At 73.4% G+C, this 115,343-nt stretch carries 93 protein-coding genes, 1 tRNA gene and 3 pseudogenes (2 of these 97 cut by a window edge); 52 read left to right on the top strand and 45 right to left on the bottom strand.

What is annotated here, in order from left to right; all coding sequences use genetic code 11:
- The 3 genes in view from K2F47_RS33720 to K2F47_RS33710 are tightly spaced (each overlapping or abutting the next) and all read right to left on the bottom strand, a layout consistent with a single transcriptional unit that may run on beyond the window.
- Window positions 1-966 carry the 5' portion of an ABC transporter permease gene (locus tag K2F47_RS33720; RefSeq protein WP_242910154.1) on the bottom strand. Its footprint begins 669 nt before the window's first position, so the window shows 966 of its 1,635 coding nt (coding positions 1-966); its start codon is at window positions 964-966; the stop codon falls past the left edge of the window.
- The gene (locus tag K2F47_RS33715) at window positions 963-1,919 is read right to left on the bottom strand and encodes an ABC transporter ATP-binding protein (protein ID WP_308198510.1); all 957 of its coding nucleotides are present in this window, start codon (window positions 1,917-1,919) and stop codon (window positions 963-965) included. The genes K2F47_RS33720 and K2F47_RS33715 overlap by 4 nt, the downstream gene beginning before the upstream one ends.
- Window positions 1,900-2,592, bottom strand: coding sequence for a TetR/AcrR family transcriptional regulator (locus K2F47_RS33710; protein ID WP_242910152.1), 693 nt, complete (start codon window positions 2,590-2,592; stop codon window positions 1,900-1,902). The genes K2F47_RS33715 and K2F47_RS33710 overlap by 20 nt, the downstream gene beginning before the upstream one ends.
- Window positions 2,593-2,707: 115 nt before the next feature.
- On the opposite strand from K2F47_RS33710, the gene K2F47_RS33705 reads away from it, so the two are divergent.
- Genes K2F47_RS33705 through K2F47_RS33690 form a run of 4 tightly spaced genes read left to right on the top strand, consistent with a single transcriptional unit; the run spans window position 2,708 to window position 9,038 of the window.
- Window positions 2,708-3,778 carry a FecCD family ABC transporter permease gene (locus K2F47_RS33705; RefSeq protein WP_242910150.1) on the top strand — a complete coding sequence of 357 codons (1,071 nt, stop codon included), beginning with the start codon at window positions 2,708-2,710 and terminating at the stop codon, window positions 3,776-3,778.
- Entirely contained in the window at window positions 3,775-4,800 is a 1,026-nt protein-coding gene (locus tag K2F47_RS33700; protein ID WP_242910148.1) for a FecCD family ABC transporter permease, read from the top strand. The genes K2F47_RS33705 and K2F47_RS33700 overlap by 4 nt, the downstream gene beginning before the upstream one ends.
- Entirely contained in the window at window positions 4,797-5,606 is an 810-nt protein-coding gene (locus K2F47_RS33695; protein WP_242910147.1) for an ABC transporter ATP-binding protein, read from the top strand. The genes K2F47_RS33700 and K2F47_RS33695 overlap by 4 nt, the downstream gene beginning before the upstream one ends.
- Before the next feature lie 30 nt (window positions 5,607-5,636).
- Entirely contained in the window at window positions 5,637-9,038 is a 3,402-nt protein-coding gene (locus K2F47_RS33690) for a non-ribosomal peptide synthetase (protein ID WP_242910146.1), read from the top strand.
- A gap of 24 nt (window positions 9,039-9,062) precedes the next feature.
- On the opposite strand, the gene entS is transcribed toward K2F47_RS33690, so the two are convergent.
- Complete coding sequence (gene entS, locus K2F47_RS33685; RefSeq protein ID WP_242910145.1) at window positions 9,063-10,331, bottom strand: enterobactin transporter EntS; 1,269 nt, start codon at window positions 10,329-10,331, stop codon at window positions 9,063-9,065.
- Window positions 10,332-10,408: 77 nt separating this feature from the next.
- Between entS and panD the strand changes: the two genes are divergently transcribed.
- Window positions 10,409-10,816 carry an aspartate 1-decarboxylase gene (gene panD, locus K2F47_RS33680; RefSeq protein ID WP_242910144.1) on the top strand — a complete coding sequence of 136 codons (408 nt, stop codon included), beginning with the start codon at window positions 10,409-10,411 and terminating at the stop codon, window positions 10,814-10,816.
- Window positions 10,813-12,381: a (2,3-dihydroxybenzoyl)adenylate synthase gene (locus K2F47_RS33675; RefSeq protein ID WP_372490959.1), complete on the top strand. Its 1,569-nt coding sequence runs from the start codon at window positions 10,813-10,815 to the stop codon at window positions 12,379-12,381. The genes panD and K2F47_RS33675 overlap by 4 nt, the downstream gene beginning before the upstream one ends.
- Before the next feature lie 54 nt (window positions 12,382-12,435).
- Here K2F47_RS33675 and K2F47_RS33670 read toward each other — a convergent pair whose 3' ends face one another.
- Window positions 12,436-13,761 (bottom strand): salicylate synthase, encoded by a 1,326-nt coding sequence (locus tag K2F47_RS33670; RefSeq protein ID WP_242910143.1) that lies wholly within the window; start codon window positions 13,759-13,761, stop codon window positions 12,436-12,438.
- 119 nt (window positions 13,762-13,880) lie between these two features.
- Here K2F47_RS33670 and K2F47_RS33665 point away from each other — a divergent pair, with 119 nt between their 5' ends.
- The 4 genes from K2F47_RS33665 (at window position 13,881) to K2F47_RS33650 (ending at window position 28,510) form a co-directional block, all read left to right on the top strand.
- A complete protein-coding gene (locus K2F47_RS33665; RefSeq protein ID WP_242910141.1) occupies window positions 13,881-25,862 on the top strand; it encodes a non-ribosomal peptide synthetase in 11,982 nt (3,993 codons plus the stop codon).
- A 100-nt stretch (window positions 25,863-25,962) separates the two neighbouring features.
- Complete coding sequence (locus tag K2F47_RS33660) at window positions 25,963-26,982, top strand: iron-siderophore ABC transporter substrate-binding protein (protein ID WP_242910140.1); 1,020 nt, start codon at window positions 25,963-25,965, stop codon at window positions 26,980-26,982.
- A 62-nt stretch (window positions 26,983-27,044) separates the two neighbouring features.
- Complete coding sequence (locus tag K2F47_RS33655; RefSeq protein ID WP_242910139.1) at window positions 27,045-28,313, top strand: lysine N(6)-hydroxylase/L-ornithine N(5)-oxygenase family protein; 1,269 nt, start codon at window positions 27,045-27,047, stop codon at window positions 28,311-28,313.
- On the top strand, window positions 28,313-28,510 hold the full coding sequence (locus K2F47_RS33650) for an MbtH family protein (protein ID WP_272497811.1): 198 nt from the start codon (window positions 28,313-28,315) through the stop codon (window positions 28,508-28,510). Before K2F47_RS33655 ends, K2F47_RS33650 begins: the two co-directional genes overlap by 1 nt.
- A gap of 16 nt (window positions 28,511-28,526) precedes the next feature.
- On the opposite strand, the gene K2F47_RS33645 is transcribed toward K2F47_RS33650, so the two are convergent.
- On the bottom strand, window positions 28,527-29,171 hold the full coding sequence (locus K2F47_RS33645; RefSeq protein ID WP_242910137.1) for a GNAT family N-acetyltransferase: 645 nt from the start codon (window positions 29,169-29,171) through the stop codon (window positions 28,527-28,529).
- Window positions 29,172-29,671: 500 nt separating this feature from the next.
- On the opposite strand from K2F47_RS33645, the gene K2F47_RS33640 reads away from it, so the two are divergent.
- The 3 genes from K2F47_RS33640 (at window position 29,672) to K2F47_RS33630 (ending at window position 35,179) form a co-directional block, all read left to right on the top strand.
- The gene (locus tag K2F47_RS33640) at window positions 29,672-30,547 is read left to right on the top strand and encodes a DMT family transporter (protein ID WP_242910136.1); all 876 of its coding nucleotides are present in this window, start codon (window positions 29,672-29,674) and stop codon (window positions 30,545-30,547) included.
- A 110-nt stretch (window positions 30,548-30,657) separates the two neighbouring features.
- Complete coding sequence (ligA, locus tag K2F47_RS33635) at window positions 30,658-32,754, top strand: NAD-dependent DNA ligase LigA (RefSeq protein ID WP_242910135.1); 2,097 nt, start codon at window positions 30,658-30,660, stop codon at window positions 32,752-32,754.
- A 79-nt stretch (window positions 32,755-32,833) separates the two neighbouring features.
- Window positions 32,834-35,179 (top strand): SCO7613 C-terminal domain-containing membrane protein, encoded by a 2,346-nt coding sequence (locus K2F47_RS33630; RefSeq protein WP_242910133.1) that lies wholly within the window; start codon window positions 32,834-32,836, stop codon window positions 35,177-35,179.
- Window positions 35,180-35,182: 3 nt separating this feature from the next.
- Here the strand turns inward: K2F47_RS33630 and K2F47_RS33625 are convergent, their stop codons facing one another.
- Window positions 35,183-36,436: an acyltransferase family protein gene (locus K2F47_RS33625; protein WP_242910131.1), complete on the bottom strand. Its 1,254-nt coding sequence runs from the start codon at window positions 36,434-36,436 to the stop codon at window positions 35,183-35,185.
- A gap of 53 nt (window positions 36,437-36,489) precedes the next feature.
- On the bottom strand, window positions 36,490-37,683 hold the full coding sequence (locus tag K2F47_RS33620) for an MFS transporter (RefSeq protein ID WP_242910129.1): 1,194 nt from the start codon (window positions 37,681-37,683) through the stop codon (window positions 36,490-36,492).
- Between the two features lie 56 nt (window positions 37,684-37,739).
- Here K2F47_RS33620 and K2F47_RS33615 point away from each other — a divergent pair, with 56 nt between their 5' ends.
- Complete coding sequence (locus K2F47_RS33615; RefSeq protein WP_242910128.1) at window positions 37,740-38,291, top strand: CGNR zinc finger domain-containing protein; 552 nt, start codon at window positions 37,740-37,742, stop codon at window positions 38,289-38,291.
- On the opposite strand, the gene K2F47_RS33610 is transcribed toward K2F47_RS33615, so the two are convergent.
- The 3 genes from K2F47_RS33610 to K2F47_RS33600 form a co-directional block, all read right to left on the bottom strand.
- Entirely contained in the window at window positions 38,288-39,160 is an 873-nt protein-coding gene (locus K2F47_RS33610; RefSeq protein ID WP_242910127.1) for an SAM-dependent methyltransferase, read from the bottom strand. The genes K2F47_RS33615 and K2F47_RS33610 overlap by 4 nt on opposite strands.
- A 341-nt stretch (window positions 39,161-39,501) precedes the next feature.
- Window positions 39,502-40,149, bottom strand: coding sequence for a GNAT family N-acetyltransferase (locus K2F47_RS33605; protein ID WP_242910126.1), 648 nt, complete (start codon window positions 40,147-40,149; stop codon window positions 39,502-39,504).
- A gap of 110 nt (window positions 40,150-40,259) precedes the next feature.
- A complete protein-coding gene (locus tag K2F47_RS33600; protein ID WP_242910125.1) occupies window positions 40,260-40,721 on the bottom strand; it encodes a hypothetical protein in 462 nt (153 codons plus the stop codon).
- Window positions 40,722-40,978: 257 nt separating this feature from the next.
- On the opposite strand from K2F47_RS33600, the gene K2F47_RS33595 reads away from it, so the two are divergent.
- Window positions 40,979-41,515: a hypothetical protein gene (locus K2F47_RS33595; protein WP_242910124.1), complete on the top strand. Its 537-nt coding sequence runs from the start codon at window positions 40,979-40,981 to the stop codon at window positions 41,513-41,515.
- Here K2F47_RS33595 and K2F47_RS33590 read toward each other — a convergent pair.
- Complete coding sequence (locus K2F47_RS33590; RefSeq protein ID WP_242910123.1) at window positions 41,510-42,415, bottom strand: LysR family transcriptional regulator; 906 nt, start codon at window positions 42,413-42,415, stop codon at window positions 41,510-41,512. The genes K2F47_RS33595 and K2F47_RS33590 overlap by 6 nt on opposite strands.
- A 107-nt stretch (window positions 42,416-42,522) precedes the next feature.
- Here K2F47_RS33590 and K2F47_RS33585 point away from each other — a divergent pair.
- Window positions 42,523-43,365, top strand: a pseudogene (locus K2F47_RS33585) (DMT family transporter); the annotation flags it as partial.
- A 70-nt stretch (window positions 43,366-43,435) separates the two neighbouring features.
- Here K2F47_RS33585 and K2F47_RS33580 read toward each other — a convergent pair.
- The 4 genes from K2F47_RS33580 to K2F47_RS33565 form a co-directional block, all read right to left on the bottom strand.
- Complete coding sequence (locus K2F47_RS33580; RefSeq protein ID WP_242910122.1) at window positions 43,436-44,383, bottom strand: anti-sigma factor RsbA family regulatory protein; 948 nt, start codon at window positions 44,381-44,383, stop codon at window positions 43,436-43,438.
- 142 nt (window positions 44,384-44,525) lie between these two features.
- The gene (locus K2F47_RS33575; protein ID WP_242910121.1) at window positions 44,526-45,629 is read right to left on the bottom strand and encodes a carboxylate-amine ligase; all 1,104 of its coding nucleotides are present in this window, start codon (window positions 45,627-45,629) and stop codon (window positions 44,526-44,528) included.
- A 138-nt stretch (window positions 45,630-45,767) separates the two neighbouring features.
- A complete protein-coding gene (locus K2F47_RS33570) occupies window positions 45,768-45,941 on the bottom strand; it encodes a hypothetical protein (protein ID WP_242910120.1) in 174 nt (57 codons plus the stop codon).
- 19 nt (window positions 45,942-45,960) lie between these two features.
- Window positions 45,961-46,170, bottom strand: a complete 210-nt coding sequence (locus K2F47_RS33565; RefSeq protein ID WP_242910119.1) for an HGxxPAAW family protein — start codon at window positions 46,168-46,170, stop codon at window positions 45,961-45,963.
- A 133-nt stretch (window positions 46,171-46,303) separates the two neighbouring features.
- On the opposite strand from K2F47_RS33565, the gene K2F47_RS33560 reads away from it, so the two are divergent.
- The 8 genes from K2F47_RS33560 (at window position 46,304) to K2F47_RS33525 (ending at window position 55,210) form a co-directional block, all read left to right on the top strand.
- A complete protein-coding gene (locus tag K2F47_RS33560) occupies window positions 46,304-48,127 on the top strand; it encodes a methylmalonyl-CoA mutase subunit beta (RefSeq protein WP_242910118.1) in 1,824 nt (607 codons plus the stop codon).
- A complete protein-coding gene (gene scpA / locus K2F47_RS33555) occupies window positions 48,124-50,337 on the top strand; it encodes a methylmalonyl-CoA mutase (protein ID WP_242910117.1) in 2,214 nt (737 codons plus the stop codon). Before K2F47_RS33560 ends, scpA begins: the two co-directional genes overlap by 4 nt.
- The gene (gene meaB, locus K2F47_RS33550) at window positions 50,334-51,314 is read left to right on the top strand and encodes a methylmalonyl Co-A mutase-associated GTPase MeaB (RefSeq protein WP_242910116.1); all 981 of its coding nucleotides are present in this window, start codon (window positions 50,334-50,336) and stop codon (window positions 51,312-51,314) included. The genes scpA and meaB overlap by 4 nt, the downstream gene beginning before the upstream one ends.
- A gap of 78 nt (window positions 51,315-51,392) precedes the next feature.
- Entirely contained in the window at window positions 51,393-52,367 is a 975-nt protein-coding gene (locus tag K2F47_RS33545) for a GNAT family N-acetyltransferase (protein WP_242910115.1), read from the top strand.
- A 114-nt stretch (window positions 52,368-52,481) separates the two neighbouring features.
- Window positions 52,482-53,354, top strand: coding sequence for a hypothetical protein (locus tag K2F47_RS33540; RefSeq protein WP_242910114.1), 873 nt, complete (start codon window positions 52,482-52,484; stop codon window positions 53,352-53,354).
- A 110-nt stretch (window positions 53,355-53,464) separates the two neighbouring features.
- A tRNA-Asn gene (locus tag K2F47_RS33535) sits at window positions 53,465-53,535 on the top strand.
- A gap of 28 nt (window positions 53,536-53,563) precedes the next feature.
- Window positions 53,564-54,004 (top strand): HNH endonuclease, encoded by a 441-nt coding sequence (locus tag K2F47_RS33530; RefSeq protein WP_242910113.1) that lies wholly within the window; start codon window positions 53,564-53,566, stop codon window positions 54,002-54,004.
- Window positions 54,005-54,169: 165 nt separating this feature from the next.
- Window positions 54,170-55,210: a coiled-coil domain-containing protein gene (locus K2F47_RS33525; protein ID WP_242910112.1), complete on the top strand. Its 1,041-nt coding sequence runs from the start codon at window positions 54,170-54,172 to the stop codon at window positions 55,208-55,210.
- A gap of 131 nt (window positions 55,211-55,341) precedes the next feature.
- On the opposite strand, the gene K2F47_RS33520 is transcribed toward K2F47_RS33525, so the two are convergent.
- Window positions 55,342-56,388, bottom strand: a complete 1,047-nt coding sequence (locus K2F47_RS33520) for a Gfo/Idh/MocA family oxidoreductase (RefSeq protein WP_242910111.1) — start codon at window positions 56,386-56,388, stop codon at window positions 55,342-55,344.
- Between the two features lie 104 nt (window positions 56,389-56,492).
- On the opposite strand from K2F47_RS33520, the gene K2F47_RS33515 reads away from it, so the two are divergent.
- A complete protein-coding gene (locus K2F47_RS33515) occupies window positions 56,493-58,139 on the top strand; it encodes an NAD(P)/FAD-dependent oxidoreductase (RefSeq protein ID WP_242910110.1) in 1,647 nt (548 codons plus the stop codon).
- A complete protein-coding gene (locus tag K2F47_RS33510; protein WP_242910109.1) occupies window positions 58,136-59,578 on the top strand; it encodes an ATP-binding protein in 1,443 nt (480 codons plus the stop codon). Before K2F47_RS33515 ends, K2F47_RS33510 begins: the two co-directional genes overlap by 4 nt.
- 122 nt (window positions 59,579-59,700) lie before the next feature.
- Here K2F47_RS33510 and K2F47_RS33505 read toward each other — a convergent pair whose 3' ends face one another.
- Window positions 59,701-60,102: a VOC family protein gene (locus K2F47_RS33505; RefSeq protein WP_242910108.1), complete on the bottom strand. Its 402-nt coding sequence runs from the start codon at window positions 60,100-60,102 to the stop codon at window positions 59,701-59,703.
- Between the two features lie 57 nt (window positions 60,103-60,159).
- Between K2F47_RS33505 and K2F47_RS33500 the strand changes: the two genes are divergently transcribed.
- Window positions 60,160-60,696 carry a MarR family winged helix-turn-helix transcriptional regulator gene (locus tag K2F47_RS33500; RefSeq protein WP_242910107.1) on the top strand — a complete coding sequence of 179 codons (537 nt, stop codon included), beginning with the start codon at window positions 60,160-60,162 and terminating at the stop codon, window positions 60,694-60,696.
- A 3-nt stretch (window positions 60,697-60,699) separates the two neighbouring features.
- On the opposite strand, the gene K2F47_RS33495 is transcribed toward K2F47_RS33500, so the two are convergent.
- Window positions 60,700-61,494, bottom strand: coding sequence for a class II aldolase/adducin family protein (locus K2F47_RS33495; RefSeq protein WP_242910105.1), 795 nt, complete (start codon window positions 61,492-61,494; stop codon window positions 60,700-60,702).
- A 148-nt stretch (window positions 61,495-61,642) separates the two neighbouring features.
- Between K2F47_RS33495 and K2F47_RS33490 the strand changes: the two genes are divergently transcribed.
- Together K2F47_RS33490 and K2F47_RS33485 are read left to right on the top strand one after the other, a co-directional pair.
- Window positions 61,643-62,770, top strand: a complete 1,128-nt coding sequence (locus K2F47_RS33490; protein ID WP_242910104.1) for a helix-turn-helix domain-containing protein — start codon at window positions 61,643-61,645, stop codon at window positions 62,768-62,770.
- A 91-nt stretch (window positions 62,771-62,861) separates the two neighbouring features.
- Complete coding sequence (locus K2F47_RS33485; RefSeq protein WP_242910103.1) at window positions 62,862-63,191, top strand: DMT family transporter; 330 nt, start codon at window positions 62,862-62,864, stop codon at window positions 63,189-63,191.
- A 12-nt stretch (window positions 63,192-63,203) separates the two neighbouring features.
- On the opposite strand, the gene K2F47_RS33480 is transcribed toward K2F47_RS33485, so the two are convergent.
- Complete coding sequence (locus tag K2F47_RS33480; protein WP_242910102.1) at window positions 63,204-64,061, bottom strand: helix-turn-helix domain-containing protein; 858 nt, start codon at window positions 64,059-64,061, stop codon at window positions 63,204-63,206.
- Window positions 64,062-64,175: 114 nt separating this feature from the next.
- Here K2F47_RS33480 and K2F47_RS33475 point away from each other — a divergent pair, with 114 nt between their 5' ends.
- Complete coding sequence (locus K2F47_RS33475) at window positions 64,176-65,627, top strand: alpha/beta fold hydrolase (RefSeq protein ID WP_242910101.1); 1,452 nt, start codon at window positions 64,176-64,178, stop codon at window positions 65,625-65,627.
- A 51-nt stretch (window positions 65,628-65,678) separates the two neighbouring features.
- Here K2F47_RS33475 and K2F47_RS33470 read toward each other — a convergent pair whose 3' ends face one another.
- From K2F47_RS33470 to K2F47_RS33460, 3 genes are all read right to left on the bottom strand, one after another.
- Complete coding sequence (locus tag K2F47_RS33470) at window positions 65,679-66,200, bottom strand: hypothetical protein (protein ID WP_242910100.1); 522 nt, start codon at window positions 66,198-66,200, stop codon at window positions 65,679-65,681.
- Window positions 66,201-66,205: 5 nt separating this feature from the next.
- Entirely contained in the window at window positions 66,206-66,772 is a 567-nt protein-coding gene (locus K2F47_RS33465; protein WP_242910099.1) for a hypothetical protein, read from the bottom strand.
- 65 nt (window positions 66,773-66,837) lie between these two features.
- Window positions 66,838-68,907, bottom strand: a complete 2,070-nt coding sequence (locus K2F47_RS33460; protein ID WP_242910098.1) for a DUF6077 domain-containing protein — start codon at window positions 68,905-68,907, stop codon at window positions 66,838-66,840.
- Window positions 68,908-69,258: 351 nt separating this feature from the next.
- On the opposite strand from K2F47_RS33460, the gene K2F47_RS33455 reads away from it, so the two are divergent.
- A complete protein-coding gene (locus K2F47_RS33455) occupies window positions 69,259-69,732 on the top strand; it encodes a hypothetical protein (protein WP_242910097.1) in 474 nt (157 codons plus the stop codon).
- Here K2F47_RS33455 and K2F47_RS33450 read toward each other — a convergent pair.
- From K2F47_RS33450 to aceA, 5 genes are all read right to left on the bottom strand, one after another.
- Window positions 69,711-70,763, bottom strand: a complete 1,053-nt coding sequence (locus K2F47_RS33450) for an ABC transporter ATP-binding protein (protein ID WP_242910261.1) — start codon at window positions 70,761-70,763, stop codon at window positions 69,711-69,713. The two genes, K2F47_RS33455 and K2F47_RS33450, sit on opposite strands and share 22 nt — an antisense overlap.
- An 11-nt stretch (window positions 70,764-70,774) precedes the next feature.
- The gene (locus K2F47_RS33445) at window positions 70,775-71,599 is read right to left on the bottom strand and encodes an ABC transporter permease (protein ID WP_242910096.1); all 825 of its coding nucleotides are present in this window, start codon (window positions 71,597-71,599) and stop codon (window positions 70,775-70,777) included.
- Window positions 71,600-71,673: 74 nt separating this feature from the next.
- Entirely contained in the window at window positions 71,674-72,462 is a 789-nt protein-coding gene (locus K2F47_RS33440; protein ID WP_242910095.1) for an ABC transporter permease, read from the bottom strand.
- 158 nt (window positions 72,463-72,620) lie between these two features.
- Window positions 72,621-74,132 (bottom strand): M1 family metallopeptidase, encoded by a 1,512-nt coding sequence (locus K2F47_RS33435; protein ID WP_242910093.1) that lies wholly within the window; start codon window positions 74,130-74,132, stop codon window positions 72,621-72,623.
- 215 nt (window positions 74,133-74,347) lie between these two features.
- Complete coding sequence (gene aceA, locus K2F47_RS33430; protein ID WP_242910092.1) at window positions 74,348-75,631, bottom strand: isocitrate lyase; 1,284 nt, start codon at window positions 75,629-75,631, stop codon at window positions 74,348-74,350.
- Window positions 75,632-75,779: 148 nt separating this feature from the next.
- On the opposite strand from aceA, the gene K2F47_RS33425 reads away from it, so the two are divergent.
- From K2F47_RS33425 to K2F47_RS33410, 4 genes are all read left to right on the top strand, one after another.
- Window positions 75,780-77,216, top strand: coding sequence for an XRE family transcriptional regulator (locus K2F47_RS33425; RefSeq protein WP_242910260.1), 1,437 nt, complete (start codon window positions 75,780-75,782; stop codon window positions 77,214-77,216).
- Between the two features lie 134 nt (window positions 77,217-77,350).
- A complete protein-coding gene (locus K2F47_RS33420; RefSeq protein WP_242910091.1) occupies window positions 77,351-78,334 on the top strand; it encodes a glucosyl-3-phosphoglycerate synthase in 984 nt (327 codons plus the stop codon).
- Between the two features lie 65 nt (window positions 78,335-78,399).
- The gene (locus tag K2F47_RS33415; RefSeq protein WP_242910090.1) at window positions 78,400-79,629 is read left to right on the top strand and encodes an acyl-CoA dehydrogenase family protein; all 1,230 of its coding nucleotides are present in this window, start codon (window positions 78,400-78,402) and stop codon (window positions 79,627-79,629) included.
- A 129-nt stretch (window positions 79,630-79,758) separates the two neighbouring features.
- Complete coding sequence (locus K2F47_RS33410) at window positions 79,759-80,448, top strand: hypothetical protein (RefSeq protein ID WP_242910089.1); 690 nt, start codon at window positions 79,759-79,761, stop codon at window positions 80,446-80,448.
- 211 nt (window positions 80,449-80,659) lie between these two features.
- On the opposite strand, the gene K2F47_RS33405 is transcribed toward K2F47_RS33410, so the two are convergent.
- Window positions 80,660-81,151 (bottom strand): beta/gamma crystallin family protein, encoded by a 492-nt coding sequence (locus K2F47_RS33405; RefSeq protein ID WP_242910088.1) that lies wholly within the window; start codon window positions 81,149-81,151, stop codon window positions 80,660-80,662.
- Window positions 81,152-81,569: 418 nt separating this feature from the next.
- Between K2F47_RS33405 and K2F47_RS33400 the strand changes: the two genes are divergently transcribed.
- The gene (locus tag K2F47_RS33400; protein WP_242910087.1) at window positions 81,570-81,782 is read left to right on the top strand and encodes a hypothetical protein; all 213 of its coding nucleotides are present in this window, start codon (window positions 81,570-81,572) and stop codon (window positions 81,780-81,782) included.
- Between the two features lie 455 nt (window positions 81,783-82,237).
- Here K2F47_RS33400 and K2F47_RS33395 read toward each other — a convergent pair whose 3' ends face one another.
- Both K2F47_RS33395 and K2F47_RS33390 read right to left on the bottom strand, forming a co-directional pair.
- A complete protein-coding gene (locus K2F47_RS33395; RefSeq protein WP_242910086.1) occupies window positions 82,238-83,050 on the bottom strand; it encodes a hypothetical protein in 813 nt (270 codons plus the stop codon).
- Window positions 83,051-83,486: 436 nt separating this feature from the next.
- Window positions 83,487-85,022, bottom strand: coding sequence for a serine/threonine-protein kinase (locus K2F47_RS33390; RefSeq protein ID WP_242910085.1), 1,536 nt, complete (start codon window positions 85,020-85,022; stop codon window positions 83,487-83,489).
- 452 nt (window positions 85,023-85,474) lie between these two features.
- Between K2F47_RS33390 and K2F47_RS33385 the strand changes: the two genes are divergently transcribed.
- Complete coding sequence (locus K2F47_RS33385; protein WP_242910084.1) at window positions 85,475-85,900, top strand: hypothetical protein; 426 nt, start codon at window positions 85,475-85,477, stop codon at window positions 85,898-85,900.
- A gap of 320 nt (window positions 85,901-86,220) precedes the next feature.
- Here K2F47_RS33385 and K2F47_RS33380 read toward each other — a convergent pair whose 3' ends face one another.
- From K2F47_RS33380 to K2F47_RS33370, 3 genes are all read right to left on the bottom strand, one after another.
- Window positions 86,221-86,517, bottom strand: coding sequence for a hypothetical protein (locus K2F47_RS33380; protein ID WP_242910083.1), 297 nt, complete (start codon window positions 86,515-86,517; stop codon window positions 86,221-86,223).
- 23 nt (window positions 86,518-86,540) lie between these two features.
- Complete coding sequence (locus K2F47_RS33375; RefSeq protein WP_242910082.1) at window positions 86,541-86,720, bottom strand: hypothetical protein; 180 nt, start codon at window positions 86,718-86,720, stop codon at window positions 86,541-86,543.
- Window positions 86,721-86,807: 87 nt separating this feature from the next.
- Window positions 86,808-87,275: a MarR family winged helix-turn-helix transcriptional regulator gene (locus K2F47_RS33370; RefSeq protein WP_242910081.1), complete on the bottom strand. Its 468-nt coding sequence runs from the start codon at window positions 87,273-87,275 to the stop codon at window positions 86,808-86,810.
- Window positions 87,276-87,464: 189 nt separating this feature from the next.
- On the opposite strand from K2F47_RS33370, the pseudogene K2F47_RS41940 reads away from it, so the two are divergent.
- Both K2F47_RS41940 and K2F47_RS33360 read left to right on the top strand, forming a co-directional pair.
- A pseudogene (locus tag K2F47_RS41940) lies at window positions 87,465-87,920 on the top strand (YczE/YyaS/YitT family protein); the annotation flags it as partial.
- Window positions 87,905-88,780, top strand: a complete 876-nt coding sequence (locus tag K2F47_RS33360; RefSeq protein ID WP_242910079.1) for an LLM class flavin-dependent oxidoreductase — start codon at window positions 87,905-87,907, stop codon at window positions 88,778-88,780. The pseudogene K2F47_RS41940 and the gene K2F47_RS33360, both read left to right, overlap by 16 nt.
- 460 nt (window positions 88,781-89,240) lie before the next feature.
- On the opposite strand, the gene K2F47_RS33355 is transcribed toward K2F47_RS33360, so the two are convergent.
- Window positions 89,241-89,621, bottom strand: a complete 381-nt coding sequence (locus tag K2F47_RS33355; RefSeq protein WP_242910077.1) for an STAS domain-containing protein — start codon at window positions 89,619-89,621, stop codon at window positions 89,241-89,243.
- 279 nt (window positions 89,622-89,900) lie between these two features.
- On the opposite strand from K2F47_RS33355, the gene K2F47_RS33350 reads away from it, so the two are divergent.
- A complete protein-coding gene (locus tag K2F47_RS33350; RefSeq protein WP_242910076.1) occupies window positions 89,901-90,209 on the top strand; it encodes a helix-turn-helix transcriptional regulator in 309 nt (102 codons plus the stop codon).
- Between the two features lie 304 nt (window positions 90,210-90,513).
- Window positions 90,514-90,813, top strand: a complete 300-nt coding sequence (locus K2F47_RS33345; RefSeq protein WP_242910075.1) for an MFS transporter — start codon at window positions 90,514-90,516, stop codon at window positions 90,811-90,813.
- Here K2F47_RS33345 and K2F47_RS33340 read toward each other — a convergent pair.
- A complete protein-coding gene (locus K2F47_RS33340) occupies window positions 90,801-91,049 on the bottom strand; it encodes a hypothetical protein (RefSeq protein ID WP_242910074.1) in 249 nt (82 codons plus the stop codon). The genes K2F47_RS33345 and K2F47_RS33340 overlap by 13 nt on opposite strands.
- Here K2F47_RS33340 and K2F47_RS33335 point away from each other — a divergent pair.
- The gene (locus K2F47_RS33335; protein WP_272497863.1) at window positions 91,006-91,605 is read left to right on the top strand and encodes an MFS transporter; all 600 of its coding nucleotides are present in this window, start codon (window positions 91,006-91,008) and stop codon (window positions 91,603-91,605) included. The two genes, K2F47_RS33340 and K2F47_RS33335, sit on opposite strands and share 44 nt — an antisense overlap.
- On the opposite strand, the gene K2F47_RS33330 is transcribed toward K2F47_RS33335, so the two are convergent.
- Window positions 91,585-92,097: a class IV adenylate cyclase gene (locus K2F47_RS33330; RefSeq protein ID WP_242910073.1), complete on the bottom strand. Its 513-nt coding sequence runs from the start codon at window positions 92,095-92,097 to the stop codon at window positions 91,585-91,587. The two genes, K2F47_RS33335 and K2F47_RS33330, sit on opposite strands and share 21 nt — an antisense overlap.
- A 196-nt stretch (window positions 92,098-92,293) precedes the next feature.
- Window positions 92,294-96,007, bottom strand: a complete 3,714-nt coding sequence (locus tag K2F47_RS33325) for an nSTAND1 domain-containing NTPase (protein ID WP_242910072.1) — start codon at window positions 96,005-96,007, stop codon at window positions 92,294-92,296.
- Window positions 96,008-96,208: 201 nt separating this feature from the next.
- Between K2F47_RS33325 and K2F47_RS33320 the strand changes: the two genes are divergently transcribed.
- The gene (locus tag K2F47_RS33320; protein ID WP_242910071.1) at window positions 96,209-96,721 is read left to right on the top strand and encodes a peptidase inhibitor family I36 protein; all 513 of its coding nucleotides are present in this window, start codon (window positions 96,209-96,211) and stop codon (window positions 96,719-96,721) included.
- 317 nt (window positions 96,722-97,038) lie between these two features.
- Here K2F47_RS33320 and K2F47_RS33315 read toward each other — a convergent pair whose 3' ends face one another.
- A complete protein-coding gene (locus K2F47_RS33315) occupies window positions 97,039-98,532 on the bottom strand; it encodes a CYTH and CHAD domain-containing protein (RefSeq protein WP_242910070.1) in 1,494 nt (497 codons plus the stop codon).
- Between the two features lie 173 nt (window positions 98,533-98,705).
- On the opposite strand from K2F47_RS33315, the gene K2F47_RS33310 reads away from it, so the two are divergent.
- The 4 genes from K2F47_RS33310 (at window position 98,706) to K2F47_RS33295 (ending at window position 103,715) form a co-directional block, all read left to right on the top strand.
- Window positions 98,706-99,839 carry an inorganic phosphate transporter gene (locus tag K2F47_RS33310; protein ID WP_242910069.1) on the top strand — a complete coding sequence of 378 codons (1,134 nt, stop codon included), beginning with the start codon at window positions 98,706-98,708 and terminating at the stop codon, window positions 99,837-99,839.
- A 26-nt stretch (window positions 99,840-99,865) separates the two neighbouring features.
- On the top strand, window positions 99,866-100,096 hold the full coding sequence (locus K2F47_RS33305; protein WP_242910068.1) for a hypothetical protein: 231 nt from the start codon (window positions 99,866-99,868) through the stop codon (window positions 100,094-100,096).
- 894 nt (window positions 100,097-100,990) lie between these two features.
- Window positions 100,991-102,469 carry a carotenoid oxygenase family protein gene (locus K2F47_RS33300; protein WP_242910067.1) on the top strand — a complete coding sequence of 493 codons (1,479 nt, stop codon included), beginning with the start codon at window positions 100,991-100,993 and terminating at the stop codon, window positions 102,467-102,469.
- A 703-nt stretch (window positions 102,470-103,172) separates the two neighbouring features.
- A complete protein-coding gene (locus tag K2F47_RS33295) occupies window positions 103,173-103,715 on the top strand; it encodes a hypothetical protein (RefSeq protein ID WP_242910065.1) in 543 nt (180 codons plus the stop codon).
- Window positions 103,716-104,695: 980 nt separating this feature from the next.
- Here the strand turns inward: K2F47_RS33295 and K2F47_RS33290 are convergent.
- Window positions 104,696-105,160, bottom strand: coding sequence for a hypothetical protein (locus K2F47_RS33290; RefSeq protein ID WP_242910063.1), 465 nt, complete (start codon window positions 105,158-105,160; stop codon window positions 104,696-104,698).
- A 1,079-nt stretch (window positions 105,161-106,239) separates the two neighbouring features.
- On the opposite strand from K2F47_RS33290, the gene K2F47_RS33285 reads away from it, so the two are divergent.
- Window positions 106,240-107,253: an AraC-like ligand-binding domain-containing protein gene (locus K2F47_RS33285; protein WP_242910062.1), complete on the top strand. Its 1,014-nt coding sequence runs from the start codon at window positions 106,240-106,242 to the stop codon at window positions 107,251-107,253.
- A 515-nt stretch (window positions 107,254-107,768) separates the two neighbouring features.
- Here K2F47_RS33285 and K2F47_RS33280 read toward each other — a convergent pair.
- Entirely contained in the window at window positions 107,769-108,293 is a 525-nt protein-coding gene (locus K2F47_RS33280) for a hypothetical protein (protein ID WP_242910060.1), read from the bottom strand.
- Between the two features lie 168 nt (window positions 108,294-108,461).
- On the opposite strand from K2F47_RS33280, the gene K2F47_RS33275 reads away from it, so the two are divergent.
- Entirely contained in the window at window positions 108,462-109,934 is a 1,473-nt protein-coding gene (locus K2F47_RS33275) for a CehA/McbA family metallohydrolase (protein WP_242910059.1), read from the top strand.
- A 63-nt stretch (window positions 109,935-109,997) separates the two neighbouring features.
- Here the strand turns inward: K2F47_RS33275 and K2F47_RS41050 are convergent, their stop codons facing one another.
- Window positions 109,998-110,765, bottom strand: a complete 768-nt coding sequence (locus K2F47_RS41050; RefSeq protein WP_272497809.1) for an SDR family oxidoreductase — start codon at window positions 110,763-110,765, stop codon at window positions 109,998-110,000.
- A gap of 71 nt (window positions 110,766-110,836) precedes the next feature.
- Between K2F47_RS41050 and K2F47_RS33265 the strand changes: the two genes are divergently transcribed.
- The 3 genes from K2F47_RS33265 (at window position 110,837) to K2F47_RS33255 (ending at window position 113,332) form a co-directional block, all read left to right on the top strand.
- A complete protein-coding gene (locus tag K2F47_RS33265) occupies window positions 110,837-111,715 on the top strand; it encodes a sigma-70 family RNA polymerase sigma factor (protein WP_242910058.1) in 879 nt (292 codons plus the stop codon).
- 119 nt (window positions 111,716-111,834) lie between these two features.
- Window positions 111,835-112,497, top strand: coding sequence for a hypothetical protein (locus K2F47_RS33260; RefSeq protein ID WP_242910056.1), 663 nt, complete (start codon window positions 111,835-111,837; stop codon window positions 112,495-112,497).
- 190 nt (window positions 112,498-112,687) lie between these two features.
- On the top strand, window positions 112,688-113,332 hold the full coding sequence (locus K2F47_RS33255; RefSeq protein ID WP_242910055.1) for a TetR family transcriptional regulator: 645 nt from the start codon (window positions 112,688-112,690) through the stop codon (window positions 113,330-113,332).
- On the opposite strand, the gene K2F47_RS33250 is transcribed toward K2F47_RS33255, so the two are convergent.
- The 3 genes and pseudogenes from K2F47_RS33250 to K2F47_RS33240 form a co-directional block, all read right to left on the bottom strand.
- The gene (locus tag K2F47_RS33250; protein WP_242910054.1) at window positions 113,304-113,942 is read right to left on the bottom strand and encodes a hypothetical protein; all 639 of its coding nucleotides are present in this window, start codon (window positions 113,940-113,942) and stop codon (window positions 113,304-113,306) included. The two genes, K2F47_RS33255 and K2F47_RS33250, sit on opposite strands and share 29 nt — an antisense overlap.
- Before the next feature lie 4 nt (window positions 113,943-113,946).
- Window positions 113,947-114,450 (bottom strand): annotated as a pseudogene (locus K2F47_RS33245) (SigE family RNA polymerase sigma factor); the annotation flags it as partial.
- Window positions 114,451-114,469: 19 nt separating this feature from the next.
- Window positions 114,470-115,343 carry the 3' portion of a hypothetical protein gene (locus K2F47_RS33240; RefSeq protein ID WP_242910051.1) on the bottom strand. Its footprint extends 899 nt past the window's final position, so the window shows 874 of its 1,773 coding nt (coding positions 900-1,773); its start codon lies off the right edge, out of view; its stop codon occupies window positions 114,470-114,472.

The following is a 115,343-nucleotide window of genomic DNA, read 5'->3' as shown; positions in this document are numbered from 1 at the left end:
CGCCAGCCCGTACACCAGGAACCCGGCCGCCCAGCCCGCCAGGGAGCCGCGCTGCAACCGCCACGCGAGCGCGAGCGGGGTGCGCAGCGACGGCGTGGCGCGGGCCGGGCCGAGGCCCGGCGCGAGGACCCCGGCGCCGAGGTCGCGGCGCTCGACCAGCGCGTACGCGGCGGCGGCCAGCAGCGCGAACGCCAGCAGCGGCAGCGCCAGCGCGGCCCACTGCTCGTCCGCGTAGGGCCGCACCCGCTGGGCCCAGCCGATCGGCGACAGCCACGCCGGCCAGTGCGCCGACCCGACGTCGCCGAGCCCGCGCACCAGGAAGCTCGTCCCGAGGACGGCGAGCGCCAGCCCGTTGGCCAGCCGGGACGTCTGGGCGAGCTGCGCGGTGACCGCCGCGACGCCCGCGAACACCATCCCCGTCCCGAACCAGGACAGGCCGAACGCCGCCGCGCCCGCCGCCGGCGCCCCGAACACGATCATCACGGCCGCCGCCAGCACGGCCAGGGTCCCGGCGGCCGTCGCGGCGACGAGCAGCGCGGCGGTCAGCGGGGCGCGGCGGCCGATGACGCCGGCGCCGACCAGTTCGAGCCGCCCGGTCTCCTCCTCGGCGCGCGAGTGCCGCACGACGAGCAGCACGCACATGAGCCCGACCAGGGCGCCGCCGGTCGCGCCGGTCTGCCAGGCGGCGACCCCGGCGGCGGTGTGCCCGTTGAGCACCGGCCCGTACAGCGCCTTCGTGGACGGGTTGTCGTTGATGCCGCGCGCGAACCTCTCCAGCGCCCCGGGCTCGTCGTACCCGGTCCTGAAGCTGTACATGGAGCTGGAGACGAGCGCGGTCAGCGCGTAGATCCACGCCGGCAGCATGATCCGGTCGCGGCGCAGCCACATCTTCACCAGCATGCCGGTGCCGGTGAGCCGCCCGCCGCCCGCGGCGGCTGGCGCCTGCGCGAGGGTCACGGCGGTCATGACGCCTCCGCGGGGGCGAGGTCGTCCTGGTAGTGGCGCAGGAACAGCTCTTCGAGCGTGGGCGGGCGGCTGGTGAGGCTCCGCACGCCCGCCGGGGTGAGCCGCTCCAGCAGCGTCCCGAGCCGGTCGGTGTCGACCTCGCAGCTGACCCGCACGCCCGGCCCGTCCAGCGGGCGGACGTCGAGGTCCTGGACGCCGGGCAGCCCGGCCAGGTCGCCGGGGTCGGCGGCGAGGTCGGCGGTGACGGCGGTGCGGGTCAGGTGCCGCAGCTCGTCCAGCGTGCCGGTCTCGGCGGTGCGGCCCCTGCGGATGATCGTGACCCGGTCGCAGAGCGCCTCGACCTCGCTGAGGATGTGGCTGGACAGCAGCACCGTCCGCCCCGCGTCGCGCTCCTCCTGGACGGACGCGCGGAACATCTCCTCCATGAGCGGGTCGAGGCCGGACGTCGGCTCGTCCAGGATGAGCAGCTCGGCGTCGGAGGCGAACGCCGCGACGAGCGCGACCTTCTGCCGGTTGCCCTTGGAGTAGGCGCGGCCCTTCTTCTTCGGGTCGAGCTCGAAGCGCTCCAGCAGCAGCTCCCGGCGGTCCTCGTCGAGCCCGCCGCGCAGCCGCCCGAGCAGGTCGATGACCTCGCCGCCGGTCAGGTTCGGCCACAGCGTGACGTCCCCGGGGACGTAGGCGAGGCGGCGGTGCAGGGCGGTGGCGTCCTGCCAGGGGTCGCCGCCGAGGAGCCGCGCGGTCCCGGCGTCGGCGCGCATGAGGCCGAGCAGGACGCGGATCGTGGTGGACTTTCCTGCGCCGTTCGGCCCGAGGAACCCGTGCACCTCCCCGGTCCGCACCGTGAGGTCCAGCCCGTCGAGCGCGCGTGTGGGGCCGAACGTCTTGACCAGGCCGGCCGCCTGGATCGCGTCGGTCGTCGCGCCGGAGGCCGCGTCAGTCGTCGCGTGCGTCACCGTCATCTCCCTTCGCGGCCGTGGCCGCCTCGTACAGGTCCAGCCCGGCGTGTGCGCGGGCGACGGTCTCCCGGCTCAGCAGCCGGTCGTCGAACACCTCCAGCACCGCGCGCCGCAGCGGCGGCGCCCCCTCGGCGGTGAGCGTGTCGGTGCCGATCACCCGGGACAGGTGCTCGTGCAGCACGACGAGGCCCACCGACATCGCGGCCATGGCCGCGGAGTAGACGTGCAGGTCGCGGGTGGTGGGCGCGGCGACGCCCGGCGGCGGGTCGGCCAGGTAGCGCTTGGTCATCTCCACCAGGTCGTCGAACAGCTGCGCGGCGGCGGGCGAGCCGTCGACCAGCGCGCGGGCGAGGTAGCGCCGGACGGGCAGGTCGGCCCGCAGCATCGCCTCGTGGAAGCCCGGGTCGCCCGCCGCATCGCTGGTCGACTGCGCGCCGAGCCGCCGCACGAGGTCGAGCGCGTACACGTCGCACGCCTCGCGCAGCGCGTCCTTGGAGCCGAAGTGGTGCTGGACGAGGCCCACCGACACCCCGGCCGCCTCGGCGATGCCCCGGAACGTGGCGCCCTTCACGCCGTACTCGGCGAACTGGAGGAGCGCCGCGTCCCGGATGCGGGCGCGGGCCGTCAGGTCCTCGGGCGCGGGGGCCCCGCCCCGGCCGGTCGTCGTCATGATCCCCTCCAATACGTCTGTATGGCAAGCAATATGACTGTATACCATACGCGCGTATTGGAACAGGGTGTGACAGGGGCTTCAGCGGCGAGTTAGCTTAGGCTACCCTTATCGAGTGCTGTCGTCCGTGCGGAAGACCCCCGTCCTGCGCCCCGGCGGCCCGGGGAGCCGCGCGGGCCCAGCGGCCGCGCCGCGCCGCGTCCTGCGGTGGGGCGGGCTGGTACTGCTCGCCGCCGCGCTGCTGCTGACCGTCGCCGCCAGCCTCGCGATCGGCGCCGAGCACGTCCCGCCCGGAAAGGTCGTCTCCGGCCTGTTCTCGCCCGACGACTCGCAGGCCTCGCTGATCGTCCGGGAGCTGCGGCTGCCGCGCACGCTGCTCGGCGTCGCGGTCGGGATCGCGCTCGGCCTGGCGGGCGCGGTGATGCAGGCGCTCACCCGCAACCCGCTCGCCGAGCCGGGCATCCTCGGCGTGAACGGCGGCGCCGCGCTCGCGGTCGTCACCGTCATGAGCGCGTTCCGGGTGGACGAGGTGCTCGTCTACGTGTGGGCGGCGTTCGCCGGTGCGGCGGGCGCGGCGGCCCTCGTGTACCTGGTCGGGGCGCGCGGGCGGGGCGGCGCGTCCCCGGCGCGGCTGGTGCTGGCGGGCGCCGCCGTCAACGCCGTGTTCACCGCGTTGACCGCCGGGCTGATGCTGCTCAGCCCGCGCACGTTCAACGGCTTCCGGTTCTGGCAGGTCGGCTCGCTCGGCGGGCGCGGCATGGACGTCCTGCCCCGGGTGCTGCCGTTCATCGCCGCGGGCATGGTGTTGGCGCTGCTGCTGGCCCGCCCGCTGAACGCGCTCGGCCTCGGCGAGGACGCCGGACGCGCCCTCGGCGCCCGGCCCGGCCGCACCCGCGCACTTGGCGCGGTCGCGGTCGTGCTGCTGTGCGGGTCCGCGACGGCCGCCGCCGGGCCCATCGCGTTCCTCGGCCTGGCCGTCCCGTTCATCGTCCGCGCGGCCGTCGGCCCCGACCAGCGCTGGGTGCTGCCCTACTCGCTGCTGCTCGCGCCCGTCCTGCTGCTCGGCGCCGACATCGCCGGACGCGTCGTCGCCCCGGGGGAGCTGGAGACCGGCATCGTCACCGCGTTCCTCGGCGCGCCCCTGTTCATGCTGATGGTCCGCAGAGGAAGGACACGCGACCTATGAGCCGGACCCTGCGGGCCGGGGGGCTGTCGCTGCGCTGGGAGCCGCGTTCCGCGCTGGTGTGCGGGGTGCTGGCGCTGGTCGCGGCGGGCGCGGCGGTGCTCGTCGTCGGCTCGGGGGAGTTCCCGATCCCCGCCGCCGACGTCGTGCGGGCGCTGCTCGGGCAGGGCGACCGGGCGACCGAGTTCATCGTCACGACGCTGCGGCTGCCCCGCGCCGCCACCGGCCTGCTCGCCGGGCTCGCGCTCGGGCTGAGCGGCGCGATCTTCCAGAGCATGTCGCGCAACCCGCTCGGCAGCCCCGACCTCATCGGGTTCACCACCGGCTCGGCGACGGGCGCGCTGCTCCAGATCCTCGTGTTCGGCGGCGGCGCGGTCGCCATCACGGTCAGCTCGGTCGCGGGCGCCGTGCTCACCGCGCTCGCCGTCTACCTGATGGCCTACCGCCCCGGGGGCGGCGGCGTGCACGGCGTCCGGCTGGTGCTGATCGGCGTCGGCGCCGCCGCGATGCTGGAGGCGCTGAACTCCTACCTGATCACCCGCGCCGAGCTGCGCGAGGCCTACGAGGCCGCGTTCTGGCTGACCGGGAGCCTGAACGGGCGCGGCTGGGAGCAGGCCGTCCCGCTCGGGATCGCGCTGGCGGTGCTCGTGCCCGCCGCGCTCGCGCTCGGCGGGCACCTGAACATGGGCGAGCTCGGCGACGACGCGGCGCAGGCGCTCGGCGTGCCCGTCCAGCGGACCCGCGCGCTGCTCGTCGTCCTCGGGGTCGGGCTGGTCGCCGCCGCGACCGCCGCCGTCGGCCCCGTCCCGTTCGTCGCGCTCGCGGCGCCGCAGCTCGCCCGGCGGCTGACCCGCCGCGCGGGCGCGCAGCTGCTGCCCGCCGCGCTGACCGGCGCCGCGCTGCTGGCCTGCGCCGACCTGATCTCGCTGCACCTGCCGGTCGCCATGCCCGTCGGCGTCGTCACCGGCGTGCTCGGCGGCGCCTACCTGGCGTGGCTGCTGTCCACCCGGAAGGGGACGACATGACGAGGCTCCGCGCCGACGCCCTCACGCTCGCCTACGACCGGCGCGTCGTCGCCGAGCGGCTCGGCGTGGAGATCCCCGACGAGTCGTTCACCGTCATCGTGGGCCCGAACGCCTGCGGGAAGTCGACGCTGCTGCGCGCACTGGCGCGGCTGCTGCGCCCCCGCGAGGGCACCGTCTTCCTGGACGGCGCGCCGATCTCCGCGCTGCCGCCCAAACGGCTCGCGCGGCTGCTCGGGCTGCTGCCCCAGTCGCCCACCACCCCCGAGGGCATCACGGTCGCCGACCTCGTCGCGCGCGGCCGCTACCCCTACCAGGGCCTGCTGCGCCAGTGGTCGCGCGACGACGAGCGCGTCGTCGGCGAGGCGCTGGAGGCGGTGGGCGTCGCGGGCCTCGCCGACCGCGTCGTGGACGAGCTGTCCGGCGGCCAGCGCCAGCGCGTCTGGCTCGCGCTCGTCCTCGCCCAGCGGACGGGCATCCTCCTGCTGGACGAGCCGACCACCTACCTCGACATCGCGCACCAGGTCGAGGTGCTCGACCTGTGCTCGCACCTGCACGAGGAGGGGCGCACGCTCGTCGCGGTGCTGCACGACCTCAACCACGCCTGCCGGTACGCCACGCACCTGATCGCGATGCGCGACGGCGAGATCCGCGCGCAGGGCCCGCCGGAGGAGATCGTCACGGCCGGGCTCGTCGAGGAGGTGTTCGGGCTGCCGTGCCGCGTCATCGACGACCCGGAGACCGGCACGCCGCTGATCGTCCCGGTCGACCGGCGGCGGGCGTTGACGCCGAAAAATCCCGTCAATTAGGTTAGCCTTACCTAATTTGAGGGGAGTTCCGTGCTGACCTGGGAAGAGCTGGAGAGCGCGCTGGCCGAGGTGCTCGACGAACCCGCCGGGCCCGGCGACAACCTCATCGAGCTCGGGATGGATTCGATCCGGCTCATGCAGTTGACCGGACGGCTGCGCCGCCGCGGCGTCGAGGTCCGCTTCGCCGAGCTGGCCGAGCGGCCCACGCTGGCCGAGTGGTGGGAGCTGCTCACCGAACGCGGCCAGGCCGAGCCCGCCGCGGGCCCCCCGGCGGGCGGCGCGCCCGCGGACGACGACCTCGCCGACCTCGCCGACCTCGCGGGCATCGAGCCGGACGAGCCGTTCCCGCTCGCGCTCATGCAGCACGCGTACTGGATCGGGCGCGACTCGGGCCAGTCGCTCGGCTCGGTCGCCGCGCACCTCTACGTCGAGCTGGACGGCCGGGCGATCGACCCGGAGCGGTTCGAGGAGGCCGTGCGGGCGCTCGTCCGGCGGCACCCGATGCTGCGCGTCGCCGTCCTGGACGACGGGACGCAGCGCGTGCTGCCCGAGCGGCCCGGCCCGGCCGTCACCGTCCACGACCTGCGCGAGGTGCCGGACCCGGACGCCGAACTGGAGCGGATCCGCGCGGAGATGTCGCGGCAGCGGCTGCCGATCGAGGAGGGCCGGGTGTTCGACGCGCGGCTGAGCCTGCTGCCCCGAGGCACCGCGCGCCTGCACCTGGACGTCGACATGGTCGCCGCCGACGCGATGAGCTACCGCGTCCTGCTGGCCGACCTCGCCGCGCTGTACGCGGGGGAGGCCCTCGCGCCGATCCGGTACGGCTACGCCCGCTACCTGGCCGAGGACCCGCGCGCCGAGGCCCGCGCGGCCGACCGGCGCTGGTGGGCCGAGCGCCTCGCCGACCTGCCGGGCCCGCCCGAGCTCCCGGTGGTCGCCGAGCCGGGCGACGAGGTCGAGCGCCTGCACCACTGGCTGTCCCCGGCGGACAAGGACCGCCTCCTCGCCCGCGCGCACGCCGCGGGCGTCACCCCCGCGATGGCGCTGGCCGCCGTGTTCGCCGAGGTCGTCGGCGCGTGGTCGGCGACGCCGCGCTTCCTGCTGAACCTGCCGCTGTTCCACCGCGAGCCCGTGCACCCGGACGTGGACGCGGTCGTCGGCGACTTCACCGGCTCGATCATGCTGGAGGTCGACCTCACCGCCGAGCTGCCGTTCGCCGAGCGGGCGCGGGCCGTCCAGGCGTCGCTGCACACGGCGGGCGCGCACAGCGACTACTCGGGCCTGGAGGTGCTGCGCGACCTGTCGCGGCTGCGCGGCGAGCAGGTCCTCGCGCCGATCGTCTACACCAGCGCGCTCAACCTCGGCGAGCTGTTCGGCGACGGCGTCCGCGAGCGGTTCGGCGAGCCCGGCTGGATCATCTCGCAGGGCCCGCAGGTGCTGCTGGACGCGCAGGTCACCGAGGTCTCGGGCGGGCTGCTGCTTAACTGGGACGTGCGCCGCCCGGCGTTCCCGGACGGGGTCGCCGAGGCGATGTTCGCCGCCTACACCGCCGCGATCACCCGGCTCGGCGCGTCCGGCGCGGACTGGGGCGAGCCGCTCCGCGTCGCCGCGACGCCGGAGCAGCTGCGGGTGCGGGCGGCGCTCAACGCGATCCCGGCGCCGCCGTCCCGCACGCTCACCGAGGGCTTCTTCGAGCACGCCCGCCGGACGCCCGGCGCGCCCGCGCTGCACTGGGGCGACGGCGGCACGCTGACCTACGGCGAGCTCGCCGACCGCGCGTTGCGCGTCGCGGTCGACCTGGCCGCCCGGGGCGTCCGTCCGGGTGACCGCGTGTCGGTCGAGCTGCCGAAGGGCCCGGACCAGGCCGCGGCCGTCCTGGGGATCCTCGCGGCGGGCGCCGCGTATGTCCCGATCGGGGTGGGGCAGCCCGCCGCGCGGCGCGAGCGGATCCGCGCGGGGGCCGCCGTCGCCGCGTCCATCACCTCGGGCGCGGTGCCGGAGGTCGAGCCGCTGGCGGCGCCGGTCGAGGCGCGTCCCGAGAAGGTCGCCTACGTGCTGTTCACGTCCGGGTCGACGGGCGAGCCGAAGGGCGTCGAGGTCTCGCACGGCGCCGCGATGAACACGATCGGCGACCTCAACGACCGGTTCGGGCTCGGCCCCGGCGACGCCACGCTCGCGGTCTCGGCGCTCGACTTCGACCTGTCGGTGTTCGACCTGTTCGCGCAGTGGTCGTCGGGCGGCGCGGTGGTCGTCCCGGACGAGGACGAGCGCCGCGACGCCGCGCGCTGGGCCGAGCTCGTTCGGCGCTGGTCGGTGACCGTGCTCAACTGCGTCCCGTCCGTCCTGGAGATGCTGCTGCGCTCCGGCACCGAGCCTGTCGGGAGCCTGCGGCTGGTGCTGCTGGGCGGCGACTGGGTCGGCACGCACCTGCCCGCGCTGCTGGCCGAGCGCGCGCCCGGCGCCCGGTTCGTCGCGCTCGGCGGCACCACCGAGACCGCGATCCACTCGACCGTGCAGGAGGTGGCGGGCGAGGTCCCCGCCGACTGGCACGCCGTCCCGTACGGGGTGCCGCTGGGCGGCGTCGCGTGCCGGGTCGTGGACGAGGCGGGCCGCGACCGCCCCGACTGGGTCGCGGGCGAGCTGTGGATCGGCGGCGCGGGCGTCGCCGACGGCTACACCGGCGACCCCGACCGCACCGCCGACCGGTTCGTCGTCCACGAGGGCGCGCGCTGGTACCGGACGGGCGACCTGGCCCGCTACCGCCCCGGCGGGACCCTGGAGTTCCTCGGCCGCCGCGACCACCAGGTCAAGGTGCGCGGCTTCCGGATCGAGCTGGGCGAGATCGAGGCCGCGCTGCGCGACCATCCCGCCGTGACGCGGGCGGTCGCGTTCCTCAACAAGGGGAGCCTGGCGGCGGCCGTCGTCACCGGGTCGTCCGCACCGGACCGCGAGGCGATCCTCGCGCGGGCCCGCGACCTGCTTCCCCCGCACATGGTCCCCGAGCTGCTGCTCACGCCGGATGCCCTCCCGCTCACCGCCAACGGCAAGGTGGACCGCAAGGCCCTCGCCGCGCTGGCCGCCGCCGAGACCGGGGACGCGGCGCACGTGGAACCGCGCACGCCGCTGGAGCAGGTGTTCGCCCGGATCGTCGCCGAGGTGCTGGGGGCCGAGCGCGTCGGCGCGGACGCCGACTTCTTCGCGCTCGGCGGCGACTCCGTCCTCGCCACGACCGTGGTCGCGCGGCTGCGGGAGGCGCTCGACACGACGGCGCTGCCCGTCCGCGTCCTGTTCGCCGAGCGGACGGTCGCGCGCGTCTGCCGCCGCCTCACCGAACTGGAGGACGCCCCCGGGCGGCTGGAGGCCGTGGCCTCGATCTGGCTGGAGGTCGAGGCCATGACGGAGGCGGAGGTCGCGGCCCGCCTCGCGCGCTGATTCGGGCGTGCCGGACGGCGCGGGTCAGGCGGCGGGCTCGGGATCGGCGCTCGGCGCGTCGGGGCCCGGGGCGAGGGTCGCGGTGCGCAGGCCGGTCAGCGTGAGGGCGAGGGCCAGCGCTAGCGCGGCGCTGACCGTCCCGTAGAGGACGATCGCGGAGCCGGGGGCCAGGTAGCGGCCGAGGACCCCGGCTCCGAGCGCGCCGACCGCGCCGCCGCCGGTCTCCTGCGCCGCCCAGAGGGCGTTCACCCGTCCGAGGTGGGAGTCGGGGGTGTGCGACTGGATGAGCCCGTAGCGCAGGATCTCCTCGATGGACGCGACGAACCCGTACCCGAGCAGGATCGCGACGGCGACGGCGGGATGGCGGGCGAGGCCCAGGCAGGCGAGCGCCGCGAAGCCGCTGACGGACGCGACGAGCAGCGCCCGCCCCGGCGCCCCCAGCCGTCCGGCCCACCCGCTGGTCACCGACGCGAGCACCGCCCCGCACGCCGGGGCCGCGTACAGGAGGCCGACCGTGGTGGCGCCGCCGTCCAGGCCGCGCGTCGCGAACGCGGGCATCAGCACCGGAATGCCGCCCGCGACCATGAACAGCAGCCCGAGCAGCATCAGCGACCCCACCACCCGGTGGGAGGCGACGAACCGGAACCCGCCGGCGATCGCCTTCAGCGGGTTGCCCGCCGCGTCCTCCCCGCTCGGCTTGAGCACCGGGAGCGAGGTCAGCAGGCCCAGCGTGCCGAACGTGCCGGCGGCGGCCGCCGCGTAGTTCCAGCCGACCCCGAACGCCGACACGACGACCCCGCCGAGCGCGGGGGAGGCCATCGACCCGAGCCGGACCGTCAGCGCGTTCAGCGCGCCCGCCGCGACGAGCTTGTCGGGCGCGACCAGCGCGGGCGTCGCCGCGAGCAGCGCCGTGACGCTGACGCCGGTCGCGAGCCCGTCCCACGCCGCGAGGACGTACAGCGCCGCCGCCGACGGGGACGGCAGGAACGCGTTAACGGTGAGCAGCGCGAACCCGACGCCCGCCGCCGTCCGCGCGCGCAGCATCAGCCGCCGCCGGTCGTACCGGTCGGCGAGCACCCCGCCCCACAGGAACCCGGCCAGCAGCGCGGCGCCCTCGGCGGCCGACACCGCGCCGACGTGTACGGTCGAGCCGGTCAGGTCGTAGACCTGCACGGGCACGGCCACCATCAGCATCCCGATCCCGAACACCGAGACCGTGCGGGCGATGAACACGTTCCGGAAGGCCCTGCTGGTGCGCAAGGGACCGATGTCCATCGCGAGGCGCCTGAGCATCGTCGGGGTTCTCCTCCGCCGGGGGGATAGCTAAGGTAAGCCTAGCCTTAGTTGGTCTTGAGAAAGAGGACGAACCGGTGCAGCGAACGCTGATGAACGGCAAGATCCACCGCGCGACCGTCACGCAGGCGGACCTGCACTACGTGGGCTCGCTCACGATCGACGCCGACCTGATGGAGGCGGCCGACATCGTGAAGGGCGAGCAGGTCCACGTGGTCGACATCACCAACGGCTCGCGCCTGGTCACCTACGCCATCACCGGCGAGGCGGGCAGCGGCGTCATCGGCGTCAACGGGGCGGCGGCCCACCTGGTGAACCCCGGCGACCTCGTCATCATCATCACCTACGCCGCCCTCGACGAGGAGGAGCGGCGCGAGCACAGCCCCCGCGTCGTCCACGTGGACGGCGCGAACCGGGTGGTCGCGCTCGGCTCCGACCCGGCCGAGCCCGTCCCGGGCGCCGCCGGGCAGACGGCGGGGCGGTGACCGTGGACGGCTTCACCCCCTGGCCCCCCGACCTGGAGGCCCGCTACAAGGCCGAGGGCTACTGGGCCGACCGCGTCCTCGGCGCCGTCCTGCGCGGCGCCCCCGGCCGCCTGGCGCTCGTCGCCGGTGCGGAGCGCCTCACCTACGCCGACCTGGACCGCCGCGCCGCGCGCGCCGCCGCCGGGTTCCTGCGGCTCGGCCTCGGCCGCGGCGACCGCGTCGTCGTGCAGCTCCCGAACACGGCGGGCTTCGTCGTCACGTTCCTCGCGCTGGTGCGGATCGGCGCCGTGCCCGTCCTGGCCCTGCCCGCGCACCGCGCGAGCGAGATCGGCTACCTGTGCGAGCTGTCGGAGGCGCGCGGCTACGTCTGCGGCGAGACCGACGGCGACTTCGACTACCGGGAGATGGCGCGCGGCCTGCCCGTCGAGCACGTCGTCGTGGACGGCGACCCGCAGGAGTTCACCGCCCTGTCGGCCGTCGACGCGGAGCCGGTCGACGCGCCGCGCCCCGACCCGTCCGACGTGGGGGTTTTCCTGCTGTCGGGGGGCACCACCGGCCTCCCGAAGCTGATCCCCCGCACCCACCGCGACTACGTCTACAACCTGGAGGCCAGCGCCGAGGTCTGCGGCTTCACCGAGGAGACCGTCTACCTCGTCGTGCTGCCCGCCGCGCACAACTTCGCGCTCGCCTGCCCCGGCGTCCTCGGCGTGTTCGCGACCGGCGGGACGGTCGTGCTGGCGCCGTCCGGGTCGCCCGACGACGCGTTCCCGCTCATCGAGCGCGAGCGCGCCACGGTCTGCGCGGTCGTCCCGCCGATCGCGCTGCTGTGGCTGGACGCGGCGAGCTGGTCCGGCGAGGACCTGTCGTCGCTGGAGCTGCTCCAGGTCGGCGGCGCGAAGTTCGCCGCCGAGCGCGCCGCCGAGGTGCCCGCCGACCTCGGCTGCCGGGTGCAGCAGGTCTTCGGGATGGCCGAGGGCCTGCTCAACTACACGCGCCTGGACGACCCCCGCGACCTGGTCGAGCGCACCCAGGGCCGGCCGCTGTCGCCCGCCGACGAGATCCGCGTCGTGGACGAGGACGGCGAGCCCGTCGCGCCCGGCGAGGTCGGCGAACTGCTCACCCGCGGGCCCTACACGCTGCGCGGCTACTACCGGGCGCCCGAGCACAACGCCCGCTCGTTCACCCCGGACGGCTTCTACCGCACCGGCGACCTCGTCCGCGTGCTGCCGACCGGGCACCTGGTCGTCGAGGGCCGTGCGAAGGACCAGATCAACCGGGGCGGCGACAAGATCTCGGCGGAGGAGCTGGAGGGGCACCTGCTGGCCCACCCGGCCGTGCACGACGCGGCCGTCGTCGGCGTCCCCGACGCGATGATGGGCGAGCGGACGTGCGCGTTCCTGGTCGTCCGCGAGAAGGAGCCGACGCTGCGCGAGCTGAAGGACTTCCTGCGCGCCCGCGGCGTCGCCGCCTACAAGTACCCCGACCGCGTCGAGACGGTCGACGCCTTCCCGCGCACCCCCGTGGGGAAGGTCAGCAAGAAGGCCCTCGCGGCGCGCCTGACCTGACGCGCGCTCCCGGCGGGCCGCCCGGGCACGGGGCGGCCCACCGGGAGCGGCGGCTCAGGGGAGGGGGACGACGTGCGGCGCGATGCTGGAGAGCTTCTCGCAGGTCTCCTCGTACTCGCGGTCGGGCGTCGAGCCCAGCACGATCCCGGCGCCCGCGCGGAGCCAGGCGCGGCCGTCCTCGTTGTAGAGGGCGCGCAGCACGAGCGCGGAGTCGAGCGCGCCGTCGTGGGAGAGGGCGAGGACGGCGCCCGCGTACAGGCCGCGCGGCTCCTCCAGGCGGGTGATGGCCTCGATCGCCTCGGGCTTCGGGATGCCGGACGCGGTCACGCCGGGGAACAGGGCGGTCAGCGCGTCCCACGCGGAACGGTCGGGGGCGAGGGTCCCGCTGACGCTGGAGCCGAGGTGCTGGACGCTGCCGCGCTCCTTCACGGTCATGAACCCGGTGACGTGGACGCTGTCCGGCTCGCACACCCGGGTCAGCTCGTCCTGCGAGGTGCGCACGGACACGGCGTGCTCGAAGATCTCCTTGGGGTCGGTCTCCAGCTCGCGGCGCGTCCGCTCGTCGGCGTCGCGCCCGGCGCCGAACGCGCGCGTCCCGGCGAGCGGCTGGGTCATGACGTTCCCGGACGCGTCCACGCTGGCGAGGACCTCCGGGCTGAACCCGGTGGCCTGGAAGCCGCCGAGGTCGAGCAGGAACGAGCGCGCCGGGGTGTTGGCCTCGCGCCCGCGCACGTATGTCGCGACCACGTCCACGGGGAACGGGACGTCGAGGCGCCGGGAGACGATGACCTTCTGGTAGCGGCCCGCCTCGATGTCGGCGACGGCCTGCGCCACGCGCGGCTTGTAGGCGGCGGCGCCCACCCGGACGTCGACCGGGGACGGCGCGCCCGGCGGCGGGACGTCGTCCTCGGCGAGCAGCTTGGCGATCTGCTCCGCCTCGGCCGGGTCGGACGCGGTCACCCGGGCCCGGCCGCCCTCGATCCGCACCTCGGCGCGCGGGACGACCAGGTGCGCCAGCCGCCCGGACGGCCGGGGCGCGGCGAACTCGAACGCGATCCAGCCGTAGGCGTTCCACGCGGGCAGCGGGGCGGCGGCGAACGCCTCCCGCAGCGCGTCCGCCGGGTGGCCCGACCACGGCGTGCTCGCGGCGGGCGTCCCCGGCCAGCGGGTGTGGACCGCTCCGCCGTCGAGCACCACCTCGCCCAGCGTTCCGCCCGCGAACGTGTAGGCGCCGGGGCGCTCGTAGACGACGTAGTCGTCGAACAACCCCGATCCGGCCAGCCGGGCCATGAGGGCGAGGGGCTCGGCGGTGTGCTCGACCACCCGCTCCGTGAGTTTCTGGTCGGTGTGCGCACCGTCGGTGTGCGGACGGATGGACAAGGCGGCCACTCCCTTTTCCGGGCGGAACTTCAAACTTAGGTAAGGCTAACCTTGCAGGATTTTTATAGGCAAGGCTAACCTAACCTGCGGTGCTGGAGCCGACAACGAAAGAGTTGAGCGTGCGGGATCAGACGACGGCGGTACGACGGCGCGAACTGATGCGGCGGATGATGGCGGAGGCCGGGCTCGGCCCCGACTCCACCCGGCTCGCCCCACGTGAATCGGACGGCCCCGCGCCGCTCTCCCACGCGCAGCAGAGCATGTGGCTGCACCACCGCGCGTTCCCCGAGAGCCCCGCCTACAACGTCTGCCTCCTCGTCCGGATGTCGGGCCCGCTCGACGCCGACGCGCTGCGCACGGCGCTGCGCGGCCTGATCCGGCGGCACGCGATCCTCCGCACCGTCTATGCCGACGCCGACGGCGACGCGGGCCCGGTGCAGATCGTGGGCGATGACGACACGCTCGACCTCGTCCCCGTCCCGTGCGCGGACGCCGGCGCGCGGGCGGCCGAGCTGGCGGCGCGCCCGTTCGACCTGCGCCGCGACCGGCCGATCCGGCTGGAGCTGCTGCGGCTCGGGGAGGCCGAGCACGCGCTGGTCCTCGTCGTGCACCACATCGCCTGGGACGGCATGACGTGGGGATCGCTGTCGCGCGACCTGTCCGCGCTGTACCGGGCGGCGGTTGCGGGGGAGCCGGACGGCCTGCCGCCGCTGGAGGTCCAGTACGCCGACTTCGCCGCGTGGGAGCAGGAGCGTCCCGCGAACGAGGACGACCTGGCCTACTGGCGCGGACGGCTCGACCCGCCGCCCGCGCCCCTGGACCTGCCCGCCGACCGGCCGCGCGGCGCCGCCGCGTCCGAGCGGGGCGGGCGGCGGGCGCGCCGGTTCGGCGACGCGGTGACCGAGGGCATGCGGCGGCTCGCGGCGGAGGAGGGCCTCACCCCGTTCACGGTGATGCTCGCCGCCTACGCCGTCCTGCTGCACCGCTACACCGGCGCCGAGGACGTGGCGGTCGGGTCGGCGGTGATGAACCGGGAGCACGCCGGGACCGAGCGGCTCGTCGGCAACTTCGGCAACACGCTGGTGCTGCGGACCGACCTGTCCGGCGCGCCGACGTTCCGCGAGGCGCTGCGGCGCGCCGGGCGGACGTGCGCCGAGGGCTTCGCGCACCAGGCGCTGCCCTACGACCGGATCGTGCGGGAGCTGCGTCCCGCGCGCGGCCGGGGCCGGTCGGCGTTCTTCGACACGATGCTGCTGTTCCTCGCCCAGGAGATCGGCGAGCTGGACCTGCCGGGCGTCACGTCGAGCTGGACGCACGTCCACAACGGCACGACGCACTTCGACCTGTCGCTGGAGGCGTTCGTCCGGGCGGACGGCATGACGGTCGAGGCGACGTTCCGGCGCGAGCTGTTCGACGACGACCGGATCGACGCGCTGCTCGGCCACCTGGAGACGCTGCTGGCCGCCGCGCTCGCCGACCCCGACCGCCCGATCGGCGCGCTGGAGCTCATGGGCGCGGACGAGCGCGCGCTCATCGAGGCGGCCAACGCCACGCTGCGGGACGTGCCCGACACCTCGGTCGTCGCGCTGTTCGAGGAGCAGGCCGCGCGCACGCCGCACCTGACGGCCGTCGAGTCGGAGGCGGGCTCGCTCACCTACGCGCAGCTGGACCGGCGCTCCTCCGCGCTGGCCGCGGCGCTGCGCGGACGCGGCGCCGGACGCGACACCGTCGTGGCGCTCGCCCTGCCGCGCACGCCCGACCTCCTCGTCGCGCTGCTCGGCGTGCTGAAGGCGGGCGCCGCGTACCTGCCGCTCGACCTGGACCATCCGAGGGACCGCCTCGCCTACATGCTGGACGACGCGCGCCCCCTCTGCGTCCTCGCCACCCCCGACACCCTCGGCCTGCTCCCGGACGGCACCGGCACGCTCGTCCTCGACGAGGTCCCCGACGCCCCCGAGCCGTCCACGCCCGTCCACGCGGACGACCTCGCCTACGTCATCTACACCTCGGGCTCGACCGGACGCCCGAAGGGCGTGGCGATCCCGCACCGGGCGCTCGCGAACTTCCTGCTCGCGACCCGCGACCAGCTCGGCCTCACCCCCGCCGACCGGCTCGTCGCGGTCACGACGATCGCGTTCGACATCGCCGCGCTGGAGCTGTACGGGCCGCTGCTGGCGGGCGCGACGGTCGTGCTGGCCTCCCGCGACGCCGTCCGCGACCCGAACGCGCTGACCGCGCTGCTCAAGGACGCGACCGTCGTGCAGGGCACGCCGTCGCTGCTCGGCACGCTCGAACCGGCGGCGTTCACGGGCCTGCGGGTCCTGGTGGGCGGCGAGGCGCTGCCCCCGGCGCTCGCGGGGTCGCTGTGGCGGGCGGCGGCGCTCGCCACCAACATGTACGGGCCGACCGAGGCGACGGTCTGGGCGACGTGCGCCGACCTGCCCGCCACCGGCATCGGGCGGCCGTTCTGGAACACCCGCGCCCACGTGCTGGACGCGGCGCTGCGTCCCGTCCCCCCGGGCGTCCCGGGCGAGCTGTACCTGGCGGGTTCGCAGCTCGCCCGGGGTTACGCCGGGCGGCCCGCCCTCACCGCGGAGCGGTTCGTCGCCGACCCGGCCGGGCCGCCCGGAGCCCGGATGTACCGGACGGGCGACCTCGCGCGCTGGAACCGGGACGGCTCCCTCGACTACCTCGGCCGCACCGACGACCAGGTGAAGATCCGGGGGTTCCGGATCGAGCCGGGGGAGGCGGAGGCGGTGCTCGCGGCGCTGCCGGGCGTCGCGCGGGCGGCGGTCGTCGTCCGCGAGGACCGCCCCGGCGAGCCGCGGCTCGTCGGCTACTACGTGCCGGAGGGGGAGCCGGGCGACCTGCGCGGCGCGCTCGCCGCGGTGCTGCCCGAGTACCTGGTGCCGTCCGCGCTCGTCCCGCTGGACGCGCTGCCCCGGACGGTCAACGGCAAGCTCGACCGCGCGGCGCTGCCCGTCCCCGAGGACGTGGCCTCCGCCCAGCCGGAGGGCCGCGCGCCCCGCGACGCCCGCGAGGCCGCGCTGTGCGCCATCTTCGCCGAGCTGCTCGGCCGCGACCGCGTCGGCGTCGACGACGACTTCTTCGCCCTCGGCGGGCACTCGCTGCTCGCCACCCGCGTCGCGGCGAAGGCCCGCGCGGCGCTCGGCGCGACGCTGTCGATCGCCGACGTCTTCGAGGCGCCGACCGTCGCCCTGCTCGCGCCGAGACTCGTGGCGGGCGGCGGGTCGCGCGTCCGCGACGCGGCACGGCCGGACGGCGACGTCCCCGCGTCGGCGGCGCAGCGCGGTCTGTGGCTGGAGGAGCGGCTGCGCGGCCCGTCCCCGTCCTACGCGCTGCCGCTCGGCCTGCGCCTGACCGGGCCGGTGGACCCCGAGGCCCTGCGCGCGGCGTTCGGCGACGTCGTCGCGCGGCACGAGGCGCTGCGCACGCTGCTGGTGGAGGGACCCGACGGGCTGCCCGTCCAGCGGATCCTCGCCGCCGACACGCCGGTCCCCTTCACGGTCGTGGACGCGCGCGGCGAGGACGCGGCCCGGCGGGAGCGCGAGGCGGCCTCCCACGTCTTCGACATCGGCGCCGACCTGCCCGTCCGCGCCACGCTGATCCGCGCCGGGGAGGCGGAGTGGTCGCTGGTCCTGCTGCTGCACCACGCCGCCGCCGACGAGTGGTCGTTCACGCCGCTGCTCGCCGACCTCGCCCGCGCCTACGAGGCCCGCCGCGAGGGCCGCGCGCCCGGGTGGGAGCCGCTGCCCGTCCAGTACGCCGACTACGCGGCCTGGCAGCGCGGCGCCGACACCGGCGACCAGCTCGCCTACTGGGAGGACGCGCTGGCCGGGCTGCCCGGCGAGACGGTCCTGCCGCTCGACCGGCCGCGCCCGGCCGAGGCGAGCCACCGGGGCGGGCTCGTGCCGTTCCGGCTGCCCGCCGCCGGGGCGCGCCGGTTGGCGCGCGACACCGGGACCAGCGTGTTCATGGTCCTGCACGCGGCCGTCGCGGCACTGCTGCAACGATCGGGCGCGGGCGATGACATCGCGCTCGGCTCGCCCATCGCCGGACGCGCCGACGAGGACCTGTCCGGCCTGGTCGGCGTGTTCGTCAACCCGCTCGTGCTGCGCGCCGACCTGTCGGGCGACCCGACGTTCGCCGAGCTGCTGGACCGGGTGCGCGCCACCGACCTCGCCGCGTTCTCCCACGCCGACGTGCCGTTCGGCCGGGTCGTGGAGCGGCTCGCGCCCGAGCGGTCGCTGGCGCGCGGCCCGCTGTTCCAGGTGATGGTCGTCCACCAGCGGCTGGAGGACGTGCGGCTCGCGCTGCCGGGCGTGTGCGCCGAGCCGTTCCTGCCCGAGACCGGCGGCGTGAAGTTCGACCTCGACCTGTACTTCGCCGAGGGCGCCGACGAGGTCGAGGGGTTCGCCGCCTACGCCGAGGACCTGTTCGACCGGGGCACGGTCGAGAGCCTGCTGGACGGGCTGTCGACGCTGCTGCGCCAGGTCGCCGACGACCCCGGGCGGCGGCTGTCGACGCTCGGCGCCCCCGTCGAGCACCCCGACACCGCCCGCGACCTCCCCGCCCCGACCGCCGCCGCGCTCATCGAGGCGCGGGCCGCCGCCACCCCGGACGCCACGGCCCTGGTCTTCGGCGACGGGGTCCTTACCTACGCCGAGCTGGACGCCCGCGCCGAGGCCCTCGCCGACCGGCTCGCCGCCGCCGGGGCGGGCCCGGAACGCATCGTCGCGATCGCCCTGCCGCGCTCGGACGCGTTCGCGGTGGCGCTGCTCGCCGTGCTCAAGACCGGCGCCGCCTACCTGCCGCTCGACCTGTCCTACCCGCCCGCGCGGTTCGAGGCGATGCTGGAGGCGGTCCGCCCGCTGCTGGTCCTCGGGCGGGACGAGCCGCCCCGGGACGCGCCGCGCCGCGTCCGCCCCGAGATCCGCCCCGGCCACCTCGCCTACGTCGTGTTCACCTCCGGCTCGACCGGGACCCCGAAGGCCGTCGCGGGCACCCAGCGCGCCCTGGCCAACCGGCTCGCCTGGGGCGCCGACCTGGCCGCGCCCGGAACCCGCGTCGCCAAGAGCTCGCCCGCGTTCATCGACGGCACCACCGAACTGCTCGGCGGCCTGGTCGCCGGGGACACGGTCGCCGTCGCCGACGACGCCACCGCGACCGACGCGGTCGCGCTCGCCGGGTTCGTGGAGCGGCACGGCGCCGCGACGGTCACGCTCGTCCCGAGCCTGCTGGCCGCGCTCGCCGAGAACGGGCCGCCCGCGTCCGTCACCACCTGGATCAGCAGCGGCGAGGCGCTGCCGCCCGCGCTCGCCGCCCGCGTCCCGGGCCGGGTCGTCGACCTGTACGGATGCTCGGAGGCGGCGGGCGACAGCCTCGCCGCCCTGTCCGGCGGGGGCCTCGCGCCGATCGCGAACACCCGCGCCCACGTCCTGGACGCGGCGCTCCGCGAGGTCCCGGTCGGGGAGCTGTACCTGGCGGGGGACGGCCTGGCGCGCGGCTACCTCGCTGACCCTGCCCGCACTGCGGCACGCTTCGTCGCCGACCCGTTCGGCCCGCCCGGCTCCCGCCTCTATCGCACCGGCGACCGCGTCCGGCGGCTCCCTGACGGGACGCTGCGGTTCCTCGGCCGCGCCGACGACCAGATCAAGCTGCGCGGGTTCCGGATCGAGCCGGGCGAGGTCGAGGCCGCCCTCGCCGCGCGGCCCGGCGTCCGGCGCGCCGCCGTCGCCGCGCGCGGCTCCCGCCTCGTCGGCTACGTCGTGGGCGACGCCGACCCGGAGGAGCTGCTGGACGGCCTGCGCGCGACGCTTCCGGCGCATCTAGTCCCGGCCGACCTGGTCATGTTGGACGCGCTGCCCCTCACCCCGAGCGGCAAGGTCGACCGGCGCGCCCTGCCCGACCCGGGACGTCCAGCCGCCGGGCGCGCACCCGCCACCGAGGCCGAACGCGTTCTGGCGCGGCTCGCCGCCGCCGTCCTGGAACGTCCCGACGTGGGCGCCGACGACGACTTCTTCCGCGCGGGCGGCGACAGCATCAGCGCCGCGCTGCTGGTCGCCCGCGCCCGCCGCGCCGGGCTGGCCTTCACCGTCCGCGACGTGTTCCGCCTCCGGACGATCGAGGCCCTCGCCCGCGCCGCCGCGCCGCCGCCCCGGGCCCTGGCCACGGCCCCCGACGAGAACGCGACCGGCGAGCTGCCCCTCTCCCCGCTTCAGGAAGGGCTCCTGTTCCACCTGATGCTCGCGGGCGAGGGACGCGACGTCTACGTGCAGCAGGCCGTGGTGACGCTGTCGGGGCCCGTCGATCCCGCGCGGATGCGGGACGCGGCGCGCGCCGTCCTGGAGAAGTACCCCAACCTGCGCGCCGGGTTCCGCACCGACGGCGACCGCGCCGTCCAGTTCGTTCCCGACTCCTTCGAAGTGCCCTGGACCTACGCCGAGGTCGCCCGGGACGAGCTCGACGCGTTCGTCGACGCCCAGCGGGCCGAGCCGTTCGACCCGGGCGCGCCGCCGCTGCTCCGCTTCGCGCTGGCGAGGGTCGGCGCGGACGACCACCGCCTCGTCCTGACCTCCGAGCTGATCCTGCTCGACGGCTGGTCGGGCGGGCTGCTGGTCACGTCGCTGCTGGAGGGCTACACCGACGCGGCCGCCGAGGCCGCCCGCCCGGTCGCGCCGTTCCGCGCGTTCCTGGACTGGGTGAACGGCCGCGACCGCGACGCCGCCGTGGACGCCTGGCGCCGCGCGCTCGGCGGCTTCGACGAGCCCGCGCTCGTCCGTCCCGGCCTCGCCGGCGCGCCCGCCGACCTCGCCGCCGCGGGGGAGGCCCGCCGCGCGCTGCCCGCCGGGCTCGCCGGACGGCTCGACGCGGTCGCCCGCGAGCGCGGCGTCACCCCCGGCACGCTGTTCGAGACGGCGTGGGGCCTGGTCCTGATGGGCCTCACCGGACGCGACGACGTGGTCTTCGGCGCCTCGGTGTCGGGCCGCCACCCCGACGTGGACGGCGTCGAGACCATGGTCGGGCTCCTGTTCAACACCGTCCCCGTGCGGGTGCAGGCCGGGCCCGCCGACCCGGCGGCCGCCGTGCTGGAGCGCGTCCAGGCGGCCCGGTCCGAGCTGTTCGACCACCAGCACGTCGCGCTCGCCGACGTGCAGCGCGCGACCGGCCTGCCCACCCTGTTCGACACCCTGTTCGTCTTCCAGAACTTCCCCGGCATGCCGACCGGGCGCGGCTTCGGCCCGGACGGGGACCTGCGCGTCCTCGGCCGGGAGGTCCGCGACGCCACCCACTACCCGCTCACGATGGTCGTCGAGCCGGGCGCGGGCCTCCGGATCATGTACCGGGGCGACGCGTTCACCCGCGCCGAGGCCGAGCGGATCACCGACCGGTACGTCCGCGTGCTGGAGACGCTCGCCGACGCGCCGGGGACGCCGTGCCACGCCCTCGACCTGCTCGTCCCCGCCGAGCACGACCGGCTGCGGCGCGACTGGGACGCGGCGTGGCACGCCGTCCCCGAGCTGACCGTGGCCGAGCTGCTCGCCGAGCGGGCGGCCGAGCGCCCGGACGCGCTCGCGCTGGTGTCGCAGCCGGACGTCCGGCTCACCTACGGGGAGCTGAACGCCGAGGTCAACCGGCTCGCGCGGCTGCTGGTCGCGCACGGCGCCGGGCCCGAGCGCGTCGTCGCGCTGGCGCTGCCCCGGTCCGCCCGGATGGTCGTGGCGCTGTTCGCCGTGCTGCGGACCGGCGCCGCGTACCTGCCGCTCGAACTCGACTACCCGGCCGACCGGCTCGACTTCATGCTCGCCGACGCCGCGCCGACCTGCCTCGTCTCGCACCGCGACATCGCAGCCGGTCTCACCCACTCCGGCGCCGTGATCGCGCTGGACGACCCGGACGCCGCGCGGGCCCTCGCCGACCTGCCCGGCACCGACCTCGCACCCGACGAACTGGACGGCTTCGCGCCCGGCACCCCCGGACGCCTCGACCACCCCGCCTACGTCATCTACACCTCCGGCTCCACGGGCCGCCCCAAGGGCGTCGTGACGCCGTACCGCGGGCTGACGAACATGCAGTTCAACCACCGCGCGAACATCTTCGACCCGGTCGTGGAGTCCGCCGGGCGGCGGCTGCGGATCGCGCACACGGTCTCGTTCTCCTTCGACATGTCGTGGGAGGAGCTGCTGTGGCTGATCGAGGGCCACGAGGTGCACGTCTGCGACGAGGACCTGCGCCGCGACGCCGAGGCGCTGACCGCCTACCTGCGCCGCCACGAGGTCGACGTCATCAACGTCACGCCGACCTACGCCCAGCAGCTGCTCGACGAGGGCCTGCTGGACGGCGGGCACCGGCCGCCGCTCGTGCTGCTCGGCGGCGAGGCCGTGCCCGCGTCGGTGTGGGACCGGCTCGCGCGCGCCGACGGCGTCCTCGGCTACAACCTGTACGGGCCGACCGAGTACACGATCAACACGCTCGGTGGCGGCACCACCGACAGCGCCACCCCGACCGTCGGAAAGCCGATCTGGAACACGCGCGGCTACGTCCTGGACGGCTGGCTGCGACCCGTCCCGCCGGGTGCGCCCGGCGAGCTGTACATCGCGGGGGACGGGCTCGCGCGCGGCTACCTCGGCCGCCCCGCCCTGACCGCCGAGCGGTTCGTCGCCGACCCGTTCGCGCCGGGCCCGGCGGGCGGCCGCATGTACCGGACGGGCGACCTCGTCCGCGTCCGCGCGGACGGCAACATCGACTTCCTCGGCCGCACCGACGACCAGGTGAAGATCCGCGGCTACCGGGTCGAGCTGGAGGAGGTCGAGACCGCGCTCGCCGCCGAGCCCGGCGTCGGGCAGGCCGCGGTCGTCGCCGCCGACACCGGGGTCGCGGGCGTGAAGCGGCTGATCGGCTACGTCGTCCCGGACGGGACGCGCGAGGGCGCGGCGGGCGAGCAGCTCGCCGAGTGGCGGCAGATCTACGACGCGGAGTACACCGAGGTCGGCACCGTCGTCCACGCCGAGGAGTTCGCGGGCTGGGACAGCAGCTACGACGGCGCCCCCATCCCCCTCGACGACATGCGCGAGTGGCGGGAGACGACCGTCGAGCGCATCCGCGCGCTGCACCCCGAACGGGGCCCGGGACGCGTGCTGGAGATCGGCGTCGGCGCCGGGCTGATCCTCACCCGGCTCGCGCCGGAGGCCGAGGAGTACTGGGGCACCGACTTCTCCGAGCCGGTCATCGGCAAGCTGCGCCGCGACCTCGGCCCGGACTCGCCCGTCCGGCTCAGCGCGCAGCCGGCGCACGACACCGGCGGCCTGCCGCGCGGCCACTTCGACACGATCGTGATCAACTCGGTGGCGCAGTACTTCCCCGGCCCCGGCTACCTGGAGGACGTCGTCACGAGGGCGCTCGAGCTGCTCGCGCCGGGCGGCGCGCTGTTCCTCGGCGACGTCCGCGACCTGCGCTCGGTCCGCTGCCAGCACGCGGCCATCCAGCTCGGACGCGGCGGCGGCGACCTCGCGGCGGTCGACCGGGCCGTCCGGATGGAGAAGGAGCTGCTGCTCGAACCGGCGTTCTTCGCCGCCCTCGACGGCCCCGCGCGGGTGGAGGTGCTCACCAAGCGCGGAACGCGCCACAACGAACTGACCAGGCACCGCTACGATGTCGTGCTGTGGAAGTCCGCGCCGCCCGCGCCCGAGACCCCCGTCGTGGAGTGGACCGGCCTGGACGACCTGCGCGACCGCCCGCCCGGCCCGCTCCGGGTGCGCGGCATTCCCGACCCCCGGCTGTCGGGCGAGGTCGCCGCGCTGGAGGCGCTGCGCGGCGGCGCGTCCCCGGACGAGGCGCGCGCGGTCCTTGCTGCCCCGCCGGACGGCGTCGAACCGGAGACCCTGCACGAACTCGACCCGGGCGTGGTGCTCACCCCGTCCGACCGGGTCGGCCGGTACGACGCGGTCTTCGGCGGCGGCGCCGCGAGCCCGGCCGCCGACCCGGGACGCCCGCCCGCGTCCTACGCCAACAACCCGGTCGCGGCCCGCGACCACGGCACGCTTGCCGCGCGTGTCCGGGAGGCGCTGAAGGCGCGGCTGCCCGGCTACATGGTGCCGAGCGCGATCATGACGCTGGACGCGCTGCCGCTGACCGTCAACGGCAAGCTCGACCGGCGCGCGCTGCCCGCCCCCGGCCAGGACGGCCCGCGCCGCGAGGGGCGGCCGCCCCGCACGCCCGTCGAACGGCTGCTGTGCACGCTGTTCGCCGAGGTGCTGGACGCGCCCGGCGCCGGGATCGACGACGGCTTCTTCGACCTCGGCGGCCACTCGCTGCTCGCCACCCGGCTCGTCGGGCGGGCCCGCGCGGTGCTCGGCGCCGAGCTGTCGATCCGCGACCTGTTCGAGGCGCCCACGGTCGCCGAGCTGGCGGCACGCCTGCACGACCGCGCGGGCGAGAGCACCGCGCCGCGGCCCGTGCTCGCGCCGCGCGAACGCCCCGAACGGGTCCCGCTGTCGTTCGCGCAGCGCCGGCTCTGGCTGCTCGACCAGCTCCTGCGCGAGGACGACGGGCCGCGCGGCGCCTACCACCTGCCGCTCGCGGTGCGGTTGCGCGGCGACCTCGACCACCCCGCGCTGGAGGCCGCGATCGCCGACGTCACCGCCCGGCACGAGAGCCTGCGCACGGTCTTCGCCGAGCACGACGGCGTCCCCTACCAGCGGATCCTGCCGCCGGACGAGGCGCGTCCCGTCCTGGAGGTCGCGACCTGCGCGCCGGAGGAGTTCATCGCCCGGCCGTTCGACCTCGCCGCCGACCCGCCGCTGCGCGTCGCGGTGTTCCCGGAGGGCGACCGCGAGCACCTGCTCCTCGCGGTCTTCCACCACATCGCGTTCGACGAGTGGTCGTTCGGCCCGTTCGCCCGCGACGTCGCCGCCGCCTACGCCGCCCGGCGGGAGGGGCGGGCGCCCGACCTCCCGCCGCCGCCCGTGCAGTACGCCGACCACGCGCTCTGGCAGCGTGAGCTGCTCGGCGACCCGCTCGACCCGGGGAGCGTCCACGCCCGGCAGCTCGACCACTGGGCGCGCTCTCTCGCCGGGATTCCCGAGGAGATACCGCTGCCGGTCGACCGGCCCCGTCCCGGGACGGTCGGCCAGCACGGCGCGACCCACGCGGCCGTGCTGCCGCCCGGTCTCACCGCGCGGCTGCGCAGGGTCGCCCGCGACGCCGGGGCCAGCATGTTCATGCTCTGCCAGGCGGCCGTCGCCGCGCTGCTGCACCGCACCGGCGCGGGGGAGGACATCCCGCTCGGCAGCCCGGTCGCCGGGCGGACCGAGGAGGCCGCCGGCGGGCTCGTCGGGTTCTTCGTCAACACGATCGTGCTGCGCGCCGACGTGTCCGGCGCGCCCACGTTCGCCGAGCTGCTCGGCCGCGTCCGCGAGAGCGCGCTGGAGGGCCTCGCCCACCAGGACCTGCCGTTCGAGGCGCTGGTCGAGGCGCTGCGCCCGCGCCGCGTGCCCGGCCGCAACCCGCTGTTCCAGGTGATGGTCGGCTACGAGAACCAGGGCGTCGGCGAGGTCGACTTCCCCGGGCTGGAGCAGCGCGAGGCCCTGTTCGGGCCGGGCGCCGCGAAGTTCGACCTGGACTTCATCTTCCGCGAGGACGCGGCGACCGGCGACCTGCGGCTGCTCGTCGACTACTCCGCCGACCTGTTCGACGCGGGGACCGTGGGCGCGCTCGCCGCCGGGCTCGTCGCGGTGCTGGAGGCCGTCGCCGCCGACCCGGATGTGCCGGTCGCCGCGCTGCCCTCCGCCGGAACCGCGCGCGCCGTCACCGCCGAACACGTCTCCGCACCGCGTACCGGTGTGTCCGGTGGCGACCTGGAGGCTGCGCTGTGCCGGATCTTCGCCGAGGAGCTCGGCGTGCCCGAGGCCGGGCCCGACGACGACTTCTTCGACCTCGGCGGGCACTCGCTGCTCGCCATGAGGCTCGTCCGGAGGATCAGGAGGGAGCCCGGGTGCGCGGGGCTGAAGGTCGCGACGCTGATGTCCGCGCCGACCGTCGCGGGCCTGCTCGCGCATCTGGAGAGCGGGGGTGGGGAGTGAGAGTCCTCATACGGCCTCACCTCTTGTGAAGTTAGGTGAGCCTAACCTAATGTCTCTGCTCGGAAACCCCCGGCACAACCTGGAAGGACACCGGTCCTCTATGCGGACAACGATGCGGCGGCTGGTCGCCGCCACCGGCGCGCTCGTCCTGAGCCTCGGCCTGGTCGCCGCGTGCGGCGACGACGACGAACCCGCGGGCGCCGCGTCCGGCGGCGCGGCCGGTGCCTTCCCCGTCACCGTCGCGCACAAGCTCGGCACCACCAAGGTCGAGGGCTCCCCGAAGCGGATCGTCGCGCTCGGCGAGGTCGACCAGGACGCGCTGCTCGCGCTCGGCGTCCGGCCCGTCGGGATGACCGAGCTGAGCGGCGTCCAGCCGGACGGCCTCGCGCCCTGGAGCGCCCCGAAGGTCACCGGCTCCAAGCCGAAGCTGCTGAAGGCCGGGGAGGCCGGCTTCAACCTGGAGGAGATCGCCGCGCTCCGGCCCGACCTCATCCTCGCCGCCGGGGACTTCACCATCGACCGGGAGTACGGCAAGCTCTCCAAGCTCGCCCCGACCCTCGCCTACCAGACCGGCCCCGCCGAGGACACCTGGCAGCAGATCACCCGGCAGGTCGCCAAGGCCGTCGGCCGCCCCGCTGACGGCGAGGCGCTGGTGCGCTCGGTCGAGGCGAAGGTCGCCTCGGTGCGGACCGCGCACCCGGAGCTGAGGGGCAAGGGCTTCGCGCTGACCAGCATGTTCCCGTCCGGGAACATCGGCGTGATGAAGTCCCCGAGCGACACCAGCGTCAAGCTGCTGGAGCAGTTCGGAATGGTGCTGCCCGAGCCGCTGAGCAAGCTCCCCGGGCAGGGCTTCGCCGCCGAGCTCAGCATGGAGAAGGTCTCGGTGCTGAACGTGGACGTCCTGCTCAGCCACTACAACGACGACCCCGCGACGCAGAAGAAGGTCGAGGGCAACAAGCTGTTCGCGCAGCTGCCCGTGGTCAGGCGCGGCTCCTACGTCCCGCTCGACCTGAAGTCGTTCTGGCCGCTGCGCACGCCCACCCCGCTCGCCGTCCCCTACATCGTGGACCAGGTCGTCCCCGGGATCGCCAAGGCCGCGAGCGCGGCCAAGCCCGCCTGACCCGCTCGACCGACCTGCCCGCCTGTCCCCGCATCACCCCCGCCCCGAAAGTGGAGACGCACATGCAGACACCCGTCCATGACGTGGCCGGCATCGGGTTCGGACCCTCCAACCTGGCGCTCGCCGTCGCGCTGGAGGAGGAGCACGGCGCGAGCGTGGACGCGGTGTTCTTCGAGAAGCAGCCGGAGTTCGGCTGGCACCGCGGGATGCTCATCGACGGCGCCACCATGCAGGTCCACTTCCTCAAGGACCTGGTGACGATGCGCAACCCGGCCAGCCGCTACTCCTTCCTCGCCTACCTGCACGCCAAGGACCGCCTCGTCGACTTCGTCAACCACAAGACGATGTTCCCGACCCGGCTGGAGTTCCACGACTACCTCGAATGGGTCGCCGCGACGGTCGCCGGGGACGTCCGGTACGGGACGGAGGTCGTCGCGCTCCGCCCGCACGACACCGCGACGCTGGAGGTCGTCGTCCGCCGCGACGACGAGCTGGAGACCCACCTCGCCCGCGACGTCGTCATCGCCGCCGGGCTCGAACCCGTCCTGCCCGCGGGCGTGTCGGCGGGCGAGCGGGTCTGGCACACCGAGGACCTGCTGACCCGCCTCGCCGAGCGGCCCGGCTGGAGCCCCCGGCGGCTCGTCGTGGTCGGCGCCGGGCAGAGCGCCGCCGAGGCCGTCGAGCACCTGCACCGCACGTTCCCCGAGGCCGAGGTGTGCGCCGTCTTCACCCGCTACGGGTACTCGCCCGCCGACGACAGCTCCTTCGCCAACCGCATCTTCGACCCGGCGGCCGTCGACCACTACTACACGGCGCCGCAGGAGGTGAAGCGGCTGCTGTTCGACTACTCCCGCAACACCAACTACTCCGTCGTGGACCTCGAACTGATCGACGAGCTGTACCGGCGGTCCTACGCGGAGAAGGTCGCGGGTGCCGAGCGACTGCGAATCCTCAACGTCTCCCGCGTCGTGGAGACGCGCGACGTCCCGGGCGGCGTCCGGCTCCGCGTCGCGTTCCTGCCCACCGGCGAGACGACCGACCTGGACGCCGACGCCGTCGTCTACGCCACCGGCTACCGCGAGCGCGACCCGTTCGGCCTGCTCGGCGAGGCGGGCGCGTACTGCCGCGCCGGCGCGGACGGGCGCCCGATGGTGGAACGCGACTACCGGATCGCCACCGACCCCGGCCAGGAGTGGGGCGTATACCTCCAGGGCGCGACCGAGCACAGCCACGGCATCGCCTCGTCGCTGCTGTCCATGACCGCCGTCCGGACCGGCGAGATCGTCCAGTCCATCGCCCGCCGCTCCGCCCGAGTCGCCCAGGAGGCGTGATGACCAACCCGTTCGACGACCCCGACGGCACGTTCCTCGTCCTGGTCAACGACGAGGGCCAGCACTCGCTGTGGCCCTCGTTCGCCGACGTCCCGGCGGGCTGGACCGTGGCGTTCGGGCCCGGCCCGCGCCCCGACTGCGTGGACTACGTCGAGACGAACTGGACCGACATCCGTCCCCGGAGCCTGGCCGACTGACGGGTCCGCGACGCCGTCAGCTCGCGCCGAGCAGCGGCAGGCAGGCGTCCAGGCCCTCGATCTCGACGGGGACGGCGCGGTGCCGCTCCCAGCCCTCGCGGTCGAGGACGAAGCGCCGGTCCAGCCGCAGGACGTCGCGCACGCTCACGCGATCGAGGCCGTTGTCCCGGTAGCCGAGCTTGCGTGAGACCGCGGCCGAGACGGCGTTGTCGGCCAGCGCCGCGCTCGTCGCGGACTCCGCGCCCAGCCCGGCGAACGCCAGGTGCAGGACGGCGGCGCGCATCTCCGTCCCGTACCCCCGGCCCTGGTGGCGCAGCCCCAGCCAGGACCCGGTGCCCACCTCGCGGACGACCCGGAAGGCCCGCGCGCTGATCCCCTGTGAGCCGATCACCTCGCCGCCCGCGAACACGGACAGCGACAGCTCCCAGTCGTCCGGCTCCCATGCGCCGAGGACGCGCCAGTGGTACCGCATGACGCTGCGCGCCCGCTCCTCCGGCGGGAGGTCCGTCCACGGCACCAGGAACGGCATGTCGGCCGGGTCGTGGACGCCGCCCGCGGCGAGCGAGGCGAGGGCGTCCAGCTGGTCCAGGTCCGGGAGCCGCAGTTCGAGCCGGGGCGTCCGAAGGCGCAGCCCGTAGAGGGGCCAGTGCGTCACCGTCATCCGGCGATTCTCGCGGCCGCGCGCGGCCGCGTCACCCGAATATCGCCCGCGCAAGCCTCCTGCCAGCGCGTTCTCCGGGGGTGTGACGCTTCGGGACCCGCCGGCGCTGTACGGATTGGAGCCGATTTGCGGCGGTTCTTGCGGGCGGCGTCCCTGGGAGGGGAAGCCCGCGGCTCGCCGCCCGCATCCGGTGATCCGCAGGCGGGCCGGACGGTCTCGCGCCGCCGGGGCGGACGGCGCGGCGCCGTCCGGCCCGCCCTGCGTCACCCCCCTTCGGCTCGGCGCGACGCGGTGGTCGCCCGGGTCCGGAGGTGCCTGTGTGTTCGGAACGGACACCAGGGGCAGAAGGCATCAGAGGTCACGTTTCGGTCTTCGACCCGTCGTGACTCCCGGCCGCGCGCGGACCGCGGCCGGGCCGGGGGGTGATCACTAGGGGGTGGTCGGATGGTCCGCGCACGTGCGCCGGACGCGCGCCGCGGCCGCCCGGCCGGGACGCGCTGATGGCCTGGAGCATCGGGTTCGGCCTGTTCGCGGCGTTCCTGTTCGCCGCGGCCGCCGCGCTCCAGTACCGCGCGGCGCGGCGCGCCGTCCACGGGGGCTCGGACGCGGTCGCCGCCGCCGGGCTGATCCGCAAGCTGCTGCACGACCCGCTGTGGCTGGCCGGGTGGGGGGTGAACCTCGCCGGGTTCATGAGCCAGGCGGTGGCGCTCCACCTCGGCTCCACCGGCCTCGTCCAGCCGCTGCTGGTCAGCCAGCTCGTCTTCACGATCCTGCTCGCCTGCGCGGGCACCGGCTGCGTGCCCGCCCGCATGGACCTGCTCGGCGGGACGGCCGTGTCGGCGGGCCTCGCGGTCCTGTTCACGGTGCCGGGCGCGGTGCCGCCCGCCGGCGAGCCGTCCCGGCCCCGCCTCTTCGTCGCGGCGCTGCTCCTGGCGCCGCTCGTGCTCGTCCTGGTGCGGGGCGCGGCGCTGCGGAAGGGGACGGTCCGGGCCGTGCTGCTCGGCACCTGCGCCGGGCTGCTGTTCGCGTGCAGCGCCGTGCTGATCAAGCTGACCACCGCCGACCTCGTCGACCGGGGCGTCGCGGCCACCGCCGTCGACTGGCCCGGCTACGCGCTCGCGGGCACCACCCTGCTCGGCCTCGTGCTGGAGCAGCGGGCGTTCGCGGCCGGGTCGCTGCCCGCCGCGATGACCGCGATGACGATGACCAACCCCGCCGCGTCCTACCTGCTGGCCGTCCTCGCCTTCCACACCCGGCCGCCGCACAGCGCGCCCGCGTTCGCGGCCGTCTCGGTGAGCGCCGTGCTGCTGACCGCCGGGATCGTCGCGATGTCGCGCTCGGCGGCCGCCGCCCGGCACGCGCCGTCCGGTTCCTGACCGGCGGGGGCCTCCGGGGGCCTCCGGGGGCTTCTGGGGGCCTCCGGGGGCCGCCGACCAGGCCGTCCGCTAAATCCTGAAATGTCGTACCTACCAGGCAGGATAGGGACATGACCGAGACAGTGTCCCGCGCCGAGATCGCGGACCAGGCCTCCTACGCCGACGCCGTGCGCACCGCCGTCGAGGCGTCCGCCGCCTACTACGGCGAGGGCGACTCGCCCCTGGACGACGACGCGTTCGACCGCCTGGTGCGCGGGATCGCCGCCTACGAGGCCGAGCACCCCGAGCACGTCCTGCCGGAGTCCCCGACCGGCAAGGTCGCCGGGGGAGCGGTGATCGGGGACGTGCCGCACACCGTCCCGATGCTGAGCCTGGACAACGTGTTCTCCGCCGAGGGCCTGGAGGCGTGGGTCGCGGGCCTGGAGCGGCGCCTCGGCCGCCCGGTCGGGACCTGGTGCGTCGAGCCGAAGCTGGACGGGCTGGCGATCTCCGCCCGCTACCGCGACGGCCGCCTCGCCCGGCTGGTGACGCGCGGCGACGGCGCCGCCGGGGAGGACGTCTCGCACGGCATCGGCATGATCGTCGGGCTGCCGGAGCGGCTCGCCGAGCCGGTCACCGTGGAGCTGCGCGGCGAGGTGCTGATGACCCGGGCGCAGTTCGAGGACGCCAACGCCGCCCGCACGGCCGCGGGCGGCCCCGCGTTCGCCAACCCGCGCAGCGCCGCCGCCGGGTCGCTGCGCGCCAAGGACCGCGCCTACCAGGTGGAGATGACCTTCTTCGCCTACGGCGCGCTGCCGCTGGAGGGCACCGGCGACGACCTGGCCGCGCGGCTGCGGGAGCTGCCGCACAGCGAGATCATGGAGTACGTCGCGGCGCTCGGCGCGCGCACCACCGCCGCGACGCCCGTCCCCGCCGTCACCGCGACGGCGCTGGAGGCCCTGCACGCGCGCGTCGCGGAGATCGCGGCGCTGCGGGCCGAGCTGGACTTCGGCATCGACGGCATCGTCGTCCGCGCGGACGCGGCGGCCGACCAGGCCGAGGCCGGGGTCTCCTCCCGGGCGCCGCGCTGGGCGATCGCCTACAAGCTCCCGGCCGTGGAGAAGATCACGCGGCTGCTGGAGGTGGAGTGGAACGTCGGCCGCACCGGGATCATCGCGCCGCGCGCCGTCCTGGAGCCGGTCGAGCTGGAGGGATCGGTCGTCACCTACGCGACCCTGCACAACGCCGCCGACATCGAGCGGCGCGGGCTGATGCTCGGCGACCACGTCACCGTCTACAAGGCCGGCGACGTGATCCCACGCGTGGAGGCGCCGGTGGCGCACCTGCGCACCGGCGACGAGCGCCCGATCGAGGCGCCGGAGGTCTGCCCGCGCTGCGGCGACGCGATCGACGTCTCGCAGCAGCGGTGGCGGTGCGTGCGCGGCCGGGCGTGCCACGCGGTCGCCTCCGTCCGGTACGCGGTGGGCCGCGACCAGCTCGATATCGAGGGGCTCGGCGAGAAGATCATCGACCAGCTCGTGGACGCCGGGCTGATCACCGACTTCGCGGACCTGTTCGCCCTCACCCGCGAGCAGCTCCTCGGGCTGGAGCGGATGGGCGAGACCAGCACCGCCAACCTGCTCGCCGCGATCGAGGGCGCCAAGGCCAAGCCGCTGAACAAGGTCTTCTGCGCGCTCGGGGTGCGCGGCACCGGCCGGTCCATGTCGCGGCGGATCGCCCGGTACTTCGCCACGATGGACGCGATCCGCGCCGCCGACGACGAGGCGTTCCAGCGGGTCGAGGGCATCGGGCCGGAGAAGGCGCCGGTGCTGGTCGCCGAGATCGCCGAGCTGGCTCCGCTGATCGACCGGCTCGCCGCCGCCGGGGTGAACATGGTCGAGCCCGGCGCGACCGGCCCGGTGGCGGAGGGCCCGGTGGCGGAGGGCGAGGCGGAGGAGGGCGAGGCGGCGGAGTCCGGCCTTCCGCTGGCCGGGATGTCGGTGGTCGCGACCGGCGCCATGTCGGGGCCGCTGGAGGGCCTGTCCCGCAACGAGGTGAACGAGCTGATCGAGCGCGCCGGGGGCCGCGCCTCCTCCTCGGTGTCGGCGAAGACGTCGCTGCTGGTCGCGGGGGAGAAGGCCGGGTCCAAGAAGGCCAAGGCGGACAAGCTCGGCGTCGAGGTCGCCACCCCCGAGGAGTTCGCCGCCCGCGTCGCCGACTTCCTGTGATCGCTACCGGAAGTACTCGGGGCTGATCTGAGTACTTCTACGGTTATGGACGGCGGCGCGGCGGCGGCAGTCTCCCGTTATGCCTCTCACCTGCCCGGGCTGCCAGACTCTGCTGCCCCCGCCGCGCCGCCCGTCCTGCCCGCGATGCGGGCTGTGCCTGGCCGGGCCCGCCGCCGCCGAGCTGTGGGTGCTGGACGGCGAGCTGGCGCGGCTGGGGCGGCGCCGCCGCGACCTGCTGGCCTTCCTGTACGCGGCGGCCCCGCCTCCGGCCGGGGCCGCGCCGTGGCCGATGCCCGTCGGGGTGCCGGTGGGGGCGCCCGCACCCTCCGGCGGGACGGACGCCTCGCGTTACGCGGTCCGCAACGCGCTGCTGACCATCGGAGGGACGCTGCTCGGCATCGCCGCGTTCGTGTTCGGCGTCCTCAGCTGGAGCTCGCTTCCGTACTTCGAGCGCGGCGCCGTCCTGCTCGCGCTGACGGCGGCGGCGATGGGCGCCGCGTGGGTGCTCGCCCGGCGCGGGCTGGCCGCGACGGCGGAGACCCTCGCGTTCGTCGGCCTCCTGCTGGTCGGGCTGGACCTGTACTCCGCGTACGTCCACACGTTCCTCTCGCTGAACGACATCGACGGCGCCTGGTACGCGGCGGTGTCGTTCCTGGTGACCGCGCTCATCTGGGCCGGATACGACCGGCTCACCCCGCTTCGCCTGACCCGCCCGACGGCGCTGCTGCTGGCGCAGTTCCCGCTGCCGCTCGCCGTCGCCGGTGCGGACGCCCCTCCGGAGGCGATGGCGCTGGCCCTCCTCGCCGTCTCGCTCGCCGACATCGGCGCCCGGCGCTACTCCACGCGCGCCGCGACCGTCGCGGGCCTGCTCGCGGGCGCGGCGGGGACGGCGGTGGCGTTCGCGTCGACCGTGCGCTCGATCCCGGTGGCGCCCGCGGGGGCGGCGCTCCTGCTGGTGGCCGCCGTGGTCGCGCTGGCCTGGGCGCTGCGCGTGAACCGCGCCGTCGCCGTCATCGCCGGGCTGGCCGCCTCGGTGGCGGTCGCCGCCGTCCTCCCGCTGCCGCTGCGCTGGACGGCGGCGGGCGGCGCGCTGTCGGCCGTCGCCGTGGCCGCCGCCGCGTCGCTGCTGCCGGACCGGCTGCGCTCGGGCACGCGGGCGGGGGCGGTGGCCGTGCTGTCCGCCTCCGTCCTGGCGGTCGCCCCGGGCGCGGCCGTGGCGGTGCTCTTCCCCGGCCGCTACCTGGACGCCCGCTGGGCCGGGGTGGGCTCACCCGACCTGCTCGACTGGGTGCTGCCCGCCGCGCCCGCCGTCTTCGCGCTGCTGTTCGCCGTCCTCGTCGCGGGCGCGCGGGCGGCGGCTCCGCCCGTGGCGCTGCTCGCCGTCCTCACCACGGCGGTCGTCGCGGACGTGCCCTACCCGGCGGCGCTCGCGCTGGCCGTCGCGTCCGCCGCCGCGCTCGCGGTCTGGGCCGCCTTCGACGAGGCCGCCCGTCCCGCCGCCTGCGGTACCGCCGTGGCCGCGTCGCTGTGGGCCGCCACCTACTCCCTCGCCACCGAGGACGCCACGCTCGCCGTGCTCGGCGCTCTGACGGTCGTCGCCGCCGCCTGCGCGGTCGCGTTCCCCGTCCTGCGCGACGGCGCGGTGGCCGTGGCCGCGCTCGCCCTCGGCGGGCTGGCGGCTGCGGGGGCCCTCGCGTCCGCGCAGCCCGCCCAGCATGCGGCGTTCGCCGTGCTCGCCGCGTCCGGCCTCGGCCTGCTCGCGGCGGCCCGGGTGCGCGGCCCCGCCGCCGAGGTCGCGCCGTGGCCGGTCGCGGCGGCCGGGATCGCGATGACCGCCGGGCACGCCGCCCCGCTCAGCCTCGCCCTCGCCGTGACCGGTGTGCTGGCGGCCGCCGTGGCGCTGCGGCCGGACCGCCGCGCCGCCGGGTGGGCCGCGTCCGCACTGCTGATCGCGGCGTGGTGGGTGCGGCTGGGCGCGTCCGAGGTCACGGTGCCGGAGGTCTACACGACGCCGGTGTCGGCGGCGCTCCTCGCCCTCGCCGCGATCCGGCGCTCGCGCGGCGCCGCTCGGTCGTCGTGGGCCGACCTCGGTCCCGCGCTCGCGTCCACGCTCGTCCCGAGCCTGCTCGCCGCGTGGGCGGACGCCACCGGGCCGCGCCCGCTGCTGCTCGCCGCCGCCGCGCTCGCGGCCGTCCTCGCGGGCGCCCGGCTCCGGCTCCAGGCGCCGCTCGTGCTCGGCGGCGCCGTCCTCGTCCTGGACGCCGCGCGCTGGCTCGCCCCCTACGCCGCCGACGCGGCGGCGGGCCTGCCCGGCTGGGTCCCGCTCGCGGGAGCCGGCCTGCTCGTCCTGCTGGCGGGCGCGACCTACGAGCGGCGCATGCGGGACCTGCGGCGGCTCCGCACCGCGCTCGGCCGCCTCACCTGAGGCTCACCGGGCGTGGGCCAAGCGGCGGCCGAGGCGCTGGGCGGGTCTCTCGACGTAGCGGTGCGCGAGCCACGCCGACCCGAGGACGGCCGCCACGAGCACGACGTACCAGGCCAGCCGCTGGTGGCCGGGGATCGAGGCCGGCTCGCCGGTCAGCCGCCAGATCACCTGGACGACCATCGGGTGCAGCAGGTAGACCGAGTAGCTCACCAGGCCCAGCCAGACGAGGACGCGCGGCATCGTGCGGTGGCGCAGCGCGAGCCCGCCGAGGAACGTCAGCCACGCGGCGGCGACGGCGATCGACCAGTCCCGGCCGAGCGGCTGCGGGCCGCCGTTCAGCGCCCACGCCGGCGGCGTGCGCAGCCCCGCGACCAGCACCAGGACGGGCACGACCGCGACCATCGCGGCGCCGGGCCCCGCGCGGAGCCGCCCGTCCTGGATCGCGCGGACGGCGGTCCCGGCGAACATCGTGGCGATGATGCACAGGCTCTCGACGCCGCCGATACGGCTGTCGAGGATCAGCAGGGTCAGCGCGAGCGTCGCCACGACCGCGATCCCGGCGCGCCGGGCCGCGCGGTGCCCGCTCAGCAGCGCGGCCAGCCCGGCGACGAGGACGAGCGCGGCGACGAACGTCGTCCCGCCCGGCCAGCGCGAGGCGAGCAGCCCGCTCGGCAGCGCCACCCCGAGGATCGCGGCGGCGACGCCGAAGCCGAGCGCGACGCGGGCGCTGGCGCGGCGCGCCCCGGCCAGGAACAACGCGGTGACCAGCAGGTAGAACACCATCTCGTAGGACAGCGTCCAGAGGACGTTGACGGCGTTGGGGACGCCGAGCAGGTCCTGGAGCATCGTCAGGTGCGCCAGCGCGGACGTCCAGGGGCGCTCGCCGAGCGCGGCGGGCAGGCCCCACGAGATCCCCGTGGCGCCGAGCAGCAGCGCCAGGCCGACCGACACCAGCCACGCCGGGTACAGCCGGAAGAACCGGCCGATCCAGAACTCGCGCACGTTCCCGCGCCGCTCCAGGGAGAACGGCACGACATAGCCGCTGACGAGGAAGAAGACGAACACCCCGTACCGGCCGAAGTCGAACCAGGGGCTCGCCGTCCGGCGGACCTCGGGCAGCAGCACGTCGAGGGAGTGCTCGAACACCACCACCAGCGCGGCGAGGCCGCGCAGGGCGTCGAGCCAGCCCATCCGGGACGTGCTCACCGGAGGGGCGCCGATCTCGGTTCTGGGCGGGGTCAGAGTGTTCGTCGGCATCCGGGCCACCCTAGGGGCCGATGCTGCGCGCGCCCGGTGCACCGCCTGAACTCTTACTGAACGCCGCGACTCGCTGGGGTGACCGCGGGTGATGACACCGGGCGCAGCAGGACGGGGTAGAGCAGCGCCGCGGCGACGTGCAGCGCGGCGATCGCCAGCAGCAGCGCGGGGGCGGGAAGCCCTGCGGCGACGCCCGTGAGCGCCGCTCCGGCCGCCGCCGCGGTGATCTTCAGACCGGCGCCGATCGTGAAGACCTGGGGCCGCGTCCCGGGCGGCGCGTGGTCGGCGCGGAGGCGGAGCGTGGCCGTCAGCAGGGGGCCGTCCATCAGCCCGGCTGTGACGAACGCCACAACGACGAGGGCGAAGGACGGGGCGAGCGCCGCCGCCGCGAGCGCCGCCCCGGTCGCCAGGAGGCTGAGGCCCGCCGCCCGCTCGGCCGACACCCGCGAACCCCGGCGGGCGATCGCGAGGGACCCGGCGAGGGCGCCCACGGCGAACGCGGTCATCAGGAGGCCGCCGCCGTCCTCGTGCCCCCGGGCGCGGGCGAGCAGGGCGGCGACGGTGGTGAGCCCGCCGACCCCCACGAACGCCAGGCAGGTGACCGTGGTGATCGCGCGCAGCTCCCGCGTCCGCCACATCGCCGCCAAGCCCGAGGCGAGGTCGGCGCGCAGCCCGGCCGTCCCGGAAGCGGGACGCGCCGCGCCGAGCGGCAGCGCCACGGCCAGGGCCGCCGCCACGGCAGGCGCGCAGGCGAGCGCGAGCGAGGCCGTCCCGGCGGAGGCCACCCCGGTCAGTACCCCGGCCATTGCGGGCCCGGCGACGGAGGCGGCGTTGTAGGACGCGGCGTCCAGCGCGTAGGCGCGGGTCCGGCCGGGGCCCTCCGGGGCGATGCCGGCGACCAGGCTGGACAGTCCGCCCGTCACCACCGGCCCGCACGCGCCCCCGGCCGCCGCCGCCACCAGGACGAGCGCCGTCGGCGCCCGGCCGAGCAGCACCGCCACGGCCGCGAGCGAGGCCGCGTAGCCGCAGAGCGCCGCCGAGTAGAAGGCCCGGGGCCGCCGCACCCGCGCCGCGAGCCCGCCCGTCAGCGGCGCGGCCAGCACGTGCGGCGCCATCCAGGCGGTCAGCACGAACGCGCCCGGCGCGGGGGAGCCGGTCCGCTCGGCGGCGAGCAGCACCACGGTCACCGCCATGCCCTCCTCCGCGAGCCGGGCGAGGAACGCCACGGCGAGATAGACGCGCAGCACGCACACCTCCTGGTAACGGCTTAAAATAAAAAGACGTTACAGGAGGGATGGGACGCATGGGCGATCGCGGGCGGGGCTTCAAGCCGCTGGAGCGGCTCGTCGAACTGGCGAACGCGGTCCGCGACGATCCGGCGCTGCCCGCGCCGGCGATCGCGGCGCTGCTCGTCCGGCACGGCGAGTCGCCCCGCGACGTGACCGGCGCGGCCTTCACCGGCGGCGACGCCCGCGAGCTGCGGGCCGCCGTCGTCCGGCTGACCGGCGTCCTCACCGAGACCGACCCCGATCGGGCCGCCGAGGCGCTCAACGACCTGCTCGGCGAGTGCGGGGCGCGGCCGCGCCTGTCCCGCCACGACGGGCACCCGTGGCACCTGCACGTCGACCGGGGCGACGACGCGTCCTGGGCCGAGTGGCTCCTCGCCTCCAGCGCCCTCGCGCTCGCGCAGCTGTTCACCGACGCCGGAAGGCCCGCCTGGGGCGAGTGCGCCGCGTCCGGGTGCTCGCGGATCTTCGCCGGGACCGGCACCGGCGCCCCGCGCCGCTACTGCTCCACCGCCTGCGCCTCACGCGAGCGCGTCGCCGCGCACCGCAGGCGCCAGGGCGCCCGCTAGGCGGACGCCCGGACGCCGACCCCGCAGTACAGCAGCGGCGGATGCGAGGGCGGGGGGACCACGCACGCGGACCGCGCGGACGCCGGACGCGACGGCGGATCCACCTCGGGAGACCAGCGGGTGAGCGGCGCCACGCCGGGGGCGAGCGGGGTGAACGGGCCGAACAGCCGCTCGACGTCGGCGGCGGCCCGCGGCACGAACGGCACCCCGCTCGCCTCGCCGTACAGCCGCGTCGCCTCCGCCGCCTCGGGCGCGAAGTCGGCGGTCGCGTGGGTCACGACCAGCGCGCTGCCCGGCGCGACCGCCTCGCCCAGCGCCGCGACGGGCCCGTACGGGTCGTCCAAGAAGTGCAGGACCGACGACAGCACCAGCGCCACCGGCTCGCGCGGGTCGATCAGCCGCCGCCACTCCGGGCTGTCCAGGATCGCGGCGGGATCGCGCAGGTCGGCGCGCAGCGCGGCGATGTTGCCGTCCTCGATCAGCAGCGCGCGGGCGTGCGCGATGACCAGCGGGTCGGCGTCGACGTAGACGACCCGGGAGCCCCAGGTGTGCCGGGCGGCCGTCTGGTGCAGGTTCTCGGCGGTGGGCAGCCCGCAGCCGAGGTCGACGAACTGCCGGACGCCGCGTCCGGCGAGCGCCCGGACGGCGCGGGCGACGAACGCGCGGCCCTGCCGGGCGGACTCGGCGGCCTGCGGCAGCACCCGCAGGATCCGGTGCGCGAGGTCGCGGTCGGCGGCGTAGTTGTCCTTGCCGCCGAGGAAGTAGTCGTGGACGCGCGAGATGCCCGGCCGGTGCAGGGCGAGCGCCTCCCGCGGCTCGGCCTCGGGCGCCACCCGCAGGGCGCGGACGCCCGGCGCCGGAACGCTCATCCGAGCCTCGCGGGGTGCCGCTGTGTCGTCATCGCTCGTCACCTGTCGCCTTCGCCGGACGGGAGCATGCGGGGCTCGTATCCGACGTTAGGCGGCCATGGTCACGGCGCGCCACGCGCGGCCGATCGGATGTCCGAAAGCCGTCCGTTCCGTGGCCGCATCGGGCCAGCGGCGTTTCGGCGGCGGCCGCGGGGTCCGGTGGCGCACCGCGACGCGCAGCAGGGATGCGCCACCGGGACGCGCCACCGCCGACCCCGGTTCCGGCCGGGCGGACGCCCCCTCCGATTGGCCGATTCCGGCCATGACAGCGACTTAACCCGGGGCGGTCGCCCGGTGTCGGATCATCCGGTCTCCCGGGCAGGCTCCGGGTCCCGCCACATCAGCCACACCGGTGGGCAGCCCTTCCCCGGCAGCGCGAGCTCCCGCGTCACCCGGAACCCGAAACGCTCGTAGTACGGCACATTCTGGGGCTTGGACGATTCGAGGTAGGCGGGCAGCCCGGACGCGTCGCAACGGTCCAATCGCGACCGCAGCAGCGCGGCGCCGAGGCCGTTGCCCTGCGCGGGCGGGTCCGTGCCGAGGACCGCCAGGTACCAGTGCGGCTCCCGGGGGTGGTGCTCCTCGATCGCGCCGAGGGTCCGCAGGGCGATGGGCAGCCGCGGCCCGAAGACGCGCAGCAGCGGCCCGAGCAGCGAGAGCTGCCGCCCGGCCGACACCTTCCAGTGGTCCGGCGGGTCCCAGAACGCGGCGGCCTCGACCGCCCCGTCCCGCCCGGCGGCCTCGCTGGCGCCGTGCGGCAGGTGGACGTGCCGCAGCGCGACGCCGAACAGCCGGGCGAGCCTCCGCACGCGGGACGGCTCGTCCGGCAGCAGCCAGCCCCAGACCGGGTCGTCGTCGAACGCCCGTCCGAGCACGGCGGAGACGGCCGCCACGTCGGCGGCCGCCGCCACGCGGACCGCCCGGGACGGCTGGGATTGCGACGGCGTCATAGGGGGCCTCCTCGGGGAACGCGGTGATCCTCACCGCCGCGTCGTCCCGCCGTCAAGGACGCCGTGTCCCTCCCCGCCCGGGACCCGGGGGCCGGGGCGGACCCGCGCGATCAGTCGGGGATCAGCCGCGCGTGGACGGCGCGCCGCTCCGCCCGCGCGCGCCCCAGCTCCTCCAGCACGAGCGACGCGCCGACGCCGACGAGCCAGCTGTCCTTGAGGAGGGGGATGCCCTGCTGCGTGGGGCGCAGGCCGCCCTCCTCCCGCATCCCCGGGATGCGCAGGTAGAGCCCGGTGAGGCCGCCCGCGAACGCGGTGAGCGCGGCGCCCGCCAGCAGCGAGGGCACGAACGGGACCATGAGCGCGGCGCCGAGCGCGACCTCGGCGGTGCCGAGCCGCCGGGTGAACTCGCGGGGGTCCTGCGACTCCAGGAAGGGGTAGGCGGTCGTCGCCATGCCGTGCGTGCCCTCGGCCACGTCGTCCACGCCCTTGAGCTTCGACACGCCCGAGTTCAGGACGAACGCGCCCACGATGAGCCGGACGGGCAGCTGGTGCGTGCGGGCTGAGAATCGCATCGTTCCCCACATGGATCGGGACGGGCCGGGCGACAGCGATCATTCCCGCGACGCGCCCCTTACACGTGATGCGCCGGTCAAGTCTCGGCATCCCTCCCGCCATCCCTGAGGCGGCTACCACCGGTGGAGCAGGGGCGCGGGCACCCGTGCTCCCGGCGGGGCAGCGCCGAAGCCTCCGGACGCCCGACGACGCCGCCCGGACCCGCCCGCCACGATCGGCCCGACCGATCAGGGACCGAGAGCCGGGAGATGCGAAGATGTCCGTCCTTCAGCGGGAAGCACCTACCGTGGCGAGCCGGTGGCGGCCCCGGCCGTCCGTGCGCAAGTCGATCCTCGCCCTGCACATCGCCGCCTCCGTCGCGCTGCTGGGGGAGGTGTGGGGCCTGGTCGTGCTGAACCTCACCGCGACGCTGACCGATGACACCGGCCTCGCCCGCGCCGCCTACCGGCTCATGGGCGCGCTGGTCTTCGCCGGGGGCATCCCCCTCAGCCTCTTTGCGCTGGCCAGCGGTATCGCGCTCGGCGTCGGCAGCCACTGGGGCATCGCGCGGCACGCCTGGGTGTTCGCCAAGCTGCTGCTGCTGATCGGCGTCATCCTCTGCGGGATGCTGCTGTTCACGCCCGAGGCGATGGCGGACGCGATGGCGGGTGCGGCACGCGGCGGCGCCCGGCCGGAGGGACGCCAGTGGGCGCAGGTCGCGGTGGTCTCGGCGCAGCTCGCGATGCTGCTCACCGCCACCGGCCTGTCGGTGTTCAGGCCGCGCGGCCGCCTCCGCTGGTCCCGCCGGTCATGAGCCCCGGTGCCCGCCCGCCGAGACGGCCCGCAGCGCCTCCACGCACGCCTCCACCGCCGGGCCCATCTCGCCCGTCCGCCAGACCGCGTACACGCGCTGGCGGATGGGCGGGCGGGTCGGCAGGAGCACGACCCCGTCCGGGACGGGGTCGCGGCCGAGGCGGGGGACCAGCGCCGTGGCGAGCCCCGCCGCGACGAACGCGAGCTGGGCCCGGTAGTCGGCGACGTTGCAGGCGATGTCGGGCTCCACGCCGTGCTCGCGCAGCGTCCGGACGAGCTGCTGCTCGCAGGTGGTCCCGGCGGTCCAGGCCGCCCAGGGCAGGCCGAGCGGCTCCTCCAGCCCCGCCGAGCGGCGCCGCGCCAGGGGGTGCCCGGCGGGCAGCGCCAGGTCGACCAGGTCCGCCGACAGCGGGACGCGCGACACCGACGCGGGCATCGCCGTCGGGGCCGTGTCCCAGCTCTCGACGACCGCGATGTCGAGGTCGCCCCGCTCCAGCGCGGGGAAGACGCTGTCGGCCTCGCCCTGGCGCAGCGTCGGGGCGAGCGCCGGGTGCCGCTCGGCCAGCACGGCGAGCGCGTCCGGCAGGACGGTGCGCGCCGCCGCGATGATCGCGCCGATCCGGACCGGGCCCGCCGCGGCCTCGCGCAGCCCGTCCAGCTCCGTCCGCGCGGCCGCCAGCTGCGCCAGCATCCGCCCCGCGTGACCCGCGAGGACGTGCCCGGCGCGGGTGAGCCGCACCCCCCGCCCGTGCGGCACGAGCAGCTGGTGGCCCGTCTCCCGCTCCAGCTTCGCCAGCTGCTGCGACACCCCGGACGGCGTCACGTGCAAAGCCTCGGCCGCGCCCGCGACCGATCCGTGCACCGAGACCGCGTGCAGGGCCCTCAGCCGGTCGAGGTTCACCGCCGCCTCCTCCCCGCCGCCGCTCCCGACATCGTCCTCACGGTAGTGATACTACCGATTTATGTTGAAGAACATTCGCTTGTGCTAACCGGTCGGTCGGCGGCAGCGTGGAACGCGTGCGAACCATCGACCCCCGACTCCTCCTGGTCAGCGGCGCCGCGTTCATTTCGGTGTCGGCCATACTCGTCGCGCTGTCCGGCGTCTCGGCCGGGACGGCGGCGCTCTTCCGGTGCGCGCTCGCGCTGCCGGTGCTGGCCCCGCTCGCCCTGCGGGAGCGGCGCCGCCGCGGGCCTCGCCGCCGCTGGGGCGTGGACGTGGCGGCCGGTCTGCTGCTCGGGGGCGACCTCGTGCTGTGGGGCGCCTCCATCGGGGAGGTCGGCGCGGGCGTCGCGACCGTCCTGGTGAACGTCCAGGTCGTGGTGGTGCCGCTGCTCGCGCTGGCCGTGCACGGGGAGCGCCCCACGCGCGCGTTCGCGGCGGCGGTCCCGATCATGCTCGGCGGCGTCGCGCTGGCGGGCGGGCTCGCCGACACCGGGCCGCAGGCCGCCGGAGCCGTGCCGGGCGTCCTGTACGGGACGACCGCCGGGATCACCTACGCGGGCTACCTGTTCCTGACCCGGTTCGCGGGGCGCGGGCAGGAGCACCGGGCGACGCCCGTGCTGCTGGCGACGGTCGGCGCGGGCGCCGCGTCCGCCGCGCTCGGGCTCCCCTGGCAGGGCGTCGACCTCGCCCCCGGCTGGGCGGCGCTCGGCTGGCTCGCCGCGCTGGCGATGACGGGCCAGGTGTGCGGCTGGATGCTGATCGGCGCCGGGCTGACCCGGCTCCGCGCCGAGACCGGCGGGACGCTCCTGCTGCTGCAACCGGTCCTCGCCGTCGTGTTCGGGGCCGCGGTGCTCGGCGAGCGGCCCTCGCCGGCGCAGATCGCGGGCTGCGTCCTCGTGGTGGCGGCCGTGCGGCTCACGGCGGCCCGGCGACCGGCGCGACCGGCGGATCCGGGCCGGGGCCCCGCGCCGGACGAGGTCACAGCCGCATGTACACCCGGATCGCGGTCCCGGCCGGACCGGTGTGCACCCGGACGAGATCGGCGAGATGGTTCACCAGCAGGATCCCGCGCCCGCCATGGGGGCTCATGTTCGCCGGACGGCGTCCCGCGAGCGGGTCGGTGATCGTCCCGGCGTCCCGGACCTCGCACACGACGCTGCCGTCCTCGGCCCAGACCCGCACCGTCCCCGACCCGCCGCCGTGCAGGCAGGAGTTCGACGCCAGCTCGTTCACGGCGATCTCCAGGTCGTCCACGGCGCGGGGCGCGAGGCCGAGCCGCGCCGCCCACCCGCACGCGAAGTCGCGGACGCGGAGCAGCCCGTCCAGGTCGAAGTCCATCCGGTACGCCAGCGGCGGCTCGGGCAGCGGCAGGTTGTAGGCGGCGATCACCCGGTGCGGCGCGTAGTCGCCGCTCGCGCGCTCGCCGTCGCGGTCGATGACGACCGGATGGGTGGCGTGGGCGTCGGCGATCACGACCGGGGAGAGCGCGGCGACGTCGTAGGGGCACAGGATCGCGACGTTCCGCCCCTCGAACGCCAGGTTGATCAGGGCCTCGTGCTGGGCGCACGCCGGATACTCGGTGTCGGAGCGGCCGGCCCAGATCGGCTCCCCGATGATCCGGACGCGCCGCGCGGCGTGCCGGTCGGCGAACTCCCGCAGGACGCCCGGGATGATCCGGCCGGGGTTGCGGCCCGCCTCGGACATGTCCAGCCACGAGACCCGGTCGGCGGACGCGCCGAGCGCGGCGCGCAGCGCCTCCAGCCGCGGCCCCGGCACCGCGACGGCGACCGGCTCGCCCGCGTCGTGGCCGGCGCGGATGAACGGCACGGTGCCCGCGAGGTACTCCTCGTCGCCCCGGTAGAAGAGCGCGGGGTGCGCGAAGGGGTCCCCGGGTGGGGCGCCCGGGTGCGCGCACGGGACCCTCATCGTGCCATTACTCCATTCGTACCGCTGCCGCCTGCATCCTGTTGAGCGTACGCGGTGTGCGACGTCAAGCGCACGCGCCCTCCGCCCGGCGGCCCTCCGCCCGCCGGTTCGGCGTATCGCTCGGGCCGGGAGACGGTGCCGCTCAGGCGGGGACGGCGGTGTCCTCGCGCAGCAGGCAGGAGTCCACGACGTCGGTGAGGCGGCCCCGCCTGCGGTAGGCGGCGCGCTGCCGCTCGGCGCCCGTCCCGCCGGTGATCAGCCGCCGCACGCCCGCCGTCACCCGGTCGAGGTCGCCGGTGCCTCGCAGCGCGGGCCGGACGTGCGCCAGCAGGTCCGCGGCCAGCCGCCGGAACGCCGCGGGACGGCCGGTGAGCACGTCCAGGCCCGTCCCGGCCAGGCCGTCGCGCGCCGCCAGCCAGTACGCCGCGCGCAGCATCTCCTGGGGCGCGGCGGGCGCCCGCTCGCCCGCCTCCGCCGCCTCGGCCGACACCTGGACCAGCGCCCGGGTGAGCGCGGCGAACACGGTCGCGTCGGCGGCGGTCGGGGCGACGTCGGCCAGCCGGATCTCCAGCGTCGGCAGCCGCGCGGACGGCCGGACGTCCCAGAAGATCGTCCCGGTGTCCATCAGCGCGCCGCAGCCGAGCAGCGTCCCGACGAGCTCCTCGTAGTGGCCGTGGGACTCGAAGAACGGCGGCGGCCCCGCCACCGGCCAGCGCGCCCACGTCATCACCCGCCAGCAGGCGTGGCCGGTGTCGCGGCCCGCCCAGTACGGCGAGTTGGCCGCGAGCGCCACCAGCGTCGGCAGCCAGGGCCGCAGGTGGTTGCTGACCTGGACGGCGCGCTCCCGGTCGGGCATCTCGACGTGGACGTGGCACGAGCAGATGCACTGCTCGTCGTCCAAGCCCCGGTAGGTCGCGAGGCTCTCGGCGTACCGGGCGCCCGCCGTGATGGGCGCGGGGACGAGGTCGCCGAGCACCGGCGTCCCGGACGCGGCGAGCCGCACGCCCTCGGCCGCGGCGGCCCCGGCCATCGCGGCCCGCATCGACCTGATCTGCTCCTCCAGCTTGGCGAGGTCGTCGCAGGGGGACGTCTTGGCCTCGGCGAGGAAGTCGACCAGCTCCGTGGAGACCCGCTCGCCCAGCGCCGGCCGGGCTCCGCGGACCACGGCGGCGGCCCGGGGGACGACCTCGCGCGATCCGGGATCGACGACGAAGTACTCCTCCTCGATGCCGATTCGCAGGGCCATCCCACCACCTCGGGGTCGGGGAGACGCGCGCATGTCGCCCTCGACCGTACGTGACCTTCGCCGGGAAAGCACCCGTCGGGACTGCCGCGTCAGTTGACGAAAAACGCCCGCCGAAGGTGGCGTCCCGTGGCGAACGGCTCAGGTGAAGAAGTACATCGACAGGGCGATGAGGTGGGTGACGACCACGACGCCGAAACCGAAGAAGAAGAGCATCTTGGCCGGGGCGTGGGGGAAGACGGTGCCGGGCTTGAGCGGCCCCCGCTCGCGCGCCCGCGCGGCGAGCCGCTCCTCGAACGGGGGCCGACCGAACATCGCTACTGGCCGATCAGCGCTACTGGCGGGGGTCGTCGACGACGACGTCGGTCATGATGTCGACGGCGAACGCGAGGATCCCGCCGAGCACGGCGACCGCGGCGCCGGCGCCGAACACGGCCCAGTTCGGGCCCATGACGATGCCCAGGCCGCCGACGGCGAAGCCGGCGAAGATGATGGCCACGGCGATCCAGGACTTCGGGCGTCCGGCGTGGCTGCCACTCGACATGCGTTCGTCTTCCCTCTTCACGGTTCCGGCGGGGCTGTGAGCGGCACTCTAGCAACGCCCCGCCCCACAGGGCCCGGCGGGGTGCCGTACCCGCGCTCGGCGCGGTTCCGGCGGCTCGCCTACGATCCAGGACATGACGGTGCCGCCTGAGGATCTGGAACTGGCCGCCGCCTTCCCCCCGGCCGAGCGCGACCGGTGGCGGGAGATGGTGCGGGGGGTGCTGCGCAAGTCCGGCGCGGCGACCGACGACACCCCCCTGGAGGAGATCGAGGGCCTGCTGGCCCACCGGTCCTACGACGGGGTGCCGGTCCCGGCGCTCTCCACCCGTGCCGACGCCCCGTCGGGACGCCCGGGGCTCGTGCCCTACGTCCGCCAGGTGCGGGCGGGCGGCGAGGGGCTCGCGGGATGGGACGTCCGGCAGCGGCACGCGGGCCCGGATCCGGCGGCCGTCCGGGAGGCGGTCCTCGCCGACCTGGAGAACGGCGTCACGTCCGTCTGGCTGGAGGTCGGCGGCGCGGGGCTCGCCCCCGCCGCGCTGTCCGAGGCGCTGCGCGGCGTCCTGCTGGACCTGGCGCCCGTCGTCCTGGACGCGGCGGACCAGACCCGCGAGGCCGCCGAGGCGTTCTTCGCGCTGGCCGCCGAGGGCGGGAACGGGCCAACGGTAGCGGGCAACCTCGGCGCCGATCCGCTCGGGCTCCAGGCGCGCACCGGCTCCGCGGGCTCCCTGGACGAGGCGGCGGAGCTGGCCGCGCGGTGCGTCCGCGACTTCCCGCGGCTGCGGGCGATCACCGTGGACGGCACCGTCCACCACGACGCGGGCGGCGGCGACGCCGACGAGCTGGGCGTGGCGGTCGCCGCCGGGGTCGCCTACCTGCGCGCCCTCACCGGCTCCGGGCTCGGCGTGGACGCGGCCTTCGGGCAGATCGAGTTCCGGCTCGCGGTGAACGCCGACCAGTTCTCCTCGATCGCCAAGATCCGCGCGCTGCGCCGGCTGTGGGCGCGGGTCGCCGAGGTGAGCGGCGCGTCCGAGGGCGCGGCGGCGCGCGTGCACGCGGTGACCTCGGCGGCGATGATGACGCGCCGGGACCCGTGGGTGAACATGCTGCGCACCACCGTCGCGGCGTTCGCGGCGGGGACCGGCGGCGCCGACGCGGTCACCGTCCGCCCCTTCGACGCCCGGCTCGGCCTCCCCGACGACTTCGCCCGCCGCATCGCCCGCAACACCCACACGCTGCTGCTGGAGGAGGCGAGCCTCGACCGCGTGGCCGACCCGGCGGGCGGCTCCTGGTACGTGGAGCGCCTCACCGAGGACACGGCCCGGGCCGCCTGGGCGTGGTTCACCGAGATCGAGCGGGCCGGGGGCTTCGCCGCCGCCCTGGAATCGGGCCTGATCGCGGACCGGCTCGCCGCGACGTGGGCGCGCCGCCGCGCCGCCATCGCCCGCCGCGAGGCCCCGCTCACCGGCGTCAGCGAGTTCCCGAACCTCGCCGAGACGCTGCCGGAGCGGGAACCGGCGCCACCGCGTCCGGGGGGCGGGCTGCCCGTCGTCACCTACGCGCAGGACTTCGAGGCCCTCCGGGACCGCTCCGACGCCCACGCCGAGGCGACCGGGACGCGCCCCCGCGTCTTCCTCGCGGTGCTCGGGCCCGTCGCCGTCCACACGGCGCGCGCGTCCTTCGCCGCCAACCTCTTCCAGGCGGGCGGGATCGAGACGGTGACCGGCGCCCCCGGCGAGTTCGCGGCGTCCGGCGCGACCGTGGCGTGCCTGTGCTCCAGCGACCGCGTCTACGCGGAGGAGGCCGCCGAGGCCGCCCGCGTCCTGCGGGACGGCGGTGCGGTGAAGGTCTGGCTCGCGGGTAAGGGAACCTACGAGGGGGTCGACGCCACCGTGTTCGCGGGCTGCGACGCGGTCGAGGCGCTGGAGACCACCCTCCACGATCTGGGAGTGAAGCGATGATCCCCGACTTCGCCGACATCGACCTCGGGGCCCCGCCGCCCGCCGACGCGGCCGCCGAGCGCTGGCGCGGGGCCGTCGCGGAGGCCACCGGCCGTGACCCCGCCGCCCTGGCCTGGGAGACGCCCGAGGGCATCGGCGTCCAGCCCCTCTACACCGCCGACGACCTCGCGGGCGTCGACTTCCTCGACACCCTCCCGGGCATCGCCCCCTACCTGCGCGGCCCCTACCCGGCCATGTACGCCACCCAGCCGTGGACGATCCGCCAGTACGCGGGGTTCTCCACCGCCGAGGAGTCCAACGCCTTCTACCGGCGCAACCTCGCCGCCGGGCAGAAGGGCCTGTCGGTCGCGTTCGACCTCGCCACCCACCGCGGCTACGACTCCGACCACCCGCGCGTGGCGGGCGACGTCGGCATGGCCGGGGTCGCGATCGACTCGATCTACGACATGCGGCAGCTCTTCGACGGCATTCCGCTGGACCGGATGAGCGTGTCGATGACCATGAACGGGGCCGTCCTGCCCGTCCTCGCCCTCTACATCGCGGCAGCGGAGGAGCAGGGCGTCGCGCCGGAGGCCCTCGCCGGGACCATCCAGAACGACATCCTCAAGGAGTTCATGGTCCGCAACACCTACATCTACCCCCCGGCGCCGTCGATGCGGATCATCTCCGACATCTTCGCGTTCACCTCGCGGCGGATGCCGAAGTACAACTCGATCTCGATCTCCGGCTACCACATCCAGGAGGCCGGGGCCACCGCCGACCTGGAGCTGGCCTACACCCTCGCCGACGGCGTCGAGTACATCCGCGCCGGACGCGACGCGGGCCTGGACATCGACGCGTTCGCGCCGCGCCTGTCGTTCTTCTGGGCGATCGGGATGAACTTCTTCATGGAGGTCGCCAAGCTCCGCGCCGCCCGGCTGCTGTGGGCGCGGCTGGTGAAGGGCTTCGACCCGACCAACCCCAAGTCGCTGTCGCTGCGGACGCACTGCCAGACCTCCGGCTGGTCGCTCACCGCGCAGGACGCCTTCAACAACGTCGCCCGCACCTGCGTCGAGGCCATGGCCGCCACCCAGGGGCACACCCAGTCGCTGCACACCAACGCGCTGGACGAGGCGCTCGCGCTGCCCACCGACTTCTCCGCCCGCATCGCCCGCAACACGCAACTGCTCCTCCAGCAGGAGTCCGGGACGACCCGCGCCATCGACCCGTGGGGCGGCAGCGCCTACGTCGAGCGCCTCACCTACGACCTCGCCCGTCGCGCCTGGGGCCATATCAGCGAGGTCGAGCGGGCCGGGGGGATGGCCCGCGCCATCGACGAGGGGCTGCCGAAGCTGCGCATCGAGGAGGCCGCCGCCCGCACCCAGGCGCGCATCGACTCCGGCCGCCAGCCCGTCGTCGGCGTCAACAAGTACCGTCCCGACGTCGAGCAGCACATCGAGGTCCTCAAGGTCGACAACGCCGCCGTCCGCGCACAGCAGATCGACAAGCTCCGGCGGCTGCGCGAGGAGCGCGACGGGGCGGCGGCCGAGGCGGCGCTGGCGGCCCTGACCCGCGCCGCCGAGGCCGCCGCCGACGGCACCCGCGCGCCCGGCCTGGAGCAGAACCTGCTCGCCCTCGCCATCGACGCCGCCCGCGCCAAGGCCACCGTCGGGGAGATCTCCGACGCGCTGGAGCGGGCGTACGGGCGGCACGCCGCGCAGATCCGTACGATCTCCGGTGTGTACCGGGACGAGGCGGGCGGGGCGAGCGACATCGAGCGGGCCCGCGCCGCGGCCGCCGCGTTCGAGGAGGCCGAGGGGCGCCGCCCCCGCATCCTCGTCGCCAAGATGGGCCAGGACGGCCACGACCGCGGCCAGAAGGTCATCGCGACCGGGTTCGCCGACCTCGGCTTCGACGTGGACGTGGGCCCGCTGTTCCAGACCCCCGGCGAGGTCGCCCGGCAGGCCGTCGAGGCCGACGTGCACATCGTCGGCGTCAACTCCCTCGCGGCGGGGCACCTCACGCTCGTCCCCGCGCTGCGCGAGGAGCTGGCGGCGCTCGGCCGCGACGACATCGTGATCGTCGTCGGCGGCGTCATCCCCCCGCAGGACTTCGACGAGCTGCGCACCGCGGGCGCCTCGGCGATCTTCCCGCCCGGGACCGTGCTGGCGGACGCGGCGACCGGCCTGCTGGAGGAGCTGGCCGCGAGGCTCGGGCACGCGTCCCGGTGAGACCGGGGCTGGAGGACTACGCCGCCGGCGTGCGGGACGGGTCGCGGGCGTGGATCGCGCGGGCGATCACGCTCGTGGAGTCCAGCCGTCCGGCCGACCGGGAGCTGGCGCAGCGGCTGCTCGCCGAGCTGGCCCCGCGCGCCGGAGGAGCCCGCCGGGTCGGGATCACGGGCGTCCCCGGCGTCGGCAAGTCCACGTTCATCGACGCCCTCGGCACCGCCCTCACCGCCGAGGGGCACCGGGTCGCGGTGCTCGCCGTCGACCCGTCCTCCACCCGGTCGGGCGGCAGCATCCTCGGCGACAAGACCCGCATGCAGCGCCTCTCGGCCGACCCGAACGCCTTCATCCGCCCCTCGCCGACCGCCGGGACCCTCGGCGGCGTCGCCCGGGCCACCCGCGAGGCGATGGTCGTCATGGAGGCCGCCGGGTACGACGTCGTCCTGGTCGAGACGGTCGGCGTCGGGCAGTCCGAGACGACCGTCGCCGAGATGGTCGACTCGTTCCTGTTCCTCACCCTCGCCCGCACCGGCGACCAGCTCCAGGGCATCAAGAAGGGCGTGCTGGAGCTGGCCGACGTCATCGCCGTGAACAAGGCCGACGGCGAGCACAAGCTGGAGGCCAGGCGGGCCGCCCGGGAGCTGTCGGGCGCCCTGCGCCTGCTCCGCAGCGACGAGCGCCGCGACACCCCGGTCCTGACGTGCAGCGCCAAGGACGGAACGGGCTTGGAGGAGGTGTGGAACCGGCTCGTCGAGCACCAGGACCGGCTCCGCGAGTCCGGCGAGCTGGAGGAGCGGCGCCGCCGCCAGCAGGTCGGGTGGACGTGGGCGATGGTCCGCGAGCGGCTCCTGGCGGACCTGCGCGCGCATCCGTCCGTCCGGGAACTGGCCCCCGACCTGGAACGCCGCGTCGCCGACGGCACGCTGCCGCCGGCGCTGGCCGCCGAGCGCATCCTGGAGGCGTTCTCGCGGGGCTGCTGACCGGGGTTACCGTCGTCCGAAACCCCCGGTTGTGCCGGGTCACGGTCGCGGCGCCCCGGGATCCGGTACAAAAGTCGGATGGACGTCATCGCGCTCGATGATCCGACGGACGCGCGGATCCGGCAGTGGCACGACGTGCTCGCGGCCGTCCACGCAGCCGACTCCCCGGGCGACCCGGCGCCGCAGCCCGAGCAGACCGCCGAGCGCCTGCTCGGCGGCCTCATGTCCCGGCAGCGGCTGTGGGGCGTCGAGGAGGAGGGGGCGGGGCTGGCCGCGGTCGCCGAGCTCCGGCTGCCCGGCGAGGCGGGGACCGTCCGCCCCGCCGAGATCGACATCCGCGTCCGCCCCGAGCACCGGCGGCGCGGCCTCGGCCGCCGCCTGATGGCCGTCGCCGCGGACGGCCTGCGCGCCGACGACCGGACCAGCGTGATCGCCCAGGTGCTCGCCGGAACCCCCGCCGTCCCGTTCCTGGAGTCGCACGGTTTCGAGTGCGTCCTGACCCTGCGGGGCATGCTGCTCGACCTGGACGGCCTACCGCCCGGGCACGTCGCGCGGCTGCTCGCCGAAGGCCCGGCCGGGTACCGGCTCGTCCGCTGGCGCGGTGTCGTCCCCGACGAGCACGCCTCCGCCCTCGCGCGGGCCAAGACCGCCATGGCCGACCTCGCCGAGTACGAGGGCACCCCGTGGGACGCCGACCGCGTCCGCGAGATGGCCGAGCTGGTCGCCAAGCGCGGCGACGACCTCTACACCGTCGCCGCCCTGGACGGCGCCGCGATCGCCGGATTCACCGAGGTCGTCGTGCCCCTCGACGCCGCGGGCCGCGCCGCGCAGTACGACACGGCCGTCGCCCCCGAGCACCGCGGCCGCCGCCTCGGCATCTGGGTCAAGGCCGCGATGCTCCGCTGGCTCGCCGAGGAGCGGCCCGACGTCCGCGAGATCGAGACCGACAACGTCGGCGACAACACCCCCATGCTCGCGGTCAACGAGGAGCTGGGCTTCCGCGTCGAGCGCGAGTCCCGCGAGTACCAGGCCGCCGTGAGCGCCCTGCCCTGACGCGGGGGTTTTCCACAGAACGGCGTTCCAGTAGGCGGGGGCCGCGGCGGCGGCGAGGGTTGGTCTCGGAGCGCGATCCGGAGGGGACGCGCCCGAGCATCCGGAGGCGGCCCCGTGGGCGAGCGGCTCATCCTGCACCTTCCCGAGACGGTGACCACGCGGTTCCTGGTCGCCACCGACGCGCGGACCGTCCCGGGCCCCGACTACCTGGCGGACGCCGTGGGCGGCGATCTGGGCCGGGTCGCCGCCGAGCTCATCGGCACCCCGGCCCTGACCATCGAGCCCACACCACCCGGCACGTACCGGGAGCGGCTGCGCGCCCTCGGCGGCACGCCGGACCTGGTGGGCGCCGCCCGGCACCTTGCGGTCACGTCGGTCGCCGCCCCCGCCGCCCAGCCCCGGCACGCGCAGGCGACCCGCCTCCTCGCCCGCACCCTGGCGGCGGCCACGGGCGGGACCGTCGCCGACCTCGACTCGTCCCGGGTGCTGCCCGGCGACGAGGGCCCGCCCACCGAACCGGAGCGGTTCGTCCCGGGAGACGACTGGGTGTCGGTCTTCATCGCCTCCGACGACGGCGGCCCGTCCCTGCGGGTCGAGACGGCCGGGCTGCACCGCTTCGGCCTGCCCGAGGCCGCGGCCGAGCGCGTGCCCTACGCGAGCATGCTCACGGCGGCCAACCTCGTGCGCGGTCTGGCCTGGCAGCTGCTGGCCGAGCACACCGAATGGGCGGCTGCGGCCGGTCCTGACCCCGTCCGCCACACCGCCGCCGACCGGTTGGTCGACGCCGACGACGTCATGCGCTTCTGGGGGACGCGGTCGTCCGCTGACGGCGCCTTACCCGTCACGCTCGACTGGACGGCGAGCATGTGCCCCGGCTGCGAGAAGGCCCTCAAGGCCCTCCCGCCCGGCGCCGACCCCACCGCCTGGTGGGCCGGCCCCGCCGCCGAGGCGATGCCGAAACTGGTCCGCGCCGACCCCGACCCCTGACCCCGCCCCCCAGGGGATGATCGAAAATGCGTTGCTGCTTCCGGGGGTGGATCGGCACTCTGATGGGGGCTTCCGGGAAATGCCCGGAAGGCAGAGAATTGCCGGACCATTCCTTCGTAGTTCAACGGCAGAACGCCGCACTGTTAATGCGGATATCCAGGTTCGAATCCTGGTGGAGGAGCGGCACGCGCGGGCTTGGAGGTGACCCGGTGAACGTGCTCGTCCTGAACGCGTCGTACGAGCCCTTACAGAAGGTGGACCTGCGGCACGCCATCCGCATGCTGGTGCGCGAGGTGGCCGTCGTCGAGGAGGCGGAGGAGGGCCGGACCATCGGCCGTTTTCCCGTGCCGCGGGTCCTGAGGCTGGTCAGGTACGTCGCGATGCGCTGGCGGCACGGCAGGCGCCCGCCGTGGAGCAAGCGCGGGGTGTACCTGCGCGACCTGGGTCGCTGCGGCTACTGCGGCAAGCGCGGCAACACCATCGACCATGTGCACCCGCAGTCGCGCGGCGGCGGGGACACCTGGGAGAACACGGTGCTGGCCTGCGGCAGGTGCAACAACCGCAAGGCGAACCGGACGCCCGCCGAGGCCGGGCTCCGGCTGCTGTGGGAGCCGCGCGTGCCGCGCTGGGAGGAGCTCGTCGGGGGGTGACCGTCCGGCGCGACGGGGGAGGGGCCGGGACGTCCATCGGGCGGCCCGGCCCCCGAGGCGCGTGACGTTCGCGTGACTCTGTGTGTTTTTTGAAGCTTATGAGGTGAAATGGGTGATTGTGGTAGCGTGCCGCCAATCTTGAGGTTTGTTATCTAGGAGAGATCTGTGGCGGCCCTCGATCCCCCCGGCAGCACCACGCGCGGAAGGCCGGAGCCCCCCTCCGGGCGCCGCAGGGCGGCGCGGCGCCTCACGGCGCTCGTCCTCGCCGTGGGGGTGTCGGCGGCGCTGCCGCCCGGCCCCGGGTCCGCCGCGCGCGCCCCGGAGGCGCCGAAGAAGGACCTGAAGAAGGAGTACGCGAAGCTCCAGAAGCGCGCCGAGAAGCTGTCGAAGGAATACCGCGGCGAACTCGTCTCGCTGGAGCAGGCGAAGAAGGCCGCCGAGCGCGCGGGCGCGGACGCCGCGCGCGCCGGGCGGGACTACGAGACCGCCCGCGCCGACGTCGCGAGGCTGGCCTCCACCAGCTACATGACCGGCCGCCTCGACGTGACCTCGATCGTCACCGCCAACGAGCCGTCCGGCGCCATCCACGACGCCAGCGTCATCGAGCACATCAGCCGCAACAACGGCCGCCGCGTCCAGAACCTGGAGGCGCTGAGCGCCAAGGCGACCCAGTCGCGCAGCACCGCGACGTCGAAGCTCGACGAGGTCCGCCGCGAGATCGAGGACCTGGAGGGCCAGCGCGCCCGCGTCAAGAAGCTGCTCGCCAAGTACAAGCCCGAGGCGACCAAGACCAAGGCGCCCACCGGCGGCGGACGCCCCGACGGCGCCAGCGGCGCCAAGTCGCCCATCGTCGGCAACTCCATGACGGCCCGCATGCGGACCGCGCTCCTCGCGATCGACGGCAGGTTCGGGCCCTTCCCCACCATCGGCTGCGCCCGCCCCGGCGACCCGCAGGACCACGGCTCCGGCCGCGCCTGCGATTTCATGGAGAGCACCGGCGGCAAGATGCCGAGCGCCTCCGCGCAGGCCCACGGCGACCAGGTCGCCCAGTACGTCATCAGCAACGCGTCCCGGCTCGGCATCAAGTACGTCATCTGGCGGCAGCGCATCTACGACATGCGCGGCAGCGGCGGCTGGCGCCAGATGGAGGACCGCGGCGGCATCACCGCGAACCACTTCGACCACGTCCACGTCTCCGTCCTCTGACGCGTCCGCCCGCTGGCCCATGCTGTGGCTTGGCCGTGGTGCGGCCGCGCCCTCGAAACGAGTGCCGCCTTCAGGTGATCCGGCCGCTTCCTGGTGGTGCGCGCCCTGCTCCGGTGGCCGAGCCCTGCCGGTCAGAGGTCGATCGTCGTGCCGTCGTGGGCGGAGCGGTGGGCCGCTTCGATGATCTCCAGGCCGGTGATCGCGTCCGCGAGTGTGACCGGTGGGGGCGCCTCGCCGCGCAGGGTGCGGGCCACGGCGGCGTAGAAGTCCTGGTAGGCGCCCGGTTCGGTGGGTTCGGGGCGGTCCTCGCCGGGGGTGCCGAGCCGCCCGTAGGACGGGGGCGGCGTGACGCCGTAGCCCGGGTCGAGGGGCGTGCGTCCGGCGCGGAGCGCGGCCTCCTGGCCGTCCATGCCACCGACCGTGTAGGACGCGCGGCTCCCGAGGACGCGGAAGCGCGGGCCGAGGTCGGCGGCGGTCGCGCTGATCCACAGGTGGGAGCGGACCCCGCCCCGGTGCGTGAGGGCCACGAACACGTCGTCGGGCACGGCGGCGCCCCGGCGGCGCGCGTCGATCTCGGCGTAGACCCGCTCCGGGCGGCCGAACAGCGTGACCGCCTGGTCGATCAGGTGCGGGCCGAGGTCGTACAGCACGCCGCCCGCGTCGCGGGGGTCGCCGCTCTCCTTCCAGCCCTCGCGCACCTCCGGACGCCAGCGCTCGAAGCGCGACTCGAACCGCAGGACGTCGCCGAGCGCGCCGGACGCGGCCAGCCGGTACAGGGTGCGGTAGTCGCCGTCCCAGCGGCGGTTGTGGAACGGGATCACCGGCAGGCCGCGGACGGCGCTGAGCGCGGCGAGCGAGCGGGCGTCGGCGGCGGTCGCCGCGATCGGCTTGTCCAGCACGACGGCGACGCCCGAGGTCAGCGCCGTCCGCGCCAGCGGGACGTGCTGCCGGTTCGGCGCCGCCACCACGACCAGGTCGTAGGCGCCGGAGACCTCCCACAGCCGGTCGGCGCCCGCGAGGACCTTGGCGCCGGGGTAGCGGTCCCGGACGGCCCGCTGCCGCTCCGGGTTCGCCGTGACCACCGCGGCCAGCCGCATGCCCGGCACCGAGGAGATCAGCGGGGCGTGGAACACCGAGCCGCCGGTGCCGTAGCCGATCAGCGCAACACGCAGGTCCATTCCCGCATCATGACCGATCGCGGTCCGGCGCGGGGGCGGCGGGGTGCGGACCACCTGGATCGACGTAGGCTTTGGGCGGGGATGTACGGATCGAGGGAGACGCGGTGTCCAAACCTGTCCTGCTGACGGTCGACGATGATCCCGGCGTGTCCCGGGCCGTCGCCAGGGACCTGCGCCGCAGGTATGCCGGTTCGTACCGGATCGTCCGCGCGGAGTCCGGTCCGCAGGCCCTGGACGCGCTGGGCGAGCTGCGGCTGCGCGGCGACGACACCGCCATGCTGCTCGCCGACCACCGGATGCCGGAGATGACCGGCGTGGAGTTCCTGGAGCGGGCCATGGACCTGTTCCCGTTCGCCCGCCGCGTCCTGCTGACCGCCTACGCCGACACCGACGCCGCGATCCGCGCGATCAACGTGGTGGACCTCGACCACTACCTGCTCAAGCCGTGGAACCCGCCGGAGGAGAAGTTCTACCCGGTGATCGACGCGCAGCTCGACGCCTGGGAGCGCGCCGACCGGCGGCTGCCCGGCGAGCTGCGGGTGGTCGGGCACCGCTGGTCCGCCCGCTCCTACGAGGTCCGCGACTTCCTCGCGCGGCACCAGGTGCCCTACACCTGGTTGCTGGACGGCGACCCGGAGGGCGCGGAGCTGGTCGCAGCGGCCGGGGAGCCGGAGCTGCCGCTGGTCGTGACGTCGGACGGCGCCGTGCTGGCCGCGCCCTCGGACGCGGAGCTGGCGGCGGCGATCGGGCTGCCGACCACGCCGTCCACCGGGTTCTACGACCTGATCGTCGTCGGGGGAGGGCCGTCCGGGCTGGGCGCGGCGGTGTACGGGGCGTCCGAGGGGCTGAAGACCGTGGTCGTCGAGCGGCGCGCGCTCGGCGGGCAGGCGGGGCAGAGCTCCCGCATCGAGAACTACCTCGGCTTCCCCGACGGCGTGTCGGGCGCGCAGCTCGCCGACCGGGCCCGGCGGCAGGCCGACCGGTTCGGGGCCGAGCTGCTCCAGGCGGGCGAGGTGGCCGCGCTGGAGTCGCGCGGCACCGCCCGCGTCGCCCGGCTGTCGGACGGCACGGAGATCGCCGCGCACGCCGTCATCCTCGCGACCGGCGTGTCGTACCGGCGGCTGTCCGCGCCGGGCGTGGACGACTTCGTCGGACGCGGCGTCTACTACGGCGCCGCGCTCACCGAGGCGCCGTCCTGCGCGGACGAGGAGGTCGCGATCGTCGGCGGCGCCAACTCCGCCGGGCAGGCCGCGGTGCACCTGGCCAAGTACGCCAAGCGGGTGCACATCATCGTCCGGGCGGACGGCCTGGAGAGGTCGATGTCGCACTACCTGGTCGAGCAGATCGCCGCCACGCCCAATATCGAGGTGCACGCCGGCAAGACCGTCTGCGGCGTGGAGGGCGCCGACCGGCTGGAGCGGCTCACCCTCCAGTGGCCGGACGGGCTGCGGACGATCGACGCGCACTGGCTGTTCGTGTTCATCGGCGCCGAACCCGGCACCGGCTGGCTGGACGGCTACGTGGAGCGCGACCAGCGCGGCTACGTGCTGACGGGCCCCGACCTGGTGGCGGGGGGCCGCCGCCCGGCCCGCTGGCCGCTCGCCCGCCAGCCCTACCACTTGGAGACCAGCGTCCCCGGCGTGTTCGCCGCGGGGGACGTCCGCTCGGAGTCGATGAAGCGCGTCGCCTCCGCCGTCGGCGACGGCGCGATGGCCGTCGCCCTCGTCCACCGTTATCTGGAGCAGGCATGAGCGAAGCGGAGGGCGGGCGCGTGGGGACGGCGACACCGGAGGAGTTGCGCGGGCTGTTCCTCTTCGAGGACCTCGACGAGGAGAAGCTGGCCTGGCTCTCGGTGTGCGGGACGGTCGAGGAGCTCCCGGCGGACGGCGTGATCTGCGCGCAGGGCGAGCCCGCCGAGTTCCTGTACGTGCTGCTGGACGGCGAGATGGTGATGACCCAGAACGTCCGGGGGCACATCGTCGAGATCAACCGGACGTCGCGCGCGGGCACCTACGGGGGCGCCGTCCAGGCGTACCTGGACGACCAGATCGAGCAGAAGTACCAGCACACGCTGCGGGCGACGCGGCCGACCCGGATCTTCGTGCTGCCCGCGCGCAAGTTCGGCAAGGCGGTCCGCAAGTGGTTCCCGATGGCCACGCACCTGCTCGCCGGGATCTTCTTCGGGATGAGCAACCTGCGCCGCACCGTGGACCAGCGCGAGCGGCTGGCCGCGCTCGGCACGATCACCGCGGGGCTGACCCACGAGCTGAACAACCCGGCGGCGGCCGCCGCGCGGGCCAGCGCGGAGCTCGGCGACCGGTTGCTCGGCGCCCAGATGAGCCTGGCCGACCTCGCGGCGCGCGGCGTCGACTGCACGCATCTGAGCGCGCTGGTGTCGCTGCGCCCGGTGCTGCCCGCGGCGCCGTCCGGGCGGCGGAGCCCGCTGGAGGTCAGCGACGCCGAGGACGAACTGGGCGACTGGCTGGAGGAGCACGGCGTCCCGGACGCGTGGGAGCTCGCGCCCGGCCTGGTCGCCGCCGGGGTCGGCGTCGAGCAGGCCGGGCAGGTCGCCGAGGCGGCGGGCGAGCACCTGCCGGCGGCGGTGCGGTGGCTGGCCGAGGTGCTGGAGGTCGCCCAGCTCCAGGCGGAGATCTCCGAGGCGACGGGGCGGATCACCGCGCTCCTGGACTCGGCGCGCCAGTACTCCCAGCTCGACCGCGCCGCCTACCAGCGGGCCGACCTGCGCGAGCTGATCGACAGCACGCTCACCATGCTCCGGCGCAAGATCGGCCCGGACGTGACCGTGAAGACCGACTACGACGCGGACCTGCCGCCGGTGCCGGTCTACGCGGCGGAGCTGAACCAGGTGTGGACCAACCTGATCGTCAACGCGCTGTACGCGATGGGCGGCGAGGGCACCCTCACCGTCCGGACGGTGCGCGAGAACGACCACGCGCTGGTCGAGATCGGCGACACCGGCGTCGGCATCCCGGAGGAGAACCTCACCCGGATCTTCACGCCGTTCTTCACCACCAAGCCGGTCGGGCAGGGGACGGGCCTCGGCCTCGACATCTCCTGGCGGATCGTCGCCGACCGGCACGGCGGCGACATCCGGGTCGAGTCGCTGCCGGGCGACACCCGCTTCCAGGTGCTGCTGCCGTTCACCGAGCCCGACCTCCCCGACCAGTAGGCGCCCCGGCGACGGCCCGGCGACGTCCAGAGCGGTCAGCACGGTCAGGGCGCCCGGCGGGCCCGGCCAGCGGTCGGGGCGGCCCGATCAGCCCGGCCCGGCGGTCAGGGCGGTCAGGGCGGTCAGTAGGACTGGAGTTCCAGCAGGTTGCCGTCGGGGTCGCGCAGGTGGGCGGTGCGCAGGCCGGGTCCCCAGTCGGGACGGTCCTGCGGGGCCGTGACGGGCTCGGCGCCGAGGTCGCGGAGGGCCGTGGCGGCGGCGTCGACGTCGTCCACGCGGAACACGAGCATGGAGCGGTCCAGCCCGGCGGGGGCGGGGAGGTGGGCGGTCCCGACGGCCTCGGCCATGCGGGCGCGGCCCATGAGGACCAGCAGGCACTCGTCCTTGAGGTCCCAGTTGGCGTACTCGAACTCGGGCAGCAGCTTGACCGGCTGGATGCCGAGCAGTTCCTCCAGCGCGGCGGCATAGAAGCGGGCGCACCGGTCGAAGTCGTCGACCAGCAGGCGGGGGTAGAGGGCGTCCATCGCGTTCTCCTATTCATGGGAGTGCACCAATGATTGGCGCTCCCCTACGATAGCCCCATGGATGCTGACGACGCCGGAGGCCTGCCCCCGCGCCTGCTGGAAATCACCACGTACGTGCTGGCGCGGGTCGCCCGCCTCGGACGGGAGCGGATGCGCCTGATGATGGCCGAGCACGACCTCGGCCTGTGGCACTTCGCCGTTCTGGCCGCGCTGGACGACTCCGGCCCCGTCTCGCAGCGCGACCTCGGAGCCCGGCTGCGCGTCGATCCGAGCGACCTGGTGGAGGTCGCCAAGCGGCTGGAGGGGGCCGGGCTCGTCCGGCGCGACCGCGACCCGGCCGACCGCCGCCGGTACGCGGTGGGGTTGACGGCCGCCGGACGCGCCGAGCTCGACGCGGTCACCGCACGCGCGGCGGAACTCGACGCCGCGCTCCTCGCGCCGCTCGCCCCGCAGGACAGGGCGGCGCTGGAGCGCATCGTCCGCGTCCTGCTGGCGCACCACGACCCGCGCCCCGACGCGCACCCCGACCCGCACGACAACGCGCGCCCCCACCCGCACGACGACCCGCGTCCTGACGCGTCGCCGCCCGAGTGAGGGTCAGTCCAGGAGGTCGGGCTGCTCCCGGACGATCTGGTCGTGCAGCGGCTGGTAGTTGATCCAGCCGACCAGGTCGTTGCCGATCTGCTCGTGGGTGCGGACGGCGTCGTCGTGCTCGATCGGGACGACCCGTCCGGCGGCCTGGGCGAGCAGCTGCACCTGGCACGAGCGCTCCATGGTGATGAACCACCAGGCGGCGGCGTCGACGGTGTCGCCGACGGTCAGCAGCCCGTGGTTGCGCAGGATCACGGCCTTGTGGTCGCCGAGGGCGGCGGCGATGCGCTTGCCCTCCTCCACGTCGGTGACGACGCCGGTGTAGTCGTCGAACAGCCCGTGGTCCTGGTAGAACGCGCAGACGTCCTGGGTGATCGGCTCCAGCGTCCGGCCGAGCGCCGACAGCGCGCGGCCGTGCGTGGAGTGGCTGTGCGCCGCCGCCACGACCCCCGGCCGCGCCTGGTGGATCTGCGAGTGGATCGCGAACGCCGCCTCGTTGACGTGGTAGCGCCCCTCGACGACCTTCCCCTCGTGGTTCACCAGGATCAGGTCGCTGACCCGGACGTGCTTGAAGGACATCCCGAACGGGTTGACCCAGAAATGGTCGGCGCGCTCGGGGTCGCGGGCGGTGATGTGCCCGGCGACGCCCTCCTCGAAGCCGAACTTGCCGAAGATCCGCAGCGCGGCGGCGAGGCGCTCCTTGCGGTGCCGCCGCTCGTCGGCGACGTCGTCGAAGGTCGGCGGCAGCCGGAAGATCAGGTCGGTGGCGAGCTTGTCGAACAGCTGCTCCTCGTCGGGCATCGGCGGTCTCCTCGGCTCGTCTTCCCCAGCGCACACCGCCGGTTCCTCCAGCGAACACCGCCGGGCGGACCGCACGCTAGGGGGCGGCGGCCCAACCACCGCCCGCCCGGTTGTCCGGAACGGACAACGAGGGCCCAGAATGGGGGGCATGGAGCCCGTGGAGGGCGACCGGTTCCTGCGGTTGCTGATCGAGCACGGCGCCGACCCGGAGGTGCTGGACGCCACGGTCCGCGCGGCGCGGGGCAGGTCGGAGCTGGTGGCGGCGCTGCCGGAGGAGGAGACCCGGCGGCACGCCCGCGCGCTCGTGCGGGGCGTGGTCGCGGCGCTGGAGACCGGCGGCCCCGGCGAGGACGTCCTGGCGGCGGCCGAGCGGCTCGGCGCGGACCGGGCGCGGCAGGGCGTGCCGGTCACGGCGTTCCTGGACGGTTTCCAGGCGGGCCGCGCCCATCTCGTCCGGACGCTCGTCGCGGACGGGCGGCGCCTCGGCGTGCCGGAGCACCTGCTGCTGGACGGCGTCACCCGCGTCGACGAGATCACCACCGCGCTCGTCCACCGGATGGTGCACGCGCACCGGGTCGCCGAGCTGGAGACGGCCCGGACGGCCCGCGAGGCCCACGTCCAGACGCTCCGGCGGCTCCTGCACGGGGAGGCCGCCTCCGCGCCCGCGCCGCTCGACCCGTCCGGCGCCTACCACTGCGTCGTCTCCGACGTCAGCGACCCGGCGGTCGCGGCGCGGCTGGAGGCGCGCCTCACCGCGGCGGGCCCCGGGCTGTGCGGGCTGGTCGACGGCCGGTTCGCCGCTCTCGTGGCCCGGCCGCCCGTCCCGTCCGAGGACGGCCCGCTGCTGGTGGCCGCGCCGCCGGTGCCGCCCGGCGACGTCGCGCCGGTGTACGAGCTCGGCCGCCGGGCCCTGCGCGCCGGGGCGGCCGCCGGGCTGCGCGGGACGCGGCACCTCGCCGATCTCGCTCTGCCGACCGTCACCGGCGCCGAGCCCGCGCTCGGACGGCTGCTGGCGGACACGCTCCTCGGCGGCCTCGACCCGCGCGACCCGTTCCACCGCGCGCTGGCCGCGACCGCGCTGGCCTACCTCGACCACGGCGGACGGGTCGCGCCGGCGGCCGCCGCGCTGCACGTCCACGAGAACACGGTCAAGTACCGGGTGCGCCGCCTCCAGGAGCTGACCGGCCGCCCGCTGCTCGACCCCTCGGCGGGCGCGGCGGTGACGCGCGCTGCGAACTGGTGGTGGGCGCTGCGCCACTGGCTGTCCGGCGGCTGAGCGGGCATGGCCGGGTCCGGGCAGGGGCGGCCGTAGCCCGGCGGGGGAGGACGTGGCCATGGGAGGATCGGCCGGGGAGAGGAGATCGCCGATGCCCTACGTCCTGCTCGCGCTCGCCATCGCCTTCGAGGTCACCGCGACGCTGGCGATGCGCGGCTCGGAGGGCTTCACCCGGCTCGGCCCCGCGGCGATCGTCGTGGCCGGGTACCTGATCTCGTTCGTGTTCATGGCCAAGGCGCTGACCTCGCTGAACGTCGGCCCGGTGTACGCGATCTGGTCCGCGCTCGGCACGATCGGCGCCTTCGCCGGCGGCGTGCTGCTGTTCGACGAGCCGGTGCGGCCGCTGACGGTCGCCGGCGCGGTGATCGTCGTGCTGGGCGTGATCGTGATGAACCTCGGCGGCGGCGTGAGCCAGGGCTGACCCGGCGGGCGGTCAGAGCGCCTCGGGGACGGTCGTGGTGAGCTGCGGCTCGAACTGCCCGGCGAGCAGGTCGGTGGGGGAGCAGCCCGCCAGCGCGCGCACCTCGCGGTTGAGGTGGGCCTGGTCGTAGTAGCCGCAGGCGAAGGCGATGTCGGCGAGGCCCGCGTCGCCGGTGCGCATCATCTCGACCGCGCTCTGGAACCGCAGGACGCGTCCCATCACCTTGGGCGGCAGCCCCGCCTGCTCCCGGAACCGGTGGGTGAGGTGCTTGCGGCTCCAGCCGACGTCGTCGGCGAGGCGGGCGACGGGCGCGCGCCCCCGGCTGCGGGCGAGCAGGTCCCAGGCGCGGGCCACCTCCGGGTCGGGCGCGGGCCCGGCGTCCAGTCGGCCCAGCAGGAACCCGTCGAGCAGGTCGAAGCGGTCGGCCCAGCCCGCCGCGGCGCCGAGCCGCTCGACGAGGCGGGCGGCGCCCGGCCCGAGCAGGTCGGGCAGCTCCACGGCGGTGTTGGTGACGCGCGCCATCGGGACGCCGAACAGCGTGTAGGCGCCGAGCGGGGTGAGGTCGAGCTGGATGCCGCGCTGGCCGCCGGGGTGGACGTAGCCGCCGTGCCCGTCGTGCATGCCCGCGACGAACGACCCGTAGACGCGGCCCCGGACCTGCGGGTCGGGGACCTCCAGGAACAGCGGCGGGCCGAGGTTCAGGATCACGACGGCGGTGCGGGTCGGGAGCGTGCGCATCCGGCTAGGCCGGACGTCCCGCTCCCAGTAGCCGACGTAGGAGGGCAGGAACGGGCGCAGCGCGGGATGCGGGCGGCTCCGGGCCCGCCACCAGCCACCCTGGTCGGTGATCTCGACCGGCCTGTCGCTCATCCCTCCAGTACTACCACCTGCGCGAAAACGCCAGAACAGGACCGCTCGGCGGGTGGAATGGCCGTTTCCGGCGAGAAACGTGGTTCCCGGGCCCACCGGGGCGATGATCTCCCCATGCGATCACGTCCCATCCCAGTGCTCGCCCTGGCCCTCGCCCTCTCCGCATCCGGAGGGGCGACGGCGGCCGCGACACCCCCCGCGCCCCCGTCCGCGGCCCCGTCCACCTCGACGGCGACGCCCCGGCCCGCGCTCACCGACCCCCGCCCCTGCCCGAATCAGCCCGGCTTCACCTGCTCGACGCTCACCGTGCCGCTCGACCACCGCGCCCCGTCCCAGGGCACGCTGAAGTTGCAGGTCGCGACCGGCGGCAACGTCTCCGCGCCCCGGGGCGTGCTGCTGTTCCTGACCGGCGGGCCCGGGCAGCCCGGCGTCCCGTTCATCTCCCGGATATCCCAGCAGCGGATGCCCGAGCTCGCCAAGAACTACCGCTTCGTCACGATCGACCAGCGCGGCACCGGAGAGTTCGGCGCGATCGACTGCCCCCGCCTCCAGGCCGAGGTGGGCGGCACCGACATCGAGGCCCCGAGCCCCGGCGCGGTCACCGAGTGCGCGGGCATCCTCGGCGACCGGCGGCACTACTTCACGACCGAGCAGACCGTCGGCGACCTCGACCTGCTGCGCCGCGCGCTCGGCGTGCGGACGATGACGCTGGACGGCGTCTCCTACGGCACGATGACCGCCGCGAGCTACGCCGCCTTCCATCCGCGCAACGTGCGCAGGCTCGTCCTGGACTCGGTGCTCCCGCACGTGGACCCGCAGCGCGACGACATGCTCTACCTCACCGGCATGCGGGCGACCGCGCGGGTCCTGCGGGACGCGTGTCGGACGGCGCCCGCCTGCGGGTTCGACCCGGCCGAGGACCTGGCCTGGCTCGCCCGGCACCGCGCCGACCACGTCCGCATCTGGGACATGCTCGTCGGCTACGAGTTCTCCGACCCCACCTACCGCGACCCGAGCCCGGCCGGATTCCCCGCCGGGTCGGGCGACGTGGTGTCGGCGTTCCACGAGGCGCGGCACGGGGACCCGGCGCGGCTCGACCGGCTGCTGAAGCTGCTCGACTCCGGCGGCGACGACCCCGCCGGCTACAGCGCGGGCCTGCACGTCGCGACGATCTGCGGTGACGGGCACTTCCCGTGGGGCACCTCCGAGGCGCCGCTCGCGGGGCGCCAGGCGAGCCTCGACCGGACGCGCCGCCACCTTCCCGCCCGTGCGACCTGGCCGTTCACGGCCGCCGACGCCGTCGGCAACGGCTTCGTCCAGGACTGCGTGCACTGGCCCCCGTCGCGGCATACCGCCGAGCCGAGGCGGCTCACGCTGCCGCCCGTCCCGGTGCTGCTGCTGAACGGCGACCGGGACCTGTCCACCCCGCTCGAATGGGCTCGGGAGGAGCTGCGCCACGCGCCGCGCGGAGAGCTGGTCGTCGTGAAGGGCGCGGCCCACTCCATCCAGAACCGCGAACGCGGGACGCGGGGGCGCGAGGCCGTCTACCGCTTCCTCAACGGCTGAACCCGCGACGGGGGCGCCCCGGCCGCAGCCGGAGCGCCCCCGTCGCGGCGATCATGTTTCGAGGACGTGGTCCAAAAGGCTCCGGTAGGAGCGGAGGGCCAGGCGGAGGCGCTCGGTGTCGGACGTCCCGTCCTTGCCGGACCCGAGCGGCTCCGACAGCTTCCGGCGGTGCTCGGCGAGGGAGCGCACCAGGGCGTCGGTGATCTCCTCCGCGAGGGCGTCGGCCTCGCGGACGGCCTCGGCCGGATCGTCCACGAACCTGGCCTGGACTCGGTGCCAGCGCTCCTTGAACCGGCCCGCTTCCGCGGAGTCGAGCAGCCGCCCGCGCGGGCCCCCGGTTTGGCCCGCAGGTTGGCCCCCGGGCTGGCCTGCGGGTTGGCTCCCGGGGGCGGACTTCGGGGCGAGGAGGTCGGGCGCGGTGTCCCGGTCGGACTCCGCGTCGGCCGCGGCGCGCGGCGGCGGGGGACCGGCGACGTGGGCGTCACCGGCGACGGGCGGAGTGACCGGCCCGGTCGCCCGGGGGGCGCGCCCGTCCGCTGTCGCTCTCGGTTCCGTGGGGATCTCGTGCGTCATCGCGGTCAGCTCCTCGGGGTCTCGGCGACGCCGTGGTCCGCCGGGACGTCGAGCAGGTCGTCGAAGAGCGCGCGGTAGTGCACCATGGCCTGCCGCAGGTCCTCGGTGGTGGCGTCCCTGCCCTGGGCGCGCACGCTGATCTCGCGCCCGCGCCGGTAGTGGTCCAGGGTGCGGGCGTGGTCCACCGAGAGGTGGGCGGCCTGCTCGTCGAAGCCGCGGGTGGGATAGCCGCGCTCGCCCAGTACCACGGTGACGAGGCGGTCCGCCTGCTCGACGGCCTCCTGCGGGGCGTCGACGAAGCGCTCCTGTACACGGATCCACTGGTGCTTGTACTGCTCGCGCCGCTCGGGGGCCAGGTCGTGCAGTTCCAGGTCCTGGTGGGCCCGTTCGCGGGACATCAGCTCCCGCTCGGCGGCCGCGCGGCCGCCGTGGGCCTCCACTGCCCGGTCGTATTCGGGGCCGAAACGCCGCCTGAGCCGCCGGGTGCGCGACCACGTCCAGGCGAGGTACGCGGCGGCGGCGATGACGAGGACGGCGACGACGACGATGACGACCATGAGGACGGTCGACATTGTTCCTCCAACATCCGTCGGGTCAGACGCAACACCCGATGCCCCGACAGACGCGGTCGAAACGGTCAGCCCCCCGGCCGGAAGGAGCAGACGAGGTCGCCGATGCGCCGCCGGTCGCCGTATCCGGCCTGGTCGAGCAGCCGGAGCGCGCGCCGGTCCCGGGGCGTCACGCAGGCGACACTGACCCCCACGCGGCGGAGCGCCGCGCGCATCTCCTCCGCTGTCGGCTTCCGGCTGTAGGGGGAGCGCACCGCGACGCTCAGCATCTGCCGGTCGGCGATGTAGTGCGCGGGCGCGGGGATCATCGACAGGTAGTGCGGGTTGGGGTTCGCTGCGTGCACGCGCGCGGTCAGCATCGGTACCGCCCGCATGTAGGTCACGGGCATCAGCACGACGGTGCCGGGTTTGGCGGCGCGGACCACCTCGCGCGCCGTCCCGACCTGCTCGGCGGGCAGCTTCCACGAGGGCCGCCCCTCGACGGTCGAGCCGCTCGCCTCCGACCACACCGGCGTGCCGCCCACGACCAGCGCGACGGCGAGCGCCACGGCGGGCGTCACGGCGGCGGCGACGGCGGCCGCGCGGGACCGGAGGGCGTCCGGGACCGGCACGGCGGCGAGCAGGCCGACCAGGGCGGGCGCGGGGACGATCCACATCGTGCGCCACAGCACCTGCCCCGCGTCCGTGGCCCGTGCGGCGGCCGTCAGAATCCCGGGCAGGACGAGCAGCGTCAGCACCGCCGCGACGCCCAGGCCGACGAGCGCGGGCACGCCGCGCCGGGCCGTCCACGGGGACAGCCACAGCGCGCAGCCGCCGAGGACGCCGAGCGTCCCCTGGAGCAGGACCCACTGGTAGCTGACCGGGCCGTCGTGGACGGCGCCCTCCACGACCGTCTTGCCGTGCAGCAGCACCACCCCGAGCCCGGACGCGATCGGGTACGCCGCCGCGACGCACGCCGCCAGCGCGGTACGGACCCGCCCGGCGGCGAGCAGCGGCAGCACGGCGGCGCCGACCGCCAGCGGGACCACGAACGCCGAGGACGAGGTCAGCCCGACCGCCGCGATCCCGGCGGCGGCGAGCAGCGCGAGGTCGCCGCGCCGCCGCCGCTCGGCCCACCGGGTGAGGTAGACGTACAGCAGCGGGATCAGCGCCGACACCATGACGGCCTTGCCCTGCCACATCCGCAGCAGGTGGAAGGCGCCGAGCGAAGCCCGCGACTCGCCCGCCCAGAGCAGGTAGACGGCCGCGACCGCGAAGCAGAGCACGGCGTGGCGCGGCGCCCAGGCCCGGACGAGCCGCCACAGCGACCAGATCGCGAGGAAGGTGACCAGCGGCAGCACGCCGTACCACAGCAGCGAGGACGCGGGGACGTGCAGCACCCGCGCCAGCGCCCCGACCAGCACCTCGAACGACGCCACCGGCGGCTCGCCGGCGATCTCGTTCGTCGCCCCGGCGGAGAAGATGACGTCCTTGAGCGGGATGCGGCCGGTCGCCGCCGTCGCCACCGAGCGGGACACGAAGTAGGCGTCGTCGCCGTCGGTGTTGACGATGAACAGCGACGCGACGGCGAACCCGGCGCCGGTGAGGAGCGCGAGCGGCGTCCCCCAGCGCAGGTCCGTGTCGTCCGGTCGGGACTCGGGTGCGTCCGGACGGGGCTCCGGCGCGGGGTCGGGCTCGCGCGGGCCGGGGCGGCGCAGCAGCCACGCGGCCGTCGCTGCCGCGCTGACCAGTCCGGGCGCCCACGCGCACCACCACGGCACCCCGGACGGGTGCAGCCCTGCGCACACCCCCGCGACCAGGCCCGCGCCCACCGCGACGGCCGGGAGCGCCTGCCGCACGGGTCCGGGACGGTCGCGCCAGACCGGCGCCTCTGGGTCGTGCCAGAGCGGCCCGACCGCCCACCATCCCGAGCGCCGCGCGTACAGGACGCCGAGCACGGCCGCCGCCACCAGCCACGCGACCAGCAGCGCCGTGGTCGGCGGGTCGAGGAGCAGGCCGAGGTGGTACAGGACCGTCCACGCGGCGAACAGCACGACGGCGCCGTCGGTGACGCCGTCGAGGAGCCCCGTCGCCGTCCGGGCCGCACGCGCGCGGCCGCCCTCGGATCCGCGGATGGCCCGCTCGGTCAAGTCGATCACTGGTCCCCCGTGTGCGCGTGTGTGCCGCCCTCGCCTTTGTATCCGCCGAAACGTCTCCGGGCGTTCACAGGCGCGCCGCCGAATTTTTGATCTTGGTTAGTTCGACGCCCGGTGCGGCACGGGAGTTTACGGCCGTGGTGAAGCGGACACCGTCGAACGGCCGCGGCGGTCCGGCCGCGGCGGTGCGGCTCTGGCCTGGGCCGGGCCGTCCTCGCCGGGCGTACCCCTGAATCACTCCGTGATGCGACAAGTCCGGAATCACTGCCATGGCCCGTTTCCGCGTGTTCTGATGGTCCGGTACGCGAGCCACGCCCGCCCGGCGCGGGCACGTCCAGAGGGATGTGATGCGCGGTGCGCCACGCGTTCGGCTTCGTCCTCGGCGTCCTGCTGACCCCCGCGCTGGTCTACGGCGCGGCCTGGGGCTACGCGCAGGCGGGCCGGTCCTTCGACGGGACGGGCCAGGAGATCACCGACCGCACCCGCATCTACGGGGCGTTCGCCCTGCTCGCCGCCGTGGGCCTGGTGACGGGCGTGGTCATCGTCGCGCGGTGGGCGTCGCCGCTGGTCTCGCTCGTCCCGGCGGTGGCCCTGCTCGGGGTGTCCGCCTACTTCCTGGTGGACCCCGGGAGCGTGCTCGACCTGCCGGGCAAGGTGCCGCCCTCCGGCGACATGGACTTCGGCCTGCGCATGCTGCTCGGCTCGGGCGTCTACGGGATGATGGGCTTCGCGCTGCTGATGCCCACCTGGGCGCCGCGCCGCTGGGGCTCGGCCCACGGCGACGAGGAGGCCTTCGAGTCCGAGTACTACTCGACCATCGAGCGGTGATCCGGCCGCTCCGGGGGACCGTCCGGGGGGCCCTCCCCCCACGGGAGGTCGGCCGGGCACGTGTAGGCGTGGTCGCCCCGGTAGAGCCCGGCGAGGACGTCCTCGATCCCCGCCTCCCGCAGCGCGATATCGCGGACCTCGTACAGCCGCGCCAGCGCCGCGACCACCACCGCCGCGTTCGCGGCGCGCGGGAGCCGCAGCCACTGCCGCGGCCCCTGCACCCGCTCGGCCTCGATCCGCCCGAACTCCGGGTCGTCCAGGACGATCGGCGGCCCCGGCCGGGCCAGCTCGGCCACCAGCACCCGGTCGGCGTCGACGGTCCGGCGCAGCTCGTCCAGCCCGCCGTCGTAGGCCAGCCGCCCGTGGTCGATGATCAGCACCCGGCGGCAGAGCCGCTCGATGTCGCCGAGGTCGTGCGTGGTCAGCAGGATCGTGGTGCCGCGCTCGGCGTTGATACGTTCCAGGAAGTCGCGGACGGTCGCCTTGCTGACGACGTCCAGTCCGATCGTGGGCTCGTCCAGGACGAGCAGCTCCGGGTCGTGCAGCAGCGCGGCGGCGAGGTCGCCGCGCATCCGCTGCCCGAGGCTGAGCTGCCGCACCGGCGTGTCCAGGAACGGGTCCAGCTCCAGCAGCTCGGACAGCTCGGCGAACCGGGCCCGGTGCGCGGCGGGCTCCACCCGGTACAGCCGCCGGACGAGCGTGAGGCTGTCGCGCAGCGGCAGGTCCCACCACAGCGTCGTGCGCTGCCCGAACACGACGCCGAGCCGGCGCGCGAGCGCGGTGCGCCGCCGCGACGGGTCGAGCCCGCACACCCGCAGCGTCCCCGACGACGCGGTGAGGATGCCGGTCAGCATCTTGATCGTCGTGGACTTGCCCGCGCCGTTCGGGCCGAGGTAGCCGACGAACTCGCCGGGCTCGACGGCGAACGACACCCCGTCCACCGCGCGGAGCGTCCTCCTGCCCCGCCGCCGCAGGCCTCCGGTCCTGGTCCGGACGGTGAACGACTTGACGACGTCCTCGGCCTCGATCATCGGCACCGGCCTCAGCTCCCTGTCGATCGGTAGTGCCGCAGCCCGGCCCGCCACGCGAACGCCGCCGCCGCGCACACGGCGGCGGCGACCGCCGGGGACGCGAACCGCGCCGCCTCCGGCAGCCCGAGCGGGTCGGGGCGGTCCAGCACGTACAGCGCGGGCTGCCAGTTGACGAACGCCAGCGGCACGACGAACGTCACGCCGCGGACGAAGTCGCGGGCGAACACGGTCATCGGGTACTGGGTCAGGTACCCGCCCCCGTAGGTGAGCGACTTGGTGGCGCCGTGGCTCTCGATCAGCACGAACTGCACCGCGCCGCCCAGCACCCACAGCCCCGAGAAGATCAGCGTCCCGCACAGCACCATCAGCGGGACGAGCGCCACCCGGCCGGGCGTCCACGGCGCGTCCACGCTCGCCAGCGCGAACGTGAGGACCGTCCCCGCCGGGAGGAGCTTGCCGACGCGGCGCGGTGAGAACTCCTCCGTCGCGACCTGGATCAGGGGACTCACCGGGCGCACGAGCATGGCGTCGAGCGTCCCCTCCCGGACGTGGTGGCCGAGCCGCTCGGTGGTGCCGAGCAGGATGTCGGAGATCGCGAACGACATCGCGCTCGTCCCGTACAGGAACAGGACCTCGGACGCGCCGAACCCGGCGATGCGCGGCGCGCGGCTGAACAGCAGCCCGATCGCCGCCACGTCCAGGCCGCTCACGACGGCGGTCGCGAGGGCGAGCAGCACCATCGACACCGGGTACTGCGCCGCCGCGCGGACCCACGTCCACGCCAGCAGCACGTAGGTCGTCAGCGGACGCGCCGCCGCCCGGCCCGTCTCAGCCACCGCGGATCACCCCGGACACCGCGAATACCTCGGGCACCGCAGAAACCTCGGACACCGCGGACATCGCGGCCGCCTCAGCCACCGTGGATCACCAGCTTGCGCCGCGCCGCCCGGGTCACCAGCGCCCCCGCGCCGAGCAGGGCGGCCGCCCACGCCGCCTGGAAGGCCAGCGCGCCCAGGAGGTCCGCCCCGGTGTGGCGGCCGAGGAAGACGTCGGCGGGCACCTGGAGCTGCGCCGCCCACGGCAGCGCGTGCGCGACGTCGCCGAGCCGCCCGGGGAACACGACGAGCGGCAGGGTCATCCCGGAGAAGAACAGCGACATCACCAGCGTGACCGCGTTCAGGCCCCGGTCGTCGTGCAGCCAGAACATCGCGAGCGCCACCAGGTAGCGCATCCCGAACCCCACCAGCGCGCCGAGCAGCAGGGACGCGGCGAACGCCACGAGCCCCGCCGGGCCCGGCCAGCGCAGCGGGAACACCAGCGCCCCGGCCACCAGCGGCGGGCCGCCGCGCAGCACCAGCGACCCGGTCGCGCGGCCGAGGTCGTCGGCCAGCCACCAGCCCTGGAGCCCGACCGGGCGGTGCAGGTCGATCGCGACGTCGCCGGTGCGGATGCGCTGCGCGAGGTCCATCCCGCCGAAGACCTGGAGCGGCCCGATCAGCGCCTGGGTCAGGAAGCAGAACGTCACGGCGTCGTCCACGTCGTAGCCGCCGAGGACGGGACGCTCGTGCCAGAGGGCTATCAAGACATAGGCCCTCATGAACCCGAACCCGGTGTTGGTCAGGGCCTCGGCAAGCGAGCCGACCGCATAGGCGGTGTGACGACGGAACCCGTACCACCACACCCACGGAAGGACGCCCACTTGCCGAGACCCTAGGGCGGATGACCGCCCGGATCCACGTAATTTCACACAGACCGTCCGGAGCCGGTCACCTCCGCGTCAGCGGCTCGTGACCGGAGCGTGCCCGGCTCCAGGTCGGTCCGTGCCAGGTCCGTGCTCGGTCCGTGCTTGCCCTCCGGTCAGCCCTTCGGCAGCTCGGGCTTGGTCGGGGAGTAGATCCACTCCTTGAAGAACTGCGTGAGGTCCTGGCCGGACACCTTCTGGGCCAGGGCGGTGAACTGCTCGGTGGTGGCGTTGCCGTGCCGGTGCTGGGCGACCCACGTCCGCAGCAGCGTGAAGAACTTGTCGTCCCCGATCCTCTCGCGGAGGAACTGGAGCGCCATGGCGCCGCCGCTGTAGACGCGGGCGTTGAACATGGTGTCGCGCTGCGGGTTCGCGGTCACGACCGACCAGAACGGGTTGCCCGGCGCGTCCGGGAACGGGCGCGAGTTGTAGGTCGCGCGCGCCGCGTCGTGGACGGTGGCGCCGCCGTGCTTCTCGGCCCAGTACCAGCCCGACCACGACGCGAAGCTCTCGTTCAGCCAGACGTCCTGCCAGCGCTGCGGCGACACGCTGTCACCGAACCACTGGTGCGCCAGCTCGTGCGCGATCGTCCCGGTGTTGCGGACGGCCGAGTACACCGGCTTGCCCTGCGTCTCCAGCGAGAACCCGAGCGGCTGGCCGTTGAAGCGCGCGTCGTCGCCGATCGCGCCGGTGGTGCTGAACGGGTAGGGGCCGAAGGTCTTGGCCCACAGGTCGGTGGCCTCGCTGGTGGTGCTGTAGAAGAAGTTCACCGCGTCCGGCTGCGCGGCGATCAGCGCCGGGTCGACGGCGGTGTAGTTGCGCAGGCCGCCGGGCGTCCGGCCCTCCCTGATCTCCCACTTGCCGATGTCGATCGTGGTGAGGTAGCTCGCCATGGGGCTGTCCTCGCGCCACTTGAACACGCTGGCCTGCGCCGCCGACCTGCGGCGGCTGAAGGAGGCGACCGTGTTCTCGGTACCGGTGAGCAGGCCGTTGGCGACCGCCCGCAGGCCCTTGGGCACCGCGATCTTGTAGTCGTAGGTGGCCTTGTCGCTCGGGTGGTCGTTGACCGGGAACCACGTGGACGCGCCGTTGGGCTCGCCGCCGACGAACGCGCCGTCGGGGGTGTGCAGGAACCCGTAGGGCGAGCCGAACACGATCGGGGAGCCCACGATGGTCTGCGGCACGCCGCCGTAGGTCACGACCGCCGTGAACGTCTTCCCCTTCCGCAGGCCCTTGCGCGGGGTGATGATGAGCTCCTGCCCGCGCCGCTTGTACTCCGCCTTCTGCTTGTTCACCTTCACCCGGTCGACGTCCATGCCGGACAGGTCGAGGTCGAAGCTCGACAGGTCCTGCGTGGCCTTGGCCGTGATGGTGACGGTGCCGTCGAGCTGGTCGTAGTCGGGGTCGTAGCGCAGGTCCAGCGAGTAGTGCTGGACGTCGTATCCGCCGTTCCCCTCAAGCGGGAAGTAGGCGTCGCCGACGCCGGGGGCGCCGGGGGTGTAGCGGCCGTTGCCCGCCGCGGAGGCGGGGGCCGCGAGCGCGACGACGCTCACGGCTGCGACGGCGAGCGGCAGCATTCGCCCGGGGGTCGCCCGGGGCGTCATGAACCGGGGGTGGCGCAGCGCCATCTGAGGATCCTCTCGTGAGTGATCACTAGCGTGCCTAATTTGCCCGGCCCACTGGCTGTTGTCGAGGAAAGTGCCGAATCTGGCCTTCCGGATGTGGCCGCAGGTGGGAACGTGCCAGAAGGCCCCCGCGGGTGTAGGTGCGCGGGGGCCTTCGGTTTGTGGGAGGGCGAGCCTCGGTGGAGGATCGCCCTCGGTGAGGGGTCAGCCTCGGCGGGTCAGTGGAACTGACCCTCCTCGGTGGAGCCCTTCAGCGCCGTCGTGGAGGAGTCGGGCGCGATCGCGGTGCTGACGAGATCGAAGTAGCCGGTCCCGGCCTCGCGCTGATGCTTGACGGCCGTGAACCCCTTCTCCGCCGCCGCGAACTCGCGCTCCTGGAGGTCGACGTAGGCCGTCATGCCCTCGCGGGCGTAGCCGTGCGCCAGGTCGAACATGCCGTAGTTGAGCGCGTGGAACCCGGCCAGGGTGATGAACTGGAACTTGAAGCCCATGTGGCCGAGCTCGCGCTGGAACTTGGCGATGGTCGCGTCGTCCAGGTGCGCCTTCCAGTTGAAGGACGGCGAGCAGTTGTAGGCGAGCATCTGGTCGGGGTACTCGGCCTTGACCGCCTCGGCGAACCGGCGGGCCTGCTCCAGGTCCGGGGTGCCGGTCTCCATCCAGATCAGGTCGGAGTACGGCGCGTACGCCTTGGCCCGCGCGATGCACGGCTCGATGCCGTTGCGGACGCGGTAGAAGCCCTCGGCGGTGCGCTCGCCGGTGAGGAACTCGTGGTCGCGCTCGTCCACGTCCGTCGTGATCAGTGTCGCGGCCTCGGCGTCGGTCCGCGCGATGATCAGGGACGGGACGTCCGCGACGTCCGCGGCGAGGCGGGCGGTGTTCAGCGTCTTCACGTGCTGCGAGGTCGGGATCAGCACCTTGCCGCCGAGGTGGCCGCACTTCTTCTCGGAGGCCAGCTGGTCCTCCCAGTGCACGCCCGCGGCGCCCGCGGCGATCATGCCCTTCATCAGCTCGAAGGCGTTCAGCACGCCGCCGAAGCCGGCCTCGGCGTCGGCGACGATCGGGGCGAGGAAGTGGGTGTCGCCCTCTCCCTCGGCCCACTGGACCTGGTCGGCGCGCAGCAGCGCGTTGTTGATCCGCCGCACGACCGCCGGGACCGAGTTCGCCGGGTAGATGCTCTGGTCGGGGTAGGTGTGCCCCGCGAGGTTGGCGTCCGCCGCGACCTGCCAGCCCGACAGGTAGATGGCCTTCAGCCCGGCCTTGACCTGCTGGACGGCCTGGAGCCCGGTCAGCGCGCCGAGCGCGTGGACGTAGTCCTCCTCGTGCAGCAGCTTCCAGAGCCGCTCCGCGCCGAGGCGGGCGAGCGTGTGCTCCTCCTGGACCGAGCCGCGGATCCGCACGACGTCCTCGGCCGTGTAGCTCCGCTCGATGCCGGTCCAGCGCTCGTCGGTCTCCCAGCGGTGTTGCAGCTCGTCGGCTGCGCCCTTGAGGCGACTGTCGCTCATCTGCTTACCCTTCCGTGTCGTCCCCTGGGTGCTTGGCACGACTATGCCCCGGTCATGCGGGCTGATGGACACGGCGATAGCAGAAGAACATCGAAAATTCCGCTAGCATGAAGCCGTGACGACCTTGCGGCCAGAAGAACCCCTCAACTTGACGACCGACGTGGATCTCGTCACGTTCGGGCAGCGGCTGCGCCATCTGCGGCGCGGCCGGGGCATGACGCTGTCGGACCTCGGCGAGCGCGTCGGCCGCGCCCCGTCCCAGCTCTCGCTGCTGGAGAACGGGCGCCGCGAGCCCAAGCTGTCGCTGCTCCAGGCGCTCGCCGCCGCGCTGGAGTGCCCGGTGGAGGAGCTGCTGCGCCGCCAGCCGCCGAGCCGCCGCGCGCAGCTGGAGATCGAGCTGGAGGAGGCGCAGCGCGATCCGCTGTACCGCTCGCTCGGGCTCTCGCACCTGCGGGTCGGCAAGCGGATGCCGAACGAGGTCATCGAGCACATCCTCGCGCTGTACCGGGAGCTGCGGCGCAGCCGCACCAAGCCCGCCGCGAGCCCGGAGGAGGCCCGCAAGGCCAACGCCGAGCTGCGCCGCCAGATGCACGAGCGCGGCAACCACTTCGCCGACATCGAGGCCGTCGCCGCGCAGACCCTCGACGCGGTCGGCTACCGGCGCGGGGCGGTGTCGCAGGGGCTGCTGATGACGCTGGTCGGCCACTTCGGGTTCAGCCTCCAGTACGTCCAGGACCTGCCGCGCTCGGTCCGGTCGGTCACCGACCTGCGCAACCGGCGGATCTACCTGGAGCGCGAGCAGCTCGGCATGCACACGCCCCGCACGATCCTGCTCCAGACCCTCGGGCACATCGCGCTCGACCACGACCAGCCCCGCGACTTCGCCGACTTCCTGCGCCAGCGCGTCGAGGCGAACTACTTCGGCGCCGCGATCCTGATGCCCGAGCGCAGCGTCGTCCCCTACCTCCAGGAGGCCAAGGCGGCGCGGGAGCTGTCGGTGGAGGACCTCGCGGACGTGTTCGCCGTCTCCTACGAGATGGCCGCGCACCGCTTCACCAACGTCGCGACCCACCACCTCGGCCTAGAGCTGCACTTCACCAAGAACGACGAGAACGGCACGATCTACAAGGCCTACGCCAACGACGGCCTCGCCTTCCCGCAGGACGCCGACGGCGCGATCGAGGGCCAGCGGATGTGCCGCCAGTGGGCCGGGCGGCACGTGTTCACCGCCGAGGACCGGTTCTCCGTCTACTACCAGTACACCGACACCCCGAACGGCACGTACTGGTGCCTGTCGCACATCGACCCCAGCCACGAGCGGGACTTCGCGATCACGCTGGGCGTCCGGTTCGAGGACTCCCGCTGGTTCAGGGGCCGCGAGTCGACCCGGCGGGTGAAGTCGGCGTGCCCGGACGGCGACTGCTGCCAGCGGCCCCCCGCCGAGCTGTCGGACCGGTGGGAGGGGATGGCCTGGCCGTCCGCGCGGGCGCACTCGCACGTCCTGTCCGTCCTGCCGCCGGGGGCGTTCCCCGGCGTGGACGAGGCCGACGTCTACGAGTTCCTGGACCGGCACGCCGCCGAGTGACGCCCGCGCCCGGGGTGAACACCTCGGGGCGGGACGTCCGGCGCCGTGACGAGGGTGAATGATCTGGGGAGATCCGGCGTTGCCCTGAGTGAGGGCCTCTCGCCGGGGACCGTCCGACAGGGGAGGAAGAGCGCGTGCTGCCTGAGGTCGCGACGTGGTTGCGCCGCCGTACGAGCGCGGCGGCCGACTGGCCGCCGCACGTCCTGCTGGCCGCGAAGGGGGCCGGCAGGATCAGCGTCGTGCTGCCCGCGCGCGACGAGGAGGCGACGGTCGGCGCCATCGTGGCGGCCGTCCGCACCGACCTGGTCGAGCGGATCCCGCTCGTCGACGAGATCGTCGTGGTCGACTCGCGCTCCACCGACCGCACCGCCGCCGTCGCCGCGGCCGCGGGCGCCGACGTCGTCGCGCAGGACGACGTCCTGCCGGGGCACGGCCGGATGTCGGGCAAGGGTGAGGCGCTGTGGAAGTCGCTGGCGGTCACCTCGGGCGACCTGGTCGTGTTCATCGACGCGGACCTGCGCGGGTTCACCTCGTCCTATGTCACGGGGCTGCTCGGGCCGCTGCTCACCGACCCGTCCGTCGCCTACGTCAAGGGCTGCTACGACCGCCCGCTCGTCGAGGCGGGCCGGGCGGTCGAGGGCGGCGGCGGTCGGGTGACCGAGCTGGTCGCGCGCCCGCTGATCAACCTGCACTGGCCGCAGCTCGCCGGGGTGATGCAGCCGCTCGGTGGGGAGTACGCGGGCCGCCGCGCGCTGCTGGAGCGGCTGCCGTTCGTCACCGGCTACGGCGTGGAGCTCGGCCTGCTGCTGGACGTCTTCCAGGACGCCGGGCTCGACGCGATCGCCCAGGTGGACCTCGGCCGCCGGGTGCACTCCCACCAGTCCACCGAGGCGCTCGGGGAGATGTCGGGGCAGATCATGCTGACCGCCTGGTCGCGGCTGGAGCGGCACGGCCGGATGGTCCCGCTGGAGGCCCCCGCCACGGCGCTCACGCAGTTCCGCCGCGTCGCCGACGGGCACGACGCCCGCACCAGCGACGTCGCGGTGGGGGAGCGGCCCCCGATGGCGGGGATCCCCGGCTACGCCGCCGCGCGGTCGTTCTCGCCCGGCCGAGGGTGAGGTCATCTCCCTCCGGCCCGGCTGCTACCGTTGGTAACAGCCGTATTGGAAGAAGGGTCAATAGCATGCCGAGCGCCGAGTCGACGCCGTTCTCGCTGGAGCCGAGCGAGGACGTCCGCCAGGTCCGCGACTGGGTCCACGAGTTCGCCCGGGACGTCGTCCGCCCGGCCGCGCGGGAGTGGGACGAGCGCGAGGAGACCCCCTGGCCGCTGATCCAGGAGGCGTCCAAGATCGGCCTCTACTCCCTCGACTTCTTCGCCGCCCAGTGGCTGGAGCCGAGCGGCCTCGGCATCCCCGTGACGTTCGAGGAGCTGTTCTGGGGCGACGCCGGGATCGCGCTGTCGATCGTCGGCACCGGGCTCGCCGCCGCGTCCGTGGCCGCCGTCGGCACCCCCGACCAGGTCGGCGAGTGGGTGCCGCAGATGTTCGGCACGCCGGGCGAGGTCAGGCTCGGCGCGTTCTGCGCCTCCGAGCCGGACGCGGGCAGCGACGTCGGCTCGATCCGGGCCCGCGCGGTGTTCGACGAGGCCAAGGACGAGTGGGTGCTGAACGGCACCAAGACCTGGGTGACCAACGGCGGCATCGCCGACGTGCACGTGGTCGTCGCGTCCGTCCACCCCGAGCTCGGCAGCCGCGGGCAGGCGAGCTTCATCGTCCCGCCGGGCACGCCCGGGCTGCGGCAGGGCCAGAAGTTCAGCAAGCACGGCATCCGCGCCTCCCACACCGCCGAGGTGATCCTGGAGGACGTGCGCCTCCCGAGCCGCCTCGTCGTCGGCGGCAAGGAGCGGTTCGACGAGCGCGTCGCCCGCGTCCGCGAGGGCCGCAGCGCCAAGGGCCAGGCGGCGATGAAGACGTTCGAGACCACGCGCCCCTCCGTCGGCGCGATGGCGCTCGGCGTCGGCCGCGCCGCCTACGAGTACGCGCTCGACTACGCGCGCGAGCGCGAGCAGTTCGGCCGGAAGATCGGCGACTTCCAGGCGATCGCGTTCAAGCTCGCCGACATGCGCTGCCGCCTGGACGCGGCGCGCCTGATGGTCTGGCGCGCCGCGTGGATGGCGGCCACCGGCCGCGACTTCGACGGCGCCGAGGGCTCGATGGCCAAGCTCATGGCCTCGGAGATGGCCGTGCGCGTCACCGAGGAGGCCATCCAGATCCTCGGCGGCAACGGCTACACCCGCGAGTACCCGGTGGAGCGCATGCACCGCGACGCCAAGATCTTCACGATCTTCGAAGGCACCAGCGAGATCCAGCGCCTGGTCATCGGCCGCGCCCTCACCGGCCTCCCCGTCAGATAGCCCCCGACCACCAGGACCGACCAGCGCCTCACCGAACAGCGACCCGCTCTCTTCAGCAAGGCGAACCACCCGGGCGAGTACCGTCGGATCCAGTGACCACCACGTCCCCCGCGTCCGGAGGTGAGCGGGTTGGAGGGTATCGAGCCTGGCATGACGCCCCACGAGGTCGTCGACATGGTCGGCCCGCCGCTGAACGCCATGGATGAGGCCGGGCTGGTGGGGAACTCCTGGTCGGTCGGCACGCTCACCGGCGCGCTGTGGTGGTTATACGAAGACGTCCCACGGCCGGGCATAACGACTCAGATCGCCTTCACGCAAGGCGTTGTCGAACTGGTGAAAACATGGGAAGCCCCGATGGGCCAGGCGTCGGAGCCCCGTGAATGGGTCCGTGGTCTGGTGGGCGGGCACGTCGCCCGCATGGAGCAGGACTACCCCGAGTTGGCGCGGTATCCCGGCTGGCGGGAGCTGACCGGCCCGCAGGTCCGCGACTTCCTGGTCAATGTCCCTGCCTCCTTGGACGAGGGTCTGGCCATTTACGCCCTGGCACGTCGGTTCGGCCATCTGGACGTTCTGGTGAGTACGTTCGCGACCGTCGACACCGCGCGGATCCGTGAGCGATTGCCGGACGGCTACGTCCAGCGACTCATCGAACTGGTGGCCCTTTTCGGTATCCGGCCTTGGACCACGGACGTGGCGCACTGGATCCTCTGCCGCGAGAACGAGAAGATCGCCGTGCACCTGGCCTTTGTGCCCGTTGTCCAAGGTGTCCCCTGTCTCTTACCAGGCGACCTGCGAACCTCCCACGATTTCCCGACATGACCCTGCCGACTTGATCTGGTGCGCACCGACATCGCCCCGATCGCCTTGGAGGACGTCCTCGCTGACCTGGAGAGCGGAGACGAGACGTACGACTACGGCTCGCCGTCGGGGACGAGTCTCACGCCTACAGTCGCCTGGCACGCTGCCGTTCGGCCCCCGCCGTGCCAGGCGGGGGCCTCCAGCACGGCCACGTGGAGCGGCGGTACCTCCCTCACGAACCAGGCGGCCAGACCAGGCAACGGCTCGCCGGCCGGCTCTCGCTCACCCGGAAGGAGGAGATGCGGTCACCCCAGTTTTGTCCTGCGGGGAGATTGAAGGTGTAGGTGTGCAGGTCCGCCAGCGTCTGGTAGCTCGCGATCAGCACGCAATGACCTGTGAAGTTCGGGTCCTCGAAGATCTCCAGCCATGCTGGTAGCTGCCCTCCACCGGTGGTGGACAGCGACGAGATCACGTTGTCCCAGTTGTTCTCGCACCAGAAGACGTAGCAGTCCCGTCCCAAGTGAGAGAGATCCGCTTCTGATCCTGGCGCGTCCTTGTCCAGCTTATCGCCAGAGAAAGAGTGCTCCCAGAACTGCGCGCGGCTCCATCCAGCGTGAGCTGGGCTGGCCAGTGCAATGGGCATAACGGTCAGCAAGGCCAGTACAAGTGCGCCGCGGCCACGCCATCGCCTGCACATCCAGCTCAACCCGGTGCCAGTGGTCATATCACATCCCTCCTGCCGGCTCGGTACAGCAGGTTCCAAGGCTTGCACGAAATCACCGGCCGACGATTCCTCCGAACAAAATAGGTCTCGATCAATTCGGATTGATGGCTTACTGCCCCGCGACAGAAGATCGTCCTCAGCCCGGCATTCAGAACACCTGTGGCGGGAGCAGGCGGCGCAGGCGCGGGCACTCGTCTACGCACCGACGCCATCGAGCTTGACGCTGTTGTTCTGGCCTTGAACCACTGATCGGCCCTACGCCCGTCGAGCCAACTGCTTCACACTTCGATTGGCCCTCGGTGGGCCTGAATGGCCTCCAAGTCACCTGCTCCACAAGGTGAAACTTTCTCTCTACCGAAACTCCGCCTCGCTCAGCTCTGGTGAGAGGGTGCGGGTCGGTCTTCGTGGCCTCCTGGAGGTGCCACTGCCACGCAAGTACTGCGCGGCCGAAGACCACGCTGCCGGGGTGGTGCGGCATCTGGTCGAACTGGCCGTGCAGCCAGTCGATCATCCGCGCCTCGACCGCGCCGCGGTGCGGACAGGGCGGCATGTCGCGAGCCTCCCCCCACTCGGTCTCGACCTTCGCCAGGTCTTGGCACAGCTCGTCGAGGGCGTCCGCACCGGTAACTGACCCACCGAGGAACCCACCAACCCCGCTAGCCAGGACTAATAGGTCATGGCAGTTGGGTGTGTAGACCGCCCGGCGGCGGGGGCTCCGCGCTAGCGGGGGTGGCGGGGCCGGGCTAACGCGGGATGCTCGTTTTGATGCATCCGAGCTGGGAGTCTGTGCTGGATTCGGGGCTGCTGGCGGGCCAGGGCGGTGACGCTCTGATCTTTGGCGGGGTCAGGCCGGTGGACGAGTCCTACTTTCTAGAACCAAGCAAGTACGGATGCGCACCGTGCAGGCGCAGGTGTGGACGGCGCGGGTGCCGCATCGGCAGGTGGCCCACGCCTGCGTGCCCTGGGTGGTAGCAGCCAGGGGGCCCGTGTTCTGGCCGCATTCTGCGCAGCCCACACGGTGCTCCTGGCCGCTGGAAGCGTCGGTGATCGGTCCGAGGAGTGCTCGCTTAGGTGAGCTGGTCGTTCTCAGCGGGATCTGTCCTCCTCGCGCCAGCGCGCCGCCTTGACGACGAAGTCCTGACAGAACGCATAGTCCTCCTGAGTGAGCGTGTTCATTTCCGGCGACTCGGATGTGAGGGTCTGAAAACGACGGTAATCATCGTGAGAGAAGCCGATCGCACGGACCTTACTCCAGATGTACATGTCCCTGCTGAATTTCCTCACCGCGCCGGTAACGCGAGCTCCCCGGGTCGACGGAGAGTCCTTGGTGGGATTGGCTTCCGGGCCAATTTTGAGCAGTATCAGGAAGGCGTCATGCAGCAGGGCCATGGCCTCCGCCTCATCGGCGGCCTGCCAAGCGCTGCTGGCCTGCTCAACGAGCTTGTTGGCCTCAATGTCAGGGATGAGGGCCGCCATTCCTATCGCGTCGTAAGTAACGCCGAAAATTTCCGGGGTATTGGACCGGAAAAACAATGCCGCCCCATCGTGCATCTCCTGAATTTGCTGAGAGGTGGGCCAGAGGTGTGCGTGTTTGAAGTTATTCTTTGCCTCGACGAGCCGATGGACGCTTTTCTCGCCGTCAAGTTTGCTCCCCGCCGGTAGAGCCTGGTTGATGCCGCTGTAGAATTTTTCGGTAAATGGTTTCCTCTCCGACAGCGTTGCGCCGAGATGCTCGCCCGCGAGTAGCAGGAAGAGTTCGACGGCGTTGTAGAAGGCGAGGACACACGTGAAGTTCAGGGGCTCTGGCAACCTGGATTGATCAACCGCTTGCTGGTGCAGCATGCGGATGAACCCGAGGCGCTCCATGGTGGACGGAGGAAGCGGGGCGGGTGTGGTCATGAGAGATGCTCCCGAAGGTTGCGCCGCTGCTGCTGAGATTTACTCATACTCGGCTTGGGTGGTCGTTCAGACGCGCTCGAAGGCGATTTGCCCTGCACCCTCATGCCTCGTTCCCGGAATGCGCGCGCGGCCCGAACACCCTTGATCATCGACGAAGGGCCCCAGCCGTCCACGCCACGCCTATGAGCTTCCGCTTCTGTTCAAGATGCGAGGTCGCCGATGCCTTGGCTGTTCATCGTGCTCGGCGCCGTCTTGTTCCGCGCTGTCAGGGCCGCTGGCTGCCGCGTTCCTCAAGTGTTCCCGCGGCGGTGTGGCCGGTGGGGCGCCGTACGGGAGATGAGGTTCCGAAGCTCGTCTCGCTCATGAACGTGGGAGGTCTGCTGCTCGTTGCGGCTCTGATCGGAGCGAGGCCCCGGGCGCCTCCTGCGCGCACGCATCAGGGCGGGAAGCTGGGGAAGATCGAATCATCGTTCAGCTTCCTCTCGATGGCGGGCGGGATGTCGGCGCCGATGCGATCGGCCCTCCAGGCGGAGGTCAGATCGCCCGACGAGCCCGAGGCCCATCTGCCGTCGAGGCTGATCGTTCTTGCCGACCGCAGGATCTGGAACCGGACGCGACCGGTCGGCTCGTTGCCCGGTCCCTCGACGTAGACGGCGTTGATCACATCCGCGCCCACGGTGCCCCGGACGCGGCTGAGCCCGGCGTACTCGTAAATCATGCGGATCTCATCGCCCTCGACCCGGACGTACATCGCACCGTAGGTGCTGCTCCAGCGTCCCTCCAACGCCTTGTTGGCGCCGCCTGTCGTCCGCGGATGCCTTGTCTTGCCCGTCGTCCCAGGCGAGCCGTGGGAAAGCAACTGCGCTGCGACGAAGGCGACCACAACGGCCAGCGCGACCAGCATGGCTGCGCCACCACTCCAGAGCAGTCGCCGCTGATGCCGCCTACGCGCGCCGGGCGGCAGTGTTCCTCCTCCGATCCGGCCGCGTCCGGAGCCGAAGTCCGGGGCCGAGGGCGGCGGAGGTAAACGCGGCGGTGGCGGCCGGTGAGGGCGGAGGGATGCCTCGGGTGAGGCGCCGCTCGGCGTCTGTCCGAGCCGTGGAGCCGCGGCAGCGGCCGGATCGCCATCGGTCACGCCCAACCGCACCAGCAACTCGCGAGCGCTGGGACGGCAGGCCGGATCTTTGTTCAGCGCGGCGGAGATGACCCTGCGCAGCGGGCCGTCCTCCAACCCTGCCATGTCCGGCTCACCGTGAACGATGCGATAGGCGATGGCCGGTACCGGACCAACGCCGAAGGGCCGCCGCCCGGTGGCCGCGAACGCCATCACCGCACCCCAGGCGAAGATGTCGGCGGGTTGCCGCGTCTCCCCGTTCGAAAACTGCTCGGGTGCCATGAATGCGGGCGTGCCGATGATCTGGCCCGTGCCTGTCAGGCCGAAGGCGGCGTCAAGCGCGCTGGCGATGCCGAAGTCGATGACGCGCGGGCCCGTCCGCGACAGCAGCACGTTGGCCGGCTTGAGATCCCGGTGGACGACCCCGGCCCCGTGCACTCCGGCCAGCGCCGCCGCCATGCTCACGCCCAACTGTTCCAGTTCCGCACGGCGCAGCGGCCCGCCGCCTGCGACGGCCTCCTCCAGGGTGGGGCCGTCGATGAACTCCGTCACCAGGTAGGGCGGGTCGGCGTCGGGGTCGGCGGCCAGAACCTCCGCGGTGCAAAAACGCGGGACCTGCTGGGCGCTGCGGGTCTCTCGGCGGAACCGTTCGCGGAACTGCGCGTGCCGGGCGTAGTCGGCCCGCACGACCTTCACCGCCACCAGACCACCCGGGCCCCGGGCCAGGAACACCGAGCCCATTCCACCCTCGCCCAGGAAGCCGATGATCTCGTAGGAACCGATCCGGGCAGGGTCCCCGGGCCGCGGCGGACCCGCTTTGGCAGGCAACGCCTCCGAGTCACCTGACGAACTGGTCACTGCACCGACCAGCGAATGTCCTCGGGCCGGCTCACGGTGTCAGCCCCCTGGCCTTCCGCGCCGCCACCGTCTTGACCGCCTCGACCGCGTCGTCCGAACATGCCACTCCCCGCCTCCACGATGTGGGGTTCCATCATCGGTGACCGAGACGGGAGGAGTCTGGCGAATCACGACATGCCCGCAGAACACCGCGTGGTGGCGAACCCGTGGTCACGGCCCGCACGGGCCCCCGAGGCCTGCGGCGGCCTCGGAACCGCCTGCCGGCAGGGGGCCGAACGTCCGCGCCGGGCGGTCCGAGCGGCCGGGCCCGGTCCTGCCGCTGCTCTCCGGTCAGGAAATCGCCGAGCGGATCACCCAGATCGGCGCGGCCGACGGCCACCTGAACCCCGGCGACCGGATCATGGCCTACCTCCATCTGGCGTGCGGCGCGTGCACGCGTGCCGCGAACCGCCATGCGAGCGGCACGGGGCCTCATCGCCGTCCACCCAGACGGCGGTTCCACCGAACGCATCGCGCTGCGCGCCCGCAACTGCATCCCGCTGCAGCCGACCTCGATCCCGTCCCACCCGGCCATCGGGTCGCGGTCATCGACGTCGCCGGCGGCGTGGGCGTCCACCTGGTCCAGGTCGCCCACACTCACGGCGCCCACCGTCACCGCAGTCGACCGCCACCCCGGCAGACTCACCCGGCTCGCTGAAGTCACCGGATGCGACACCCTCCTGCTGGAGGAGGACGCCGAGGCGGTGCCGGTCTTCGACGTGGTCGGCGCGCTCGTCATCGCATCGCCGACGGCCGTCACGAGGACGTCCCGGGGACGGCCCCGGGACGCGCTGAGACGTCCTAGCGGGCGGGGACGTCCTAGCGGCATCTCCCGCTAGACCTAGCGGTACCGCTAGCGGCTGCCGGCCTGCTGGGCGGGCGTCTAGCGTCCAGCAGCACCGTCCGTGGTCGGGGCGCCCGCCCTGTTCGCCGCCGCGTCGGCGGGGTGAACGGGACGTGCACGATTCTCCTCTCTTGCCCGGCGAGCGTCCGCGCGAGGCGCGCCAGACCGGCGCCGTCTGTCCCGCCCGTCGTCCCGGTCGTCCTCGTCGTCCTGGCCCACAGTGGTGGTCATGTCCTCGACGCTGCCAGGCGCCGAGGCGGCCGAATAGTGGAGCGGCGTTCTGTGGATGAACGGGGTAGGTGCTCTGAGATCACTTCAGTCGACCGGGTTGTCCAGCCATCGGCCGTCCCGCATCACCGTGCGCCCAACGAATTCGTGGAGGCCGTTCCAGACCTGGATGCGCCTGGGTTGCAGGCGTAGGTAGACGAACGTGCCCTGTAGGGAGGTACGGGGGTCTGTGGAGACTCTGGCGTAGCCCTCGGCGATGTCAGCGTCGATGTCCGGGACGTCGACGAGCGACGCCCCGGTGTCGATCATGATGACGTCGGCGGTGTCGCCGAGAGCGACCCGCGCTTGCGGGTGGGCCTTGATGTCGGCGACGGTGCGGCTCATGACAAAGGTCGCGGTGTAAAGGCCTAGTCGTCCCAGGCATAGGCCACGGGGATCAGATGCGCGCCGTGCCCGTCGCTGCCGGTGGCCGGCCACATCTGGAAGCCGGTTTCGAGTCGGTCTCGAGCATGGGCCCGCCGCATGGCCAGGCTGCGCGGGGCCGAGATCGAGGCGGGTTCTTCGTTAGCGCACATGACGATACTCATTCACGAAGGTGTGACTTCTCCACCTTCTACTGAAGGGCCGTGAATCTTCAGCACTGTTCCAGAACATGCGCCTCTGCCGACGAGGGCCTACTCGGACTCGGCCTTGACGAGATGCTCCACGACCGTGTCGCTCAGCGCGGCGAGGGCCTGGACCTGCGCGGGCGTCAGCAGGTCGATGAAGTGGCGGCGGACGGACTCGACGTGCCGCGGCGCGGCCTCCTCGATCGTCCGCCGTCCCTCGTCGCTGAGGACGATGACCGAGCCGCGGCCGTCGTCCGGGCTCGCCTCGCGGGTGACCAGGCCGCGTTGCCGCATCCGTGCCACCTGGTGCGACAGGCGGCTCGGCGACCAGCGCATGTGCGCGGCCAGGTCGGTCAGCCTGATCCGCCCGCCCGGCGTCTCGCCGAGATTGGACAGGACGTCGTAGTCGGCCTCGGAGAGGTTGGAGTCGGCGACCAGGTCCCGGGCGAGTTGCCGGCCGAGCAGCAGCGACAGACGCCGGTAGCCGCGCCAGGCGCGGTCCTCGTCGGAGTTGAGCCAGCGTGGTTCGTCCATGCCGGACACTCTAGTTGACATGTCACATACTCGGGCCGTAGTTTTCTTGACATGTCAAATAGATGGCGGAGGCTGAGCCACCTGTACGGGGGGCTCGTCCTCTTCGGCGTCAGCATCGGGCTGATGGTGCGCGCCGACCTCGGGCTCGACCCGTGGGACGTCCTGCACTAGGGCCTCGCCGCGCGGACCGGCCTCCCGCTCGGCTGGGTCGTCAACCTCACCGCGGCCGCCGTCCTGCTGCTCTGGGTCCCGCTGCGCCAGCGGCCCGGCCTCGGCACGGTCAGCAACGTCCTCGTCGTCGGCCTCGCCGCCGACGCGGCGCTGGCGGTCGTCGCCGAGCCGTCCGGGCTCGGCTGGCGGATCGCGCTGCTGGCCGCCGCGATCGTCGGCAACGGCGCGGCGACCGGCCTCTACATCGGCGCCGGGTTCGGCCCCGGACCGCGCGACGGCCTCATGACCGGCCTCGCGGCGCGCGGCCATTCCATCCGGGCCATGCGCACCGCGATCGAGGCGGCCGCGCTGCTGCTCGGCTGGCTCCTCGGCGGGACGGTCGGAATCGGGACCGTCCTGTACGCGGTCGGCATCGGCCCGATCGCGCAGTACTTCATTTCCAAGCTGGAGGTAGGACCATGCGTTGCGGCCTGAACGTCTCCACGTCGGCGGCGCCCGGCGCCGACCCCGTCGCCTGCGCGCGCGAGGCCGAGCGGCTCGGCTTCGACTTCGTGTCCGCGTCCGACCATCCGTGCACCGCGCACCCGACCATGGAGACCTGGACGATGCTGTCCTGGATCGCCGCCGCGACCAGCAGGATCACGATCGCGACGCGCGTCCTCGGCGTCCCGTACCGCAACCCGGCCATGGTCGCGAAGATGGCCGAGACGTTCGACCGGCTCTCCGGCGGACGGCTGATCCTCGGGCTCGGCGGGGGCTACTCCGACGAGGAGTTCCGCTCCTTCGGCATTCCCGTTCCGACGCCGCGGGACAAGATCGACGGCCTGGAGGACGCGATCCACATCGCCCGTGGCCTGTGGAGCGAGCCGGGCTTCACCCACGCCGGCCGCGTCCACCACGTCGACGCGGCCGATCTCGAACCGAAGCCCGAGCGCGACATCCCGATCTGGCTCGGCACGTTCGGCCCGCGCGCCCTCGCCCTCACCGGACGGCTCGCCGACGGCTGGATCCCCTCGCTCGGCTTCGCGCCGCCCGAGACGGCACGGGTCATGTTGGAGCGCATCGCGGCCGCCGCCGAGGAGGCCGGACGCGACCCCGCCCGCATCACCCGCGCCTACAACGTCGGCGTCCGGATCAGCGAGCAGGTCGACGACGTTCCGGGCCTGGTGAGCGGGCCGCCAGGCGCCGTCATCGAGCGGCTCCTCGGCTTTGTCGAGATCGGCTTCAACGCCTTCAACTTCATGCCCGCCGGTCCCGGCGTGGCCGAGCAGGTCGAGCGGCTCGCGCACGAGGTCCTGCCCGCGGTGCGCGAGGAGACCGCCGCGTCCGCCTAGCCGTCCGACCAAATGTTGGCGTGAACGCCCATGCGACGGGCTGCGGTCCTTTTCAACTACTGGGATTGATTCACAGCGCGCAAGATAACGGTCGAGCGAATATCGGAAGCCTTGCCCGGCGAGCCTGCGGGCGAGGCGCGCCGCTGGTCCAGTGCCGCCGCGAGCCCGCCCGGGAGTTTCGCGACGCCCTAAGAAGCGCGCACGCGTGCGCGCGTGTGGGGTGTCGAAAACAGTCGAAGAACCCTGGGGTCACCTGGTCTGGGGACCGGGTCGGGCGGGGAGCTCCTCGTGAGCTTGGCACTCGTGGCGGTGGCGTGCGGTGGAGGCGTCCACGCCCAGCGCTGTGTCGATGGCCGTCCAACTAGCCCCGGCGGCGCGGCCGCGACGACCGCCGCGGTCAGGGCGCGCACGCGGGTGGCGGACGGGGTGAGCGCCGGTCCCGGCACGCAGACGCGTGCCGCTAGCGCTCCGCTCCTGCTAGTGCCGCCAGCGGGGATGGTGAGCGGGGGTCTGAGGGGGTGAGGAGGGGGAGGTCGTGGTGGTGCTGGACCGCGTGGGGTAGCAGGTAGCGGCTCAGTGCGCTGCGGGCGGGGGTGTGGGGGGGTGCGATCAGGTGCAGGGTGCCGCGGGCGGCGCGGACGGCGAAGTGGGTCTTGGTCAGCAGGTGCGCGCCGTGCAGGTCGACCACCTCGAGTCGGGACAGGTCCAGCGCCAGGTGCAGTGGCGTGGTGCTGAGGACGATTGTGGTGAGGATCTGGGCCTCGGCGGTCACCACGGTGTCGGCGGTCAGGCGGCCCGACATCGTCAGCAGTGTGTGGCGGCCGTGGCGGCCGGTCCTCATCCTCAACGCCTGGGGCCGGGGGGCGGTTGAGGGGGCGCTTGCGGGGGGTGGGCTGGGGGTGGCCTCCAGTGGCGGTGGGGTTGGTCGCACCAGCATGGGACACCCTCCCGGCAGCGATGAGGTGGCGGACGAGTCGGACACCCCAAGAGTGTTACATGAAATACTATTCGTCAAATTTTTCTCATAGAATCTTGGGTGAACAGCCTCCACACCTGCCGGGAAGCACGCTGTGTCCTCTCCTGGTGGCGGAGGGCGGGTGCGTGCAGGAGGAGTGAGCGGATGGACAGGACGCAGAGCCGACCGGACGCCAAGCCCTGGACGTTCCTGACCAACCACGCGCGCGTGCTGATCCAGATCGCCCGTGATCCCGACCTGCGGGTCCGGGAGGTGGCCCAGGGGATCGGGATCACCGAACGCGCGGCACAGCTCATCATCAACGACCTGGAGGAGGCGGACTACCTCACCCGCACCCGCGTCGGGCGCCGCAACACCTACACCATCAACGCCCACCGTCCCTTCCGCTACCCGACCGAGGCCGACCACGACGTCGAAGCCCTGATCGACCTGTTCGCCGACCGGGGCATCTGAAAGGGCCGCCACCGGGGAAGGGTTGCTTCCCAAGGTGGTCCAGACGCTCCGGCGGCTTCTGATCGGCGATATCGCCCAGCCGTGGCGGCGCAGTGTGCAAGCGCGCGGAGCGCAGGAGGGCGAGCAGTACAGCCGTGCCGGCCGGGGCTGATCAGCGACCGGGCGAGGGGTGGCGGCGGCGCGGGTCTGGGCATGACCGCCCCGGAGACCGTGCGCGACACCACCGTGCCGCCTGCCCGGACGGCGTGGGCGCTGGGCACGGTGGAGCTGACCTCGTGGGGATCCTGGTCTATTCCTTCCCGCCATGCACGACGACCTCGGGTGGAGCCACGTGGTGCTCACCGCCGCCTACTCGATGTCGATCCTGGTGCGGGCGGGCGCCGCGGTCATGGTCGGCTGGTGGATCGACCGGCACGGCGCGAGGGCGCTGATGGTCGCCGGGGCCCTGGCGGTGCTGGCCTGGTCGGCGATGTCGTCGGTCGTCCAGTACTACACGGTGTTCGCCGTCCTCGGGGTGGTCACCGCGACCGTGCTGTACGAGCCGGCCTTCGCCATCGTCGTACGCCGGTACGGGGCCGCCGCGACAACGCGTTACTCGTCGTGACCGTTCTCGGCGGGTTCGCGAGTACGCTGTTCCTGCCCCTCACCGCCGTCCTGGTCACCCATCTGGGCTGGCGGGACGCCCTGCGCGTGCTGGCGGTGATCATGATCGTCGGCGCCGTCCTGCCGCTGGCCGTGGTCGGGATCGGACCGGTCCGCCGCCGGGTCGGCCGACGGCAGCCCCGCCGCGACCGGCCTGCTCGCGGCCGGTCGCTCGCCGCCGTTCCGCTGGCTCACCATCGCCTCGTTCCTGGTCTACACAGCGCTGGTCTTCGTGAACGTGCACCTGGTGTCCTACCTGATCGAGCAGGGCCACTCGGCGTCCACCGCCGCCACCGTGGCGGGCGCCCTGGGCGTGTTGAGTGTCCTCGGCCGGATCACGATGACCCGGATCGCCCGGCGGGTCCGGTTGGCCCGGGTCGCCGCGGTGCTCGTGGCGTGCCAGGTGCCGGCCGTTCTGCCGCTGTTCACCGGGACCCTCGCCGGGCTGGGCGCCTTCGTCCTGCTCTTCGGGGCGGGCTTCGGCGTCCTGACCCTGGCCCGCGCCAGCCTGGTCGCCGACTACGCGCCCACCGAAATGTACGCCCGCTGGGCCGGGCTCCAAGCGGCCGTCGTGACCCTCGCGCAGGTTCTCGCCCCGATCGGGGGCAGCCTCCTCCACGGCTGGAGGGGCTATTTCGCCGTGTTCACGGCGGGCGCGGTCCTTTCCGGGCTCGCCGCCGCCTGCCTCGTCATGGCCGACCGCGCGGCACGGCACGCGTCCCGCCGACCGTCCTCACCCGGCACCGTCCCGTGAGCGGGCGTCCAGCACGGCATCGGTGTAAAGCTCGGTGGTGAGGTCTTCGGCGGTCACTCCCAAACCGGCCAGCACTGTCTCGATCTCCTCCAGGGCCATGCCGACCTCGGGAGCGGCCACGATCGCCTCCACCTCGACGAATGTGCCCTCGACCAACGTGGCCAGCATCTCCCTGCCGTGCGCCCGGAACCGGTAGTTGCGGCAGTGCTTCCCCAGCCTCACCCACGGCTCGGCCCGCAACGCGCGCAGCGTCGTCTCCAGCACCGCGGGGTCGCCCACGGTCGTCTCATGCTCGGGCTTGGAGCCGCTCCGCGCGTCCACGGCCGGTTCCTTGAACGTCAGTACCGATCGGCGCGTCCCGTCCGATTCGATCACCCGCACCCGCAGCTCGTAGCCCTGTTCGCGCAGTGAACCGTCCGGCCGGTCGTAGTAGACGTCCCGGTAGACGGCGACCTGCTCACGGGCAAGCTCGCGCAGTCGCTCCCGTAGCACGACGAGAGCCCCGACCGAGCAGGAGGCGAGGGTCGGAAAATCGGCCGATGGCCCGGCCGTCGGCGGTTGACGGTTGACGGTTGGCCGAGCCTGGGATGGCCGGACATGCCCAGCTCACCGGCCAGACGGCGGGTGGCGAGCCGGTCGATGCGAATCGGCCGCGATGTCGCGGTCTGGGCGTTCTCGCGCGAGCGGGTCAGGGCGGTGTTTTGCCGAGCGGGTGTCTCAGCTGGTCGAGGGCGGCTGTGGTGCTGAGCGGCCAGTTGATGATCGTCTGATCGGTGCTGCCCGAGGCGAGCGTGCGGCTGTCGGGGCTGAAGGCCAGGCTGGTGATGGCTTGGGTGTGGCCGGTGAGGGTGGCCCAGACGGTGTTGCGTTTGAGGTCCCACAGGGTCACAGCACGATCGTTTCCGGCCAGTGCCATGAAGCGACCGTCCGGACTGAAGGCGAGGGCACGCGGGGGAGGCAGTGGTGTGAGGGGCATGGGGGTCGCTGTGGCGCGGCGGATGTCCCAGAGCATGAGCTGGCCACGGCTGCCGAGAATGGCCAGGTGGTGGCCGTCGGGAGTGTAGCTGACGCTTTGGATGGCTTGCGGGGCGGCGGAGAGGAAGACGTCCTCGGCGTGGATGAAATGCTCGATGGTGGTGCCGTCGGTCTGCGGAGTGCCGGACGGGCTCCGAACGCGCAGAATTTTCAGCAGGGTGGGCTCGGCGCAGGCGGCCTCCGTGCCGCGGCGGGGGTTGAAGGCCAACGCCGTGCCGCAGGCGGTGAACGGGACGTCGCCGCCTTCGGGACCGGCGGTCCAGCCGCCAGGGTTGTCGAGATGGCGCGGGGGGGACGCGGCGCGCCAGGACCGTGGTGGATGCCCGCTGACGGCCAGAAGTTGCCCGTGAGGTGCGTAGGTGACCGTGCGTACCGGGGCCGTCGAGGCTTGCGGGATCGGTAGCGTGCCGCGCACGCGGTGGGTGGTGGGATCGAGCAGGTGAAGTTGTGAGTTGCGGACGGCGGTGAGGGTGCCTCCGTCGGGGCTGTAGGTCAAGGCGTCGATCGCGCCGGTGCGACCGGCGAACGGCGGCCTCGCCAGGTCCACGAAACCGATGATGAAGCCTTCGGCCGACACGGTGATGAGCAGGCGCCCGTCCTTGCTGGCGACCAGGCGGTCGATGCCGTGGTCGATGCCGCCGGGCACGGCACGGCGGAGTCCGCGCGGCAGATCCCAGATGATGATCTGATTCGTGGAGCGGTCGATGAGATACAGGTGACGCCCGTCGTCTGACAGCAGCCAGCCGGCGATGTTCTTTGCTTTCTCGTGATGGTCCAGAACCCAGATCGGCTGGTTGGTTCGGGTGTCCACCACCGCAGCGGGGACGGTGTGTTCCGACCCGTTGTCCATGCGCCGGATCGTCTGCACGCGAACTCTTCCGTCCCGGCTGTAGCCGCCGAGCATGCTGAACGGCACTGCTGCCGGCTTCGTGACCGGTGCCGGGTTCGTGGTGCTCAGGTCCCACACGTGCGTGGACGGCGGTAGGGGAGGCAACCGGGAGGGGCGCCTGTCCGGCGCAGCCGGTGTGGTGGCTGCTGCAAGGGGGTGCCCGTCCGCGCTGAACTCCACGGCGACGGGTGAGGCGGCGGGAATGATGCGGGCCGTGGGGGGCCGGCGGCTGGGCAGGTCCCACACCATCACCTGGGCGTGGAAGGCGTCGCCCGCGGGGCTGCCGGCGATCAGCCGCCGACCGTCGGAGCTGAAGGCCAGGGAGTCCGCCGCATGCGCCTGGTCCAGGACGGTCAGCAGCTCTCCGGCCCGGGTGTTCCACACCTCCACATGCGCACCGTGGCCTGCGTGACCAGCGTCTGCGGAGACGGCGAGCGTAAGACCGTCCGGGCTCACCGCCATGGCTCGGAACGGCGTTTCCCGTCTGGGCAATCGGGCTTGGAAACGCGGGTTGGCGGCGATGCTGAGCAAGCTGCCGCGGGCCTCGGCGGTGGGTGCGTACCGGTAGGCCTCCGATGCCAGGCGGATCGCGGCTACCGGATCGGAGTCGCTGGCCAGGCGGGCCTGGCCGGCCAGTTCACGGGACTGGGCCTGGTGCTGGCGTGCCAGGGCCAGGCGGCCCTGCCGGACGGCTACCGTTCCGGTCGCGATGGCGGCCAGCAGCAGGATCGCCAACGCCGCCGACAGCATCCGCAGGCGGCGGTTGCGGCGGCGCATGGTGTCGCGCTCGGCCTGCTCGGCGGCGTGCCCCGCGGTCAGGAACGCCCGCTCATCGTCGGTCAGGGCGGTGTGGTTGCCGTCGCGTTCGGCCCAGTCACGGGCGATGGCCAGCCGCAGCCCCCGCAGCAGGGCGTCGTGGCTACGATGCAGGTCCCGCCATGTCCGGGTGGCCTCGGTGAGCTGCTGATGTACTCGCAACCCCGCCCGATCGTGGTCCAGCCACTCACGCAGCCGGGGCCAGGCGGTGATCAAAGCCTCGTGTGCCAACCGGACCTCGCTTCGGCCCAGGGTCACCAGCCGGGCACCGGCGAGCCTCTCCAGCACCCGCTCCACATCCCCGCCGATCACCCCCTGGCCGGCACCGTTCGGGCCGTCCGTCTCCCGAGAGTCGGAGACCTGGCCGGTATCGCGCGTGGGGCGGCCGGTGTCCGCGCCGGTTGGCAGGTCGTCGTAGGGGAGCGGACGGTGGGTGGCCTGCCCGTCGGCGTCAACGGCGATCAGTCGCAGCATGACCTGTCGCACGATCTGCTTCTGCGCGGGTGACAGGGTCGCCCACACCGCTTCGGCGCTTTGGGCGACCGCACCGTGAATCCCGCCGGTGGACCGGTAGGCGTGCAGGGTCAGGGTCCTGCCACGCCGGCGCCGCCAGGTCTCCCGCAGCGCGTGCGAGACCAGCGGCAGCATGCCCGGTTCACCGGTGGCCTCGGCGATGATCGTGGCCACCAGCGACGGTTCCACCATCACCTGCGTCCGGGCCGCCGGTTTGACGATCGCCTCTCGCAGTTCGGCCGCCGACATCGGTGCCACCAGCACCGTCCCGGTTCGCAGCGCCGCCGCCAACTCCCGGTGCCCGGCGCAGTGCCCGAAGAAGTCGGCCCGCAGCCCCAGCACCACCCGAACAACGCTGCCGGGCCTGCGCGCGGACAACAGCGCGTCGATGAACGCCGTCCGCTGACCCGGATCGACGCACAGCGTGAACAGCTCCTCGAACTGATCCACCACCACCAGCAACCCGCCGTCGGGTACCTCATCTGTTTGACGCGCCCACGTCGGCAAGTCCACTTCCCCCGACTCGGACGTCCGGAGGGGGTCGGCGTCGGTGTCCAAGCCGGCCAGCGCCGAGGCCAGTGCGCTCATCGGAGCGGCACCGGGGGTCAGCAGCACCACGGCCCTCGCCATCGGCTCCGCCGGAAGACCGCGGCGAGCGGCAGGGATCACTCCCGCCCGCAGCAGCGAGGACTTCCCGGAGCCCGACGGCCCGGCCACCGCCACCACCGAACTGCGCCCCAACTGCTCCATGACGTCGGCCACCAATTCCTCCCGGCCGAAGAACCGGTCGGCGTCCTGCTCGCCATATCCGGCCAGCCCCAGATACGGCGCCGATCCCTCCGACTCATCCCCGCCGACGCCCGCGTCGACCGAACCCGCCGTGGCGACCGCGACGGCGGCCGCATGCCAGCGCCGCTCCCATTCGCTGCGATCGCCGCCACATGCCTCGACAAAGGCTAACGCCACCTTCAAAGTCGGCAGCTGGTTCCCGCGAGCCGCCACCGTCAACGTGGTCGCCGACACAGCACTTCGCCGCGCCAGCTCACGATAGGCCGGCCTTCCCGCCGCATTACGCAACTCCCGTAGCGCCGCGGCGAATTGCTCGATCGGCCCGGCAGTCGGATCCAGTGGCTTCTCCGGACGTCCCATGCCACATAATCGACACGCATTTACCGGCGCCGCAACCTTTGGACCGTGCCACGACCGGATGTCCTGAAGTCGTGACCGCATCGGGGCGACCGGGTGGCGACGTCGACCTGGTTGGTCGATCAGCGCTTCTGGCACTCCATGGCCTGTTGAACGGTGAAATCAGGGGCTTGCGTTCAACTCTCAGGCCCGGAAACGTGGCGATTGCAGCACCGCTTCCCGGAACGAAAGGAGATCGAGCAGGACGATCAAACGCGCAAGATCCGCAAGACCTTACTTCGAAAGGAATGGATCATGAGGAGAATCACTTTCGGTGTCGCGCTTGCGATGTCGCTCGGGACGGCGATACTGCCCGTCGGCCAGGCAAGCGCGGCGGCCCCACCCGCAGGTGCGGCGGCATCCACGGAAATCGCGAGCCTGGCCCGATGGTCCAACTGCAACGAGTCCGTGATGTGCATGTTCCACAAGAAGAACGGCAACAGCGTCGCCTACAAGCTGCGCACGAGGGACGCCAACTTCGCCAACAACAAGTTCAGCGACGATCACAAGGCCAACGACGCGATGAAGTCCTACTGGAACCGCAGCGGGAGGACGTACTGCTTCTGGGTGAACAAGAACTACAAGCCGGCCAACGGCCCTTTCCGCGTCCTTCCGGGAAGAAGGGGAAATTTCCCTCAGCCGTGGTACAACGACATCTCCTCCGCCAGGCCGTGTTAGGCCACCTTCACATCACCAGGTGAGTCCCGGGCCGGCCGCCTTCCCAAGGAGGCCGGCCCGGGCTCGTCTCGAGCCGCAGCCAACGTGATCGACCGATAGGTGCTCGACGCCCCCGGCGAGAACAGGGCCCTGGCACGCGACCGCTCGGCCGCCGAGCGCGCCCGACCCTTGAGCTCCTCCTCGTAGTGGCGTGTGTTGGATGAGGTGCTCCGGATTCCATCTTGGGGTCGCCGACGCGCCCCTAGACGAAGTCTGCAACGGCCTCCCCGAGCACTAGTAATTCCGGAATAGGCCCGGCAGAAGGGTGAACGGTGCGGCTACAGGCGCTTGACGAGTTTGGGGTCGGCCGCCTTCCGCCAGGTGGCGGAGAGGTCGGTCAAGGGGTCGCTGTATCGCTGGAGTGTGGTCAGCGCCCCCAGCGTGTAGGCGTCAGAGGTGCCGCCGGGCTCGGGGGCCATCTGCTCCAGGTGCCTGGCGGCGACGATCCTGTCCTGGTTGGCACCGAGGACGTCCTGCAGCTTCTCGGCACGCCGGGCGATCTTGGCGGCCCGCTTGCCGAGGACGGGTTCAGCCGCCTCGGCGGTGTGGCGGAGTCGCTTGGCGGCCTTGCGGGTCTTGTGAAGGGCGGCGTCCCGCTCACCGCCCTGCGGCGCCTTCTCCGCTTCCCGGTAGGCGTCGGTCATCTTGCGCCGAGCCCTGGCCACGATCTTGCGCTGCTGCTTGCGCGCCGCCTTGTGCGCCTTGCGGTGGACGGGCGGGTCGGTGACCATCGCGTCGATGCGATCCAGCAGGGCCAGATAGCGCTGGCTGCGCAGGACGCCGCGCAGCCGCTCGCGGGCCTGTAGTTCCTGGTGCTCCATCTCCAGCATCCAGCCCGGCTCGGGGAGATCCTCCGGCAGATCGGCGAGCTGGGTGTGGAACCGGCTCCGGAGCACCTCCAGGTCGCGGACCTCGCCGAGCACGTCGGACAGCCACTTGAGCTCGGCGTCCAGGGGCGTGACGCGCGACTGGTCCAGCACCTTGCGGTGGGTGCGCAGGATGCTCCGGAACCGGCGGATCGAGGTACGCATCTTGTGCACCGAGTCGTCGTCGTGATCGGCGAGCCGTACCCGGGGGTCGTAGGACAGCATGCGCGCGGCCTGTGCGCTCAGGTAGGCGGACATCACCTGGGCCGTGCTGCGCATCTCGGCGGGATGGCCGCCGGGTGCGGCGTCGGCGCCCAGCACGATCGCCAACTTGCTCGGCGCCTGACTGGCCCGCGCGCCCGATCCGGTCAGGCGCTCGCCGACGGCGTCGAGCACGTCCTCTCCTCCTTCGACGAGCTCGACCTCCAGTTCGCGCCAGGTGACCACGTCCTCGTCACGCGGCTCCAGCCGGACGCCGGTGACCTTGTCGTCGACGAGCTGGGCCAGCACCGCGCCGTTCCGGCCGAGCAGCGGGCGCTCGGTGCGGTCGGTGCGGATCTCGGCCACCGCCACCAGCGGGCGACCGCGGGTGTGGGCGAGGAGCAGGCCGGCCAGTTCGGCGGGCGGCGGGCTTGCGGGCTCTCCGGCCGGCACCTGGATCTCGTGGCGCCCGTCCTTGGTGCTGGGGAGTTTGAGGTGCCAGCCGTCGTCGGTGCCGCCCGTACGGCGCCGCAGGGTGATGCCGCGGCGTGCCAGCCGCAGGTCGGCGGTGTCGTAGTAGTGGGCGGTGAGGGTGAGGGTTCGGGGTTCGGCGGCTGCGCTCAGCCCGGGTACCTCCCGCAGGTCCGGAAGGCTGTAACCGCTGCCGACCTTGTACTTGCGTTCGACCTCCACATGGGCCGCCACTTTTATCCTCCTTTGCGAAAACTTGTCGTCTTCCCCTACCCGCGCTCTTCGTTCTACGCGTGCTTCGGGACGGCGGCGCCCTCGCAGGCGGCCCGAGAGCGGCCCACCGCCATTCACGGCCGGTTCACCCGCGCGGCCTACGGTCAACGGCACTCCTCCCGAAGGTGCGGCTCATGGACCACATCACGTTCCTGGTCGTCGTCGTGATCGTCACGGCGCTCGTCTTCGACTTCACCAACGGCTTCCACGACACCGCCAACGCGATGGCCACCTCCATCGCCACCGGGGCGCTGCGTCCCAAGGTCGCGGTCGCCGTTTCCGGATTGCTCAACCTGGTGGGGGCGTTCCTGTCGACCGAGGTGGCCAAGACCGTCTCCGACGGGATCGTCGACGACCGGCTCGTCAGCCCGGCGATGGTGTTCGCCGGACTGATCGGAGCCATCGTGTGGAATCTGCTGACCTGGCTGTTCGGGCTGCCGTCCAGCTCGTCCCACGCCCTGTTCGGCGGACTGATCGGAGCGGTGTGGTTCAGCGCCGGCTCGTCCGGCGTGCACTTCGACACCGTCGCCGAGAAGATCATCGTCCCGGCCGTGGCGGCCCCCTTCGTGGCCGGCCTGGTCGCGATGACCGCGACCTACCTCGCCTACCGGATCACCGCCAACGGCCGCGAGGACACCGTCCGCGACGGCTTCCGGCTGGGGCAGATCGCCTCGGCCTCCCTGGTCTCCCTCGCACACGGCACCAACGACGCCCAGAAGACGATGGGCGTCATCACGCTGACGCTCATCTCGGCCGGCGCACTGGGCCCCGGGTCCAGCCCGCCGCTCTGGGTGGTCACCGCGGCCGGGACTGCGATCGCGCTCGGCACCTACATCGGCGGCTGGCGCATCATCCGGACGATGGGCAAGGGCATCACCGACGTCCGCGCACCGCAGGGGTTCGCCGCCGAATCGAGTTCCACCGCGGTCATCCTCGCCTCCTCCCACCTGGGCTTCGCCTTGTCGACGACCCAGGTGTGCTCCGGCGCGATTCTCGGCTCGGGAATCGGCCGGAGGATCGCCGAGGTGCGTTGGACGGTCGCCGGGCGGATGGCCGTGGCCTGGCTGCTGACACTCCCGGCCGCCGCGGCCGTCGGAGCCCTGGCCGCGTCCGTGGCCACCCACGGCGACGCGGGCGTCCTCATCGCCACGATCGTCGCGGTCGCCTTCGCGGCAGGCGTCTACACCGCCTCCCGTCGCGATCCCGTGCACTCCTCAAACGTCAATGACACGCCGGAACGCTTCTCCGAACTTCCCGCCGCTTCCTGAGCCGGCCCTCTTTCCGAGAGGAACGCATGGACGTCAAATGGGCCTCGCTCGGCCAGGTCCTCCTCGTCAGTCTCGGCGCCACGGTGGCCGTGGTGGTCATCTTCTCCCTGGGCGTGCTCGCTGCATCCGCCCGCCGCACGGCCCAGTCGAACGCTCGCCCGGACACCGGGCCCGCCGCCGCGGCCGCCTTGTGCTTCGCCGCCTGCACCGTCATCGTGCTCTACGGGATCTACCTCATCGTCCCCCAGTTCCACTGACCCGCGCCGCCTACGGCTCCGGGCATCTCGGCCATCCGCCCAGTGGCCGCGACAGTGAGCCACAGCGACCCCGTGACCGGCCCGCATCGGGACCCGCCGCGTCGCCCGCGCCCCATGAGGCATTCCCGTTCCGCTCGGGTTGCGGGGCTCTGGAGCGCCCCGCCCAGCTCGCAGGCCCGGGTGCGTACTTTCCGAGCGACCTCGTCCAGGTCCTCTCGGGCCTCGGCGAGCGCGACGTCCAGGTCCGGCTCCAGGCTGCCGGTCGGGCCGGCCGGAGCGATCGCCACGGCCCGCGGTCGCCACTTGCGGGCTCGCGCTGGGATTGACCGGGCGATCCACGCCGTGCCCAATTCCGCGGCATCGCCCTCGTCCGCAATCTGGCGATGACGCGGCTGCCCCGGCCCCTAGTCGATAGATCACCGCCGCCACGCCTGACGGCGCATCCCACCATTACGGGACAACCTTTAGCGCAGACGGGTGAGATCCCGCTTCACGCGCGCTCCGAGGGCTGCTGGACGGCCGACAGATTGTGGGCATGGTGCTGAGCTACCTGCGGTTCGGGCGAGCTTTCAGCAGGTTCAGGCGACCGCCTGGCCCTGAGGGCGGCCAGAGGTCAACGGAAGGAGAGCGAGCGTGGTTGGTCGCCAGCGTAGATCGTCCGTTTGTCCACCCGGCTTCTTCGGCGATCGCGTCGGTGATCCGAGTGAACCCCTTCCAGGACGGCTTTAGCACGGCGTTGCAGGTCACCTTGTGGAGCGCTCGCCTCGGTGGCGCGGGTTCGGGTGATCACGCGGAGCGACTCCAGGCGAAACGAGACGACTCGTCTTGACCCGGGTTTGCCTTGGAGCTAGCCTCCAGAGGAACGAGACAATACGTCTCGTCTCTTGGAGGTGCATGATGTCCCAACAGATGTCCCGCCGCCAGGCGCTGGTCACCGGTATAGCCGCAGGTACAGTGCTCGGAACCGCCGCGATCGGTGCGGCACCGGCCATGGCGGCCCAGCCCACCCCACGCAAACGCGGCAGCGGCAACCCCTTCCTCGAAGGCGGATTCGCGCCGGTTCCGTTCGAGGTGACAGCGTTCGACTTGTCGGTCACCGGCACGATCCCCGAGGAGCTGACCGGCCGCCTGCTGCGAAATGGCCCCAACGTGTTCGGACTGGAAGACCCGCTCGCCCACCATTGGCTGGCCGGCGACGGAATGGTCCACGGGGTACAGCTCCGCGACGGCAAAGCCGAGTGGTACCAAAGCCGCTGGGTCCGAGCGAAGGGCACTGCCGAAAAACTCGGCGAGCCGGTACGCGGAGTCCCCGCCGACACCGATTTCCCCTCGAACATCAACGTGATCGGATTCCGCGGCAAGACCCTCGCGCTACAAGAGGGCACCGCCCGTCCACAAGAACTCACCGACGAGCTCTACACGGTCGGCCCATGTGACTTCAACGGGACGTGGGCCGGAACCATGTCGGCCCATACCAAGCTCGACCCGGACACCGGCGAACTGCACTCGGTGAGCTACGACGAGAGCACCGACTACGTCCAGTACGTCGTGATCAGCGCGGCCGGCAAGGTCAGGTCGACCCGTGCCATCCCCATGGGTGGGACGCTCCTGATGCACGATTTCGCGCTCACCGAAAAATACGTCGTCCTCTACGACCAGCCGATCACATTCGACCCGGACGCCATGAATCACGGGCAGAAGATCCCCTGGGTCTGGGACACCAAGCGTCCCAGCCGGGTCGGATATTTCCCCCGCGCCGGGGGAGCGGTCTCCTGGATCACCGTGCCCCCCTCCTACATTTCGCACACGCTCAACTCCTATGACGACGGCGGTGAGATCGTGGTCGACTTCGTGGAGTTCCCCGCGCCGTTCAGCGCCGACCGGTTGTCGACCAGCGCGCCGCCGTCGCTGGTGCGCTGGACGATCGACCGGGCTCGCGGCCGCGTCCGCCGGACCCAGCTCGATGATCGGCCGCAGGAGTTCCCCCGGGTCCCGGACGCACAGGTCAGCCGTAAGCACCGGTACGGCTACACCGCCGCGACCGCCGACTTCCTCAAGGCCTACGGGCACGGCTCGACCCCCGACTCGGCGTTCAGCAACGGCCTGGTCAAGCACGACCTGATCACTGGACGGTCGCAGTTCCACCGGTTCCCGCGGCACGCGAGCGCAAGCGAGGCGGTCTTCGTCCCGCGCTCGGGCGCCCGCGCCGAGGACGACGGCTACGTCCTGTCGTATGTCCACAATCCCGACCGAAACGCCTCGGACCTGGTGATCCTGTCGGCGCAGGACTTCACCGGTGAACCGATCGCCCAGATCCATCTGCCAAGCCGAATCCCGCTCGGATTGCACGCAAGCTGGATCGCCGGCACCTGAGAAAGCGTCGTGCGGAGACGATCGCGTTGCCGTTCCCGCTCGCTACGGACGACTCCACGGCCCCGGCGTCACCGACACCCCGAGGGCGGCCGGTTCTAGCGCCGACCCATCGTCGGCGCTCCGGCCGCCGCAGGCCGGCCAGGACGTTGTCGAAGCGGGCGGCAGCCTGCCCTACCAGCGGGACGAGGAATCCCGGTCGTAGAGGTGTTGCTGCTGGAATGATGCTGGCCATGCCTCGGCCGCTATTTGTGCCAGCCGCACGACAGGGGTGTCGTTTCGCGGCTCCGGCTAGGGCAGGCTGTTGCAAATGTAGCTGCGAATCCCTCAGGCCAGTGGCGGTGGCGGGGTGTACGCGACGACGGGCGGGTCCGCGCCGAACTGATCGACCGGACGGAGATGGGAGAACTCCACTTCAGCCGCTGCACCGGCAAGCGCTGGACCTGGGACAACCTCTACATCGAGCCCCGCGCGAGACGGCTACTGGGTATCAGGCTCTCTGTGAACCGAGACTGGGGGGCCAGCGGCATCCGCCGTCCACGCCGTCGACATGGTGGTCGTACGCCTCCCACCCAACTGTGGGCCCGCCTTTATCGGTAACCCTGAAGAGCTCGCCGCCCACGGAGCGACTGGTTGAACGACAAGCTCAGTTTGTCGTTTGCCCTTGCTGCTGTGTGGGTGTTGGTCGTCGCGGTAGCGTGCGCGGGTGTCTTCGACGTCCGGTGTGGTCCAACGGTTTGTTGTCCTTGCTGATCATGGGCAGTTCTATCTGCAGGATCTCGATGCTCATGGGGCCTGGATGAGCGCTCATGGCACGGATCCCGATCTGGTTCCCGCCGGCTGGACGCAGGAGGCCAACCAGATTCACCGGATCGGTATCGAACCGCACTCGATCGCGGTGGGCACGGCGCGCAGCGACGTCGTGGAAGCGATGGTGTGTGCGCATCTGACCGCGCCGGTTGCGGATCTGGACGATGCCGAGCACGTCGTCGAGGCTGACCTCGATCTGCCCAACGGTGTCCTGGCCGTCTATGGCCCGGCCGACGATGTCGGAACCGAACGACGGATCCAGGTCGGTCCGGGGCGATATCGCGCGCGTGTGTCGTATCTACCTGCCGATGCGCCCGAGGTAGGGAGCAACGATGCCGAACCCGGCGAGCATTTCCTCTATCGGATCGATATGTGGCCAGCGGGTGAACTGACCGGCCTCGTGGTGGTGAAGCAGGGCCCCAACCCTTGGGCGGGCTGAGTGCCATCAAGCCGAGCGCCGCGGCTTGGTCAGGCGGCGCGGCGGGTGAGCCGGGGACGCAGCCGGTCGAAGGCGGTGGCGATCGCGGTGCCGTAGCGGCTGTCTGGAATGGGACGGCGCAGCACGCGATCGGAGCGCATCCGGCCGAGCACCTCCACCGGCAGGCAGGGCGCCCGAGGAGGGGAAGGCGATACGGCGCACCTGGTCTCGCCCCGTCGGCAGCTCTGTTTCGGACAGCGGGTATTCAACGCCGCTGATGTCCGACGTCCCGCAATGGCAGCCGGCGCCAGCCCCGGTGGTGACGGCCGTGCGCGGGCCGAAGGCCCAGGCAATGGCGGCCGACCTTGCGGACACCGTCACCTTCGCACTGAAGCCGGGCGTGGACGGTCTGCACGAGTACCGGCCGAACGGCTACGCCCGTGTTCCTGCTCACCACCAACGACGAGGGCACCGCGGAAGGGCCTTCTGCTGCCCGGCGCTATTTCGTTCATATCCGCCCGCGTCCAGGAACGGCTCATGCCGGAAACCCCCTACTGGGACGCCCTTACCCGTGACGCCCCGAACCGACCGGCCTGCTACGACCCGGGCAGTTGGACGAGGCGACCGGCGAGGCGTTCTTCGCATGCTCCCTCGCCAACTTGCCGCGCCGAGCGCCCAACGGGGAGAGCGTCCACCTGATCGGTGTCACACCGGTTCGGCCGCCGTCCTCGCCTTGGACGGAAAAGGCGGCGCGACCGCCAAACCGGACCGTCGCGGGGGCGGGCTACGGCGTTGCCGCGCGTTGGGCGTCAGGTCAGTGCGCTCGGCGACGTTCGGGTACGGCAGGCGCTGAACCATGAGATCGACCGGAGGGCATTGTCGAAAGCGCTTTCGGAGCCGAGGGCCCCGCGTGCCCAGATGTGTCAGGCCCCCACTGGTGGGAGTAGGGTGGCCTGCCGATGTTTATCTCGAGCCCGGCGATTTGCTCGCCACCGAAGCCTCTAAGCGAACCAGGGATCTTCGGGGAAAACCTGAGTAAGGCGCTCGCGGACGATCTGGCGGACCTCGGCGCTGCCGTGCTGCACGATCGGGTCCCAGCAGTATTCTCTGACCGCCGGATGACGGGATGCGTCCGGGCACATCAGAACCGCGATGACCCGGACAGGCCAAACGAGGGGAGCTATGTCCCCGTTGACCAGCAAGGTCCGCAGACTTCTCCCGGCGGGTAACGTCGAGGCGATGCCGTCGAGCAGGTACCTCCAAGACGACTGCACCGCCATCTCTCTTGCTCCTGCACGGCGCAACTCATCTGTCAGGGGTTGCGTGCTTCTCAGGCGAAGAGCGTCCTCCACTGAACGGAACATCCGATCCCGCAATTGCTCATACTGGGTGATGGCATGAGCGATCTGAGCGAGCAACTCGCACCAGAAGTGGGTACTGCGCGCCCATCCCTGGAATTCTCGCATTCGACGAGACCCGAGGTGAGCCGAGAGGCCGCGTAAGACCAGGCCGCCCTCAGAGGTTCCCGGTGGGGCCTCGAAAGCCCTTTCATCCGCCCTCCTGGCGCACGCTCGCAACGCCCCATCGCGGTACAGCCAGTAGACGACGTCCGCTCTTGCGCAACCGATCGCGGCCTGCTTCGGGCTCACTCTTGGTGGCCTTGAAATCCAATTCTGTTCCTGCTCCGCAACATATTCTTGGACGCGTTCCTCGGGGCCATCCGCGATTTCGAACGCCCCTTGGCGACCGTGCCTTGCGCCGCCGCACTCGCACGTGCATCCGGGCAGACCAGCCTGAGCGCAGCTGCTGTTGTGGGTCATGCTCTCCTCCTCGACCAAGAGAGGAGCAGATTATTTATGGCGACTCCGCAGCAGTAAATACCTGCCGAGGGAGCAAATCGATCACCTTGCGGCGTGACCTCTGCGCCAATCCCCGTAGCGCGGGACGGGTGTGCGGGTCGGCCTTGCCCCATAACTGGCAAGGCCGGGCTCCGGATCTGACCTTCGGAACACGTTCGGGAGAACACCGTCGGATGGGACGGGCGGCTCGCGCCGTGGCACCGGGACGCCGCCACCGTGAAGCCGGACCGTCGACCGAGCCTGCGGACATCACCGTCGGACCGTGCCAACCGGGTGCTGGCTCATCAACCAGGGATGCCGTGCTCGTTCAGAGTTGCTGCCCGCCAGCCAGCGGTGAGGCGTGAACGGTAGACCGCGTGCAGATCTGCGCAGGCGAGCAGCTGGGCCGGGGAGTGGGCAAGGAGACCATTCCTCCGATCCTCCTGTGATCAGGGTTCTCAGCCTCCTTCTCGTTCGGGGGGCGGGAGTGCGAAGTGTCTCCTTGGTGGTGAGACGGGGGCGCGCTCGCCGCTGCCGCCTAGCACGCAGAACTCCTGGGAAGCGCCTAAATCACCCGGCCCCGCACCAGTTCCAGACCTCCGCAACTTCCTGCACGAAATATGGTGCGACACCCATGGCGGAAGTCATTATGATGAGTGATCGCACCCCGCGCACTTGTAAGTCATTCGTGCGATGAGGTGTATCGGGTGGCCGAATCAATTTTCTCGACCGAGCATCTTCCTGTGGCGGATCGTCTTGCCTGCTGGCGCGAGTTGATGGCAAAGGCGCTGGTGCCGGCATCGATCTGTAGCGACGACCCCGATTTTCGGGCCAAAGCGCGGCTCGCCGACCTTGGGGTGGCGCAGCTGACCAGTATTTCTTATCCAGCATTAACCGTGTGTCGAACGCCGAAATTGATCCGGCAGTCCGATCCCGAGCAGTACCAGGCCTGTCTGACGGTACGGGGCGGCATGCGGCTGGACCACCTGGCCAGGACGGCGATACTTCATGGCGGCGACTTGGTCGTCTACGATTCTTCTCGCCCATTTCAGGCGCAACCCACTTCCGGCGAGGGCACGGTGGAGCACATTGTCGTGCAGTTCCCGAAGGCCCTGTGTCCGTTGCCGGAAAAGGAGATCACCCGCCTCATCGCGGTGGGTCTGCCGGGCCGCGACGGGCTCGGACGTCTGCTGTCGCGGTACCTGCGTGAGCTTGCCCTCGGCCAATCCGATCGTTCTCCGGCGGACTCCTCCCGCCTGGCGGCCATCACTGTCGACCTGGTGATGGCTCGGTTGGCACACGAATTGGAAGCCGAACGGTCACTGCTCCCCGAGGGTCGCCAGCAAGCCCTGCTGGCGAGGATTCACGACTTCATCGCACGGCGGCTACCAGACCCCCGACTCACCCCCGAAAATGTCGCCGACGCCCACCAGATCTCCCTGCGTTATTTGTACAAGCTCTTCCAGGCCGAGGGTCTCACGGTCGCTGGATGGATACGCAACCAGCGCCTGGAACGCTGCCGCCGCGACCTGGCCGATCCCCGGCTGCGCGAGCGTTCCATCAACGCGATAGCCACCCGCTGGGGATTCGGCGACGCAGCCCACTTCAGCCGTCTGTTCCGCGCGACCTACGGCCTGCCGCCACGCGACTACCGCCACCTCGCTCACAGCGAGGGCATGCGCGAACGTCCAACATCAGTACACCGAAGATCAACGACGTAAGCCTCGCCCGCCCCGCACGATGAGTGCCGTGCGCCAGAGCATGGTCGGTCGCCGAGCTGTCGGGTAACCGGTTCCAGCCGGAGGGTGATTTCATCAATCGTACGAACTGCACCCTCGTCTTCTCGTGGGCCATTCAGCAGAAGGTCAACGGCGGATGGATCACCTGTGCGCAGGACGCGAACGGCAGGCTCGGTCCCAACGCCTCCTGGACGGGGGCATGCAGCTGGCGCGATCGCCCCGCCACCGTCCGCACCCTCGTGAGCAACGTCCGGGGCTGACGGGCCGCGGATGAAACGGCCACAGCCGCCGTTCGGGCCGGCGCGCGATCCTGCCGTCGTACACACGATTACGGGCTAGCGCTCGTCTACGCCCCGAGCATTTCGACGGTGCCACCAGGGCAGCGGTTATTCCACCGCTCTGGTGGCATCGCTGCGCTGGGGCGCGCTCACCGGTTCCGGCGTTCGGGTGGCCAGGGTGCGGGGAGAATGGAGCCTGGTGCTGACAGTGGGCGGGGGTCAGGGGTCGGCGAAGGCCAGCAGGGTCACGGTGGCGTCGGCGCCGATTCCGATGACCGCTCGGTCGAACTCGTGTCCGGTCACCGGATTCGACGAGAAGCCGTCGGAGAAGTCGCCGTGCTCCCAGCACCAGGTGGAATAGCTGACGTTGGTCCACCAGCGGGTTTGTGGGCCGAGGGTCTGCACGACCCGGTCCAGGACGGCTTGGGCGGCCTCGATGCTCCACGGCCCTCTGGACGCCCCCATGTGAGCGAGGTCGGTGGTGCAGGTCTGCACGAGGAACGGAACCATCTGAGCCGCCGTGACCGGTAGTTCACACAGTGCGGTGGCCAATCCCTGCACGGTTTTAGGTATTCCAGGTAGGTCGTACTCGCCGCGATCGAAGTCCGGGGCGAACAGGATCGGATGCAGTAGTTCGGCAGGGGAACGAGCAGGATCTTCCCCCACCTGGACACGGATAAAAAAGCGGCCGTCGGCCGTGCTCAGCGGTTCGAGCAGTGCGGCGATCTCCAGGACTGTATCCACAAGCCCAAGTCCTACCATCAGCTGTCGGGAAGGCGCAGGTTCAAAGAGGGCATGGATTGGGGGTCGCAATTGCTGGCCTGGGGCCTCCCTCCTATTCACCCTTGATACCCGTACTGGTCACGTGGGGGTGGCTGACTTCGTGTGTCCATGGGTGAACGGGAGGTCGGCGTGAATCAGTGGAGCAGGCGTGGTCTTCTGGCCGCCGGAGGTGTCGTCGCGGCGGCGAACCTGTTGCCGGGGGTGGCGTTCGCCGGACAGGTCGAAGGGGAGAGGACCCGGACGGTCACCGGTCGTTTCCCGCCGAGCATCGACGACTGGTTCTACCTGCCGGTGGAAGTGCCGCACGGGGTCAACGAGATCGAGGTGGTCTACTCCTACGACAGGCCCTCGGTTCCGGCGGGGACGCGCGGGAACGCCTGCGACATCGGGATCTTCGGGCCGGAAGGGCATGAGCTGGGCAACGCCCGCGGCTTCCGCGGTTGGTCCGGAGGGTTCCGGGACCGCTTCACCATCAGCGCGTCCAGCGCCACCCCGGGCTATCTGGCCGGGCCGATCAGGCGGGGCACCTGGCATGTCATCCTCGGCCCCTACACGGTGGCTCCGCAGGGCATGGCCTACCGCGTCGACGTCACGCTGCGGTTCGGGCCGTCCGGCGCGCCCTTCGAACCCGAGCCGGCTCCCCAAAGCGCCCCGGCCCGGGACCGTGGCCGCTCGTGGTACCGCGGCGACTGCCATCTGCACACCGTCCACTCGGACGGCCGCCGGACGCCCGAGGAGCTCGTCGCCGCCGCGCGTGGCGCCGGACTGGACTTCATCACCTCCACCGAGCACAACACCTCCTCGGCGTCCCTGCAATGGGGCCGGCACGCCACCGACGATCTGCTGATCCTCAACGGTGAGGAGGTCACCACGCGTTCCGGGCACTGGCCCGCCATCGGCCTGCCCGCCGGGATGTGGGTCGACTGGCGCTACCGGGCCGGGGACTCGCGGGACTTCCGGCGCTTCGTCCAGCAGGTCCATAGGGCGGGCGGGCTGGTCACCGCCGCGCATCCCTTCGCCAGCTGTTTCGGCTGTAGTTATGAGTTCGCCTATGAACTGGCGGACCTGGTCGAGGTGTGGAACCAGGACTGGAGCGCGGAGGAGGAAGCGGCGCTCAACCACTGGGACGGCCTGCTGCGCTCGGGCCGATGGATTCCGGCGATCGGCAACTCCGACGCGCACAGCCCGCAGAACACCGTTGGGTCCCCGCAGACCGTGGTGTTCGCCGATCGGCTGCGCCGCGACGCCCTGATGGAAGGTTTGCGTGCGGGGCGTTCCTGGCTGGCCGAATCGTCCAAGGTGAATCTGAGCTTCACCGCCACGGACGGCAGGCGGACCGTGGGGATCGGTGACCGCCTGCGCGCGAGCACCGGAACCCCGGTCACCTTCCAGCTCGCGGTCAGCGGTGTGCCGGGCACCACGGTTCGGCTTCTGGACCAGGTGGGGCAGCAGCACGCCGGGGACGTCCCCGAGGCGGGGACCACCACCGCGCGTTGGACGGCCTATCCCCGCTACACCCGCTGGGTTCGCGCGGAGGTGCGCAGGTCCGGCGCGATGGTGGCCATGACCAACCCCATCTTCCTGGACGACCCCGGCAGGTAGGAACACGCGCGGGCGCCCGGGGCACTGGTCGCACGCTCCAGTCGCCGTGCCCAGGGCAGGCGCCTAGGAGCCGGTGGTCTGGGCGGTCAGGAACTCCTCCCAGGTGTGGGTGCCGGCGGGTGCGTCCAGGCTGAGGTTGGCTCCCGACCGGTAGGCCTTGCCGAGTTTGCCGGGGACGTGGACCGGGAGCCTCATCCGGCGCTTGCCCACCGCGGCCAGGTAGCCGCGCTGGAGCTCCTCCAGGGTGTAGACGCGCGGTCCGACCAGGTCGGCGACACGTCCCGCCGGGGCGTCCAGGGCGAGCTCGGCCAGCCGGGCCGCCACATCGCCGGACGCGACCGGCTGCCAGCGGACTCCGCCGGGCGCCGGGAGGACCGGTGCCTTGGCCATCGCCCGCACGGTCTTCAGCGTCAGCTCGTGGAACTGCGCGGCACGCAGGATCGTGTACGGGATGCCGGAGGCGGCCACGATGTCCTCGGCCGCCGCCTTGCGGGCGAAATAGCCGATCGGCACGGCGTCGGCGCCGACGACCGAGATCAGTACCAGGTGCTCCACGGAGCCGGCGCGCTGGGCGGCGTGGACCAGGTTGCGGGTGCTGACGTCATCGCCCTTGGGGCCTCCGGCGAGGTGCAGCACGGTCGACACGCCGTCGAGTGCCGCGTCCAGGCCCTCGCCGGTCATCAGGTCGACCGCCACGTACCGCACGCCGTCCTCGGGGGCCCGTTCGTGCCGGCTCAGCACGCGGACCGGGTGCCCGGCCCGCCGCAGGATCGGAACCACCTGCGCGCCCAGGACGCCCGTGCCGCCGGTGACCAGGATGGTGGAGGACATCGGTCGATCTCCCTCTTGTAGGTTGACGGTGTAACACGGCTACGACCCGGCCCGACGCAGGAACGTGACAGGTGATCCAGGATTCTTCGGCAGAGGACGGCTTCGAGGCCGAGCGCCCCCGGCTGCGGGCGCTGGCCTACCGGATGCTCGGCTCCGCCGCCGAGGCCGACGACGCGGTCCAGGAGGCCTGGCTGCGGTACGACCGCACCGACCTGGCGCCGGTGCGGAACCTGGCGGCCTGGCTGACCACGGTGGTCACCCGGGTCTGCCTCAACCTGCTGAGGGCGCGGGAGAACCGGCGCGAGGAGTCGCTGGAGAGCTTCACCACCGACTGGCTCGGCGCGGCCGACCACGACCGCGTCCCGCAGGAGGAGGCCGAGCTGGCCGACTCGATCGGGCTGGCGCTGCTGGTCGTCCTCGACCGGCTGAGCCCGGCGGAGCGGGTCGCGTTCGTCCTGCACGACATGTTCGACGTGGGCTTCGGCGACATCGCGCACATGATGGAGCGCAACACCGCGGCGGTCCGGCAGCTCGCCAGCCGGGCCCGCGCGAAGATCCGGGGCGGGGCCGAAACGACGACCGCGGACGCGGCCCGCCGCCGCCACGCGGTCCAGGCGTACCTGACGGCGACCCGGACCGGGGACTTCGAGGCGCTGCTGACCCTGCTCGATCCCGAGGTCGAGCTGCGCGCCGATCCGGAGGCCACCGGCGCCGCCGGACCACTCACCCTCCAGGGCGCCCTGGTCGTGGCCAGGAGCGCCCTCGCCTCGGCGCCCCGCGCCCGCTTCACCGTCCCGGCCCTGGTGGACGGCGACCCGGCGCTGGTCATGGCCCCGCTCGGCCGGCTGTGCGTGGTCCTCCGGTTCACTCTCGCCGGCTCCACGATCACCGCCATCGACATCACCGCCGCCCCGAGCCGCCTCCGCGCCTTCGACATCGCCCTGGGCTGACGCACGACCGCCCCGCAGAGCATGACCCAGGCTTTGCGAGGACGGATCGGTAGGGCGGCGGCACACCGGGTACGGCTTGACTGATACGGAGAGTAACTCGACCTGGTCAGGAGGTTTCCATGACTGGGATGGTGAATACCCCGGGCACGCGCAGGGCCGGGATGTGGAAGGCGCCGCGCAGCCGCGGCATGATCAGCGGCCTGCTCCTGGTGCTGCTGGGGTTGTGGGGCGGGCTCATCCCGTTCATCGGCCCCTACTTCGACTTCGGGTTCGGGTCGAGCGACGCCTGGGTCTACAACACCGACCGCCTGGTGCTGTCCATTCTCCCGGCGATCGCCGTGGGCGTGGGCGGGCTGATCCTGCTGGCCAGCGCCAACCGGCCGCTCGCCATGATCGGATCCTGGCTGGCCATTCTGGGCGGCCTGTGGTTCGTGGTGGGCACCACGATCGCCGTGCTGTGGAACGCCGACGTGGGTGCGCCGCTCGGCGGCGAGGGGCGGCAGGTCGCCGAACGGCTGTCGTTCTTCCAGGGGCTCGGCGCGCTCAGCATCATGCTCGCGGCGATGGCGCTCGGCCGCTTCCTGGTGGTCGGCGTCCGCGAGGTGCGGCGGGCAGGGCAGCGACGGGCGGAAGGAGAACGCGCCGCCGCGCAGGACGAGGCCGGCCGGGGATCCACGGCCGCACCCGAGTGGGAGAGGCGACCCGGCCCCCACGACGAGGGGACGCAGCCGTCCGAGCCCGCCGAACGCAGTTGGCCCAGCACACGGCCATCACGCCGGTGACCCGAACCCGGTGACTCGAACGGAGTACCAGCGTCACCACCAGCGCGCATCGATCACGATGCGAGTACAAGACCATCGGAAAGGGAGACCTGATCGACCCGCGTCCCGCCGGTACCGGCGGGACGCGGGTCGACGGCCTCCCTGGTGTTCGACCGCGACCGCGGGGACCGTTCCGGGTAGGTTCCAGACCATGACGACGGGGGCGGGGCGCGATCCCGATCGCCGTCGCGCGCTGCTGGAGGCCGCCGACCGCGTCATCCGGCGGGAGGGGCCGGGCGCGTCGATGGCCGCGATCGCCGCCGAGGCCGGGATCAGCAAGCCGATCCTGTACCGCCACTTCGGCGACAAGGGCGGGCTGTACCGGGCGCTCGCCGAGCGGCACACGCGCGCGCTGATCGAGGCCCTGCGGGGCGAGTTCTCCCGGGACGCGCCGATGGCCGCGCGCGCCCGCGCCACCGTGGACGCCTACCTGGCGACGATCTCGGCGGACCCGAACCTGTACCGCTTCCTCGTCCACCGGGCCGGGGCGCGCGATCCGGCCGCGCACGGCGCGATGAGCGCGATGGTCCGGGACGTCGGCCGGGAGCTGGCCGAGACGCTGATCGCCGAGGGCGAGCCGGTCGACCCGGTCCGCGCCCACGTGTGGGGCCACGCGATCGTCGGCATGGTGCGGACGGCGGGGGACTGGTGGCTCGACCACGACCGCGAGGTACCGAGGGCGGAGGTCGTGGACGGCCTGGTCGAGCTGATCCTCGGTGGTCTCCCGGTCGCCGCGTCCGGGCCTGCGTCCGGTCCCGCGTCCGGGCCTAGCCGCCCCCGGCCGGGAGCACGCTGAGGGCGACCCGCTGGGCCCGCGCCTCGTCCGCGCCCTGCCCCTTGAGCGACACGAAGCCCCACGCCCCGGGCTTCCACTCCCACGCCAGCTCCACCGCGCCGGCCCGCAGCACCGGAGTGGCGAGGACGTACGCGCGATGGCCGTGCACGTCGGGTGCGCGCCGTCCCGACGGGGTCCGGCCGCCGCTGCCCGGCGGCAGCCCGCCCGCCGGGTACATCTCCACGATCCCGTCCGCGCGCAGCGCGCCGCCGGGGTGCTCGACCCGCAGCGTGATCCGCTGGACGTCGCGTCCGGCCTGGTAGGACGCCGGGGCGAAGCCGCCCGCCGACCCGACCGTGAACGCGTGCCGGCCCGCGTCGAACCGCTCCGCCGACGCCGCCGGGCGGGGGGCCGGATCGGGGTCGGTGCCCGCCCGCTGCGCGAGGGCCGCCGAGACGGCGATCACCGCGATCGCGGCGGCGGTGGAGCCCGCGGCCGCCGCGCGGCGGGCCCGCACCCGGCGCCGACCCGACCGGACGGCGCGTCCGGTGTCCACGGTCCCGGCGGCGGGCGGCTCGAGGCCGCGCAGCGTCCCGAGGAGCCGCACGGTGTCCTTGTCCTGGTCGTCCATGGTGTTACTCCTCTCCCCGGGCGGTGGGGAAGGCCGCGTCGCGGGCGCCCATCAGGGCGCGCAGGCGGGCGAGGCCGTGCGCGGTCTGGCTCTTCACGGTGCCCTCCGAACAGCCGAGGATCTCCGCGACCTCCGCGACCGGCAGGTCGCACAGGAACCGCAGGACGAGCACGGCGCGCTGCCTGGGCGGCACCCGCTCCAGCGCGGCGCGGACCACGGCCCGGGTCTCTACGTCCGGCCCCGGCGCGGACGCCTGCCCCGGCGTGTCGGCGGGCGCGCCCGTCAGCCGGACCCGCGCCCAGGCCAGCCGCCGCTCGCTGAGAAAGGCCCGCACGAGGATCGCGCGGACGTACCGGTCGGTGTCCTCGGCCGCGCGGGCCCGCCGCCAGTGTACGTAGAGCCTGGTCAGCGTCGTCTGGACGATGTCGTCGGCGCGGTGCGCGTCCTGGCACAGCAGGTGCGCGATCCGCCGCAGCCCCGGCAGTGCCCCGGTCACGTACTCGACGTACTCGCGTTCGTCGACGGGGTCACCTCCCCACGTCCCACACCCACACGCCGCCCTCGTACCTCCCGGGCCCGAGCAGTTCCTGGAGGACCTCGCGCAGCACCTGGTGGCGGTCCCCGGGGCCGAGCACGACCGCGTCGGCCCTCCAGTAGGCGAGGTCGGCGCGGGCGGCGGCCCGGTCGGCGTCCCTGACGACCGGCGGGAACTCCTCGTCGCGCGCCTTGGCCAGCAGGTCGGACGTCGGCCGCCGGGGCGCGCCGTACCCGCCCTCGCGGTCGGTTCCGAACGGGCCGATGAAGTAGCCCTCCGGGACGGGGAACCCCAGCCCGGCCTCGACCTGCCAGTGCAGCGGCGTCGCGTCCGGGACGTCGGGCAGCGGCGCGGGCACCAGCGTCCGGCCCGGGCGGACGTGGTGCCGCCACGTCCCGTCGGTGAAGAACGCCGGCACCGGCGGACGGTCGTGCGCGGCGAGCGGCTTGGGCACGACCGGCACCAGCGCCTGCGCGAGGACGACGCCGCACAGCACCCCGGCCCGCCTCCCCGGCGGCGCGGCGGCGAGGAACCGGTCGACGCCGAGCGCCAGAAGCAGCCCGACCGCCGGGACGCACACCAGCGTGAACCGCGACTCGATCACCGACTCGAACAGCGGCAGCCGCGACACCAGCCGCCACGGCCCCGGGATTCCGGTGTCGTGCCCGTCCACGACCACCTCGCGGCCGAGTGAGAGCCAGGCGGCACCGACGATCACCACGCCCAGCGCCCGCGCGAGCGGGTCGCGCCGCAGCCACGCCAGCCAGGCCAGCAGCGCCCCGACCAGCACCACCAGGGGCCAGCCGAAGAACGCGTTCTGCTCGGTCGGGCTCGCGTCCAGCGGCCCCGGCAGCGCCTGGTGCCCC

The organism is Actinomadura terrae (genome assembly GCF_022751215.1).
Taxonomy (GTDB): domain Bacteria; phylum Actinomycetota; class Actinomycetes; order Streptosporangiales; family Streptosporangiaceae; genus Spirillospora; species Spirillospora terrae.
This window is presented reverse-complemented; position numbering and strand designations above follow the sequence as displayed.

Coding starts and splice junctions, on each gene's coding strand:
- K2F47_RS33710 (WP_242910152.1), bottom strand. CDS start 2,592: ATGACGACGACCGGCCGGGGCGGGGCCCCCGCGCCCGAGGACCTGACG.
- K2F47_RS33700 (WP_242910148.1), top strand. CDS start 3,775: ATGAGCCGGACCCTGCGGGCCGGGGGGCTGTCGCTGCGCTGGGAGCCG.
- K2F47_RS33695 (WP_242910147.1), top strand. CDS start 4,797: ATGACGAGGCTCCGCGCCGACGCCCTCACGCTCGCCTACGACCGGCGC.
- entS (WP_242910145.1), bottom strand. CDS start 10,331: ATGCTCAGGCGCCTCGCGATGGACATCGGTCCCTTGCGCACCAGCAGG.
- K2F47_RS33660 (WP_242910140.1), top strand. CDS start 25,963: ATGCGGACAACGATGCGGCGGCTGGTCGCCGCCACCGGCGCGCTCGTC.
- K2F47_RS33655 (WP_242910139.1), top strand. CDS start 27,045: ATGCAGACACCCGTCCATGACGTGGCCGGCATCGGGTTCGGACCCTCC.
- K2F47_RS33650 (WP_272497811.1), top strand. CDS start 28,313: ATGACCAACCCGTTCGACGACCCCGACGGCACGTTCCTCGTCCTGGTC.
- K2F47_RS33645 (WP_242910137.1), bottom strand. CDS start 29,171: ATGACGGTGACGCACTGGCCCCTCTACGGGCTGCGCCTTCGGACGCCC.
- K2F47_RS33640 (WP_242910136.1), top strand. CDS start 29,672: ATGGCCTGGAGCATCGGGTTCGGCCTGTTCGCGGCGTTCCTGTTCGCC.
- ligA (WP_242910135.1), top strand. CDS start 30,658: ATGACCGAGACAGTGTCCCGCGCCGAGATCGCGGACCAGGCCTCCTAC.
- K2F47_RS33630 (WP_242910133.1), top strand. CDS start 32,834: ATGCCTCTCACCTGCCCGGGCTGCCAGACTCTGCTGCCCCCGCCGCGC.
- K2F47_RS33625 (WP_242910131.1), bottom strand. CDS start 36,436: ATGCCGACGAACACTCTGACCCCGCCCAGAACCGAGATCGGCGCCCCT.
- K2F47_RS33615 (WP_242910128.1), top strand. CDS start 37,740: ATGGGCGATCGCGGGCGGGGCTTCAAGCCGCTGGAGCGGCTCGTCGAA.
- K2F47_RS33610 (WP_242910127.1), bottom strand. CDS start 39,160: ATGAGCGTTCCGGCGCCGGGCGTCCGCGCCCTGCGGGTGGCGCCCGAG.
- K2F47_RS33605 (WP_242910126.1), bottom strand. CDS start 40,149: ATGACGCCGTCGCAATCCCAGCCGTCCCGGGCGGTCCGCGTGGCGGCG.
- K2F47_RS33600 (WP_242910125.1), bottom strand. CDS start 40,721: ATGCGATTCTCAGCCCGCACGCACCAGCTGCCCGTCCGGCTCATCGTG.
- K2F47_RS33595 (WP_242910124.1), top strand. CDS start 40,979: ATGTCCGTCCTTCAGCGGGAAGCACCTACCGTGGCGAGCCGGTGGCGG.
- K2F47_RS33580 (WP_242910122.1), bottom strand. CDS start 44,383: ATGAGGGTCCCGTGCGCGCACCCGGGCGCCCCACCCGGGGACCCCTTC.
- K2F47_RS33575 (WP_242910121.1), bottom strand. CDS start 45,629: ATGGCCCTGCGAATCGGCATCGAGGAGGAGTACTTCGTCGTCGATCCC.
- K2F47_RS33570 (WP_242910120.1), bottom strand. CDS start 45,941: ATGTTCGGTCGGCCCCCGTTCGAGGAGCGGCTCGCCGCGCGGGCGCGC.
- K2F47_RS33565 (WP_242910119.1), bottom strand. CDS start 46,170: ATGTCGAGTGGCAGCCACGCCGGACGCCCGAAGTCCTGGATCGCCGTG.
- K2F47_RS33560 (WP_242910118.1), top strand. CDS start 46,304: ATGACGGTGCCGCCTGAGGATCTGGAACTGGCCGCCGCCTTCCCCCCG.
- scpA (WP_242910117.1), top strand. CDS start 48,124: ATGATCCCCGACTTCGCCGACATCGACCTCGGGGCCCCGCCGCCCGCC.
- K2F47_RS33545 (WP_242910115.1), top strand. CDS start 51,393: ATGGACGTCATCGCGCTCGATGATCCGACGGACGCGCGGATCCGGCAG.
- K2F47_RS33520 (WP_242910111.1), bottom strand. CDS start 56,388: ATGGACCTGCGTGTTGCGCTGATCGGCTACGGCACCGGCGGCTCGGTG.
- K2F47_RS33510 (WP_242910109.1), top strand. CDS start 58,136: ATGAGCGAAGCGGAGGGCGGGCGCGTGGGGACGGCGACACCGGAGGAG.
- K2F47_RS33505 (WP_242910108.1), bottom strand. CDS start 60,102: ATGGACGCCCTCTACCCCCGCCTGCTGGTCGACGACTTCGACCGGTGC.
- K2F47_RS33500 (WP_242910107.1), top strand. CDS start 60,160: ATGGATGCTGACGACGCCGGAGGCCTGCCCCCGCGCCTGCTGGAAATC.
- K2F47_RS33495 (WP_242910105.1), bottom strand. CDS start 61,494: ATGCCCGACGAGGAGCAGCTGTTCGACAAGCTCGCCACCGACCTGATC.
- K2F47_RS33490 (WP_242910104.1), top strand. CDS start 61,643: ATGGAGCCCGTGGAGGGCGACCGGTTCCTGCGGTTGCTGATCGAGCAC.
- K2F47_RS33485 (WP_242910103.1), top strand. CDS start 62,862: ATGCCCTACGTCCTGCTCGCGCTCGCCATCGCCTTCGAGGTCACCGCG.
- K2F47_RS33480 (WP_242910102.1), bottom strand. CDS start 64,061: ATGAGCGACAGGCCGGTCGAGATCACCGACCAGGGTGGCTGGTGGCGG.
- K2F47_RS33475 (WP_242910101.1), top strand. CDS start 64,176: ATGCGATCACGTCCCATCCCAGTGCTCGCCCTGGCCCTCGCCCTCTCC.
- K2F47_RS33470 (WP_242910100.1), bottom strand. CDS start 66,200: ATGACGCACGAGATCCCCACGGAACCGAGAGCGACAGCGGACGGGCGC.
- K2F47_RS33465 (WP_242910099.1), bottom strand. CDS start 66,772: ATGTCGACCGTCCTCATGGTCGTCATCGTCGTCGTCGCCGTCCTCGTC.
- K2F47_RS33450 (WP_242910261.1), bottom strand. CDS start 70,763: ATGATCGAGGCCGAGGACGTCGTCAAGTCGTTCACCGTCCGGACCAGG.
- K2F47_RS33435 (WP_242910093.1), bottom strand. CDS start 74,132: ATGGCGCTGCGCCACCCCCGGTTCATGACGCCCCGGGCGACCCCCGGG.
- aceA (WP_242910092.1), bottom strand. CDS start 75,631: ATGAGCGACAGTCGCCTCAAGGGCGCAGCCGACGAGCTGCAACACCGC.
- K2F47_RS33415 (WP_242910090.1), top strand. CDS start 78,400: ATGCCGAGCGCCGAGTCGACGCCGTTCTCGCTGGAGCCGAGCGAGGAC.
- K2F47_RS33405 (WP_242910088.1), bottom strand. CDS start 81,151: ATGACCACTGGCACCGGGTTGAGCTGGATGTGCAGGCGATGGCGTGGC.
- K2F47_RS33395 (WP_242910086.1), bottom strand. CDS start 83,050: ATGACCACACCCGCCCCGCTTCCTCCGTCCACCATGGAGCGCCTCGGG.
- K2F47_RS33385 (WP_242910084.1), top strand. CDS start 85,475: ATGCGAGCGGCACGGGGCCTCATCGCCGTCCACCCAGACGGCGGTTCC.
- K2F47_RS33380 (WP_242910083.1), bottom strand. CDS start 86,517: ATGAGCCGCACCGTCGCCGACATCAAGGCCCACCCGCAAGCGCGGGTC.
- K2F47_RS33375 (WP_242910082.1), bottom strand. CDS start 86,720: ATGAGTATCGTCATGTGCGCTAACGAAGAACCCGCCTCGATCTCGGCC.
- K2F47_RS33370 (WP_242910081.1), bottom strand. CDS start 87,275: ATGGACGAACCACGCTGGCTCAACTCCGACGAGGACCGCGCCTGGCGC.
- K2F47_RS33360 (WP_242910079.1), top strand. CDS start 87,905: ATGCGTTGCGGCCTGAACGTCTCCACGTCGGCGGCGCCCGGCGCCGAC.
- K2F47_RS33355 (WP_242910077.1), bottom strand. CDS start 89,621: ATGAGGACCGGCCGCCACGGCCGCCACACACTGCTGACGATGTCGGGC.
- K2F47_RS33350 (WP_242910076.1), top strand. CDS start 89,901: ATGGACAGGACGCAGAGCCGACCGGACGCCAAGCCCTGGACGTTCCTG.
- K2F47_RS33345 (WP_242910075.1), top strand. CDS start 90,514: ATGCACGACGACCTCGGGTGGAGCCACGTGGTGCTCACCGCCGCCTAC.
- K2F47_RS33340 (WP_242910074.1), bottom strand. CDS start 91,049: ATGGTGAGCCAGCGGAACGGCGGCGAGCGACCGGCCGCGAGCAGGCCG.
- K2F47_RS33325 (WP_242910072.1), bottom strand. CDS start 96,007: ATGGGACGTCCGGAGAAGCCACTGGATCCGACTGCCGGGCCGATCGAG.
- K2F47_RS33310 (WP_242910069.1), top strand. CDS start 98,706: ATGGACCACATCACGTTCCTGGTCGTCGTCGTGATCGTCACGGCGCTC.
- K2F47_RS33305 (WP_242910068.1), top strand. CDS start 99,866: ATGGACGTCAAATGGGCCTCGCTCGGCCAGGTCCTCCTCGTCAGTCTC.
- K2F47_RS33300 (WP_242910067.1), top strand. CDS start 100,991: ATGATGTCCCAACAGATGTCCCGCCGCCAGGCGCTGGTCACCGGTATA.
- K2F47_RS33290 (WP_242910063.1), bottom strand. CDS start 105,160: ATGCGAGAATTCCAGGGATGGGCGCGCAGTACCCACTTCTGGTGCGAG.
- K2F47_RS41050 (WP_272497809.1), bottom strand. CDS start 110,765: ATGTCCTCCACCATCCTGGTCACCGGCGGCACGGGCGTCCTGGGCGCG.
- K2F47_RS33260 (WP_242910056.1), top strand. CDS start 111,835: ATGACTGGGATGGTGAATACCCCGGGCACGCGCAGGGCCGGGATGTGG.
- K2F47_RS33255 (WP_242910055.1), top strand. CDS start 112,688: ATGACGACGGGGGCGGGGCGCGATCCCGATCGCCGTCGCGCGCTGCTG.
- K2F47_RS33250 (WP_242910054.1), bottom strand. CDS start 113,942: ATGGACGACCAGGACAAGGACACCGTGCGGCTCCTCGGGACGCTGCGC.